Source organism: Enterococcus sp. OL5 (genome assembly GCF_006491895.1).
GTDB lineage: Bacteria > Bacillota > Bacilli > Lactobacillales > Enterococcaceae > Enterococcus_D > Enterococcus_D innesii.
In genome coordinates, this window is sequence record NZ_VHIL01000001.1 from 403,280 (window position 1) to 518,622 (window position 115,343).

Sequence of the window (115,343 nt, forward strand, 5' to 3'; positions counted from 1 at the left end):
GGTGGTGAACTGCAACGGACTGGTTATTTCTACATTCCCGATATTTCCGACAGTTTTTAGTAAAGAAATCTGCTGATTGATCGCTGTCAAATCAATTTGAACAATCCCAAGGTTGAGATTTAGTGAACTGGTCAAGGAATCAAGTGCCGTTAAGATCGCATTCAGCAGTGGGACATTGGCAATATTGACTGTGGTCGATGTCTTGATGGCTGCTGATCCATTGGCACTGATGCTAGTTCTCAATTCTGCTGGGATCGCTAATAAAGCAAATTTATCTTCCCCACTGACATTGACAGAAGCGTTCAACCCGCCGTTGCCTTTGATCGAAAAAGTCACTGGTCGATTTGTCACGCTGCCTGGCCATGGAACGCTTACTGAGGTGCCACTTGTATTGGCACTCGTTAAATTGCTTAAAATCTCCACATCTAAAACATTGACTGCTGCTTCGGCTTTTATTGTCGTTGTTAAAAGATACAAATTGACGAAACTGATGCTGGTCAAAAAGAGAATTAATTGGCTGATCGTCCATTTGTAAAAACGTTTTTCCCTCCTTCTGCTTTCCATACCATTTCTAACCCTTTCTTTACGAAACGATGATCATTGCTTCAAAACTATTATTCACTAGAGATACCAGCGGAGGATGTCCACTCCGCTGGTAAAGTCATGCTATTTTTGTTGGTCTTTTTTCTTTCTTGCTTTGAAGAACAAGCCAATTCCTCCGACTACGAAGACTGCTGCCCCAATCACTGAAGCATACCAAGTTCCTTCGGATCCCGTTTTCGGTAGGTACTTACTTCCCCACCAGCTTTGATTGTTATTGCTGCCGTTGCCGTTGTTGTTTCCCCAACTGCCCCAGTTACCCCAAGCACCGTTGCTTCCGTCCGTGCCATTGGTACCATTAGAACCATTGGTGCCATCCGTTCCATCGCTGCCATCTGTTCCGTCAGTACCATTTGAACCATCCGTACCATTGTCACCTGTTGGTACCACGATTGGTGTTGCTGCACTGCGGTATTCTCTGCCACCTGCTGTAACGATAGCCACAACGTTAAGGGTTTCTTCTGGTGAAACATCCTCTGGGTCTAATGTGATGCTGAAGGCCCCATTTCCATTAGTCGTTCCAGTTCCGACAACGTCACCCGCTTCATTCAAGATTTCGATCGTCCCATTGGCTGGCCCATTCCCGAAGACTGGATAGCCATCGGTAGGATTGCCAGTGATCGTGGCAACCGGTGCGTCAACCGTCAAGGCACCGACTACGGTCGTCGTCGGATCACTTAAGGTTTCGCCTTCGGCTAAGGCAAGAACCGTAACAGTTTCGCCTTCCGTCGCTTCCGCGGATAACTCAACATCCCAGTCACCATTTTGATCGGCGATCGTTGTGATCGGTCCTTCAGCTGCGAAGATAGTCAGTAAGCTACTTGTTAACGGATCACTGATGGTAACGGTGATCGTCGCACCTGGCTCACTCGTTCCGCTGATCGTTGTATCACCAGCCGTGACTGGGTCAATGGTTGGTGTATCAGTTTTGATGCTTTCATCATCGACAGGCACGACGATTGGGGTCGCATTACTGCGGTAGTCATCCCCACCGGCAGTGACGATCGCCACAACCGTTAAGTTTTCTTCTGGTGCGACATCCTCGCTAGTCAACGTGATCGTATAGTCACCATTTCCATCGGTAGTGCCTGTTCCAACGACATCCCCCGCTTCATTAAGAATTTCAATCGCTGCATTGGCAGGTCCGTTCCCACTTACTGGATAGCCATCTTGTGAATTCCCAGTAATGGACGCTGAAGGTGCGTTGACCGTGATACCACTGACAACGGTCGTTGCTGGTTCACTGGCGGTTTCTCCTTCACTTTGCGCCACTGCTGTTACGATTTCATCTCGAGAAACTTCCGCAACGTCTACTGACCAATTTCCTGCTTCATCTGCTTGGCTTTCAACCGCTTCTTCGCCCGTTACCGTCACGGTGACCATCGCTCCCGCTACAGCAGTACCAGTGATGGTCGTATCACCAGCTGTGACTGGTTCGATGATTGGTGTGGCGGTTTGGTCGATCGTATTCTCGACAGGCACGACGATTGGTGTGGCATTACTCCGGTAGTCTTTGCCGCCGGCTGTGATGATCGCAACGACGTTCAATGATTCTTCAGGAGAAACGTCTTCACCAGAGAGCGTGATCGTGTAATTGCCATTCTCATCGGCATTGCCTGATCCAACGACATCCCCCGCTTCATTCAAGATTTCAATCGCCGCATTTGGTGCTGCCATCCCCGTCACTGGGTAACCATCCTCTGGATTGCCGGTGATCGAAGCAGTCGGTGCTGAAACCGTGATGCCATCCACACTCACTGTGATTGGTGCACTAGGATCTTTTTCAGGTGATTGTGCCACAACAGTGACGGTATCACCCTCCGCAACTTCAGGTACCTCGACTGTCCAATTGCCCTCTTCGTCCGTTTCGGTCGTGATCGGTTCATTTTCACCAATCGTTACCGTCACCGTTGAACCTGGTTCGGCAGTCCCGCTGATCGTCGTATCGCCAGCTTTGACTGGATCGATCGTTGGTGTTGCAGTTTGTTGCTCTTCTTGATCCAAAGGTACCACGATCGGTGTCGCATTACTGCGGTATTCCTTGCCGCCAGCTGTCAGAACTGCGACGACGGTTAGGCTTTCCGCTGGTGCAACAGCTGTTGGTTCAAGAGTGATACTGTAGTTCCCTTGCGCGTCTGCGGTTCCTGAACCGACGATTTGTCCATCGCTATTCAAGATTTGTACGGTGGCATTGGCTGGTGCCGTTCCAGTTACTGGATAGCCATCCGTGCTATTGCCTGTGATGGTTGCACTAGGCGCAGTGACCGTCAACGCACCCACACCAACTGTGACTGGAGCGCTTGGCTCTTTGTCAGGTGATTGAGCCACGACAGTGACTGCATCGCCTTCAGAAACTTCTGGTACTTCTGCCGTCCAATTGCCTTCGTCATCCGTTTCAGCCGTGATTGGTTCCGCATCTGGTACGGTGATCGTCACGGTTGAACCTGGTTCAGCAGTTCCGCTGATGCTGGTATCCCCCGCCGTGATTGGATCGATCGTTGGTGCTGCTGTCTGATCCACTACCGTATCTGCTGGTACGATGACCGCTGTTGGATTACTGCGGTACTCTTTCCCACCAGCTGTAACGATGGCAACGACGTTTAAGGCTTCTTCTGGATCGACAGTTTCAGCAGTTAAGTCCACTGTATAGTTGCCGTCTCCATCAGCAGTGCCTGTTCCTACGTCTTCATTGGCTGCGTTCAAGATCTCGATCGCTGCATTGGCTGGTGCTGTACCAGTCACTGGGTAGCCATCCGTGCTGTTGCCGCTGATGGAAGCTGTTGGTGCTGCAACAGTCACTCCTTCAACGATGACAGTGATTGGATCACTTGGGTCTTTGCCGTCACTGTCTGCGACGACCGTGATGGTATCTCCTTCAGACAATTCAGGCACATCGACACTCCAGTTGCCTTCGTCATCTGTTTCGGCGGTTTCTTCTGTGCCATCAGGTAGTGTTACAGTCACAGTTGAGCCAGGTTCGGCCGTTCCGCTAACTGTTTCATCGCCTGCTTTGATTGGATCAACCGTTGGTGCCGTTGTTTGATTTTCACCAGGTTCAGCTGGCACCATGATCGGTGTCGCTGGACTGCGATAATCCTTGCCACCTGCTGTGACCACCGCAACCACCGTCAAGTTTTCTTCAGGAGAGACATCTTCACTAGTCAAAGCGATCGTGTAACCCCCTGCAGCATTGGTCGTACCCGTTCCTACTGTCTCGCCAGCTTCATTCAAGATTTCGATGGTCGCATTCGCTGGTCCTGTTCCAGTCACTGGATAGCCATCGGCTGCATTGCCGCTGATAGACGCACTAGGCGCCGCCACCGTTAATGCCCCGACCGTGATCGTTGCTGGTGTACTTGGTGTTTCATTTTCTATTTCTGCCACTGCCGTAACAGTTGTCCCTTCGGAAAGCTCTGGCACCTCAGCTTGCCAATTGCCCTCGTCGTCAACTTCAGCGGTTATTGGGTCTTGCTCACCAATCGTCACGCTGACTGTTGCTCCTGGTTCGGCTGTCCCGCTGATTTCTGTTGCGCCAGCCACTGCTGGATTGATCGTTGGTGTCGCCGTTTGATCCGTTGGCACCACGACAGCCGTTGGTTGACTACGGAAGTCATCCCCACCTGCTGAAACGATAGCAACGACACGGACCGTTTCGCCCGCTGATACTTCTTCACTGGTCAAGGTAACGGTGTAAACGCCATTCTCATTGGCTGTTCCTGTGCCAATCACTTGATCATCAGCATTTAAGATTTCGATTGCCGCATTGGCTGGTGCTGTACCAGTTACGGGATAACCATCTTCACTATTGCCAGAAATTGTTGCTGTTGGTGCTGCCACGATCAGCCCTTGCACCGTCACTGTTACTGGTAAACTTTCTGTTTTGCCGTCTGCCAAGGCAGTAACTGTCAAGACATCATTTAGAGAAACCGTCGGCACAGTTGCCGTCCACTCACCCTCGTCATTCGCTGCCACTGTAACAGTATCGCCGTTTGGTAGTTCAACCGTTACATCTGCCCCAGGTTCAGCCGTTCCGCTAACGGTTGTAGCCCCAGCAATCACTGGTGCGACAGTCGGTGCCGCTGTTTGGTCTTCTGCGTTATCTTCTGGCACCACGATAGTAGTTGCCGGACTGCGATAGTCTTGACCGCCGGCTGATACGATAGCCACCACTCGCAAGGTTTCTGCTGGTGAAACACCTTCTGTCAAGGTGATCGTATACTCACCGTCTCCATTGGCAGTACCACTGCCTACCACTTCATTGGCAGCATTTAAGATTTCAATGGCTGCGTTGGCTGGTGCTGTCCCTGTGACTGGATAGCCGTCAGTACTGTTGCCCGTGATCGTTGCGGTTGGTGCAGCCACGTTCAAGGCACCGACACCAACACTGATTGGTGCACTTGGGTCTTTGCCTTCAGCTTCCGCAACCACTGTGACTGTGTCGCCTTCTGAAAGTTCTGGTACGGTGACTGTCCAATTGCCTTCCTCATCCGTTTCGGCAGTCACTGGATCTTCTCCAGGAATCGTGACCGTCACCGTTGAACCAGGTTCGGCAGTTCCTCCGATGGATGTATCACCTGCTTGCACTGGATCGATCGTTGGGGTAGTCGTTTGGTCTGCTGGTACCACGATGGAGAGCGGCGCACTGCGGTACTCATCGCCGCCAGCTGTTACCACTGCCACCACCTGTAGTGGTTCTGAAGGATCAACATCGTCGCTGCTCAAGGTGATGCTGTAGGCACCTTCCTCATTTGCTTCGCCACTGCCGACAACCTCACCAGCTGCATTTAAGATCTCAATCGCTGCATTCGGCGTTGCCGTTCCGGTTACTGGATACCCATCGGTACTATTGCCGCTGATCGCTGCTGTCGGTGTCGCCACACTGAGTGGATTTACGACGACCGTTGCTGCGTCACTTGGTGTTTCCCCATCAAGGGTCGCTACCACAGAAACAATTTCTCCTTGAGAAACCTCGGGCACCGTTGCCGTCCAATTGCCTTCGTCATCTGCTTCGGCAGTGACTGGCTCTGCGTCACCAATCGTGACTGAGACTGTCGCGCCGGGTTCAGCCGTTCCGCTGATGGTGGTGTCGCCGGCTGTCACCGCTTCAATCGTTGGGACTGCAGTTTGATCCAATGGTACTGTGATTGGGGCAGCCGCACTGCGGTAATCTTGACCACCGGCTGTGACTACAGCTATCACCCGTAAGGTTTCAGCTGGAGACGCATCATCACTCGTTAACGTAATCGTATATTGACCTTCGTCATTGGCGGTGCCAGTACCTACGACCTCGTCATCGGCATTCAAGATTTCGATGGCTGCATTGGCTGGTGCCGTTCCCGTTACTGGGTAACCATCAGTACTATTGCCGCTGATCGTCGCGGTTGGTGTAGCGATTGTCAACCCATTGACCCCAACACTGATTGGTGCACTTGGGTCTTTGTCTGGTGCTTGTGCGACCACTGTGACGGTTTCTCCTTCAGAAACTTCAGGAACTTCAACCGTCCAGTTGCCCTCGTCATCGGCTTCACCAGTCACCGGTTCTTCACCTGGGATCGTTACCGTCACCGTAGCGCCTGGTTCGGCAGTTCCACTGATCGTCGTATCCCCGGCATTGATTGGGTCGATGGTTGGTGATGCTGTTTGTTCAAGCTCATCTGCTGGGACCGTCACTGGTGTAGCAGGACTGCGGTACTGATCCCCGCCAGCTGTTACGATCGCAACGACAGACAAGGTTTCTGCTGGTGCTGCATCGGCTGGTGCGATGGTTACCGTATAGTTTCCATCCCCATCGGCTGTGCCAGTACCGATCACATCGCCTGCTTCATTCAGCACTTCGATCGCTGCATTCGCTGGTGCAGTCCCCGTGATTGGATAACCATCGGTACTATTGCCGCTGATGATCGCTGTCGGTGCTGCCACCGTCACTCCTGCGACTCCAACGCTGATTGGCGCGCTTGGCTCTTTGCCTTCGACTTCCGCAACGACCGTGACTGTATCGCCACCAGAAACTGCTGGCACTTCTGCAAGCCAGTTTCCTTCGTCATCCGTTTCAGCCGTTACTGGTTCTTGATCGGTGATGGTGACAGTAACCGTCGAACCTGGTTCTGCCGTTCCGCTAATCGTGGTATCACCTGCTGTGACCGGATCGATCGTTGGTGTCCCTGTTTGTTCAATGTCTGCTGGTACCGTGATTGGCGTGGCATTACTACGGTAGTCTTGACCGCCCGCTGTCACAACTGCCACTACCCGCAAGGCTTCTTCTGGCGCCACATCGGCTGGATCTAAGGTCACGGTATAAGCACCCGTGTCATCCGCCGTCGTGCTACCAACAACATCGCCTGCTTCATTCAAAATCTCAATTCCCGCATTCGGTGTCGTTGTTCCGCTGACTGGATAGCCATCCGTACTATTGCCTGTGATGGAAGCGCTCGGTGCACTGACCGTAACGCCATCCACGGTCACGGTAATCGGGGCACTTGGCTCTTTGCCTTCTACTTCGGCAACGACTGTTACCGTATCACCTTCCGTTAATTCTGGTACCGTCGCTTCCCAATTGCCTTCGTCATCGGCTTCTGCCGTGATCGGATCGCCTTCAGGAAGCGTGATCGTCACCGTTGCCCCTGGTTCAGCCGTTCCGCTGACGGTCGTATCCCCAGCTGTTACTGGGTCGATCGTTGGTGTTTCCGTTAAATTTTCTACATCATCTGCAGGAACTACAAGCGGTGTGCCTGTACTGCGATAGTCTTCACCACCAGCCGTCACGATCGCTTCCACTCGTAAGTTGTCGCCAGCTGTCACCGCTTGAGGATCAAGGGTGATCGTGAAGTTGCCATCCTCATCAGCTGTTCCGCTACCAACAACATCGCCGGCTTCATTCAAAATTTCAATCGCTGCATTGGCAGTTGCCGTTCCCGTTACTGGATACCCGTCTGTGCTATTTCCGATGATCGTAGCCGTTGGCGCTGCCACGGTTAAACCGTTTACACTCACGGTGATTGGGGCACTCGGATCTTTGCCTTCAGACTCAGCTACAACCGTCACGGAATCGCCTTCTGATAATTCAGGAACCGTTGCTTCCCAGTTGCCTTCCTCATCGGCTTCAGCCGTGATTGGAGCGCCTTCAGGAAGCGTGATCGTTACCGTTGCCCCTGGTTCGGCTGTCCCACTAACGGTCGTATCTCCAGCACTGACTGGATCGATCGTTGGTGTTTCCGTCTGCAGGATATCGGCGGGAACCACTACAGGTGTTGGGCTGCTACGGTAGGTTTCGCCGCCAGCGGTGACAACCGCCGTCACATTGAGGGTTTCTTCCGCGTCAACATCTGCTGGATCTAACGTCACCGTATAAACGCCATTCTCATTGGCGGTACCTGTTCCGACAATTTCGCCATCCGCATTGGTGATCTCAATGGCCGCATTTGCTGCAGCGGTTCCAGTCACTGGATAGCCCTCTTGGCTATTTCCTGTAATTGAAGCCGTCGGTGCATTGACCGTTAAGGCGGACACGGTGGTACTTGCTGGCTGACTTGGTGTTTGTCCTGCTAATTCGGCGACAGCTGAAACCGTATCGCCCTCTGACACTTCGGCCACATCAACACGCCAATTGCCCTCTTCATCGGCTTCCGTCACGATCGGATCTGCCCCGTTGACGGTCACAGTAATCGAAGCACCTGGCTCAGCCGTTCCGCTGACGCTTGTATCCCCGGCAGTCATCGGTTGAATCGTTGGTGTTCCTGTTTGTTGCTCGGCATCGTCTGCTGGAACGACGATTGGCGTATTGCCACTACGGTAAGTTTGGCCACCGGCAGTGACGATTGCGGCAACATTCAAGTTTTCATTTTCTGCTACATCTGCGGGGTTCAACGTGATACTGTAGTTGCCGTTCTCATTTGCCGTCCCAGAGCCAACGACTTCACCCTCGGCATTGGTGATTTCAATGGCTGCATTTGCTGCGGCTGTCCCCGTCACAGGGTACCCATCGGTACTATTTCCTGTAATCGAAGCCGTTGGTGCATTAACCACTGGTGCTGCTACCATTGCCGTTGCAGGCTCACTCGCCGATTCCCCATCAGCTTCCGCTACGGCTGTGACCGTATCGCCTTCCACCAATTCAGGGACATCCGCCGTCCAATTGCCGTCACCATCTGCGGTTGTCGTAATAGATGCACCGCCGTTGATCGCCAATGTAATGGCTGCGCCTGGCTCAGCTGTTCCGCTGATCGTCGTCTCCCCTGCTGTCAATGGATTGATCGTTGGTGTATCAGTTTGATCTTCTGGTGTATCTGGTGTAAACCAAATCGAGTTATTGCCGTCAGCATCCGTAAACAAATCAATGGTGATCAAATCAAGTTGCGACATCGTTCCTTCGAAGCGGGCTTCGTAAGGATTAGATGGATTCGCCACACCGTTTTCAACCAATTGTGCATAGGTCGGACTGGTGACATTCGTTGGAATGACCACATTGGTTTGACCTAAAACAGATGCAGAAGCGATTTGATCTGCTAAATCTGTCGTTGCATTGAAGACAGTTTGTGCCGTTTCAACCGTTGCGTTCAAAGTAGCTTTCGCTGTATTAACGGTACTTTGTACCAACGTATTGATTTGACCGATCAAGGTACCAATGCCTGGAATCCCACTTGCACCATCCAAAATACTGACTTGAATCTGGGCTGCTTGTAAATTATCGAGAATTTGATTGATGCGTTGATTGATAACGATAAATAAACCATCATCCACATTGGCAATCAGGGCACGTTCGTTATCGGTTAGTCCAGCTGGAACTTCAAAATTCGCTTGGCCGAATTGTCCAAGTTGATTTAATAAGTCTAACTGGGTAGTGATTTCATCTAAGTTGACGGAAATCACTTGGCTGACATCCACGATTGAAGCTGCCGTATACAACGGATTCGGCAAGCCCCCAACGATTGTTGGCGGAATATCCAGTGCATCAGCTAAATTTTGATTGACGATTCCATCCACCGTGCTAATCAAGGTATTGACTGCTGGCGTGACTGTACCGATCAGCGTTTGCAAGGCTGGGAAATTCCCCAGTTGGAGTATCACATTGGTGGAAATCGATGCATTCCCTGCCGGTTGAACCAAACCAGTAAGGCCTTGAGGAAACCCAACAACCGCGACTTTATCCCCATTCAAGACATCAACCGTTACTGCATTTGATCCAGAAATCGAGAAATTGACTTGGTTCGTTGCACCAGGAGTTGCATAAGGTGCAGACGCACTCGTGCCTGAGTTATTAGATGCTGTGATATCTGAGAAAAGTTCAGCTGAAACCAAAGCAGCTTCAACCGTCGTTGGTGCCCATAACAAACTTGCTGGCACGACCACTGTACTCGTCAACAACATCCCACTGACAGTTAAATTCGCAATAATGTTTTTCTTTGTTCGAACGCGTGTGTTTTTCTTTGAATCCATGAGCTTTTTATAATTAACGCCTTTCATTCATTCTCCTCCTGTTCGAAAAAAATTTAACCGACAAAAGATAAAACTGATGATCTCTGGAATCCTTCTTTCCCCCTTTAATACCAGATGAAAATCTATTTCAACCCAACACCCAAAGGCATAGAGAGAAAACAAAAGTAACCGATCGCACCGCGACGTTTTTTCGCATGCTTTCTGAAAAACCCAGTGATTTTTGTTCAAATAGTTTAGCAGCATAGTAGAAATCGCTTGTGAATCATAAAAATAAAATAACTAAACGAACACACTGTGTACCAAAATTCTAGCAAATTTATTTCTTTCCAACAAATTATAAACACGATAAATAATTAAAAAAACACTTAATTTAGCCTCAGAAAACATAAAAGGTTTATTTAATAAACAAGCACAAATTATTTATATTTATCTTATAAAACAGGCTGTTACGATAAAAAAATCTATTTTTTCGTCATTTAACCATTCCTTTTTTTATATTCAATCAATATAATGAATACGATTACATTTGTATACTTATGCATTTGTTTAGATAAAAACGACGATTGTGTTTTTTCTTGATTTCACCTTCGTTTTTACCCCTGCAAATAAAAAAACAAAAAAATATCACCCGATTTTTCACGATATCCTTCAAAATAACTCTTAGTAGCGAAAAAAAGAATCGAAACGTTCACAGAAAGTTCTATGAAAAAAGAATGAAAACTCCCCATTAAAATCGAGTCTACACCATTATGAAATAGAGTTTCTTCAGTCGCCATATCCCACTTTTTTCTTCCCAGAGAATTCCTCAGTATCTTTTTGGTCTTACATTTTGGACTTAACCATTTATTGGGTTCTTTTTGCTTATACTTGTTAGTCAGAAGGAAACGCAGCTGCCCAATCGTCTTCTTCTAATACCATTTAAGGAGCAAAAAAACGATGCATTGGCTAGTAATGATTCTTGTATTGATCTGCCTTAGTTTTGTCTAAAAAAAAGCGTGAGAATCGAATGTTCTCACGCTTTTCTATTATCCTCTCTGAGGATCCTCTATCACTAAGTTTACCAATCAATTTCTTTCATTAAATCAAGAAAGTCTGAAATATAAGACCTTTTTGATTCCTACACTGGGCTTGTTTTACTATAATGAGGAGACACAATTTCTTTAAAGCAATGAGAGCGGAGGGGTTCTTATGTATGGCGAAACGATCAGACAAATCCGATTGAAAAAAGGCTTCACCCAAAAAGAAGTCTATGGCACGATTATTTCAAAATCCTATGCAATTGAATTTGAAAAAGGCAAGCATCAGATTGCTACCAACTTACTCTTGCAAATCTTAGAAAATCTCTCAATGAATATCGATGAATTTCTCTATATCGCGAATGGCTATCGTCTGGATGAGCAAAATAGCTATAATCATCGGTACAATCAGTATTCAAACAAACACGATCTGCCAAATTTACAAAAGCTATTACAGGAACTGCAGCAAACCACTAGCAGACTAAACAATGTCCGTATTGCAGAGGTTCGCTCGCGAATTCGCATGCTGCAAAGCTTGGCAGAGCATGGGGTCTATCGGAAACGTGCTGTTTTAGAATGTGATCGTCAAACGATTATTTCCTATCTCATTGATGTTGAAAGCTGGACGTTGCAAGAAATCCAGTTATTCGCCAACACCATCGATCTTCTGGACAACGACCATAATTTCCTCTTTTTCAAAAAAGTATCCAAGATGCTCGAGTACTACATCGATATGGAAAAAGGTCGGGAAATCTATTGCGCGCTACTGATCAATTTGATTGAATACACATTAAAACACCAGCAATACGATGCAACGGAAGTTCTCGTTATCCAATTGAAACTTTTGGCGACAGACTACAAAGAGTTTTTTCACCAAACCGTCTGCAAATTTTTCCAAGGCGTGTTGCTCTTAAGAACCGGCGATCAAAAAGCGGGGCAAACGATAACTACAAAGATGCTAGCTCTCATGCGAGAACTGGATCAAGAAGCCCTTGCTGATGACTTTGCTTTACCGCTGGATGAAGACTACCTCCAGGTATTTGCCTCAGACGAGTGATAAAGCGGCAACTGCAGTGTTCGTTAATAAAAAAAGGAAGTGATAGCGATCATCACTTCCTTTTTCAGCTATTAGCTAACGCTACGTTCATCTGTTTCACCAAAATATTGATACATTGGTTTTTGTTTACTATTTAACAACTGATCCACCGTCACAAATTCATAGCCTTGCGCTTTCAGCGTTTGGATAATACCTGGTACAGCTTGAACGGATTTCGGATGAATATCATGAAGCAAAATAATCGATCCATCGTAGACATTGTTTTGTACGACCTTTAGAATCTTATTCGGATCTTTTAGCTTCCAATCCTCGGTATCGACACTCCATTGAATGATCGCTTTTCCTGCTGCTTGGGCGCTTTGTTGGTCGATCGCCCCATACGGTGGACGCAAATTCTTAGGTAAGACCCCTGTTGCCTGATAGATCGCTTTGTCGGTCTTCGTTATTTCCGCTTTGACATCCTCCGGCGACAACGTATTTAATTGCGGGTGTGAATACGAGTGACTGGCAATTTCATGCCCTTCTTCATGGATTTTTTTCGATACTTCAGGATACCGATCCACCATTTGTCCTAATTCAAAAAACGTTGCCTTCACATTATTGTCTTTCAAGATTTTTAAGAGATCCAATGTCGAGGTATCGTTTGGTCCATCATCGAAAGTCAATGCAACATATTTTTTGTTTTCGTCCAATGTCGATTGTTGCTCTTTCAATTGGTCCGCATTAACAAGTTCCGGATCAATAAATGGTGCAATCTCTTTGTACGCCAACGTGATTTCAGATACGCCAGTTTGATTTGACGGCAACTGGATCGTTACTTTTTCAGGATCATACGTAAATTTCGACTCATAGGTGATTCGATCCATCGCCAAGACCGCATCAATGACTTTATCTGGTTCCTTGGCTTGGTCTAAAATCTTTTGCTGAATGACTTGCTGGATCCCTAGCAAGCTTCCCTCGTCTGGAACCAAGTCTTTCAAGGATAATTCATTGCCGGTTTTCTCGGAAATAAAAATTGGATCGGCAACCACGCTATCCGCATCTTCAAAGCGACCGGTTTCCCGATTCCAAACATAGCTGTCCGCTTTTAAAGAATAGGTTGACACTTTCGATGCGACTGCTTGTGCTTCAATCCTAGCAATGGTGACTGTCTCTTTGTCGGTGTGTTTTTTGCATAATTTGTTCGCCATGTTCGACAATTTCTTGCTTGCATCCTTGACAGGGATCGCATTCTCCTCTTTTGGTCGGAAAATCAATTCTTTTTTGTCCCCATCAGACAATGTTTCAAGTTTTGCTGGAATTCCCTCTTTGGCCTGCTCTTCTTGAATCGATGCCAATAACTTTTCAGCAGCAGCCTCATATTTTTCCCTTGCCAAGGCTTCTTGCTGCTTCAACGTAAAGGCGATATAACCGCCAGTGGCGATAATGACAACTGTCAGCAGCGTCATCAAAGAAAAGAGATACTTGCGATGGGTTGGCTTCTTTTTAGAAACTTGACGATTGGTGGTTTGCGTGCGTCTTGCCGTTCCCGTTGTTTGCTTTTGATGTGATTCGACCCTTGAAAAAGGTGCTTGTTTTTCAGACGTCGCTTCTTTATGTTGTGAATTATTTGAATAATTGCTTGATTTCTTCATAAACATTCTCCCTAAACATAATAACGTAAACAAAATGTAACATAAGCGTAATAATATTTCAACAGTGTTACAGAGATTCTTATAAACTTCTCTTTTTGTTCACCATTTTTGAGAATTGTTCTTAGAAATCTTTTATTCTGATACTAATAAATCCAAGCCTGTCAGTCATGATATCGTATTCACTCCTTTTTATTTTCGTTTAAAAATAATGAGAGATATCTTTTTGTACTTTGATGTTTTTTCTGTTTATAATTCAGCGTGTGGCAATTACTTTAAAGGATGTGTTCAAAATGAAACACAAGTCAGCAACGTATTTATTTATTCTTACATTAGTCATCGGTTTAACCTATCAAATGCTTCCCTATACACCCCTAAGCGATTCCGTTTTATCCATTGTTGGTACTGTATGGAATGTGATTTTGGCATTTGGTGCAGGGTACTTCCTCTTACGAAGGACCTTTTTGGAACAATTCAAGCATTTTCGTTTCTTTGTTTTATTATGGGGTGTGCCTTTCGTCATTTTGACTGGCGTGTTCTTTTCCTTTATTTATGCCGCTATTTTTGGACAACCGACAACTAATTCGATCAGCGAGACTATCACCGTCCAAATGGTCTTTCTACAAGTTCCCTTCATGCTCATGGGGGAAGAATTGCTTAGCACCAATCTCTTGTTGGCTTTACAGAAAAAAGGACTCTCTTTCTTCTGGTCTTCCGTCATTTGCAGTGTGCTATTCGCTTTGTGGCACATCCCAGCGTACGGTTTTCATCCAGCACAATTATTGATCACCTTGATGCCTGCCAGATTGGCACTCAACTACGTTTGGAAAAAATCCAATAGCGTATGGGTCAGCTGGATCTGCCATTTTCTTTATGATTCCCTTGGGTTCATTTCATTTTTAGGTAAATAAGCAACAAAAAGGACAGCTGAATCGCAGCTGTCCTTTTTTTAGTCAGTAACGCCTTTCCCCGATGATTTAATCAATTGTTACTTTCTCTTTTTAAAATAAAGCCAGCTTGCCGTGGCGATAAAGCACAAACCAACTACAAATGGGAACAACGTCCCCTGCTCATCGGTTTGCGGCAATCTTTGTGCAGAAGCGCTTTTTTTTGAAACAACTGTTTGAGCAGGAGCTTTTTCTTTATTATCAGAACTATCAACTGTTGCAGCTTGTTCTTTTGTATAAACGTACGTCACAGTTGCCCCCTGTTTGCCGAATGTTCCTTTAACATTTTGTGGCAAACGACTTCGATCTAAGACGTAGTCGTTGATTGATATTTGGTATTTTTCTGAGCTAGCATCGTAAGGTTCGCCTACATTTCCTGAAAGGATTTGGGAAGCATGAATTTCGTCACCTTCTGTGTCTACATACTCCACCGTTACATCCGCTGCTGGTACCGAACTTTTTGTGTAGATGTAGGTGACTGTTTGCGCTGTTTCGCTAAATACTCCTTTAAGGTTTTCTGGTAATTGGCTTTCATCTAGTGTATAGCCATCGATCGATAATTGATATTGTTCTGTGCTAGCATCGTATGGGTCGCCTACGTTTCCACTAATCGTTTGTGAAGGATGAATTTCTTTGCCTTCTGTATCCACGTACTCGACTGTGACATCAGCTGCGGGTATCGGATTCTTTGCGTAGATGTAGGTGACTGTTTGTGCTGTTTCGCTAAATACACCTTTAAGGTTTTCTGGTAATTGGGTTTTATCTAGTGAGTAACCATCGATTGTTAATTGATATTGTTCTGTGCTTGCATCGAAAGAGTCGCCTACGTTCCCGCTGATCGTTTGTGAAGGATGAACTTCGTTGCCTTCTGTATCCAAGTACTCCACTGTTACATCAGCTGCTAGTATCGGATTTTTTGTGTAGATGTATGTGATTGTTTGTGCTGTTTCGCTAAATACCCCTTTTAAATTTTCTGGTAATTGGCTTTCATCTAGTGTATAGCCATCGATCGATAGTTTATATTGATCTGTGCTGGCATCGTATAAATCACCTATGTTTCCACTAATGGTTTGGGAGTCATGAATTTCATTGCCCTCTGTATCAACGTATTTTACTATTATATCCGCTGCTGGTACGGGATTTTTTGTATACACATAAGTGACTGTTTGTACAGTTTCACTAAATACTCCTGTGGTATTTTCTGGCAGTTGGCTTTCATCCAGTGTATAGCCGTCGATCGTTAATTGATAGTTCTCTGTACTGGCATCGTATGAATCACCTATGTTTCCATTGATCTTTTGCGAAGGGTGAATTTCATTGCCCTCTGTATCCACATACTCCACTGTTACATCCGCTGCGGGTATCGGATTTTTTGTGTAGATATATGTGACTGTTTGTGCAGTTTCGTTAAATACACCTTTACTATTTTCTGGCAGTTGGCTTTCATCTAAGGTGTAGCCATCAATCACTAATTGATAGTTCTTTGCGTTGGCATCATAAGACTCGCCCACGTTTCCACTGATTGTTTGAGAAGGATGAATATCTTTGCCTTCTGTATCCACGTACTCGACTGTGACATCCGCTGCGGGTACGGGATTTTTTGTATACACATAGGTGACCGTCTGTGCTGTTTCGCCAAAGACACCTTTCCTGTTTTCTGGTAACTTGGTTTCATCTAACGTGTAGCCATCAAATGTTAGCTTATAATCTTCAGTGCTGGCATCATATGGTTCACCAATCGTACCGGTCAAGGTCTGCATCTCATGGATTTCTTGACCTTGACTACCTAGGTATCGCACATTTACCTCTCCAATCTGCTCCGGATCGACAATGACATTGACCACATGTGTGGTATTCACGCTATAGGAGGCTTGTCGAGCCATAAAAATTGCTACATAGGAACCTGGCTTGCTTGGGTCAATATTGGTGTAGTAAGGATAGATTTGCGAGTCAGAAATGCTTTTTTCTATATTGCCGCTAAAATTTAGTTTAAACGCCTCAATCCCTAATGCTTTGGTAGAGAAATCAAATGTGCTGTTTACAGGAATATGAATCGTATCAGGACTATCTCCAAAAGCATACTCACCCGCAATGAAACGCTCGTAAAGTTCAAGTGTTTTCGTTTCCCCTGGCTGCAAGGTGATGGAATTTCCAACCGATGTGAATGCATAGTTTAGTCTTTGATTCGTGGTACCAACTTGCTTAATAAAATAGCCACCTGAAGGAACTTGAATTGTAACCTTTCCTGAACTGTCCGTGACTAACAATGTCACTTCACCAGACGTCGAGGAGGTCAATGTGAAATAAGCTCCTTGGATCGGTTGGTTTGAATTACCATCTAATACTTGAACCGTCAGTTGCCCATTGACAGCTCTTGCAGCTGAAGCATTAACAGATGAGGCGACCTTATCTACAGTACTTGCAGCAGAATCTTCTTTATTTTCTGATCCAGTAATGGCTTCTTCACTGTCACTACTTTCTTGTGTTTGCTCGTTCTTAACATCCACACTCGATGAGGTCGTTGTTGTCAGCGTAGCATTTTCTACTTGAGAGGTAGATTGTCCAGCATCCGCAGAAGCATTCACTTCTTCCTGATCCCCCTGCTGAGACTCTGAAAACATTTGTCTTTCCGCCACTACCTGAAATGCTGGCGTTACCACCGCAGCACTTAATAAGATTACTAAAGATAGAATAGATTTAAACTTCTTTTTCACAAACTTTCACCTTAACCTTCTTTTTCAAAATTAAAACCTTTTTATCCAAACTTTTTTTTACGTCTAAAAATCATTATAATTTATTAATTTTTAATTTACAAATATTTTTTTGTTTCCCGTATCATCCACCCCTATCAAAAGTTTTTTATGCGGACACATGAAATACCATTGAGCGTATGTATACCTGATTCACTTGTCATCGCATTGCACCACCTCTTCAGAATTTTATAATTCAAGCACCCTTCCCCTCAAGCAAATCCAGTGCAAATCAGCGCAAAACTTCTTTGCATCCTTGTTTTATCAATGATTCCTTTTTCAAAAAAGGAAACTATTTTTTACTTAAGCGTAGCTTCTTTTTTTAATGATTCGAGTAAGACTATCTTCTACTCTGAATATGTGCAATCTTTGAACATTTGTCACTTCATATATGACATTTGTTACTTATTACAGGTGAAGGATTCAGTGAAAAAAATCGAGCAATTTCAGGAAATTTTTTAGGAATATCTAAATGAAGCTCATTTTAATTTAATCTTATAAGAACAAAGAAAATGACTTGTGCATTTTTTCGTTAAATCGAGCTTTACAATTGTTTCTTTGAACCTCTATATGATAGGATATGTCAGAAGGAGCATTGAAATGACTATAGCTGAAAAAATAAAAGAGAGTCGCTTGAAATTAGGACTCACTCAACAAGAAGTTTCCGAAAAATTATTTGTTACCAGACAAACGATCTCCAATTGGGAAAACAATCGGAGTACCCCAGACATCGATACATTGATCAAATTAAGTGATCTCTATCAAATCGATTTAGAGTCACTGCTAAAACCAGAACAAGTAGCAGAAGAACCAGAAATAAAGAGTGATGAAAAGAAACCAACCTTTCGCCTTCCTCTATACTTGCTCAATTTGACTGCAGTCGTCGCTTGCGTTTTCACCGACTTCTTAACACCTACAGGAACAATGACCCTATGGACAGCTGCTGCACATTTTTTGTTACTAGTTAACTTTGTCCTTTTATTCGGTTTTTTCCTCACAAAAAAAAGACCCCTCCCTGCAAAAACAATTGTCTTTGCATTAGGAAAAGGTCTGCTGATCTTAGCCATTATATTAGGTTTTACTCTTTGGTCGAATAAAGGAGCTTCCGCTGATGCGTTACATCTGATCGGACATAATTATGGTCATTTTGTCTATTTGATGTTTAAAGCAATTGGGGTGATTTATTTGTTTGATTGGCGGAAGTTTGAGATTTAAGGACTCCAATTTCAAATTTAAAATCAAGAATGCAGTTGAGAACAATAATTGATTTGATTGCTATCAACTGCATTAGATTTAAAAAGTCTCTACAGTATTTAGTGTTGGTAGAAAATCTTTGGATTTTCTACCAACACTTCTTTGTAAAAAAAGATAGAAAAAGAGATAGTATAACTATCTGTTGTTAATGACATTGAAGGGGCTTCATTAACACGAGAACTGATTTTTGAGTTCAATGAAAACTATTACTTCGATCAAATCGTTATTGGGATGGAATCAACGTCCATGTACAGCTTTCATCCTTCGATGTTTTTCCATGAAGATGCAGAGCTAAGAAAAGCAATACACTTGCTCGAGAAATGCGCGACGAATCGACAAGTCTCTTTAGTGCCACTCTCATTACTCTTATGACAGAAGACTTCACACTAGATGAATCGGCTGCGCTTCCTTTGGAAGCCTTCTGTGACTTATTACAAGAAAAAGAAAAAGGAAAAGGAAAAGATCGCTTTAAAGATCCAGAAAAAATTGCCAAAGCGATTCAACGTGCAATTACCATGAGTTATCGTTTAGATAGTCTTGCACAAGAATCCATCAATGTCGTTCTAAGTGTTCTTGTACGTGAAATTCGTGCACTTGAAAAGAGCATCAAAGACTTGGATAAAGCAATCGAGCAATTAGTTGTCGTTATTCCAGAATATCAATGTTTGACCAGTGTTCCAGGTATTGGAAAGGTGTACGCTGCTGGATTAATCGCTGAAATCGGTCAAATTGAACGATTTAAAGACCAAACAAAATTGGCAAAATACGCAGGCATATGTTGGAAAGTCAAACAATCTGGTAACTATCAGTCACAAAATACACCTCTGACAAAACAAGGGAATCGGTATTTTAGATACTACTTAGTTGAAGCTGCCAACTCTGTAAAAAACTATCTTCCTGAATATAAAGCTTTTTATCAAAGCAAATGTAAAGAGGTCCCAAAACATAAACACAAACGAGCACTCGTCTTAACCGCAAGAAAATTTACGCGTCTGGTGGATACGCTACTACGTAACCATCAACTATACACGCCACCAAGGAGCGTGATAGATAAATAACATTCTGTTATTGACGCAAACCTTTGAAATACCCAGAAAAAAATTGATTTTGGCCGGGGCTAGTTAAGTGTGCTTCAAAACAGGTTACACAATAAAAATATTCTTAATCTTCAACTTGACTTATTACCATTAGACTTTATGGCAAAGATGTGAATATTTTTTGCAAGCAACTTATAATTTTCATTAAAACTCAGATGGTCTTGAATTTGATACTCCGAAATGATAAGCGATAGCATCTAGAATTCTTTCACTTGCTTTTCCATCACCATATGGATTTGATGCTTTTGACATTTTAGAATAAAGATTTTCATCTTCAATTAATATTTTTGCTGTTTCAAAAACCTCTTTTTCGTCAGTTCCAACAAGTTTCAGCGTTCCGGCTTCAATGCCCTCCGGCCTCTCAGTAGTATCTCTTAAGACCAGTACAGGTTTTCCAAGAGAAGGCGCTTCTTCTTGAACTCCCCCTGAATCAGACATAATCATGTAACTATTATTAGCAAGGTTCTGAAAATCTACAACATCTAAAGGTTCAATAAGATGTACTCTATCTGTCTCTAAAAAACATTTTTTAGCAATTTCTCTTACTTTGGGATTTTTGTGCATAGGAAAAACTACATGAACATTATCAAACATCTCAACAATTTTATTAAGTGCTTTAAAAACATTAATCATTGGTTGTCCTAAATTTTCTCTACGATGCATAGTTACCAAAACAATTTTATTTTCTCCAATTTCATCTAACAAATCATTTCTAAAATCATCAGAAATTGTATATTTCATAGCATCAATTGCTGTATTTCCAGTTACAAAAATATTTTCTGTATCTCTTTTTTCTGCAATTAAATTTTCTTTACTAGTTTCTGTAGGAGCAAAATATATATCAGAAACTACATCTGTAAGTTGTCTATTTATTTCTTCTGGAAACGGAGAGTACTTGTTCCAAGTTCTAAGTCCCGCCTCAACATGACCGATTTTTATTTGATGATAAAAGCTTGCTATAGAAGCTGAAAAAGTAGTTGTTGTATCCCCATGAACGAGCACTACATCTGGTTTATCATTTTCGAAAACTCTATCTAATTCTTTAATTACACGACTTGTAATCCCAGATAAAGATTGTCCATCTTTCATTATATTTAAGTCATAATCCGCTTTTATTTCAAATATATTCAATACTTGATCCAACATTTGGCGATGTTGGGCAGTAACAGTAACAATTGATTCAAAACGATTGTCTTTCTCTATAGCTTTTACTAGAGGAGCCATTTTGATAGCTTCTGGTCTAGTTCCAAATATAGTCATAACTCTAATCTTTTGCATAATTCACTCTTTATATTCTTAAAGTTTATAAGAAAAATCGAATAGATAATGAGGATCTAAAACAATTTTCCCCTTAAGAATGTCCTTTCTTTCTTTAATCTCAGAATGAGGTACCATCACTACTATAATTTCATGTTCTTCAAAGAATTGATCAAAATCTAATATTTGACTATCTACAACCTTTTTATGGATCATAGGATCATAAACACTAAATGGTTGGGCAAAGTGTTCTTCCATCTTCTCAAACATTTGAAGGGTTGGACTTTCTCTATAGTCATCAACATCTTGCTTATATGATAGTCCGTATATGCCTACTTTGTTTCTATCAGTTATTTTTTTTTCTTTCATAATATCCGTTATTCTTTTTAAAACCATTTCAGGCATTGATTCATTAATTTCTAATGCAGCAGAAATTAATGTAGTCAATCTTGGGTAATCTCCAACTAAAAACCAGGGATCCACAGGAATACAATGTCCACCCACGCCAGGTCCAGGATTTAGTATATTGACTCTAGGATGCATATTAGAAATCCTAATTATCTCGTGGACATCCAAATCATCATAGCGAGCAATTTTTGTTAATTCATTTGCAAATGCAATATTCACTGCTCTATAAGTATTTTCAACTACTTTACTCATTTCAGCTGTACGAATATCTGTACAAACAATTTCACCTTTACAAAATGTTTCATATATTGATTTTACTTTTTCGGCTATTTCTGGTAGATCGGCGCCAATTGTTCTTGAATTATTCTCTAATTCATAAATCATTTGGCCTGGTAATATTCTCTCTGGAGCATGAACTAAGAAAATATCCTCATTTATAGTCAAGGTAGATTCTTCGATTATTGGTCTAACAAATTTGTCGATTGTTCCTGGAGAAACAGTTGACTCTATAACAATTATAGCACCTTTTTTACAAACCTCTAATACTTTTTTTGTAGCAACGATAACATATGAAGCATCAATTTTCTTGTTTATCTTATCATAAGGAGTCGGTACTGTTATTATATATATATCTGAAGAATTGTATTCATTAGTAAAGGTAATATTTTTATTTATTGCTTGATTGAATAAACTTTTTAGCCCCTTTTCTTCAAAAGTCAACTCATTCCTATTAAGCTTTGAGACTAGATCGTTATTATAATCTGTCCCCACTACTTTATTTCCCTTGGATGCCAAAATAAGAGCTGTTGGTAAACCTATATATCCTAAACCTATAACATTAATCATTTAAATACCCCTCCGATTTTTTACTAATTTTATAAAAGTTGTATAGCGAAACTAAGTAAACCGATGAAAATAATACGCTAATTAATAATAGGAAATAGTTGATACCCAAATTAAAAGTTCTAACAATAAAAAAAGAACTTACAGAAAAAGCTAAAAACATTGATTGCATTTTCATTTCATATTTTTGTTTTCCCGCAACTATCAGGCTTGGTGTCAAAGCAGATGTTACCAGTCTTATTCCATACATCGGAGCTAAGATTCTAATGTATTCTCCAGAGATACCCCATTCAGAACCAAAAACAATTGAAAAAAGTTGCGGGCCAAATATCACTAAAATAATAACCATTAGACTGGCCATAATTGAGAGAAACATAAATGATTTTAAAAAAGAGTTTTTAAAATTATTAAATCTATTTAATTCCTCCACTGCGTTTTTATAAAAAACTTTAGACATATTAACACTAATTAATGTCAGTGGTAATCCTAACATTCGATAAGTCAAAGAGTAATAGCCAAAAATATGAATACCAAATAACGCACTTATAAAAAAATTTAAGCTAGAATATGACAAAGAATTTAAAAATTGAGCTGGCATGTTAAAAAAAAGCTGATTTCTATATTTAAACAAACTTCCCCTTATCTCTAACGGATTTAGTTGCATTAACCCCAAACGTCTTAACCTTAAAGACTTACTCTGCTTACCCATTCCAAAAAAATTAGAAATATATTTAGAGTAGATCAGGGCATTTGTCGAAAAATTTAATAAACCGAAAATCAACATTAATAAATTTTGCGAAGCTGATTTTATAACAAAGGATTGCGAGATAATTTTATATTCACTTTCTCTGTTGTTATAAGAAGTTAAAATATTATTTACACTTGTAATGAGTAACATTATTGGTAACAACCAAGCAACGAATCCAATAGATGAATATATAGTAGGATTCAAATATAGGAATATACAATAAAGTAAAGATATAATTATGCTAAAAAATACAGAAAACAAAAATGAACCTTGGATGAGTGGTTTAACTTCCTTTTCTTCCGCTCTAACAATTGCCAAATCATATTTCCCACAGATAACTGGTTCGAATATTGCCGAAAAACTGATTAAAAGAGTGTAGATTCCTAATTCAGTGGAGGAAAATAGCCTTGTAGAAACAGGTGACATCAACATTGTTATTGTCTGAGAAATCATAGAACCAAGAGCTAAGCTTCTAAATGATTTAAAAAATGTATTGTTATTTATAGAATAAAACTTTTCTTTAATTTTCATATATTACCTCGCCTTTAACCTTATTCTTGTTAAACAAGATGAGTAAGGATAAAAATTGAAAGAGTTGTATATTAGAAGCTAAGTCTCCGCTTGTCATAGAATACAAGATCTGAAGGATAAACGCATATATAACCCAAGAATTTTTTTTTTGAATCGATATTATTTATGACCAAAGTAAATCCTAAAAATATTAGCAGCATAAATATTAACAAACCTAAAATCCCTAATTCAAATAAAATTTCAACAAATAAATTATGGGGATAGGTTCTTACAGAAAAACCTGTAAGAGCAATTCCTACTGTACCAAGACCACTACCAAAAAAGAGTCTATTATTCTGATAGTAATAATTTAATACACTTCTCCACATATCTAATCTATCGAGCGTGGTATTCGACTCCAAACTAAATCTACGTAGAAGAGAATCCATATTTACATATCTTAAAACGACAAAAAACAATATTGTAATGAGAGATATAAATGTAATTATACCTATTAAATTTTTTGATTTTCTCACTTGTGTAATTTTATAAAGCAAAGTCAAAGGAAGGATGAAAAACAATATTATTTTAGATCCTGTTAAAAATGCTGCTGTTATAAATAGTACACTCATACCATAAACTTCCAAACTCTTATTTCTGAACTTGTCGCTGTGGATAATTAATAAACCTATCCCTAAGAAACGAGTAATCCATATTTGGTTTGCATCTCCAACGCTCTGCCTCTCAAACCATTGATTGTTCAGACTTTGAAGACCACTATTTAAAATAAAATTGACAATAAGATAGATTGATATTATCATAGAAAAGTTAATCATAATTCTCTCAATTGTAGCCAAAGAATTCTTAAAATCAGACTTACAAAATAAGAACGCCATACTTGGTAATACACCCAGTACTATAAACTGAGTAAACTTCCAACTACCATAACTTTTATCGGTTCCTGATGAAAAAATTAAGGAGAGTAACATATATAATACAAAAGCAAACAGTAATAATACAAATATTTTCGTATATAAATCAATAGTAATCTTATCTTTAGAATATATTGATAAAAATATCGCTAGAGAAACTAGTGTTATACTTGCCAATAACTTCCCTGAAGATAAGTTAATAATTGATAAAATGGTACTTGATACTGTAGATAAAAATACCAACGATACTTTATCATTTTTTAAAAACAAATTAACTATAACAAAGCAAAAATACACTGTTATAACAATATTGAATAACGTTATCATTATTTTGACCTCTCGAAAAAATCTTCTAACGGTTTATAGTTATAATTATAAAAAGAATCTTGATAATTATTATTAATGATCTTAGTTCTATCATTATCTTTTATATAATGTATATTATCCATTATTTTCTGTATCACGTTGTCATAAAGCTCGTTTTTTAGTTCGTAAAAATTTAAATCAAAAACATACGGACTTGGGATTAACAATTCTGTTTGATTTTTTAAAGATTCTGTCGTTAAAACCGATAAACCTGAAGCTGCATAATCAGCAATTTTAAATGGAGAGGAAGTCTGATTTATCACATCATTGTCCCTGAATATAATTCCAATATCGCATTTAGATAAAGATGCAACTAGCTTATCTTGTTCTACATATGAATATTCACAAATATCAGAAATATTATTTTCTTTTAATTTTTGAGCTACTAAATTGAAATTTCTTTCAAAAGTAAAAATTTTTAACCTTACTTCTAATTCACTATTTTTTCGTGAAAATTTTTGAAAAAAGCTCAAAATTTCATCGAAATACTGCCACTCAGATATCCCTCCGGAATAAGCAAATGTAATTTCATTATTATTTACTTTTTTATAATCATAAGAAGCTACTTTATCAAATAATACGTTAGGGAAGATTATGCTATTTTTAAAAAATTTTAAGAATTTCTTTTCATAAAAATCCTTTTGATTCTCATTTAAGAATAAATAAAAATCAGCTTTTTTAAAAGAAATTTTTTCAATATAATTAAGAATGATGTTCTTATAATTTTTCCCTCTTTTATATTCATGTTCTTCAGGTAGTAATCCCCTAATCCTAAAAATAATTTTATATCTAAAAAAGAATCTTAGTAACGAAATTTTTAATAAATCAATTATATTAAATACCAAAACATAATCCGATTTATATATTGCTTTAAAAAATGTTAAATTTTCTACTCCATTTATTTCAGAACATATATTTTGCTGAGAGCAATAATTCTCATTCTTTAAAATTTGTTTTGTAACCAAAATTTGATGAATTAATTGAGGGGTGACTTTGGACGAATAAATAAATATCATAACTTTATCAATTCTTCCAAAATAATTTGTTTCTCATTTTCTATATACCATTTTATTTTTTCTTTATAACTGCCAATGTTACTCTCTGTTAATTTTGTCAATTGCAGAATATTATCAGCAGTAAAAGTCCATTCCATTCCAACATCACCCAAAATTCCTGGATTCTTTTTCCCCCATGATTCAAAGAAATAACCAACCACTGGTGTATTAACGTTCATTGATAATATCGCAGCGTGTAATCGCATTGTTACACAGTAGTTCATCTTTTTATATATTTCTCGAAGAATCAATGTATCGTATTCTTCAATTAAAAATATACTAGAAATATATTTTTCCGTACTACTTTTAAAATATTCGTATATTTCCAAAGATAAAGAATAATCCTTTCTTGTTTGAACTATGATATTTACGTTAAATCCTTCTTTAAGCTTATTATTAATCAATTCAATAAATGTTTTTTTGATTTGATTTCTTTCCTCATCTGAAAAATCCTGTAGATCTCCCAAAGTTGTAGCTCTAAGAATGAAACCAATATTATTGCTAGATTTTTCTAACTCGCTATATTTTAATTTATAATTTATTTCAGCTTTTTCATTATTTGAAATAAAAAAGGCCATGTCTGTACTTTTCAATACTTCCTTCTTTGGTAATATTTCCCTTACGTATTGATAAGATAAAGATTCTCTTATGAAAATTTTATTAAATAAATTTAGATCTCTTTTTAAAATAAATTCGCCTAATTTATTTGATTTAACACTAGATTGTGGAAGAGAGACAAATTTTTTACTTCCTAAGTACTTTTGTGGATAAAAAAGTGCCTTTAGTCTGATATAATCCGCAATTGAGGTACACCTAAATAAATTCCCTCCATTTAAAAATACAACATCTGAATCTTCCATAATACCTTTGACTTTTTTTTTATTTTTTGGGTTAATATAGAAAAATAATGATCTTAAATAATCAATTGATTTATCAAGTTTATTCTTGTTCCTATCCAAAGAAAAGAAACCAGGATGAATTGTGATATCATCGTAATACGCATTAATATATTTCACGTTTTCAAAATAATCTTCTTCCTTGACAGTAAATCTAGATATGAAATTTATATCATAATGTAACTCCTTAAGAAGAGATATAGCACCTAAGGAAATTGCCATATCACCCGCATTTCGTCTTCCCCACAAATATAATACTGTGGCTTTTTTCAAATCTTCCACCCACTTTCTTCTAATTTTTTCTTAAAATTAAGGGATACTTCTTCTGCACTGTACAATAATGCTTCCGCAAGATTATTTTTTTTAATATCTTCAATCTTTTTATAATCGTTACTTAATGTTAAAATAACTTCTTTCATTTGATTTCTATTGCCTTTTTCAAATAAATATCCATTATAATTATGCTTAATTATTTCACTATTCGAAGCTGCATCCGAAGCTATAACAGCTAAACCAGAACAATACGCTTCTAAAATAACAGCTGGAAAACCTTCATTTTCACGTTTAGTAGGGAAAATAAAAACATCATACTTCTCTAAAACATTAACAACATTATCGTTATTTATCGCACCTTTGTAATGTATATTGTTTGATAGGTGATTTAAAAAATCTCTATTTTGAGATTTTGGTATTGGTCCAAAAATATCAAAAACATATGGAAGATTTTTGAATACTTCTATAGCATCTATAATTCCTTTTTCTTCTTTTACAGTGGATAAAAACACAAATTTTGGTACTTTGTTCATGTTCTTAGGAAATTTAGTAGTAGGTAATTTTTTGCTAGCAATAAAATTCGGCATATAATAGCAATCAAGATTTTTAAATATACCCAAATTATTAAGATCATTCTTCAACATTTTTGTTTCAACTGTAACAATATCTGCATTTTGAAGTGCATTCTTATATAGCAGATTTGAATTTTGAATTTCTTCTTTAAGGTTACCCCCAATTAAAATTAACGCATATTTTAAATTCTTATTAACAAATTTTTTTAGAGATATTATGGGAAACAAAATTTTTCGTCCATTAGAACTAGTTGCAAGAACAAGTTGTTTTTCTCTAGTAAAGACTAATTTAAAAATAACGGTTAGTCGATTAAATATACTTTGGTTATACGAGTTGACTAATTTTAAATTTTTTATATTCATTCCTTGAATTAAGTTCTTATTTTTTATTGCTGGTCCACCCATATCATTAATAGGTCCTATAAATAATGTCATATATTTCCTCACCTAAATAAAATTTTAATTTCATTTTTTTTGTTTTTCCATTTAATTTCTATAACATCTTTACATTCGATCATTCCAAAATTCTCACTGTAACTAGTAATTGGATTTGAGCTATTTCTATTTACTTCCTTCATTTCCCCGCAAGACTCTACACTAAATAACAACTTTCCATTTTTCATTATAAACGCATTTCCATCCTTCATTGTTAAGTTCAATTCAGGATGAATATGTAAGTAACTTACAATTTGTAACTGCTCATAATTATTAGCATTAATTTTAATAGTTTCTTTAATACTAATAAAAGTTTTGTTCAAGTTAACCTTACGTTGAATAATATTTCCATTTTTATCCTTAATTTTGCTAAAACAACTATTTTCATCTAAATATTTATCCAATACTTTTACCTTTTTCCCTACTCGAAAAATCCCCCAAATATCTGATTGTTCAAGGCCGTTTATAGAGACTGTATTGTGAGCTTTAGTACTTCTGAAATAAGCCCTCTTATCGGTCTGGTAGAAATATGTTCCAGAATTGACAAATACTGGATTTCCGTCACAGTACAATTCAAAACTTTGTGAATCACAGTGCCCATGTCCAGGATTGTAACTATATCCAATATCACTAGCATCATAAATTAAGGTATATCTCTTCTCTTCATTATTTTCAATTCTGAAATAAGGAAAATCATTTTGTCCAATAATGGTCTCTTCAAAATTCAACTTGGTTTCCAAATACCTATTTATCGAGAAAAATGATTTTGCTATATTGTCTCCTGAATCATTAAAAAGTGGGGTTCTCTTTACGCCTTCTTCCATATATATTAACATTGAATACATCTTTTTTATGTAAATCTCTAATTCTTCTTTTTCTCTAATAAAGCCCAAAGATTCAAATACCTTATTCACTCTCAATATCCCTTCTAAAATGATTTTATGATACATAGGACTTAATTCCAGATGAAATCCATATTCATCAATTTGCGAATTCAATTCTTTTATATAAATTCTTTTAAATTTACTTAAGTTTTCGGTATCGTTAAACATAGCAGACAAAATAACGATTGTTTTCAAATTTTCTAAATAATGATTTCCTTTTAAATGTTTCTCCGTATTACTTAATAAAAATAAATACTTCTCTTTTATTCTTTTAATTAACTTATTATTGAAGTTTAAATCTCGAACTAACTCCTTTTGAAAGTATTCTACTGATATTAAAATATTTATGAGTTGCAACGAAATAACATAAGGATGCCAAGAAAGCTTTTCATTAACTTCAGATGTATTATCTAACCAATCATTAAGAACGGATTTGAATATAACATAATAATTACTATCATTTGTTTTTTCAAACTCAACTCCAAAAACTATCAGATACTCCAAATAATGGATATTAAATTTAATCAAGTCTGTATAATTGCTAATATCACTTTTAAATATATTCAGCAAATTAATATCTTGGTTCAGTAATGTTACATTATAAACTGAGTCTTTATTAGAGTGAGAAAAACGATCGAGATAAGACTTGTCTTCATCTAATATATCTATTTTTATATTTATTTCACGTAGAATATCTAATTTTTTTTCTACAGGAAAATTAACTTTATTTTTTGTTAGCAAATAAAACATCTGATTCACTTTTAAATCTTTAACAGTATAAAAGTATCTTTTTAATTTATTTATCATATAGTTTTTCTTTCCTCCAAAACATAATCTACACATTTATTTAGCTCATTTGAAAGAGCATCAAATGAAAAGTCCTGTGAGGTGGTCAGACTATTTTTACACATCTTTTGATAAATTTCACTGTGTTTGTCAGGTAGGTTTTCAAATAAATGGGCTAAATCCAGATCACTTTGATTGGCCGCCACAAAACCACAATTATTTATCGTAATTAAATTATGGGAAAAATCTATGGTACTTATTACAGGCTTCCCTGAAGCAAAGTACTCAAATAATTTATTAGAACTGTTCCCTCTAGACCAATTATAATTAGTTTCAGAATAATGTAAAAGATTATACGTAGCTTTGGATAAGATTGATGGAATAAATTTTTTTTCAATTCTCCCTTTGAATATAATATTATTACAATTATTAGCTTGTAGTTTTAAGGTTTCTAACTCATTTCCATCCCCAAAATTATTAACTTTACATTTTCAATATTGATGTTCTTTGCTATTCTTACCAATTTGGAAACATCGTTAACATTTCTAACGGCTCCAGTATAAACAATTTTAATTAGATTTTCATCATCTAAGTGTTTGTCAAAATAGTTATTATTTTTAATATTAAAATTAAATTCTTCTAAATTTACACCATTGTTTATATAAAAGCATTTTTTTAACTCGATTTCTTCAAGCCAATTTTGATCCGTTAAATAAGAAGTATCATTCGGTTTCAAAAAAATAATAGCATCACTTTGCATATAAACCCATTTTTCGTATTTAAGCAAAATTTTCCCTAATAAACCATTTTTATTAATTGTTCCATTTAAGAAAAAAACCTCTGGCCAGAAATCTCTAACTTCAGTGATAAGAGGAATATGTAACTTTTCCTTCAAAAAAATTCCTGCCAAAGGCGACAATAAATGTGGTGTTGAAGCTATTACAACACTTGGTTTTCCTAAAACCGTATACATATTCTTTACATTTTTACAAAAATTAATATAAAAGAAAACCATATTCAAGATGCGCTTTAGACCATTCCCGTTACCGTTAGGTGTTTTTAAATATATTGTCGAGATAAAATTATCATTTCTTTCAATAAAATATTTTTTACCAAATGTATCAACTTGTTTATCAGAATAATGTAAATATGATGAAGTAAAAATAGTAACTTCATATCCTTTACCAACTAATTCTTTTGCAAAATCATGAGCTCTTGTTAATCCACTCCTATTAGAGTCTGTCGCATACGGATGAATGATCCATAAATTTCTTTTATTTTTCAATTTATATTACTCCATTATTCTTTTTCGGATTTATATATACTTTTACAAAAATTCACTTCATTTTTTTTGATATATTTATTTTGATTCGTGTTGAGTGAAGATAAGCTTAATTCTTTTGTATAGATTAGTGTGCCAAATACCTTACTAAAAAAAGTACTCCATTTAAGTAAGTTTCCAAGTATTTTGGGATTGACATTGAAAAGAAATGTTTTCTTCTTATTTTGCAATCTTATCGTTTTGAACATCTCTGAGACATTTACATAATTTGAATTTTGAGGATGATGTATACCTCCTATTTGTGAATCTATTAAAACTTTTAAATATAAACTAAGATTATCGATATAAATCATACTTCTATAAGAACTCGTAATTATAAAAAATGGAGTTTTTTTCGCCAATTTAGATAATTTATCATAGTTTCCTCTGCAATTCTTACCATAAACCATAGGTGGACGTACTATGGAAACTAAAAATTTTTCAGACTCTAAATCTAAAATATCATTTTCAGCCATTAGTTTGGATTTCCCATAATGATTTGTCGGTAATTTATCGGTATCAATGTCAATTGTGCCTTTATTAAGACCATAAACAGACATAGTACTCATAAAAATGAAATGTTTTATTCCTGCTTCTTTAGCTTTTTTTGCAACTTGAATTGCAAGCTGATGATTAACTTTATAATACAGTGCTTCATCTTTTTCTTTTATATGAACTATCGCAGATAAATATAGCACAACATCGTATTTAGAAAAATTAACTTCCTTCCATGCGGAAGTTTTCACACTTATTGATTCCACTTCATATTCATCATTAAATTTTAGTATCCAGTTTCTAAAAGAAATTCCAATATAACTATTTTCACCAATAATTAGTATTTTTTTCACTAATTTATCTCCTTATCTTTCGCACTGATTTTCCCTTCTATAACTCCTTCTTTTTTTAATACAGATCTTAGTGTTCCAAAAAAACATTTCATATCCATCATGGGACCTATATTTTCTAAATAATATCCGTCTAACATTGCTTTTTCTTTAACTTTTAGTTCATCTCGTCCGTTAATTTGTGCCCAGCCTGTCAGCCCCGGACGAATATCATTTGCTTTATATGTGTCTCTTTCTTCAATCAAATCATATTGATTCCATAAAGCAGGTCTAGGACCAATGATTGCCATGTCACCTTTCAGAATATTAAAGAGTTGCGGCAACTCATCTAAGCTGCTTTTTCGTAAAAACTTACCTACTTTCGTGATAAAAAAATCAGGGTTTTCCAATAGATGTGTTGGCATTTCTTTCGGTGTGTCAACTTTCATAGTTCGAAATTTGTAAATACAAAAATGTGTTTTATTCTTGCCCACTCGCTTTTGCTGAAAAATAATTGGTCCTTTTGAATCTAGCTTGATCGCTACACATAATATCAAAAACACAGGCGATAGAATGATGATTCCCACTAAAGACATAAAAAAATCTATTCCCCGTTTTAACCCTTCCTTATACATCTAAATTCACTCCTATTTATTGGAAGCATTCGCAAAATGAACAACTGCTTTTGCTAATTGATTGTCATCGTCTGGTAAATTTTCAACTACATCCATGACTTCATTTATCGGATAACCTTTGATGTTTCCTACAAAAATCTTCTCAAATACCGCTTCATCGTTGCGTTCCTTATCCAGAAGCAACTCTTCATATAATTTTTCGCCTGGTCGAATACCGGTTTCAACAATCTCAATCTCATCTTCACTATACCCACTCAAACGAATCATATTTTTGGCAAGATCGACAATCTTCACAGGTTCGCCCATATCTAATATGAAAATTTCCCCACCTTTTGCCAAGGCACCTGATTGAATAACCAAACGACTTGCTTCTGGAATCGTCATAAAATATCTTGTCATGCGAAAATCTGTCACAGTAATTGGACCACCTTTGGCGATCTGTTCCCTGAAAACCGGAATTACACTCCCACGAGATCCCAATACATTCCCAAAACGGACAGCGGAAAACTTAGTACATCCTTCTTCATTTAATCCTGTAACGATCATCTCAGCGATGCGTTTCGTGGCTCCCATCACGTTAGGCGGATTATTCGCTTTATCAGTAGATACCATCACAAAGTTCTTCACTTGCACTGATTTGGCTGCTTCTGCCACATTTTTTGATCCGTAAATATTATTTTTCACTGCTTCTCTTGGATTATATTCCATCAGCGGCACATGTTTGTGTGCAGCAGCATGATACACTATATCCGGACGATAAGCATGCATAGTATCAAAAATTCTGTTACGGTCTTGAACATCAGCGATAATTGGTATAATCTCTGTGATACTATCTTTGTAAGCATTTCTTAATTCACGCTCGATCAAATAAATCGAATTTTCACCATGCCCTAAAAGTAATAGTTTACAAGGATTAAATTGAATCACTTGACGGCAAATCTCTGACCCAATCGATCCACCTGCACCTGTAACAAGAATCGTTTTGCCAGTGATCTGATCTTTAATGGAATCAATATCTAACTGTACTTCATCTCTACCTAATAAATCCACGACATCAATTTTTTTCAGGCGTGACATACTGATTTTGCCCGAAGCCATTTCTTCCATGGATGGCATTGTATTGACTTTAACGTGTAACGGCTCAATTGCTTCAAAAATTTCGCGTAGTTTTTTGCGAGAGATAGAAGGAATGGCGATCGTAATCATTTTTATCTCGTATTTTTCGATCAATTCCGGCAATTGATTAATATTACCGAAAACTTTCTTGCCAGATAGATAGGTGTTCTTTTTATTCGGATCATCATCAACAAAACCTATTACATTTATTTCACTGGCTGTTTTTGATCCTAATAAACTGTTGTAAAGAATACGTCCACCTTCACCTGCACCAACTATCAAAGTATTCTTGGTATGATAGCTGGTAATATAGCGACTATTCTTTTTTTCTACATACAGTCGCCATATCAATCGGCTAGATATGATAAAGGAAAGCGATAGAAAATACGTAAAGGTAATCATCCGTAAACTATAATTTTCATTAACAAAGAAGAAACATGCGATACTCACGAGTGAGCCAAATGATAATGCAAGAAAAATTGCAATCATCTCACTCAGGTTTGTGTAACGATTGATTCTTGAGAAAACACGGAAAACAAACCCAAATATTAAATAAAATACAATAGATAATACTGTAGAGAGACGCACAAAATCCATTGGTATCAAAACAAATGGTTTCATGAAGTAATACGATGCCATGTTTGCTATAACCAGTAGCAAACTATCTACTAAAATCAATGTAATAATTTTTCTTCGTCTTGTTAAATCAAACAATCCAAAAGCCTCCTAAAATAACCCAAACTTTTTCTTTTTCACTTCTATATATCCTGGATAGTCAATTTGATCCCCATTAATCAAATCTTTTGCTACTTGTTTCATCAATATTACTTTCTGCAAACCAAAATCTTCTCCAATTTGCTTATAAGCTTCTTTCAAATTAAAGGTGCGTTTTGTGACGCCATGGGCATCCGAAGCGACCATCTGAACAAGATTATGTTCAACCATTGTTTTTGCTGTTTTTTGGATCTCTTTTCCAAATACGCCGACATAACTTGGCGCAGTTAACTGAGCTAAACAGCCCATATCTAAAAATGGAATTAGATTGTTAGGGTCTTTCCTAAAATGAGCATTCCGCTCGGGATGGACAATGACTGGAATTTTTCCCAGCTGTAGTAAATCGAAGAAAATTTGTTCTGTATACGTAGGTACTTCAATCGTAGGAAATTCTATCAAGATATACCTATCATCAAGATCTGTAAAAAGGATGGTATTTTTCTGTATATCCTCAATTAAATCTCCTGTTATCCTAACCTCTTGCCCTTCAAGAACTGTCAAAGGCAGGTTCCGTGCGTCTAATTCTTCTTGTAAAGAAGTAACGAGAGAAATGACCTCTGACTTCGGATTGCGGTATTTTCCATTGTTATGATGTGGGGTACAAAGAATATGCGTAATCCCTTGGCTAATCGCTTTTTCAGCCATAGCAATGCTCGCATTGATGTCTTCTGCACCATCATCAATTCCTGGTAAAATGTGGCAATGTAAATCAATCATTTCTCTCGTCTCCTTCAAATTAACTAATTTCCATAATAATAGTAGTAACCTGAATCTTTCGAGTGTTCGGCACCGTTATAGACCACACCAATGATTCTTGCTTGAACCATATTCAAAAGATCTCTTGCTTTTGTTAAGGATTCTTTACGTGCAACATTTTCTCGAACCACTAATATCGTTCCGTCTGCTTTTGATGCCATGATTTGCGCATCGGTAACAGCTACAACTGGTGGCATATCAAAGATAACTACATCGTAAAGATTTTTCGCTTCTTCCATCACTTGATTCATTCGTGCTGACCCAAGTAGCTCGGATGGGTTCGGTGGTTTTGGTCCACTTGTTAAGACAGATAAATTATCAATCACCGTTTTTTGGGCTGCTTCAAGGACGCTCGTTGAGGTACTTAACACGGTACTCAATCCACTCGCATTGTTTAAACTGAATGTTTTGTATACAGTAGGCTTTCGCATATCGGCATCAACTAACAGTACCCGTTGTCCTGATTTAGCAAAAACAACCGCTAAATTGGCTGAAGTTGTCGATTTCCCTTCCCCTGGACCAGAAGAAGTTACAACAATGGTCTTGATTTGTTTATCTGCGGAAGATGCAAATTGAATATTTGTACGAATCGTACGATATTGCTCTGAGATTGGTGAAGAAGGATCAATTAGCGTGATCAAACTTACTGCATGTGTCTGCGTCCCAGTACGTTCTTGTTTTTTTGCCATCATTGTTCCCTCCTAGACCCGGCTACGACTGCGGCGTGATTCTGCCGTTTTGTCGCCTTGCGATTTCTTAATAAATGGTGCACTTGGTTTCTTCTGAATGGTTGCAGCCAATTCTTTTGGTGACATTTTGGGTACAGTACCTAATACGGTAAAGCCTAATGTTTCGGTTACAAATTTATCATCTTTGACAGTTCGATCTAGCAGCTCCAATAAGAAGGCTAAGCCAACACCGACCATGATGCCTAGTACTAGACCAATGGCTAAGTTTAGTTTGTTGTTAGGTGAAACTGGTGTGGTACTAGCTACCGCACTTGAAATGATTGAGATTTTATCAACATTCATAACATCTTGGGCATTTTCTTGAAAGACCAATGCGGTCGTGTTGGCAATATTTTGCGCTGACACTGCATTGGTACTAGTTGCCTGAATGGAAAACATTTGTGAGTTTTGCGATTGATTGATCGAAATGGATTCCTTCAATTGTCCTACAGTCAAGTCAAGGTTGTTTTCGGACTCCAGACGATCCTTTACTTGTGTCATAACTAAATCACTGACGATCATATCCTTATACGTATTGATCATTTGCAGGTTTGTATTTACATCGTTTGCATTGGTAGTTTCTGATTGAGGCAATGTCACAATCAACTGGGCTTGTGAACTGTATTTTGGTGTAATGACAAAGAAGGTGAATATCCCTGCTAAAGCTAAACCAGCAAACATTGAAATAAAAATAGCAGCTAAGTGTTTCCGTAGAATTGCAAATATTTCTTTTAAGCTAATTGTTTCTTCCATCTTTTCTCCACTTTCCTATTCATTCTCTAGATTTAGTTGAGATTTCAACTCTTTTTGAACTCTTGCTAGTTCTTCGTCACTCACACGCTGATATGAGATGCCGTCTTGCATGAATCCTTCCCCATGCAACTGATCTTGTTTGATTGTTTGAAAGGCACTGCGATAATTAAATGCTAATGTTCGCATGTCATCGAAACTCATATCTGTTTTCATGTTTTGCTCAACAGCATTTAAGATCGTTTGATATTGGGTGATTCCATCAAGACTCAAGACTTTCTTAACGATCCCTTCAACGATTTTACGTTGGCGTTCTTGACGACCATAATCGCCGTTTGGATCTTCATAACGCATTCTTGAATAGGCAAGGGCTTGTTCGCCATTTAGTGACGTACGTCCGATAGCAAAATCAAAGCCATCTTGCGAAAAGGTAATTTCATTGTCAACTTCAATGCCGCCGACTGCATCGACTAATTCTTTTAAACCAGCCATATTGATTGATACATAATGATCGATCGGAATATCCAAGAATTTTTCTACGGTATTCATTGCCATCGCTGGTCCACCAAAAGCATAGGCATGGTTAATTTTATCTGTCGTCCCGTGTCCAACGATATCGACATAGGAATCTCGTCCAATACTCACCACCGTCGTCTGATTGTCTTGAGGACTGATGGTCGCAACCATCATGGTATCAGAACGGCCTTGTTCGACTCTGCCTAAATCACCGGTATCGATCCCCATCAGTAAAACCGAGAAGGACTCTTGTTGGGATAGGTCGACATCATTTTCACGTAGACGATCTTCTCGATCACGTTCGACTGATTGATAGGTTTCTTGAATTGAGTTTGATACATCAAAATATAATTTTGCAGCGACACCAATCATTCCGATGACTAAAACTGCAACGATTGAAAAGATAATTAAAAAGATTTTTTTTCCTTTTGACATTTGCTTTCCTCCAGTTATCTCTATTTTCTTCGATACATCTTTAAATTAGTAAACAGTGTCTGAACTTTGATCTGTCCAGGTGCTATCACCTGCTGATGTATCCTCTGAATAACTTTCTGTTGAAGCGGGGGGTGTATACGTGCTGTATCCTGTGTACCCCATTTGAGTAGCGACTTTATCTGCTAATTCGGTGTATTTCTCTTTCAATTCTTCATTGCGAACTTTGCTGATACTGTCGACTGCACTCAGATATTTTTCTAAGGTGACTTCACTTGTCACCTCATCCCCATCAAGCATTTCATCAAAAGTTTCTTGTAACTTTGCAATGCGGTCCAATTGGGTATCCGCATACTCTAAATAGGAAACAACTAAGTCTTTCCATTTACTATCCTCAAAAAAGCTCAGATTTTCACGGACATTCCCAACATCCGTTTCTTTTAGATCGGCTCTAATGATGACATCATTTTCAGCACTTTGCCAATTTGAAACGCCTTCAGTAAATAAGGCTTCCGTATCCGCTTGTACTTTTAATTTTGCCTCGATGTCTTTTAACTGATCATCAAGGGCGGTTTTTTCTTGTTGGATCTCGACTGACTCACTTGGTAATGCATCATCATCGATCCCATAATCGTCTGCAGATACTTTCACTGCAGAAAGTTTTGCGACTGTTTTAAGAACGTCTTCTTCTTTAAGATCTTTTCTCAAAAACGTTTGATCTTCGTTGCTGTAAAATTCAGCAATTTCATTTGACAACTCATTGATGCGATCTTTTTCGCTGGCAATCGCTGTCTGTGCATATTCGACTCGCTGCTGATATTGCCTTTGGTTATTTTGTCGGTAACCAATAAAACAAATCGCAACTGCGCCAATACCAACGGCTAAAACAGTCAAAGTCTTTATTAACGGCTTTCCCATGAACACACTCCCTACTTCAATTGTGCTTGTTTAAGCATTCTGCCTTCCTCTCACATAATAAAGGCAATTCTAGTTTATTATAAGAGAAATGTAGCATTAAATAAAGGAAATTCCCGTTTTTTATTTATTACGGTATATTTTTCGTCAATAAAAGACTTGTATAATGCCAAACATCAGTTATTTTAAAAAATCATAAATAACGTCTACTCTACTTGACAGTTTTTTTAAACCCTCATTTTAAATAATGAATAATTCAGTTATAATCGTTGTTCTCATCGCCTTTGAAGGTTGTCACATTACAGAAAAATAACCTTGAGAGATTAAATCCCTTCACTGTCTCAACATCTTTTCATTATAAATAGAAAAGAAAAGAAATTCAGAAAGTATTTTCATACACTTTTCTTGTTATTATAAATTAACTTGTCAAAGCTGAATTCTTTTCTTGGCGCACTTAGGGTTTCCTTTGCGACTGCTCTTTATTTATGTCAATCATTCCTGTTAAAATTATAAGTTGTCTTTCGAAAAGTGACTTTTCTCTTCAATTCCGTTTTCTTTCATCTTCTATCAGTTTCCTCGAAACATAATTAATCGTTCAATTTTTATTCCTACGCTAAAAAGTTATTACCTTGACGTCTCTTTTGCTAATTAATTTCCATTTATCTTCTTTGAGAGGCTGAAAAAAAAGTGTTTCTACCTATATATATGCTGATCGTCAGATGATTTATAGAAAACGCAAAAAATCTTACACAGGCTCAGGTATATATTTCACCAATCGATGAATTATGTGATTTGTTTTTACATCCCTAGTTTCTTTAAGATGTATAAGAAAGAGTTTTGCTTTTTCTTCATGAAAGGAGCTGCATCTTGAGAAATTTTCAAAATAACTTCATTACAAATACGGCTACGATTCGATGGCTGAAAATTTTAATGGCATTCGAAAAAAATCACCATTGCTCAACTGTCGGCTTAGCAAAGACATCAGGAAGTACGACTCGTACGATCATGACAGATATTACGAATTTAAAAGAACACTTTGGTGACTGCCTTATGATCGATTCTTCACACAAAGGGTATTTTTTTCTATAAAAAATTCTTCTGATTACCTTACAAAAAAACGTGCTTTGATTGCCGATGAGATTTTATTCCATATCATTGAAAGTATTTTTCATCACGATTTGCTTACTTCTTCTGAATGGGCAGAAAAATATCATATATCTGAGAGTACTGTTTTGCGGTATTTGCGAAAGGTCCAACCCATTTTTTCCTCTTATCATTTGGAAATTCAAACCAACCCAGTCAGCTTTGTTGGGGAAGAAATCAACATTCGCAAATTTTTTCATGATTTCTACTATGAATCCGAGATTACTGGCCATACGATTTTTCCGCCCATCGCGATTCAAAACATCACTGCCAGTGCATTTTCAAAGTGCTATCAGCTGAATCAACATACTTGCTCTTTCGGTGAGTTTAATTACTATTTGTATATCACCTTCGAACGGCATTGCATTGGTCAGCCTATCTCCTTACCAAAGCCAGTCAAAGCTATATTCGAAAACTACAATGATTTCAAGTTATTTTCCGAAATCAACGAGGCCATCGAGGAGCAATACCAAAGAGAACTTCCTTATGGGGAAATGCTCTATTTATTTTTATTAGTGAAAACACGGCGATCGATCAGCAACCTGACCATTGAACATACGTTTTGCAAAGAATACAACCATTGGCCTGAACTAAAAAAACTTGCGGCATTATTTGTAAACGACTGCTTACCCGATTCACCAGATCCTGCTCGCGATCAACTTTTGATCGAATCATTCTTTACCGTAGCAAAAATCAAACAATTATTATCACCTTTGCTAAACCACATGATTTCTGATGCCATCCAATTTGTAGAAGATAGTTACCCGGATGATTTTCAATTGTTTAAAACTTACTTGTTCACGCAACCTATAGCACTTGATACTTGGGATAGTGAGACATTGAATCACTTGAGTACAAGTTTAACAATGTACATCTCCTCCATCAGATCGTTGTATTGGCAAGAAAAAAAGAATATTGCCTTTTTATTTGAAGGTCCTTATTATCTATGCCAATTACTTAAGTGCAAGTCTGTCCGTTATTTGCGCAGTTTTCGTACCTTTTATTTCCCGGATTCCAACGAATTGTCGCAAGCATACTTAGAAAAGAATCAGATCGATTTGATCGTAACGAACTATACGGAATACATCACTGAGTACGCCCAGAACATTGATTATCTGTTCCTTAAAACCTTTCCGGATGACTATGACTGGGAAGCTTTAGAAGCGAAACTAAACACGAATTTCAATAGTTAATTTTGCTACTGGTGTCTTTCTTCTTTTTTTCTTTGTTATTATTTGGCAGTCTGAGGCGACTCTATAATGATCGTTCTTGCCGGAAACGATCATCTATGGGAATCGAAGGGATTGTGATTTATTTAAAACATAGATATTTTGACTGACTAAAGATAATCAAACAGAGTGCTCGAAATACCCCACAAATCAGGTATTTACGGCACTCTGTTTTATTGAAGAAAAGCCAAAAAAAAGAAGCAGGCCTCTGCTTCTTTTTTATGATTAATCTAAGATCGTGACTTTTACTTGACGACGTCCCCATTGGATACATTGTGCTACATTATCAAAGTGAACATCGATAATGTGCCCTTTGATCGCGCCACCAGTATCAAGTGCTAGTGCTACGCCATAGCCTTCAACATTGACCAAAGTGCCTAGCGGAATCACGCTTGGATCAACGGCAACTGCCATTGGATTTTTACGTAAATCTGTACCACTTGCGGTAAAGAAGCTCGCACCAGCTTCTTTATACGAGTAGGCAGTTGATTCCATCATTAATGTCCGACCACTACTTGTATCGCTATTGCTAGTATTGTTGTTGCTTGTATTGCTTGAACTGCTATTCGAGCTACTATTACTGTTACTGCTTGAAGAGCTATTCGATGATGACGTGCTGCTTTCAGTCGTGTTGCTGCTAGATGATGCAGACGATTGTGATTCAGAAGAACTTGAACGTTCAGCCGCTTGTGCTGCTTCTTTTTCCTCTTTTTCTTTCGCTGCTTGTTCTGCCGCTTCTTTGGCTGCACGTTCTTCTGCTGCTTTTTCAGCGGCTAAACGAGCAGTTTCAGCTTCTTTGCTTGAAGCGATTTGAGCCAAGGTTGATTCATTTTCTTTCAACTGCGCTTGAAGATTGGCGATTTTTGAATCTAGCGCTTTGGCTTCTGATTCTAGTGCTGTTTGATTTTCTTTCAACGATTGCTGGGTAGATTGCGCTTTTTCTTCTAATGTTTCAAGCTTTTCTTTCTCAGCCGTCAATGAATCGATCTTTTCTTTTTCCAAGTTTTGCAGCATCGTCATGGCATAGGCACGATTGATGAAATCTTGGATGTTCGATGATTCTAATAGGACGGTCCAATCTCTGGTTGCCCCACCATTGACTTGGATGTCTTTCATACGTTCCGCAACGACTGCTTCACGCTTTTCAATTGTTTCTTGTGCAGTTTTGATTTCTGCTTTGGTTGTTGCTAATGATTCTTCATTTTCAGCGATTTGAGCTTTTAACTCTTCTACTTCGCTGTATTTCGCATTCACATCAGTCAATGCAATCTGCACTTCCGTACTGATTTCCTGACTTTGCTGCATGACGGCACTTTCTTGCTCTTGCAATGATTCAAGTGACTCAGCCTGCGCAAAGATGGGAGAAACGATTCCTGCCGCAAAGACAGCGACAACGATTGTTCGTAGTTTCTTTGCCTTCAAAAAATTCCCTCACTTCTCACTATGGTTTCCAACATATCCTATTATACAAATTCTTAAGAAGAATTTTATTGCAAGACTTTTACAATTTGTTACAAATTATCGTAAAAGTGGGAGTTTTAACAGTCTTTTCCATTGGATTTCAGACAGAAGTGGGAAGAATCAGCTTTGATAAGGGTTTATTTCCTGTAACACTATCGTAACAATGCTATTTTTTTCTACGAATAGCCTCGATGAAGCGCGACAATTCTTGGCTGCTTTTTATCTGATTGATTTCTAACTTTTGAAAGTTTTTTAAGAGTCTTCTTTGATGGAAATTCAACTTCGGTAGATTCTGTTTTAAGATGCGCCATTCTTCTGGAAATGCTGCAAATCGCCCTTGCCAATCATTTTTATATTGCTCAATGTTTTCAGCCAGCTCTTTTTTGTGTTGTTCAAAGGCTTGATTGACTTGTTGCACAGCTTTCTGAAAGGCAACCAAATTTGCCAAAGTATACCCCATATCAAATGAAAGGATCATCAACAAGATAACTGGCAATAAAAATCCTGTATGTTCTACTAATGTTTGAACAAAAACTAGCATCTGGGGATGAATAAATCGAACGATGATCACGCAGCACGCTCCCCAAAATACGGAGATTGGCAGTGCTACTCTCCCATTGATATTCAAAGGGACATTATTATAGTCCCACCATGAAGCGTGAAACAGTTTTTCCAATAGAAAACTCGTGGCATACTCCAAAATAGTTACTAGTATTGCGGCTGCAAAAAAAAGTAAGACAATATGTTGATGAATTGGTCGTAATAGGTAGACAACGCCTAAAATACCAAAGCCATAAATCGGTGTGATGGGACCGACCAGAAAACCTCGATAAACAAAATGACCTGCTTTTATCGAGCAATAAATCGTTTCCCACAACCAGCCAATAAATGAGTAGCAAAAAAACAATAAAATAATTCGTTCAAATTCGAACATACATATTTACTCCTTTCAAAAAATGATGACGTATTATTGCGGTACTTTTCTTATTCATCATACCACAAAGTAAGCTATCTCATTTTCAGTTCAAAGTGACGTTCTCTCAGTGAACAGCTCATTTTATTGTTTCCTATGCTTTTATTGATTCCCAAAAATAATGGATGGATGGACTTGTTCCTTTAAACTATATCCACATAATTCTTTGTTGAAAGTAAAGTGATCTTGTTCTACGTTGGCAATGATTTCCTCCTCTGAAAATCCATGGAAATCGTAATCATTGATATAGCTACGCAACAAGACCAATTTTGCATCAATCAAAAGTACTCTTTGGATATCTGTCCAAAAAGTTGTTTCTCGATTCTTTAAAATTTTTTTCAGTTCTGCTTCTTGTTCTAACCAATAAGAATAAACAACTGGCATATCCTCTCGAATATCAGCTGGCGATAGACCTTCACGCATTTTTTTTAAGTATTCATTAACTGATGGATATAGCAATTTCATTCCCCCTAAGTATATTATTGAACCAATTTTCCCCAATAGAGATGACTGTCGTTCTGCGATGTTCGTTGATTTCTCGGGGAAATCTTATTTTACTTTCGCTTGGAATTCCCCATATAAAGTAGTTTTTTGATAAGAACATAAAGCATATATTTTGCATCAATAAAGAAAAAGAATACGATCAATTTTTAGATGCATTCCATGCAATTTTCAACTTCACCATTTTTTTTATGCTTCCTTTCTTATACTAAGCATATCAAAACTACTCTCATATTTATAATCAACTTTTGCATCCATCTAGGAAAAAAGTGAAAACAAGCCTTTATAATCTTTTATTTTTTGACTTTGTTTCATTATTTTCATCATCAAGAAAAATAAATTTCACCTTATTCATGCAATAACTGAGAATATTTTATTGCGTTATTTTCTTTCCTATTATACGATTAACTAAATAATGTTGGTTATTTGAAAGCACATACGAAGGGAAAAGTGAGAATAATGAAAAAAAGTGTTGTTTTAAGTTTGTTGGGGTTTACACTTCTTTTTGCTGGATGTACACAAAAAAAGAAGATTCGGCGGGAGAAAGTTCGCAAAGTGCAAGCACTTCAAGTATGGCCATGACATCTTCCACAGAAATGAATCAAGAAGCAACGGCCTCATCTAGCGAATCTGCTTTACCAAGTTCAGAACAAACCATCACAGGGGTCAGTGGTACAAACTACAAGATTGCGTTACCTAGCAATTGGCAAGAAGTACCAGATTTCACTTCATTGAATCCTGACAATGATTTTATGTTGTCAGATGCATTAGAAACGAAGTACTTAGCTGCTGTCGTTGAATCAAAGCAAGATTTCGCCGATTTAGAAACTTATCTCGGGTTGGTTCAAGAAAATTTGGCAACGAGCTTTGATACGACTGCCACCTTTTTACCAATTCCTGACACCAAAGCCTATTTCGTTGATTTCCCAGCAACCGTTGAAGGGCTAAATATCCACTATATTTATTATGTCCTTGAAACAGAAAATAATTATGTGCAGTTATACGGTTGGACATTGGAAAGTTTGTATGACTCCTCAAAAGATGAACTGACAGCGATCATGAATAGTTTCAAAGAAGAATAATTAAAAAAAACATCTGTAAACCACTTTTGCGTCCAATCGCAAAAAATGATTACAGATGTTTTTCTTTTTTATCTACTTACTACTAGTCGTTGCCCTACCACAATCAATGAACCAGAAAGATTGTTCCACTGCATCAACTGATTTACTGTTACACCGTACCGTTGCGAGATTCCCCACAAGGTATCTCCCGAACGCACCGTATGAGTGGTGCTACTTGAAGAGGTGTTATTTTCTCGAACATAGGCGGCACTTACCCACCCACGACCTTCAATTCGATACCAGATATTGTTGCCGTTGACACTCGTCCCGGTCTTTTGGGCAACGGCTCGAAAAGAGGCGTTGTTTGATAACGAGCCGACAATGTTGGCACTAGTAGAAGCATCTGAACGGATGTTTAAGGTCGCCGTTGTTCGAAACTCTTTATTGATGCTTTGCTCGGTATTGTTACTTCCTGAGCTTACTTCGCTGACATAGGCGGCACTTACCCACCCACGGCCTTGGATCCGATACCAGACATTGTTGCCATTCACACTGGTTCCGGTCTTTTGAGCGACAGCTCGAAAGGTCGTATTATTCGCCAACGAGCCGACGACTGAGGCGCTAGTTGATGCATCTGAACGGATATTTAGAGCCGCCGTTGTTCGAAATTCTTTATTGATACTTTGTTCGGTATTGTTGTTATTCCCATTATTGTTATTACCATTCCCACCCGTATTTGATGAGATCTCTGTCACATGAGCGGCACTTACCCATCCACGACCTTGAATCCGATACCAGGTCGTATTACCGTTGACACTGGTTCCGCTTTTTTGGGCAACTGCTTGGAACGTCGCATTGGCAGCCAGTGAACCAACGATCGAGGCACTGGTGGAAGCGTCTGAACGGATATTTAGCGCTGCATTTGTCCTGAATTGCTTATTGATGGCTTGTTCAGAATTGTTATTATTGTTGTTATTATTCGAACCGCCACCGCTTGAGGTATCGTATTGGGTCAAATTGTAGGTTTCGATCAAGTTATTCAGCTTACTTGCATAAGACGTGTCGGTTGCATAACGTCCTTGCAGCCACTGTGTCGCATCACGATAAGAACTGGTATTAGACTTCCATGCCCCATGGTAGAAGAAAACACCTGGCGAAAATGAGGTGGTTTTCAAAACGTGGGCATTGTCTTGAAAGGATTCTTTTAGCGAGGGATATTTTCGAAACTTAGCAATAATCGGATAAAGATTGCCATTCCCGTCATCTTCCATCGTTTGCATCTCTACAAATTGTCCATTGTAAGATCCCTTGATGCCAAACATATTATTCGCAAGAGTGGTCAGTGTGGACTGGCCCCAACCGGACTCTAAGATTGCTTGGGCAATCATGACCGAAGCATACAGATCATTTGCTCCCGCCACTTCTTGGGCCATCGGCCCTACTTGCTGAATAAAGGCTTGTTGATTGGTAGAACGTGCCATTGGATTGTTGTAGTTCGGCATCACCTTCGTTTCAATGGCAATCCGCTCTTCTTCTGAAAGAACCGGGATGTCGCTCTCTATTTCTGTCTCTTCTTGTTCGGAAGCCGTGTCATCTGCCGGTACCCTTTCAGGTATATCTTCGCTTTCTGGCACTCCCACAACGTCAACATTTGAGGAATCGGAATTGTCTTGTGTTCCCGATTCATCATTCGTTGTGTTGTCTTCTACAACGATCACTGAATCTTGTGTTGAGGTATCTTGCGATGAGTCAGCTGTTTCAACGACCCGAACGCCATTTTGCGCTTCTGTTGACTCAAGCGTATCAGCTAAGACACTCACTGGCAAAATATTCACCGTGCTAACAAGTGCAGCCGTTGTGGCTGCACTTTTGCGGTAAAACACTCCTCTTTTTTGTTTCATCGCTCGTCTGCGAATCAATTTTCTTTCTTCCATTTGTCTCTCCTTAAAACCACATCCAGTTAAACCTTACATTCTCACTGCAAAACTAGGTGTAAAGTAAGCAGTGCTACCAACAGAAACGTTTTGTCCTGGTCGTGGTGCGTGAATATATTGACCACCGCCTAATGCAATGGCTACGTGATACGTACTTCCTGATGAACCCCAGAATAAAAGATCTCCTGGTTGCGCTTGGCTGACTGGAATCACTGTACCGGCTGTTTCTTGTGGTACCGTCCAACCGCCAATATCTCTACCTGTTACTTGTAAAAAGACATAGCGAGTAAATCCAGAACAGTCAAAGCTGTCAGGTCCTTTGGCACCCCAAACATATGGTTTTCCGATATGTTTATAGGCTTCGGCAACGATCGCGGCACCATTTGTTGAAGCTGGTGCGGAAGGCGCTGTCGGTGGCGTCACGATTGGTGTCGGCGCTGGTGTCGGAGCAGGCGCTGGTGTCACTGGCGTCGGTGCAGGAGTTACAGGTGAACCATCCGCTGGCGTCTCCGGTGCTGCTGGTGTTGTTGGTGTTTCTGGTTCTTGAATTTCTGGTGTATCTACTGGTGTTTCCTCTGGAGCCTCTGGTGTTTCAGCCGACTCAGATCCTTGCGTTTCCTCTGGTTGTGTTTCTACTGGCGCTTCTGGCTCTTCCACTGATTCCTGGCTTTCTGCTCCTATTTCAGGTTCCGTTGAATCCGCCTGAGCAGCTGCTTCATTCAAGGCTGCTTCTTCCGCAGCCGCTTGTTCTGCTTGCTGTTGCGCCGCTTGTTCCGCTTGGGCTTGTAAAGCAGCAACGCGAGCTGCTTCGTCACGAATTCTTGCTTGCTCCGCTTCATAAGCTTCTTTTTCCGCACGCAGCTGTTCTTTCTCTTCTTCTTTTGTTGCTTCTTCGTAGGCTAGGTTACTGACTAGCACATTCAATTCTGCTTGAGTGGCTTCCAAGACACCTTTTTGCGCTTCTAGATGACTCTGTGCTGCTTGCAATTCTGCGACTTTTTCTTGTGATTCTGCGCGCTTTTCTTCAACGGCTTTTTGGTCAGCTTTTTGCTGTTCAATCACTTCATTGTTTGCTCGGATGATCGTCGTCATGGCATGCACCCGACCGACTAGGTCACTGACAGACTCCGCTTCTAATACCGCTGTTAAAAAATGATCGCCTTTGCCATTGATTTGTGTTTCTCTGGCTTGTTTTTCAATGTTTTCTGAGCGTTTGGCGATTCGCTCTTCTAATTGACTGATTTCTTGGTCTAATCCTTCTATCTCTTGCAGCAAATCACCTTGCTGCGCTAAAATGGTCGCTGTTTCTTGATTCAGTGAATCAATTTCCTCAGACAATCCGTCAATTTCCCCTTGTACGCTCTGGCGCTGCTGTCTCAACTGATCAATCTCGTTATTTTTTTGTTCAATCAATTGGTCATGATTCGTTGCAAAAACGGTCATAGGGCCGCCGAATGATGACAAGACAATGCCACACATACATACTGTTGCAAAGATTTTCTTCTTCATCTGATCCTCCAAATTCAATTTAAAAACTTTTTTTTCATTTATTTGACCATTTTCATTTTAACATAGTTCATCTACAAACCCAATCCGTAAGCGATTTACATTTTAGTTACACAAATATCAAATGTTTTTTTATTGATTGTTCCCCAGTAAAAAAAGTCATTAAAGTTGAATCAATCCCTATCTATCAACTCTTCAAGAAAACTTCATAGAAAATCTTCTTTTTCTTAAGAAAAAATAAATCATGTTTTAGATTTCACTTTTATTACATTAATTTTTTGCAAAATATGCTTGATTTACAAAATCTTATTCATAAGAAAAAGCTCTTTCCTAGTGTTTTCTAGAAAAGAGCGCGTTTTTTGTCTGTGCTAGTTGCGATATGGCAGTAATTGCCGCATCACGGCGATTTGGTCGTCAATAGTCTGTTCAGTGATATGACCAGTCAGAGCCAAAATCCCTAATCCTTCAATCACGAACATATAGTTTTCGGCAATCACTGCCAAGTTTTCATCTTTTAATACACCTTGCTGAACGCCGACTTGAAAGATCTCATGGATCGTCCGTTTCGTCTCAGAAAGTTGTGCTTGCTGCAGTGAACTGGAGGCTTCAGTTTTATGCGTATAGTAATACTCGTAGACGGCTCGCAGCATACCGTCAGAAATGCTGTGGAGTAGACGTTTGCGATGGTCGGAAAAATATTTGTTTAAAATCGTTTCAAAGGGCACTTGCTCCATAATCATCTCTCGTACATCATCAAATTTTCGTTTGGAACGCTGCTCTAACACTGCCAAAAAAATCTCATCCACCGAACGAAAGTACAAATAAATGCCACCGCGACTAATGCCGCACTCTTCGATAATGTCCTTCATGGTCGCATCGATCAAGCCTTTCTTACTAAAGACGACTTTGGCACTTTCAAGAATCAAATCACGCTTTTGTTGTTTTTTCTTTTCAGCTGTAGTCAATTCGCTCTGCTGCTTCTTCGCCATTTTTTTGGCTCCTTTCATCACATTATGAATGACACGAGTGTCATTTTGTTGTATAATCAACCTAACTTAAAAATGACACGAGTGTCATTATAAAAAAAGGAGTTTTTACAATGAATACAAAAAGCAAAACCTATCGCCTTGTCATTCGTGCCATTTTGACAGCTATTATTATTTTACAGACGATGGTACCTTTCCTTGGATTTATTCCGATCGGTATCACTAGTTTAACGATCATCCATATCACGGTGATCGTCGCTGCCATCGTTTTAGGGACAAAAGACGGGATGTTCATTGGCTTAGTCTGGGGTATTTTTACCATGATTCGCGCCTTTACCTCTCCAACAACGCCCTTAGACATTGCCGTTTTCACCAATCCAATCATCTCGGTGATTCCCCGTGTGTTGGTTGGCTTAGTGGCTGGTCTCTTATTTACGATCATTTACAAGAAGACAAAAAAAGTCGTCGCTGCGTCGATTGTTGCAGCAATCTTTGGGACCATCACCAATACGGTTCTGGTCTTAACCTTAATGGGAACCTTGTATACTAGCTTAGTTGCTAATACCTATGGTGTCGATGCTTCGGCTTTGTTCGTGACCCTCGGCGGAATCGCTGTAACAAATGGAATCTCTGAGGTGATCACAGCTGCGGTCTTAACCCCAATTCTAGTAAAAGCCTTATTTGCGGCAACCAGTTTACGTCCAGAAAATCGTTAGTCCCTTCTCTTATCCTATCATTTTTTTCACGTTCTGAGTACTCTTTGCCCAAACATTAAAAGAACCCCGAACATAGAAAGCTTCTATTCTATAGAATAGCTTTCTATATTCGGGGTTTCTTGTATTATTGGTTAAAAAAAGGTGGACAGCAAGGCAAGGATCGCTAGACCGCCTTGGGTCAAAATAATTTTCTTGTCGCTAGTCAGACTGCCATATGCAGCCACTAAGATAATGTAGATCAACAGCAAACGACTGATTTCTAAAGGCGCTGAAGCAAAGGTGATGCTATACAGTAACCCCAAACCGATCAGTCCATTGTAAACTCCTTGATTTTTGAACAAGGTCACCACGATCGGTCGCTCAAGTTCTGTCTTCGTCACGTTGAAGACCCGCGCCGTTGCTTTGGACGTAGTAGCAAATGTTTCTAAATAGAGAATATAGAAAAACTCTAAGGCAACCAGTAGAATCAAAATCGTCGATAAAATCGTCATCTTTATTCTCCTTGATGAGCGACAACGATCTCGCTCGGTTTGGCTGCAAAGTCAGGCATTTGCTGGAATAATTGTTGCAGCAGCGGGTTTTGATTGTGGGCGGTGATCGCTTCTTGGTTCGCCCATTTTTCGACCATGACAAACCGATTGTTCTCTTCCAATGATTCATAGAGATGATAGCCGTGGCAGCCATCCTCAGTTCTCGCCGATGCTAATAATAGGGTAACAGCGGCTAAAAAATCTGCTCGCTTTTCTTCTTTGATGTAAAACGTTGCATTGATGATTTCCATCGTTTTTCCTCCTCTTATAGGAATGTCGTAATTTGTTCTGCGTCCAACCGAACGGATTCATAGCCTAATTCTTTGGCTTTTCCGACTGAAAGGATCATGACAGGAACATAACGCTCTTTGTCTAAGCCAAAAGCTTCTGCTAATTGATCCGCTTCAAAGCCACCGATTGGGTTGGTTTCATAGCCATGTGCCCGCGCAACTAACATAAATTGCATCGCTGCTAAACTAGCGTCGATCTTCACCACATCATTCATTTGTTCTTTTGTAAGATTTTCGTAATGCGGAATGATCGCTGCTAATTGTTGGTCACGAACCTCCGCTGGCATTTTGCCTTCTGCTACTGCTTTGTTATAAATTTCTTCTCCTAGTTCATGACAAAGCATATCGCCAAAAATCAAGACCATTGCAGAAGAGGTATCATTTTGACGGACGTTGAAACGAATCAATGGTTTCAATTTTGCTTTTTGCTCATCGCTTTCCACAACGACAAAACGCCAAGGCTGCATATTGACTGAGGAAGGTGCTGTCGTTGACTCTTGGATCATGGTCAACATTTCTTCATGGGGGATTTTGTAGGTTTCATCATAGACACGGACCGATTTTCGGCCAAAAGTAATCTCTGAAAAATTGTTGTTGCTGTATTCTGTCATGGGTTTGCCTTCTTTCATGGAACTAATTTCATAAGTAATGTTAGAAGCTGGGCTTCTTCTTCTTCGGTCAAATTGATGCCTAACGACTCCTCAGAGCTGGCATGCTTTGAAGCACAACTAGCCAAATCGGCTTGTGCTTTCGGTGTCAAAGAAACAAAAATCTCGCGGTTATTGTCTTTGTTTCGTTCCCGAGTCACCAATTGTTTTTCTTCGAGGATCTTCAAATGCCGCGTGACCGCTGCACTATCGATCTTCAATTCATTCTGCACTTGATTTTGGGTACAGCGTCCTTGCTCATTCAAAAACTGCAGCAACTGATAACGGGTCAGACTAAAGCCGGTCTCTTTTTCAAAGATCGCCGTTAATTCCTGGTTCACGATTTTCATCCGATACAGCAATCCGCTTAGCTCACGTAAATTCATTGCATCAACCGCTCCTTTCATCATTGACTAGTCAACTGTTGACTAGTCAAGTATAAGTCATTTTCTTTTGCTTGTAAAGAGTAAGCAAAAAAAAGACCCGCAGTTAGGCGAACTTCATCAAGGATCGAATCAGAAATCCTTTGATGAAGGTGCACCATTAGGCTGCAGGTCTTCGTTACTCCAGTATTGAGTCAATACTGGAGAATTTATTTTATTTTAATTGGAAGAGTTTCTTCAAGCCCATGACGATCAATGTGGAGATCGCTGCAGCAGCGAAGATGATCCCCCACGTGCCGGCTTGAATTGGCATCGTGTCTAATAGCTCATTCATAAACGGTACATAGACCGCTGAAAGCTGCAAGCCGACGGAAAGGAGCAAGGCCCCCATCAACGGTTTGTTTTTCAAGAGGGTTTTGTCTAAACCAAAGCCGCTGCTCTTACGAACGTTGAAAATATGCATCAATTGCGCCACTGCCATAAAGGTAAAGGTCGCTGTTTGCGCATAAAGCAACTCGTGATCCGTCAACATCAGGAAGTTGAAAAAGCCAAACGCCACCAAACCAATTACAACACCACTTAAAATGATGCGTCCTAAGAAGCGCTTGTTGACGAGGCCATCAGCTTTCGAACGTGGCTGACGTTTCATGATGTCGTCTTCTGCTGGTTCAAAGGCTAACGCCATCGCTGGAGCAATATCGATAACTAGATTCAAGAAAAGGATATGCAGCGGTTGAATTGGCATTGGCATCAAGAAGATGACACTTAAAAAGATCGTCACGATCTCAACCATATTACATGAGAACAGGAAGGAGACGTATTTTTTGATGTTGTCAAAAATGATGCGTCCTTCTTTGATGGCATCGACGATCGTTCCAAAACGGTCATCCGTCAAAATCATATCGGAAGATTCTTTGGCTACTTCTGTGCCGCGGATCCCCATGGCGATCCCGATGTCAGCGCCGTTGAGTGCCGGCGCATCGTTAACGCCATCGCCAGTCATAGAAACGATATCGCCTTCTTCACGCAAGGCTTCCACAAGCTGTAATTTATTTTCGGTGAGACTCGCGCAAAGACGGCCACTTCTTCGATTTTTTCGTTAAAGCCTTCCTGCCCTGCCAATTCATCGATCTCACGCCCCGTCATAGTTTTTTCATGGTCTTTTAAGCCAATTTCTTTGGCGATCATGGAGGCTGTCTTCGGATGGTCTCCAGTGATCATTTTCACTCGGATCCCCGCTTCTTGGGCGACCTTCACTGCTTCTTTGACATCTGTTCGTGGCGGATCGACGATGCCCGCAAAGCCTTGGATCTTGATTTGCCGCAATGCTGCTTTCAGCTCTGCTTCGTCCGTTCCACCTTGATAATCCTTGATGCAACCGACAGCGATCACCCGCTGCCCATGACTGGCTAACGTGTCATTGTATTCATGGAGCTGTTCCTTTTCTTTGGCATCAGCATCAGCTAAATCAATTAAGACATCTGGTGCCCCTTTGATAATCAATGTCCGTTGCTCTTCTTCATACACGGTCACCATGTATTTGTTGTCGGAATCAAAAGGCATTTCTGCAATTTTCTTCAGACCGTTATCCTGCTCTTTTTGGCGATCGATGCCGATTTTTTGACCTAAAACGACGAACGCGCCATCTGTTGGATCACCGAGGATCTCGTATTGCCCTTCGTTCTCACGTAAAGTGGCGGTGGTACATAAAGCACCGTTTTCGATCATCCCTTGCAGCGCATCATGATTGGTTGCATCGATCTCGGTTTCATCCTCCGAGTCTGCCTTGTAGAATTTTCCGTTGGGTTCATACCCATTTCCTGTCACTTTGAACATTTCCCCAGAACCTAAAATGATCTCGGCGACCGTCATTTGGTTTTCTGTCAGCGTCCCCGTTTTGTCACTGGCAATGATACTGGTGGCGCCAAGAGTCTCGACGGCTGATAACGATTTGACAAGGGCTTTGTGCTCAGCCATCGTTCGCATCCCACGAGACAATGTGATCGTCGAAACGGCTGGCATGGCTTCAGGAATGGCTGCGACCGCTAAAATAATCGAAATATGGATCATTTCGACAAATGGCTGATTCGTCAGTACCCCAGCGATCAAAACTGCCACCGCAGCAAAAAGCGCTGCAATAATGATTGCTTTTCCAAGCTTATCCAATTCGATATCTAATGGTGTTTGACGTTTTTTGTCACCGGTCAGCATATCACTGATTTTTCCAACTTCGGTCTTCATACCAGTTTCTGTCACTACGGCATACGCATTTCCCCGAGTTGCCGCAGTTCCTGCGAAAACGACATTGCGACGATCGCCTAATGGAACATCTTCTTCGTAGGTTTCTCGAGCATCTTTTTCCACAGCTTCTGACTCACCGGTCAACGCTGATTCGATGCAGGCAAAGTTGCTCGTTTCAAGTAAGCGGGCATCTGCGGCAATAGCATCCCCTTCTTCCAAAACGAGAATATCGCCTGGTACGATTTTTGCCGACTCAATCTCCATTACTTCTCCATCACGAATCACTTTTGCGGTAGTGTAAATCATGCTTTGAAGTGAATCAATTGATTTTTGTGCTCGTAATTCTGTAATGAAGCCTGTCATTACAGCAATCACCACGGCAATCAATACTGCAATTCCTTCAACCGTTTCCCCCATCGCAAAAGAGAGTAACGCAGCTGCTAGCAAGAGATAAACAATCAAGTTGTTCAAGTTATGCCACAGCAATTCCCATACAGAAAGGGATTCTTGTTGCTGGATCGTGTTTTCTCCGTATTTTTCTAAGCGTTTGTCGGCTTCTTTCCCGCTTAGGCCTTGCTTGCGGTCACTTTCAAAATGTTTCAAGGTCTCTTCAGTCTTTTGCTGGTAAAATTTTTCCATCAAATTCCTCCTTTTAATTGTAAACTTCTTGCCGAGGGTTTTCACGTTTCTGAAGGGATAAATCGGTACAGATACCTTGCACAGTCATTTTTTTTGATTTGAATCGGTCCAGGCAATTGCTGAATGAAGGGAAGATAACCAATAAGAAAAGCAAGCGCAGGTTGACTGGCTGAGGGAAAAGGTATGTGTGATGAGCATCGATCGTTTTGCGAGCAATGAAATCGCATCTTTTAATCGTCGCAAGTGATCTTTCTATGTACGTACTTTGTGAAAAAACCATCCGGCCTACTTCTAACCTATCATGGATGAAGATGTTCGCAAAGGATTTTGCTTCACAAGTGGTGAAAAAAAACAGACGTGACCAAATGGGTAATACAACTATTGCTGTAGAATTTTGGTCATTTCAGCAATGCAAAAAGGCACTTGTTACGGCATTTTCTTGAGAAACTGAGCGTTAGCTATGTTGTGATTTACATTGTTACAACTATGCCAAAAAAATAACTCAAAAAATGAGCGCTCACTATTCTTACTTAATTTTAACAAAAAAAACAAATTTTTAAATAAAATTCTTTCTTTTTGCTATAAAAAACGAAAAAAACAAGACTCCCTTTTGTTTGACGATCTAGATTCTGGTTATCCTCAAAGCTTGAAGCAAAAATAGATCATCGAACTTCGGCAGCCATCCACGAGGTCGGCAATACTAAAAAACATTCATCAAAATGGTGAGATATCAGCAACCGGCGAAATGCTTTTCAGTCTACTAGTTTAAGAAGCAACTTCTTCGCTTTCGATATAACAATAGACCCTTAGTTCAGGCAAAGCCTGTTTGATCTGCTGTTCAATAGTATCGATAAACGAACTCGGTTCTTCATCAGGTGCTAGTTTCAAAGTAAGGTCGGCGACGATCAAAAGTTCTTCTGGACTTAGATGAAGGGTTCGCAAATCTTTGATTTGAATGATTGCAGGATCGGCTAAAATTTGTTTGATCGCCATTAAATCCGAAGTGGATGCCCCTTCGCCAATCAAGAGGCTATAAAATTCTTTGGCTAAAAAGACAGCGGCAGCAATCAACAGCAGTCCACCTAAAATGCCTCCGAGGGAATCAAATATCGGATTGTTCGTCAAAGCGGTCAATAAGATTCCTGCGATGGCGATCGTTACACTCCCTAAGGCAAATAGATTTTCCGTAAAGCCTAAAAGTAAATCAGAATCCCGGCTTTCTTTCAAAAAACGGACGAGGGGTTGTTTTTGTTTGTTTTGTTCTTTGACTTCTTGCCAGCCTTCTTGAACCGCAGTCACTTCAATAAACAAACTGACGAATAAGATTGCTGCTACTAGCTGAATCTGCTCCACCTCATGGGTGGGGTCCAGCAAATCACGGCTAGCTTCGACAACGGCTAAGATGCCTCCGCCTAAAAAAACCGTCATGGCAACCACGGTACTAAAAAAATAGGTCGCTCGTCCTTCACCAAACTGATGCAGCTCACTGCGCCCTCGCTGTGCTCGGTTTTCACCGATGGCAAGAAGCCCTTGATTGATGCAATCGATCATACTGTGGATACTTTCGTTCATCAAGACTGCACTGCCGCTAAGGAAATACCCAATGGCTTTCATGATCAAGCCTAAGACATGGGTCAACAAGACGATTCTTCGGGCTTTTTGTTCTTGTTGTTTTTCCATTATGGTTCCTCCTCCGATGTCGAACTCGCTGCAACAAGCTGTCTCTTTTCTCAAGCATAGCACTGCGCTTCTTAGATGAAAACGAAAGTGACTTGAGAGGCTGCCCCTGTTTCCAATCGATTGTTAGACGGACTGAGGGTATTAAAAAAAGTCAGGATTGCTCCTGACTTTTTGTTCTTGTTTAGTAGCCGGTTCCGTCATCAACGACTTCCGAGCCGTATCCGTCACCAGTTCCTGCACCTGTTTCGGTTCCAGTTTCGTTTCCAACACCGGTTTGTGTTTCTGTATTGGCATCTACTTGTGAATCTGATGGTGCTTGACCTAAGGCTTTCAGCATATCGTTACGAATTTCGTTGTAAGAATAATCTTGAATATATACGATCGATTGTCCATCATAAGATTCCCCATCGTACCATTCAAAGGTATGTTTTTGAATATCGAACCCAGACAACATATTACCAGCTAAAGATACTAAGTCTTCAAACTTGAAGTTTGTATTGACGTCTTCACTGACTGAGTCTAGAATTTCTTGGTACTTGGTAACATTATTGATTTTCAAAGCTTGATGGATCGCTGCTTCAATGACTTCTTGCTGACGGTTCCCTCGGTCCACATCGGTATCCATTTTCCGGATGCGGGCAAAAATCAAGGCTTGCTCACCGTTCAACAATTGACGACCTTCTGGAATCAATGTTTCCCCGGTGTTATCTGAAGTATATTTCTTGTTGATATCGTAAGGCACATCAACAGTGATTCCGCCAATCGCATCAATGATTTTCTCAAAACTCGTAAAGTTGATGTTTACGTAATAATCAATTGGCAATTGCAGGTAGTTTTGGACTGTTTCAATCGTTGCGTCTTCTTCGCCAATTGTGAATGCACTATTGATCTTGGCTGTAGTAGCAATTGTCCCAGTTCCTGTTCCATCATAAATGTTGGTCCAAATGTCTCTTGGGAGACTGACCATATCGATTTTCTTATTTTCGCCATCGTACACCATGTAAATCAAACTGTCGGTACGAGCACTGTCCAAATGTTCTGTCTTTTCACGTTCCGCGTCATTATCAACACCCATTAACAAGATCCCAAACTTTGAATTCACGTCAGAAGCTTTCAATGAGTTGTCCTCTTTGCTCTTATTGGAACTGATTACAGCGGATTCTTTAAACATTTTATCCACTGAATTCTTTGCTGCATAATACGTATAGCCGGCAAATAAAACGATGCCTGCAATGGCGAAAAGAAAGATTCCTCCAATAATCACGCGCTTATTGCGTGCTTTGTGGGCTCTTTGCTGTTTATATCTCGTCTTTCTATCCATAGTGCCTCCTTCATTTCTCCTGAATTGCTCTCCCCGATTGTACCAGAATTTTTACGATCCGCCTATTTTTTTAAGAAGTTTTATTCTTTTTCTGTGAAGTCCTTTAAACATTCCTAAAAAATAATTCTGACAATGAAAGAAAGTTGGATAAATAGTCAACTTCTATGGATATTTTATTAAAAAACGAGTTTTCTCATTCGCCTTTTTTGGACGGATCAACTTCTTTCTCGACAGTAAGCTGAATAATTACACCAAAAGGATCCCGAACACTAGCATAAAAAAACGCAAATGGATTGTCACTAGGTGCTTGGATCATCTGACTGCCATTTTCCATTAGTCGTTGATAAAGCTTCTGAGCTATTTTGGTATCGTCTATCGTCAAACTCAAGGATAAGTGATTCCCTAGCTGAATGGCCTCTCCTTCAACTAATGGATTGTCTGCCAGCTGCAACTGGAAATCTCCGATCTGTAGGATGGAGTGAGAAAGATACTGTTCTTGTCCCGCAAGAATCTCCAGTGTTGGATCAAGTCTCTCACGATACTCCTGGTTGGTGATGGCAAATAAGAGGGTTGCGTCTAGTGTTTCTTGATAAAACTGAATGGCTTCTTGGGCTTTGCCGTCTAACGTTAAAAACAAAGCGATTTTTGGTTCGATCATTTGTTGGTTCCTCCTTTTCTTGTTACCATAAGTGTAACTGTGAATCTTGCCAAAACTTGGCACCATTGGAGAAAGAAATGAAAAAATCAGAACGCTTAACCCAAGAACTATTGTATTTACAAGGAAAAGCCACTTTTCATCTAGCCGATTTAATGGAAACCTTCGCGATCTCAAAACGCACAGCCGTCCGCGATGTCCAGTCGTTGGAAGAGCTGGGTTTGCCTCTCGTAGTAGAAGTCGGTCGATATGGCGGCTATCAGATTTTGAAAAATCAACTGACCCCGTTGTACTTTGACAAAAATGAACGGTATACCCTTTTCTTTGCTTTACAGCTCTTGCAAAAATTATCCGATTCTCCTTTTGATCGAAGTTATCAAGGATTACGGCGAAAACTGTTGCAGTCTTTTTACCAAGGAGACACCGAGTGGCTAGAAAAAATGGAGACGGCGGTTTCGTTTCAAGGAGTTCCTCAATTGACAAGTGCACCGATCCTCTCAGCGCTTTTTTCAGCGATCGTACAAGAACAAGTCATCCACTTTAGCTATCAGCGGTATCAAAAAACGTGCAAGACTGTTCAGCCCTATCAGCTGGATTTTCGTGCTGGTTACTGGTATTGTTTGGCCTATGATTGTCAAAAGAAGGCTTTTCGCCGCTATCGCTGCGATGCAATGCAGAGACTTACTCCGGCTGAAAAAAAAGGCTATACCTTGCAACAGTTAGCGGAAAAACAGCTGCAGCAACAAGTGTTGACACAAACACTGGGCTATCACATCCGCTTTGATCTATCGGCAAAGGAACGCTTGTGGCAAGAAAAATATCCTGATATGGCAGTGGTGGAACGTCCTAGTGAGCTTTGCTTAGAAGGACACATTGCCGACAATGAGCTTGATTTTTTAGCTGACTTTCTCTTGCAATTTGGGCCAACCATCAAAGAAATCGAACCGTTAGTCCTCAAACAGGCGTATACTGAAAAAGCTCGGCGGATGCTGCAGCCATTTACAACTGACTAAGCGTCTTCACGCTGTTCGCTGATGGTTGACACTCTGCCTGAACCGATTCTTACTTATAAGGAGTTTTCTACCATGTTTCTTTTAAATAAAAAAACCTTCCAAGCGTTGGCAGCCCCCTATTTGACGGAAGGAGCTGTGATCGGCTATGCAAAATGGCAGTCCTTCAATGCCATCACCAGCCGTAGCCTGCTCGTCTTAGATGATCAGCAATTGACGATTTTGGCATTGAATCTTTTCTCGACAAAAGTCCTGCAGCACAAAATCGTGCCGCTTGCTGAGTTAACAAAAGAGCACAAAGATCCGGTGGTGGGCATGCTGGTTCCTATTCGTTTCATTTATAGAGGGGAAACCTACCGTTTTCAAATGCAGCGAGTGATCTTGCCCTTGGGCGATTGGCAAAAAACCTTTCTTGCCCGCTGGCAGTCGTGGTAAATAGGCAGCAACTGGCAAGTTCTATTTTTAAAAGAAATAATTTTCATGAAATTTACATGCTTTTACAAGAATATTGTTGTATTTTTCTGATAATGTTTTCGGCTATTTCGTTCTATGGTAAGATGTCCCTAAAGAAATGGAGGCTGTCTATGGTATGTATGGAAAGTGAACGGTTAACGATCCGCCCGTTCCAAGAAAGTGATTTTGCCGATACCTTTGCTATTTATCAGCAAGCGGAAGTTTGCCGTTTCTTACTTCATGAGCCTTGGCAGACAGAAACGGCAGCGGCGGTTTTTGCCAAAAAATGCCAACAGCACGCTTTGACGGACCAAGCAGGTCTTTCTTTGGCGGTACTACACGATCAAACGGTCATCGGCGATTTGTCGGTATGGTTTACTGGTCAGCCGTCTTCCGTTGAAATTGGCTATGCCTTCCATCCGTCATTTGGCGGACAAGGGTTTGCTCAAGAAGCCTTGAAAAAATTGTTGGACTGGTTGTTTGCCAGTCAAAAGATCCATCGGGTCCAAGCGACGCTAGACGCCCGCAATCAGGCCTCAGCTAAGCTTTGCCAACGCATTGGATTGCGCCAAGAAGCACATTTTATCCAAGACTGGTGGAACAAGGGGGAATGGACCGATAGTTTGGTTTTTGCCTGTTTAGCCAGTGAATATCCTGCTCATCCGAAATAATTTAGGAGGTTTTTTATGATAAGCTTGTTACGCTATGCCAAGGATTATCGCAAACAGATTATTCTTGGTCCGTTTTTCAAATTTTTAGAAGCGGTGTTTGAATTGGTCCTGCCTTTGCAGATGGCCGCTTTAGTCGATGAGGGGCTACGGCAAAACAATTGGTCGAAGGTCGTTGAAATGACGATCTGGATGATCGTGATGTCCGTGGTAGGCATGATCTGTGCCGTCATCTGTCAGTATTATGCTTCCGTCGCTTCTCAAGGATTCGGGACAGAATTACGCAATCGCTTGATGAAAAAAATCAACACCCTTTCCCATAGCGAACTGAACTTATTCGGTACTGATACGTTGATTACTCGAATGACCAACGACATCAATCAGATGCAGATTGCTTTGGCGATGCTGATTCGGCTGGTGGTCCGGGCGCCCTTCTTAAGTATCGGTTCCGTGATTATGGCCTTTGTCATTGATTGGCAAGCTGGCTTGATTTTCCTACTCGTCTTACCGCTCTTTTGTATCGTCTTATTCTGGATCATCGCCAAAACCGTGCCATTATATAAGAAAGTTCAAGTCCATTTAGATGAGTTGAATGAGTTAGTGAGTCAAAATTTAAGCGGGATTCGGGTGATTCGAGCCTTTGCCCGCACAAAAACGGAAACAAAACGCTTTGATAAAGCAACTGATGATTTAAGTGATGTCTATTTACGGGTCACAAATCTGTCCGCTTTATTGACGCCTGCCACCACCTTGATCATGAATGTCGGCATTATCGCGTTGTTTTATATCGGTGGATTCAAAGTCAATATTGGCAATTTGCAGCAAGGACAAGTGCTGGCACTGGTCAATTACATGAATCAAATGCTCTTAGCGTTGATCGTAGTTTCCAACTTAGTGATCATCTTTACCCGTGCAGCAGCATCAGGTTCACGGATCAACGAAGTGTTAGCCACTGAGCCGTCGATCGGCGATGAACTTTCAGAAGTCTTTATGGATCAGCCAAAAAACAACGTCGGAGCGATTCGCTTTGAACATGTGGATTTCCGCTTTTCAAAAGAATACGGGTTAGCTTTGAAAAACATTGATTTCCAAGTCGCACCGGGGTCTATTTTAGGTATCACTGGACCAACCGGTAGTGGGAAATCTGCCTTGACCCAATTGATCCCCCGCTTCTACGATGTGGCAGATGGCAAAGTGATCGTTGACGGGCACGATGTGCGAAAATGGCCTTTACAGCAATTACGCCAAAAAATCGCCATGGTGCCTCAAACCGCCGTGCTGTTTACGGGAACGATTCGAGAAAACTTGCAATGGGGCAAAAAAGATGCTACCGATGAAGAATGCTGGCGCGCACTCGAAATCGCTCAAAGCCGTGACTTCGTTGAAGCCTTGCCGCAGCAACTGGATACCCCGATTTTTGAAGGTGGCAAGAACTTTTCTGGGGGACAAAAACAACGGTTAACAATTGCCCGAGCATTGATCGCTAAACCAGATATCTTGATTTTGGATGATTCTCTAAGCGCCCTTGACTATCAAACCGATCTTGATTTGCGGATGGCTTTAAAAGAAAGCATTCGTGGTACGGTCATCATTATCTCTCAACGGGTACGCTCTATCCAAGATGCGCAGCAGATCTTAGTCTTAGACCAAGGGAATTTGGTAGGCAAAGGGACCCATGAAGAGCTGTTGGCATCTTCAAAAGAATACCAAGAAATCGTGGCATCACAGGCAGAGGAGGAAGAAGCATGAAAAAGAAATCATTCGATTGGTCGGCCTTTCGTCGCTACCTCCCTTATTTGACTGCCTACGCGAAGGAAACTTGGGCGGCAGTTGTCCTCGGGATCGCTGCTGGTGTCTCCTCGGTTTATATGACGTATCAGATCGGTCAAGCCGTCGATCAGCTGATAGGTGCCGATCAAGTGCAGTTCAGCGCCCTCTATCGTATTTTGCTTTTGTTTGCCGGAGTGGTCTTAGTGACTGTGGTCAGTCAATGGTTGATCCAGCGACTAGGCAACCGCGTGGCGTATTTATCCGTCGCCGATTTGCGTAAAAAAGGCTTTGCTCATCTCAATACATTGCCGTTGCGCTATTATGACCAAAACTCCCACGGCAACATCGTCAGTCGTTTTACCAACGACATGGACAATATTTCCATTGCCGTCGCTGCAGTCTTTAACCAGTTGTTCTCTGGTATTTCGGTCGTCTTGATTGCCTTAGTCGTCATGCTGCAAATGAGTGTGCCATTAACGTTGGTCGTATTGGTTTCGACCCCGATCATCTTTTTGGTCAACTGGATCGTGGCACGAACGTCTCAATCGCATTTTGCTCGCCAACAAGAAATCGTCGGCGAAATTTCAGGCTTTGTTACGGAAATGATCGGCAATCAAAAAATCGTCAAAGCCTTTGATCGAGAAACCATCAACCAAAACCGTTTTGAAACGATCAACCAAGAATTGAATGTCCGAGGGCAAAAGGCACAGTTTTCTTCTTCTTTGACCAATCCCCTTTCACGATTCGTCGATCACTTGGCGTATCTGTCAGTCGGCTTTGTCGGCGGTCTGCTTTACTTTTCTGGTTCAGGTGCCGTCACGGTTGGGGTGATCTCCAGCTTTACGATCTATTCCAGTCAGTTTTCGAAACCATTCATTGAATTGTCGGGAATTACCACCCAGATCCAAACGGCGTTGGCTGGACTTTCAAGAACCTTTGAGCTGTTGGATCAAGAGCCCGAAACAGCCGATGACCAAGAATCTCAATCACTGGGTGAGATCAAAGGCGAGATTGCCTTTGAGGAGGTTTCTTTTGCTTACGATCCTGGTCAAAAATTGATTGAAGATTTCACTTTTACCGCAAAACCTGGAGAAACCGTCGCGATCGTCGGAAAAACTGGTGCTGGTAAATCGACGTTAGTCAATTTATTGATGCGTTTCTATGATGTCGATAAAGGGGCAATCAAGATCGATGGCACTGATATTCGTCAGTTGAAACGAGAAGAATTACGGCAAAGCTTCGGAATGGTCTTGCAGGATACGTGGCTCTTTGATGCCTCTTTACGAGAAAACCTGCAATACGGCAATGACACTGCCACAGATGAAGAAATCTACGATGCCTTAAAGCATGCCTATATGTATGAGTATGTGATGCGCTTACCAGAAACACTAGATACACCGATCGGTCATCAAGGGATCAAGATCTCTGACGGGCAACGGCAGCTCTTGACGATCGCCCGCACGATGATCAGCAACCCACCCATGCTGATTTTGGATGAAGCAACCAGTTCGGTTGATACTCTGACTGAGAAAAAAATTCAAGATGCTTTCTTGAAAATGATGGAAGGCAAAACCAGCTTTGTGATCGCCCATCGGTTATCAACGATTCGAGCAGCAGACAAGATCCTTGTAATGGATGCCGGTCAAATCGTGGAGCAAGGAACCCATGAAGAATTACTGGCAGAACAAGGCTATTACTATCGCCTGTACCATGCTCAATTCCAACATTGATCATCCATACAACAACCCCCACCAGCTCAAAGAAAGACTCTTGAGTTGGCGGGGGTTGTTTTGGTTGATTTATTGGTTCCAAACATCGGCATATTCTGGTTTGCGTTCAAATTCTTTTTTGGCAAAGGGACACAAAGGAATGATTTTCTTTTGTTCTTTGCGGGCTTTTTCCACCCCTTTTGCCACTAATTTTTCTGCCAATCCTTGCCCCCGATAGGCAGGATCGACAAAGGTATGATCAATGATCATACGCGTTTCGCCCGCTTCCGACCAGGTCATTTCACCGATTTCTTTGTCACCGTCTTTTAACACAAATCGAGCATTTTCTTCTAAGATTTCCATGATTGTTCCTCCTTTAACACATACTTTAATGCACCGCTGGGGCAAGTGTGGATCACTTGTGCCGCTTGGGCTGCTTCCCCATTATCAGGAATCACCCAGGGACGTCGTCCAACTTCAAAAATGGCGGGATTGCCCCGCACACAATTACCGCTGTGGGTGCAGATCTCTTTGTTGTAATAAATATCGATCGCTTCGCCACGATACTTCCGATATCCTGCAGCGATCAACCCTTCTTCTGTTTCATTTGCTAGTGGCTGTTCGTCCATGTTGAACACCCTCCTCTTACTGATTGTCAGAAGCAAACTGCCTGCCTCCTCCTTCATCATACGACTTCTCGAGAAAAAAATAAATCATTTGTTCTAAAATAACCTCTCAGTTGCCGATCATTAATTAAAAGCTTGCGTTAACACAATAAAGCGCCCCGTCAAAACTTGCTACTTTGACAGGACGCTTTTTTTATTCGTGAGGCGCTTTTGCAACAAAATGAAACCGCTGCGTGGCATAATCCCCGGCTAAATGAGGATCGATATACAGCCCGAGCTGCATCAATTCATCGCCACCGAAGCTCTCTCCCCCACTTTGATAGATGAGGTCAGGATCAAGACCAGTCAGCTTTAAAGTAACCAGTGGTGCAGAGGCTTCAGCTAAGACTCGGAAGTAAAAGACGATCGCCTCTTTTTTATATGGAGAAACATACAGCCAGGCGGCGTCATTGCCTTCATAAGGGCTGAGTAGACGAACAAAGCGGCCCAACTGCAGCAGGCGCCGATGTTTTTTATAAAAAGTGATTTGTTCTTTGATCTGCGCTTTTTCTTCTGCTGTCAGCTGTGTCAAATCAAGCTCATAGCCAAGCAAGCCGGACATCGCAGCATTGCCGCGAATCGCTAGATCCGTTGGCCGTTGGGTCTGATGGTTCGGGATCGCCGAGACATGCGCACCCATGGTGGATGGCGGATAGACCAGACTGGTTCCGTATTGGATCTTCAGGCGGGCGATGGCGTCGGTGTTGTCGCTGGTCCAAATCTGCGGCATATAATACAAGAAGCCAGCATCAAAGCGCCCGCCGCCACCAGAACAGCCTTCAAACAGGATCGTTGGATAGGCAGTGGTCAGTTTCTCGAGGAACTCGTACAAGCCCAGCAGATAGCGATGCGCGACCTCCCCTTGCTGGGCAGGATCGAGGAGCAAGGAATAGACATCCGACAGACTGCGGTTCATGTCCCATTTGATATAGTCGATGGCAACCGTATCAAACAGTTGGGATAATTGCTGATAGAGATGGTCTCTGACATCTTGTCGAGAAAAGTCCAACACATACTGACTGCGGCTTAGCGCCGGCTTGCGATTTGGTACTTGTAACAGCCAATCAGGGTGTTGTCGGTTCAGTTCACTGTCGCCCGAAACCATTTCTGGTTCCAGCCAAAGCCCGAATTGCAGCCCTTTGTCATGGACTTTTTGGGCAAATCCTGCCAAGCCAGAAGCCAGCTTGCCTTCGTTTTCAAACCAATCGCCTAATGAGGTTTGGTCATCTTCTCGCTGACCAAACCAGCCGTCATCCAAAACAAACAGTTCGATTCCCAGCTCCTTGGCTTCATCAACGAGGGCATCTAGCTTTTCTTCATTGAAATCAAAGTACGTTGCTTCCCAGTTATTGATCAGGATCGGCCGTTCTTGCTTTTTGTATTTGCCCCGAATCAAATGCTCATCATAAAAATCATGATAGGTGGCTGACAGCTGGTTCAAGCCAGCCTCACTATAAGCAATCACGGCTTCTGGGGCTTGAAAACTTTCAGTTGGCGGCAATTGCCAGGCAAATTGATGGCTGTTGATCCCCATGATTACACGAGTCTGGTGGTAGGGATCTTTTTCGATGATGGTTTCATGGTTGCCACTATACAGCAAGCTAAAACCAAAACACTCCCCAGCAAACTCCGTAGCATTAGGTTCCAGCAAGACGGCAAAAGGATTTTGCTGATGGCTGCTGGACCCCCGCTTGCTGTCCAAACGCTTGATGCCGCGATTGATTGGTTCTCGGGTGACTTGGCGTTCCTTCGCCCACGCCCCCGGCAAGTGGATCAAATCAAAGGGACGGTTAGGAAAATCCAGCGCTTGACTCGCTAGCTGTTCGATGGTAACAGGCTGGTTTCCGTGGTTGATCACTTTACTAGAGCGGACAATCACTGCCGCATCCTCAAAAATCGTGTAAAACAGCTGCAGCTCAAGTCCCGCCACATCATCTTTTAAGGACAGAATCAGTGTTTCGATCCCGTCGTTGGCCCCATGGGTCTGAGGCAATCCTGCTAGGGCGGGTTTGCCTTGTTGAATCTGGTAATTACTAAAGACAAAATGGCTGACTCGGCTACCGTTAGACTGGCGAATCCTATAAGCTGCTTCTCGAAAATCTCCGAAGCCGTTGCCAGGAAATTCCATCATCAAGGTGTCTAATGAGAAAAGTCGATCGCTGCTGTCTGGGGGATTGGGCGAAAAGGACCGATCAAGGCGTGGATAACGATAGCCGCCAGAATAATGAGCGATTTTTTTTCCAAAATAAAGGTGTGCCACATTGCCCCCTTCTTCTATTTGTATGAGATAGCTGATTTGATCGTTGCTTAAATGAAAGATGTTTAATTGTTTGTCAAAAAGAATCATATCGTACCCTCTACTTTATAATTGTTCGCTGATACTCCGCTTATTTCACGGATCCCAGCATCCCTTGGACGAATTGTTTTTGTAAAACGAAGAAAATGATGGCCGTTGGCAGGGTGGCGATCACAATGCCGCACATCATCATGCCATAATCAGGTGTATAAGAAGCACCCATAGCCGAAAGAACCAGTGGAACGGTCCGTTTGTCTGGTGATTGCAGGGCAACTAATGGCCATAAATAATTGTTCCAGCTGCCCATAAACGTAATGATCGCAGCAGCTGCATAAGTATTTTTAGCCGTCGGCATGTAGACTCTAAAGAAAATGCTCAGTTCATTCAAGCCATCGATCCGAGCAGCTTCGACTAATTCTCTAGGAAATGCCTTGATGTTTTGGCGGAAAAAGAAAATCAAAAAGGCGGTACAGACCGAGGGCAAAATCACTACAGCGAAGGTATTGATCCCGATCGGTGTGCCGCTAAGCTTGCTGAACATCCGATAGAGCGGGATCATTAGCGCGGCAAAAGGCACCATCATCGACAGCAGTAGAATATTAAAGATGCGGTCTTTGGTTTTCGTTCGATAAATCTCAAAGCCATACCCTGCCATGGAGGAGAACAACAGCGCAAAGACGGTCGTAATCACGGCAATCACTGCGGAATTGCCTAATGCCCGAGTAAAATTCAAATCGGAAGAAAAGAGATTTTGGAAGTTGATGACCAACTGATCGCCAATCATGTTTTTTCCAGCAACGATATCAAAGGTTTGATTGGTCATCCCTAGGATCATCCAAACAAATGGAAAAATGGAGATGAAAGCCAAAATCGCAAGAAAGACGTATTTTAAAGTGAGTGAGATTGTTTTCAATTTTCTTTTCCTCCTATTTTCGTTTGGATGATCGATAGGATCACGATCGCGATCACAATGACAAAGGAAACCGCGGCAGCATACCCAAAGTTTGGCGTGAATTTGTAACTTAAATTGTAGATGTATTGTGACAAGGTCGTCGTAGCATTGGCTGGTCCACCGCCAGTGATATTTTGAACTTCATCGAATAATTGCAGCGTACCGATCGTTGAGGTGATCGTGGTAAATAGGATGATTGGACGCAAGTTGGGAATCGTGATTTTGAAGAATTGATCCCATTTTGAAGCGCCATCGATCTCTGCCGCTTCATAAATACTTGGATCGATATTTTGCATGCCTGAGATGAAAAAGATCATATTGTAGCCGGTCCAACGCCAGGTGATGGCAAAAATGATCAGTACTTTTGCCCAAAAAGGATCCGTCAACCACTGGATCGGTGCATCGATCAGGTGTAGCTGCGTCAAAAAGTTATTGACTAACCCGTTTGCCGAAAAGAGACTTTTCATGATCAAGGAATAAGAAACCAAGGATGTGATACATGGTAAGAACAAGGCGGTGCGGAACAGCCCTTTAAACTTCAATTTTTTGTCATTCAATATGTTCGATACGATCAGCGCCAAAAAGAGCATGATCGGAACTTGGACTAATAAGTATAAAAACGTATTGCCAAAGGCTTTTTTAAAGGTTGAGTCGCTCAACATCCGCTGATAGTTGCCAAGACCGTTCAAGGTCATCGCTGTCGGTGGTCCTGATTGGAATGACGTGAACAATGCCGAGACCATCGGAATAAAGACCAGCATCGTGATCAAAATGACGGGTAAGGTAATAAAGGCATTGCCGTTTGCAAACCAATTTTTTGTTTTGTTTTTCATTGTAATTCCCCCTTAACACAGAAACTCGCGATCGCTCACGAGTTTCTGCAAAGTTGTTCGATTAGTTTGCAATTTGTGCTTCCACTTGTGATTGTGCTTCTTCTAATACTTTATCGATGTCTTCGCCGTTGATCACTCGTTGCAAGCTTTCAGTCAAGACGGATTCAATGGCATAGGTGTGATTGCCATAGTTCACGGCTGGAATTTCTTGTGACCATTGAGAGAAATCTTGGAAGACTTTTTGACCGCCATAGAAATCAAGACCCGACGTATATTCTTCCGTTTCTTCTGCAGCATTCATGGTTGAAACCAAACCAATCTCGGTAGCTAATGTACCCATCAATTCTTTATTCGAAGCAAAGGTATTGGCTAAAAAGTCTTTGTCATTTTCTTCGCCGTCAACCCCTTTGATCACGTACCAGCCTGCTCCGCCGATGCTGGAAGCATTGACTGAATTGCTATCGCCAGCGATGGATGGGATCGGAGCGATCGCCCATTTGCCGCTTTGATCTTCAGCGCCTTGAATTGTGCTAGAATACCACGCACCGGTTGGCGCAGACGCAACATTCCCTGATTGAACGGCATTGACCCCGCCATCCCAATCGGAAACTTGTTCAACTAAGCCTTCATTCAACAATGTTGCCAAGACAGTTAGACCGGCTTTGAAGGATTCATTGTCTTTGATGGTCACGGTGGAGCCATCTTCACCGGTATACCATTCGCCTGCCGATTGCATAATGATTCGTGCCAAGCCAAGATCGCTTGGGTCTAACGACATCATAGCGTGACCCGTTTTTTCTTTGACATCTTTGGCAATGCTGATAAAATCATCCCAGGTAATATCTTGGAGATCCGCTTGCTCATAGCCTGCATCGGTCAAATAATCTGTGCGGTAAAATAGTCCTGCGACGCCACTGTCAAATGGCACCCCATAAATGACATCGTCGACTTTATTGACCGCAAATTTATAGCTGGAGAAATCCTCCTCATTCACGATATCCGTTAGATCACTAAACGCATCTGGATAAGAAGAAAGGTATCCTTGAATGCGGTAGTCTTCGATCAAAACGATATTTGGTAGTCCGTCCGTATTTCCAGATGCCAGACTCGTATTTAATTTTTGGACGATATCATCTTGCGACATCGTCACGACTTCCACATCGACATCTTGATTTTCATACACTTTTTTGGCTTCATTGACTGCCTTGATGTTGAAGGTCTCATCCCATGCCCAGACCGTGACTTTGTTTGAGGACTCGCCGGAATCACCAGAGCTTGTGTTGCTGTTTCCGCAAGCCGCCAAAGTCAGCACTGCAGCCGCCGTTACCATCGATGCAAGTAGTTTTTTCATTTTTATCCCTCTTTCCTTTTATTTACATGGCTAACTATACACTGATTTTGTAACCGTATTCAATGAATATGAAAGAGCTTACTAAATTTGTCCAAAAATAGAAAAAAGTTACAATACCTTTCTTTTTTGAAAGCGTTTATAATAAAGAAGAGATATAGGGGGGATACCATGACGATTTTACGCACGGTCTTAGTCGTTGATGATGAGGCAACGATCCGAGATGGATTGAAACATATGATACGTTGGGAGCAAGAAGGGTTCCGTCTCTTAGGCGATGCAGCGAACGGGCAAGAAGCATTGGCGCTGATCCATGAGCTGAATCCCGACATCGTAATCACGGATTTGAAAATGCCACAAATGGACGGCCTTCAACTCACAACGATCATTCAACAACAATATCCAGAAGTCCATTTTTTGGTCTTGAGCAGCTACGATGATTTCCAATACGTCAGTCAGTCTTTTAGAAATGGTGCCGTAGATTATCTTTTAAAACCGACACTGACACCGACACTCTTGTTGAAAACGCTACACAACATCTCACAAAAGCTGTCACATACAAAAGGCTCCGTGACTGAGGAGACGCAACTGCAAGAATCGTTGAATCGCTATTTAGCAGGGTATGAAGAACCGTTGGCTCCTTTGGCGGACTACCTTGCATTGGATCAGCCGCAACAGCAAGCCCAAATTTTGACCACCAATTTTAGCGGCTTTCGTGCCAATGATCAGCTGCTGCATGCGTTGACAGAATTTACTCAATCACAACCGCAGGTAAAGACGCTCTTTTTTCAAACCAGTAACAAAGATGCCGGCTTAGTGATCAGTTATCCAGAAGGAACGGATGTTTATTCCTCCTTGAAAGAAACATTGGAGCAATTGCGTTTTACCGAGCCAGATGCCTTCTTTACTCTCAGTGTGCCCTTTCGAAAGATTGAACAGTTACGGGATCATTTTGTGACGCTTAAAGCCAAAAGCCAAGGACAATCGTTTTTTTATAAACGACAACGGCTGGTGCTAGAACAAGAACTCTTTTTGTACATTGAAAGTGATCGTTTTGATACCAAGAAGTTCTTACGGGCTTTGTTAGACAACAACTTTTTGCTAGGAATCACCAGAATCGAGGAATATTTAAATGACATGATCTTATCCAATGTCGATCCGACATTCTTAAAACAGCAGGCCAGCAGTATTTTTTACACGTTACTTTCCCGCTTGGAAGAAGAATTCCCCACTGCTCCACGCTTTAGCCGCTTAAAAGCTGAATTTTTGCATGCCATCGGTCACGTGCAGTATTTGGAAGATTTTTCTGATTTGTTGTTGGCGACCATTGATGATATTCGTCAACAGCTGACGACCTTATCACCATTGGATGAAGATGATCTACTCGTTGCGATTCAGCGCTTTATTCAAGACAACTACACCAAAAGCCTGTCTTTGTCTGAACTAGCTGAAACCTTTCACTTTAGTTACACCTATCTTTCGGCTTTTCTTTCTGCGAAACTGAAAATGAGCTTTTCTGAGTACGTAAAGAAAACCCGCTTGGATAAAGCCAAAGAACTACTGACACAATCTGATCTGAACCTATCTGAAATCAGTGAAGCGGTCGGGTATTCAGATATCAGCTATTTTTCTCGCATCTTTAAGAAAGAATGTCAGGTCACCCCATCGAAGTATCGGCGGTTGAATCAATTATGAAAATCAACCAATGGATTCAGAAAAATGAATTATTCAGTCGGATCTTCCTCTTTGTTGTCGTCGGGGTCATCAGTGTTTGTCTGCTAACCGTCATCGTGATCTATGGCCGTTCGAAAGATGCCTATGTTGCCTCGTACCAAAGCTCCAATCAGCTACTGCTGGAAAAAATCCAAGAAGATTATGAGCGTCTGAACGAGAATATCCATCGGATTTTTGATATCGTCGATGAAAGCAAAGCCGTTGAAACTTACTTAGAAGGCGACATGAATCAAGGCCGTACGATTTTAGAATTAAACGAGCAATTAAAAGACACTCGCTCTTTGTTTCAAGACATCCCCTCGAATTTAGTGTTGATTGGGGTCAACGGGGGCACTTTCTTTCAAAACGATGCGGTTCGCAATCAATCGGTGGATGAGTTTCTCGCCAGCGCCTTTGTTCAGCAGATCAATGACAATGACGCCATCAGTCAGTATTATTTCTTGGACCAAGGCTTAAGTACCTCCACCAGCGACTCCCCGGGCTTGATGTACGTGCGCAAATTAATGAAAGAAGAAACGATTTTCGGCTATGCCCTGATTTTCTTAAAGGAATCTGATTTTTCTTCGATCTATCGTCAACTGTTAGATACCAGTCTTCACTCGATCTATATCGTCAATGAGCAAAATCAAATTCTTTCCACTTCTGATCCGAGCCTTTTAGGCAAGCCGTTTGAAGATCGTCTCGTCACGGTCAAAAGAGATACTAGCATCAATCAGCTGCCCCTTTATTCGTATCATTTTACTTTTTACGATGTTTTGGATGAATCGCATCTGGTACGCAATATGAATCTGATCAAGCCAGCTCTGTTGATTTCTGTCGTCAGTATTTTACTCTTTAGTCTGCTGGCATTTTGGATCATCCGCAACATCACCCAACCGATTTACCAGCTGATCGCCAAACTGCCGGCGGTCACACAAGGTGATTTCAGCGATAAAGTCACCATCAACGGTACGTATGAAACGCGAGAATTGGGGCGTGCCTATAACTTGATGCTGGAGGACTTGGAATCTTATGTCGATCATTTAATGGTCACAGAAGCTGAAAAACGCAAGTTCGAGATTCGTTCACTGCAAATGCAGATCCAACCGCATTTTGTCTACAACACATTGACCGCTATCAAGTTTTTGATCTGGCAAAACGAACAAGAAGCCGCCACCCAAGCGATTGAAAGCTTTGTGCAATTGTTACGGCACACCTTTAACCGCAAAGAGATCGTCCCTTTAAAGGATGAGCTAGCGATCGTGGAAGAATACCTCGTTTTAATGAACGTGCGTTATGGCAATCGCATCCAATCGACGATTTTTTCAGAAGATGGCTGTGAAGATATTCTCGTACCGAAAATGATTTTGCAACCGATTATCGAAAATGCCTACTTGCATGCCTTTCCCGAAGAGGATTCAGGATTGATCCAGATTTTTTCTCGCGTCAGTAAGGAAGGCCTGAAAATTGAGATCATCGATACGGGCATCGGGTTCAATGAAGAGCACCCAACTAGCACCGCCAACCACTTTGAACACTATTCGGGTATTGGCTTAGACAATATTGATCAGCGTATCAAGCTACTCTATGGGGAAAAATATGGATTGACTGTAGAATCACGCATCAACGAAGGAACCACCGTTCGCTTGCTGCTGCCGATCCAACGGGAGGAATCAGAGTAATTTCTTTCATTAAATAACAAAAGCGCCAACAGAACCAGACTGCTTCCATGAGCAGTTCTGTTCCGCTGGCGTTTCTTTACTTAATGATAATCGTTAGTTAACTGGCTTAAGCCAAATCTTCTCCATTTGAGGCAATCACTTTTTTGTACCAATAAAAAGATTGCTTCTTGCTGCGGGCTAATGTGCCATTGCCTTCATTGTCGCGATCGACATAGATATAGCCATAGCGTTTCTTCATTTCTCCGGTTCCTGCTGAAACCAAATCGATACAGCTCCATGAAGTATAGCCCAGCAGTTCCACACCGTCTTGGTCAATCGCTTCTTTCATCGCTGCAATATGCGCACGTAGATAGTCGATGCGATACACATCATTGATTTTTCCATCTTCGTTTGGTGTATCCACCGCTCCTAGACCGTTTTCGACGATGAAAAGCGGTTTTTGGTAACGATCATAAAGATCATTCATCGTGATCCGCAAACCAAGCGGATCAATCTGCCAGCCCCATTCCGACGCTTCTAAATACGGATTTTTAATGGTCGGGAACAAGTTGCCTTCCGTTTTCTCAACACCGGAATCTTCTGAAGCAGCGACCCGAGAGGCATAGTAAGAAAAGGAAATAAAATCGACGGTATGGGCTTTTAATAAAGCCGCATCTTCGGCGGTTCGTTCCAAAGTGATTCCTTTTTCCGCTAGCATCTTCAAACCATAATTCGGATATTCTCCTCGTGATTGCACATCGATAAAGAAATAGTTGCCGCGATCGCTTTTTTTGCTTTCCCAGACATCTTTCGGATTGCAGCTGTAAGGATAATAACTAGCCGCTGCCAGCATACAGCCTACTTTGTTTTCTGGATCGATCTCGTGGGCGATTTTCGTTGCCAACGCACTAGCGACTAATTCATGATGAGCAGCTTGATATTTAATTTGTTCTTCATTTTCGCCTTCAGCAAAGGTCAGCCCGGCACCAAGAAATGGGGCATGCAAAATCATATTGATTTCGTTAAAGGTCAGCCAGTACTTCACCAATCCTTTGTATCGAGTGAAGATCGCTCGACAAAGGTTTTCATAAAAGGTGATCATCTTACGGTTGCGCCAACCGCCATATTCTTTGATCAAATGGATCGGACAGTCAAAATGCGTGATCGTCACCAAGGGTTCGATTTGGTATTTGCGGCACTCTAAAAATAGTTCTTCATAAAAGCGCAAGCCTTCTTCATTAGGGGTTTCTTCGTCCCCCTTCGGAAAAATTCTTGACCAAGCAATCGATAATCGATAGGTTTTAAAGCCCATCTCCGCAAACAAGGCGATATCTTCTTTGAAATGATGGTACATATCGATCGCTTCTTTGGCTGGATAGAAATACCCTTCTTCAAAGGCAAGCATCTCACGCTTGCCGGTAATGACTGCTCGGCGGTCCTTGCCAGTCGGAATCACATCGACATTGGCAAGGCCACGCCCGCCTTGATCAAACCCGCCTTCACATTGATTAGCTGCTGTTGCACCGCCCCATAAAAAGTTTTCTGGAAATCCCATGTCTTATTCTCCTTTTTTTAGCCGATCACTTTGATGATTTGATCGCCAAACGTAATCGGACCACTGTTTGCCGTCAAAATGTCCCCCACTTCTGCACTGTTGGTGATAACGATCGGCGTGATCACTGGATAACCTTTTTCTTTGATAAACTCAATATCAAACGTAATCAAAGGATCGCCAACTGTCACTTTTTGTCCTTTTTCTACTTGATAGGCATAGCCTTCGCCATTCAATTGCACTGTATCGATCCCCACGTGAATCAGCAGCTCAATGCCTTCCTCACTGGTCAATCCAATGGCATGTTTGGAATCAAAGACTGCTGTGACAGTCCCGTTGACTGGTGCTAGCACTTCTCCGACGGTTGGCTCGATCGCTACCCCTTGTCCAAGAATTTCTTCTGAAAACATGCCGTCATTGACTGCTTGTAGGCTTTTCAGTTCCCCTTTTAAAGGTGCTTTGATCTCCGCGCCGCTAATTTGATGGGTTGGTTCTTGTTCTTTGTCTGCTGGTGTTGCTTCAGGTGCTTCTTCTGTAACAGGGTCTTTGTATAAGAATAATGTCGCAATAAATGTGACCACGATACTGATTGCCGCACCAATGCAGGCATTGGTCAAATGACGTAAGGTGTCATCGCCGATATAGCTTGGCAAAGTCAATAGGCCCGGTGAACCGCCTGAGAAATTGCGGACACGCATGATTCCCATAAACAGACCCCCAAATCCGCCACCGATCATTGCTGCATACAAAGGTGTTTTAAACCGTAAGTTGACCCCATACAACGCTGGTTCAGTGATGCCGAATAGACCTGTCAGACCTGCAGAAAATGCCAATTGTTTGATCGTAGAATCTTTTGATTTGAAACCAACGCCGATTGCTGCAGCCCCTTGACTGACGTTTGAAGCCAGCATGCCAGGATAGATCACTGTGTCATAACCTGTGGTCATTCGATTGTTGATACCGATAGGAACCAATCCATAGTGGGTACCTGTCGCCACGAACAATGGGGTGAAGGCACCGATCAATAATGGAACGATCCATGGGCTAACCGTTTCTAAGGCTTGGATCCCTGTAGAGATCGCTTCACTGATCATGTAGCCTAGAGGGCCTAAAGCAACTAATGCGACTGTCCCTACAACGAAGATCGTTAGCAACGGTTTGCTAAAGAATTTGATTGCTTTTGGTGAGACTTTATCGGCAATCGGTTCAACGTAAGACATAAACCAAACACTTAAGATGATTGGAATCACCGATGATGAATAACTCACTGGTGAAATCGGTAAGCCGAACAAATGGATGCCGCCGCCTGCCTCATTGACTGCTGTCACCATCGCAATAAAGTTCGGATGGAGTAAAATTCCCCCCACCATCATAGCTAAATACATATTGGCTTTGAATTTTTGTGCAGAAGAAGCAGCCAGCAAAATAGGCAAGAAGTAGAACGCAGCATCTGCCATAAAGTTTAGGATTTGGTAACTTTGACTTTCTGCCGTCAAAACATTAAAGACCACCAGCAATGAAAGAACTGCTTTTAGCATCCCAGCTGCTGTGATGGCTGGCAAGATTGGGGTGAAGATCCCGGTGATCGTATCGATGACTTTTGCCACACGTCCGCGATCGTCTTCTGCTGTTTCTTGGTCACTGTTTAAATTGGTTTGGGCAGTGATTTCGTTGTAGACATTGCCAACATCACTGCCGATGATTACTTGGTATTGCCCACCTTTATTGACCACACCCATGATGCCTGGTGTATGTTTTAAGGTACTTTCTTGTGGTTTGCTGTCATCTTTCAAGTTGAAGCGCAAGCGGGTCGCACAATGGGTCAAGCTTTGGATATTTTCTTCCCCACCAACATTGGTGATGATCGTTTTTGCTAACTCTTTGTAATTCATGTCGTTCCTCCTATTTTGGTCCTTCGTTTGCTTTTCGTGTGTCAAAACATAAAAAAATACCTAAACGAACCCCTTGGGAGTTCATTTAGGTATAGCCTGCCAATCCAGTAACAATCCTAAGCACTTGTTATTCGTTTGATGTGTATAGTTAAATAGATCAATTCGTCTTCTTCTAACGGTCTACCGAACTCTTTGTTGATGTAGTCGCTGATTTTCAGCGCACACGCATATTCCTTCATATAGCGGTCTTTCAACATAAAAATAAAACTGCCGGTTCCTGCATCATCGAGCTTTGTTCCGCTGAATAAGCGCTGGACAAAAAATTTCAAATGGGTCACAAAGCGTTCGTAGTTCAATGAATACTCATCAAGCTCCATTGAAAAATGATATTTGACGATGTTTAGGATATGCTGAATGATCTTCGCCATTTCCGATACTTGACTGACCTGCGCCATATCCAACTCCGCATTGACGATGTGTAGCGCAATGAAGCCGGCTTCATCTTCCGGCAGCTCGATCGCCAAGCGATTTTTGATAATCGATAACGCTTCTTTGCCAATGAGGTATTCATGGTTATAAAAACGCTTAATTTCCCATAGCAAGGCATTTTTGATTTCCATGCCGTTTTGATAGCGCTCGATAGCATAATTGATATGATCGGTCAGCGTCAGAAACAATTTTTCGCTCAATTTTTTCCCAAGGGAAACTTTTGCAAAACTGATGATCTCATTCGCTGCTTGAATATGTTCGATAGGGATAGAAGAAAGTAATTGGGTTAGTTTTGTGACATTCCACTCTTGCGTACTGAGATAGACTTTTTCAATCTTGGTATCGTCGATCGCATCGCCCGGCTTTTTCTTAAAGCCTAAGCCTTTACCCATGACGACCAATTCTTGTTTTTCCTCATTCTCAGAAATCACAATGTTGTTATTGATCACTTTTGTTACGTTCATTTTAACGACCCTATTCTTCTTTAGATTTCTTCACACAAAAAAATAGGTATAGCCCGCCTAAAGCGGTAACAATCCTCAGAGCCAGTGTAGCATGAGAAAAATCACTCGTCAATGGGGATTTTTAACCGCTTGTTTTAAAAGCAGAAAACAGCGCTGCTGCCATTTGAGTCTTTGGCAGAACGCTGTTCACTGGTTTATGGATCACTAACTCTCTTTGTGAGAGATGAATTAGATACGATTTTCGTGGTCAGCAGTTTTGACTAAGTTTGCTCCCACCATACCACCGATTGACGTAAGAACGAGTCCTAAGACCATTGCCACAAAGCCCCAAATGGATGCTTTAGCTGTTGCATCACTTGCTTCTTCCGCTTTTTGACGAGCGTCTTCCACTGCTTGGTCAATGTCTTGTTTGGCTTGTTCAAGATTTTGTTGTGCGTTTTCGATTTGTTTTTGTGCTTCATCAGAAGCATCTTGTAAGCCGTTCACGATATTGTTCGTTGCTTCTTCCGCTTCTTGTTGGCTTAGATCTGTGTTTTGAGCCACTGCATTTGAGATTGCTTCTTTATCGACTGAATCACCGATCGTTGTAGCACGATCTTGCAATTTACTTGCTAAATCATCAATGATTTTATCAGCATCATTTGGATTCGTTGCAATGTCTTTGCCGGCATCTTTGATGTCGTTCGTCGCATCAGACAATTGATTTTGCAAGTAGTCAGGTTGCAATTCCGGAACATCGGTATCTTGTAAAACATCATTGACATTCGCTTGTAATTCATCTGTGTTGACGTCTTCCATGTTTCCTGTTATTTCATCGAAGGCTTTTGAAGCGACATCGCCAGCACCTGAGGCAACTGTTTCAACGCCACTGCCAACAGCAGAAGCAACGTTTCCTAAAAGTGAACCGACTACAGAAAATGCACCGATCGTTAAGTAAGAGAGCATAACCATCATCACGATCATACTGGTTGCCCATGTTAAGAAACCATGAACCAATCCAACACGTCGAGCCGCCACACCTGAAACAAAACCTGCACCGAATAATGCCAAGACAAAGGTAATGACTGTCCAAATCAATAATCCTGTACCCACACCATCTAATGGATTATTTGATGTTGGTTCCACCAAACCAAAACCGATTGCTGAGCCGATCATTGACAGTGTCATGAACAATGCGATAAATGTTACGACCCCTGCAAAGATAGACCCCCAAGACAAATTGTAGCCTGCCTCCCGCTCATCTGAACCTAAATAATTTCTGAATCCTCTTTTCATCATTACATCCCCTTTTTGTTTTTTTAACCTGTATTCAGTCTAACAACTGATTGTTTTTTTATCAATCAACTCGACTTGCGCTATCTTTTTGTAAGAAAAATGAATGATTCTGAATTATTTGACTATTTATTAAAATAAAGCAAAAATTCATTCGTGTATTTTAACTAAAAAAATCTTTTCACGCTCTTTCTTTCGATCACAAGCTTGTTTCTCACAGTCTTCTGCTGATTCGTCATTTTGAAGCTAGCAGGGTTTCACTAGAGAAAAAACAGCTCTTCTCAATGTGTCACAAATGAGTAGCGATCACAAAAAAACACCTTCGCCCGAGGCAAAGGTGGTTGTCTACTTATTTTTCTTCATATAGTCGATCTGGCATCATGTTTTCCATAAAACCCCAAACGCCGTTTTGTAATACGAGTTCCTCACGTTCGTAAGTTGAAACCGTGGTGCGGATCAACTCATCTTGACCGTCTAAGACTTTTTGTCCCCAATGAGGATCGATCAACAATGCCCGACCCACTGCAACAAAATCTGCATGTTCTAGCAAGCCCGCGGCATCTTTCGATGTACGAACATCCCCTACACCAATCAAAGGAACTCGCTGAGCGATTTTTTCATAGACATACGCCAACATCGATTTTTCTTGGTACGCTTTTGAAATCGATTTGCGGGTATAATCCGCAAGAGAAATGTGCAGATAGTCTAATCCTTTTTCTGCCAGTTGGTCCACTAAGAACAACGTATCTTCAAAGCGAATCCCTGGTTCTTCGAATTCTTCCGGTGAAAACCGATAACCGACAATAAACTCCTTCACACCTGATTGCTCCACTGTTTCCAACACTTCATCGACAAGCTTCTCAATAAAACGATAACGGTTCTCTAGTGAGCCACCCCATTCATCGGACCGACGATTTGAGTGAGGAGAAAAGAATTGTTGGATCAAATACGTATTGGCTCCGTGGAGTTCTACGCCATCAAACCCCGCCTTGATCGCCCGTTCGGTAGCTTTTTTAAAGTTTTCAATAATCGCTAATATCTCATCCACCGTAACTTCCCGGGGAACTTGGGCATTTGGTCGTTCGGCAGCAACCGCGCTGGCAGAAATCGGTTGTGTCCCTCGTAGGACCGAGTCATCCGTCATCCGACCGGCATGAAAAATCTGTAAAATGGCTTTGGTCCCATTGGTTTTGATGGTGCTAGCCAATTTGCTTAATCCAGGTAAAAAGGCATCGTCGTAAGCGCCTAATTCCCCTTCCCAGCCTTTGCCATCTTCTTGGACATTGGCTGCCGCTGTGATGACTGCTCCGACTTCCCCGGAGCGTAAGCCATAGTATGCCAACTCATCTTTCGTAATCACCCCATCAAAGAAGGACATCTTGGTCGTCATTGGTGCCATGATGATTCGATTTTTCAACTGCAATCCGCGCTTAAATGTTGCTTTATCTGTTACATTTCGCATGGGTTTCCCACCTTTTCCATTGGATTCATATCGCTTTGTAGATCTGATTGGCTTGGTTTTCTAAGGAGATCCTTAAAGCAAATTGGTGCATTTTCTTCTCTTTTGCCAAAATATACATGCGCATGCATCTATATTACAAAAGAATCAAGGAGAAAACAAGTGAAACCTTCGTTAGTCCATCATTTCCTCCAAGACTTTTTCAAAAACGACTTTTGATCGCTGCAGTTTCTTTTCCCCTAATTGGGTCAAATCAATATAGATCCCTCGCTTATCATTTTGACAAGAATGCCGTTCAATCACACCGCACAGCTTGTCTTCCATGCGCATGATCATGCGTGACATCGCACTTTGACTCAAATCAAAATGAGCGATCAAATCATTGAGGCGCATGCTATGATTGGGGGTCTTTTCTAAGTAATAAAGTACGTAATACTCATTCAAAGACAGATTGCTTTCTGCTTTGAGAGCTTGCTCCAAGCGAGCTTCAATCGCTTGATGCTGATTCGTAAAGGCTAGCCATTGCCCCATCCGTTCTTTTTCCATCCTCTTCACCACCCATTCTTCTATACCAAGGTATTTTAATCTAGATCCCTGCGTTACGCAAGCCGCCAGAAAGCTTCGCCAGTATGGCTGACACTTTATTATACAAAACTAGCCAGCTGCGGCGGACGTTAATGAGTTTTTTATGATAGCAAGGATGAAATATTAAGCAAAAACTTCCTGTTCTTTCTCAATATTCTATACTACAATAACTTTAACACCGAAGAATATTTCAACACTATATCAGCAAAATTGTGCATTCCGGCACAATGATTTGCTTGTTTTAGATGTTCTAGTATTCTAAGGAAAGGATGAAGCAAACGATGAAAAAAACAATTTCTTTGATTGGGACACTAACACTCGTCAGCTTGGGGCTTTTGACAGGCTGTAACAACGAAAAAGATACTGCTCAGTCAACAAGCGAGCTAAGCCAGAGTCAGATATCTTCTGAAAGCAAGCAAAGCACGACGACGCAAACGACTGAAAGTAGCTCTTTAGCGTCAACAACTACTTCAAAACCTTCGACCACAAGCCAGCAATCGACGAACCACTCTGATTCGAGTCAAACGACGGCAAGCTCACCATCCATCAACGAGTTTCCATATGCCGTTGATCTTTCCCAATATGGCCCTTCACTGACTTTTTATTTCCATGGCGTCAATGTACCAGATGCTGTCACGATCAAAAATACGAGCCCATTGATCATTTCGATCGGCGACAGCACAAGCTATGAAGCACAAGTTGATACGATCGCAACAAAAGAGATTCGCGTATTTTCTGCGAAAAACAATGAGATTCGCACCGTAAAAGTGAACACTCAGTTGACCTTTTCGAAAGGGATCACTTCCAATGGAAATCCTGATTTTAGCCACAACTTGTACCTATTTACAAATAAGGAGGGTGGTCTGTCTTTGATCACGCCGAATTACGCGGGGAATGTCAGCGATGACCAACGCGATGTGATGTTAGAAGTACTTCAATAAACGAAAAACAGGGAAACGAAGCGTGCTTCGTTTCCCTGTTTCGTTACCCAATCATTACAGTTTCATCAGGATATTTGTAGCCAGCTTCTTGTTTGTTGGCTTTTTTCATCAATGAAAAAGCAACGGTCATGATGCCGACTCGACCAATGAACATCAAAAAAATAATCAGTAGTTTGCCAAAAACCGACAAGTAAGGCGTCAACCCCATGGTCAATCCCACGGTTCCAAAAGCGGAAAAAACTTCAAAGGCAATGGTTGGTAATCCAAAGTTTGGGGTTTGCGGCATGCGTTCAGTAATCGACAATAAGAAAATCGCTACGAAGCATAACGTCAAAGTAAGGAAAAACAACGTAAAGGCACGCGATACGGCAGATTCTTTGATCGTGCGACCGAACACCTCCGCTCGACTGCGCCCTTTCAATAAGCTGCGGATCTTGATGATCAAGACCGCAAACGTCGTTGTCTTCAATCCCCCAGCAGTGGATCCAGAGGTCCCACCGATATACATGAAAATCATCGTCAACATCAAGCCTGCTTGACTCATTTGTCCGTAATCAATACTGAAAAATCCAGCAGTTCTTGGGGTGACCGCTAGGAAGAGGTATTGGAAAAAACGTTCAATGACCGAATCACCCGTGATCAACTGTGAATTGGCTTCGGTCAAAAAGAACCCTGCCGTTCCAAAAACTACCAAAACGATCATAGCGATCCATGCCAAGCGGCTATGCAGGGACCGTTTTTTGGACGCCGTATGCAGGAGATCGAACCAAACGAGAAACCCAAGACCACCGGCAATGATCAAGAAACTGATGACCCCCAATACAAACGGGTCGTTTTGAAACCCTACCATGCTGTTGCCGAACAAATCAAACCCAGCATTACAAAAGGCCGAGATCGCATGAAAAACACTGTACCAAAGGCCTTGCTCCCAACCAAAACGGGGCACGAATGCAAAAGCCAGCAAAATGATCCCGCTGACTTGGATCAAAAAGGCGATCCGAATCAGGTACCATGCCAAATGGATCTCTCCAGACATCCGATCCAGATTCAATGATTCCCGCAAAATCATCCGGGTACTAAGATGGACTCTTTTTCTCGCCAAGATGTAAAAGAATACGGGAATCGACATGAAGCCGATCCCACCGATCTCAATCAGCATCAGCAAGATCCCTTGGCCCCAGAGGTTGTAATGGTCGGCTACTGTCAAGGTCGAAAGACCCGTCACGCAAACAGCCGATGTGGCAGTAAACAGCGCATCTAAAAAGTTGGTGCCTTCACCACTTTGGGTGACAGCCGGCAGCATCAGCAAGCCGGTTCCTGCCAATATCAGCAAAACGAAGACCAGTGTGACGATCTGCGGAATCAAAAAGCGTTGCGATGCCAGCTTTTTTTTCAAACGATTTCTTTTTTTCATTTTCATTTCCTTTGACCTTTTGCAAAAACGAATGGCTTGATAATCCTAGTTTATTGCAGTTGTTTTTCATTTATCATACCATTTTATTTTGATTTATTCTTCACTTTGATCATTCTGGTTACGTTTGCTCGTTCATTTTCTTCCAGCCGCATTTTGATTCCATAAATGGCTTCTTCCAGCTCGGGAATCGTCAAATATTCTAGGGCATTGAAGCGTCGGCGCGTACGTTCGATTTCCCCTGCCATCAGTTGACAGGTCTTTTCGATTTCCGTTAGCTCCAACAGCTTCGGCATGACGTCGGTAAAACGGGCGACCGCATGATCTAACGGAACATTCGAATTCAAAAAGCCATACTCGATCGGCGCTTGCATCACCGTATCGTCATAATCAAAATGCATCACTGGCACTTCCACACTCATGATATTTTTCGTGGATAACTCAAGGGAGACCTCAGTTGCTGGTAAAATAAACATTTCTTCAATGTATTTTTCATTGATCGTGGCATTGGCTAAGCGAAATGCCTTCATGGCACGCTGCAATTGTTCTTCTACTTCTTTACGCAAGTGGTCATTCTTTTTGATCAATTCAATAAATTGACGCATGAGTTCGTCTTGTTTGTCTTTTAATAATTTGTGTCCGCGTTTGGCTGTCGCCAATTGTTTGCTGAGGCGCGACAGCTCCATGCGGGTTGGATTAACGGTTTTTTGCGCCATTGTTCTCCTCTCCCGGTAAGTATTCCGCCAGTAAAGCATCGCTGATCCGCTTCAGCTCGACTTTTGGCAGCATCGCCAACAATTCCCACCCTAATTCCAAGGTTTCGATAATCGAGCGGTTGGTGCGATACCCTTGGTTCAAGTATTCATTTTCGAAGCGTTCCGCAAATTTGGCATAGGTTTTATCTACTTCCGACAATGCCGATTCTCCTAAAACGACTGCCAATTCCTTGGCTTGCTTTCCTTGAGCATACGCAGAAAACAACTGGTTCATCGTTGCGGCATGGTCTTTACGTGTTTTGCCTTCGCCGGTCCCTTTATCTTTTAACCGTGACAATGACGGCAAGACATCGATGGGCGGCTGGATGCCGTTTTTATACAAATCACGAGACAAGATGATTTGTCCTTCGGTGATATAGCCGGTCAAATCGGGAATCGGATGGGTTTTGTCATCTTCTGGCATGGTCAAAATCGGCAGCTGGGTCACTGAACCTTTCAAGCCGCGAATCCGTCCCGCACGTTCATATAACGTGGATAGATTGGTATAAAGATACCCAGGATAGCCACGACGCCCTGGCACTTCACGACGAGCAGAGGAGATCTCCCGCAAAGCTTCACAGTAGTTGGTCATATCCGTCATGATCACCAAGACATGCATGCCCTTTTCATAAGCCAAGTATTCGGCCGCCGTCAGTGCCATTCGGGGAGTAGCGATCCGCTCGATCGCTGGGTCATTGGCTAGATTCATAAAGACGACAGAATGGTCGATGGCGCCCGTTTGACGAAAATCTTCCATGAAATATTCAGCTTCTTCAAAGGTGATCCCGATGCCAGCAAACACAACAGCGAAATCATCTTCTGAATTCAACACTTGTGCTTGACGCGCAATTTGCGAAGCCAATTCTTTATGAGGCAGACCAGAACCAGAAAAAATCGGTAGCTTTTGTCCCCGAACGAGCGTATTCAAGTGGTCGATCGATGAGATCCCCGTTTGAATAAACTCATCAGGATAATCCCGCGCTGCTGGATTGATCACTTCGCCGTTGATGTCCATAAATTTTTCTGGGACGATCTCTACTCCGCCATCTTTGACCCGACCTAAGCCGTCAAAGACTCGTCCGATCATTTGCTCGGAAACGCCTAATTCCAAAGGATGTCCTAAAAAGCGGACCGCAGATTCTCGCAAATTGATCCCGCCGGTTCCTTCAAAAATTTGGACCAACGCTTTGTCTTCTTGAATCTCCAGTACTTGTCCTTGCCGCGTTTCGCCGTTTTGCATGCGGACTTCGATCAACTCTTCATATTTGACACCGGAGACGCGGTCGACGGCCATCAATGGTCCGACGACTTCTCCAATCGTTTTATATTCCTTGATCATCGGTGCGGTCTCCTTTCTGTAAAATTTCTTTCATCGTTGCTTTGATCTCTTGATGCAAAGCAGGAATTTTTGCTAATTCCGTTTCAGGCAAGTACTTCATGCGTGCCACTTTGTCTCGCAATTCTTCGGTTCCTGCATAGATTTCTGAAAGATACGCACCTAGTGTCAACGCATCTTCTGCTTCTTTGTAGAGCAGCAAGATCGTCTCCAGCATTTTGAACTGCTTTTCACGAGAGGTAAACGTATCAACGTCGTCAAAAGCGTTTTGCTGCAAGAAATCTTCTCGCAATGATTTGGTGGTTTCCAGCAATAACTGATCTTTTTCGGACAAAGCGTCGATGCCGACAAGTCGAACGATCTCTGACAACTCAGATTCTTTTTGCAGCATCCGCATGGCTTCTGTTACTTGTTTGGACCAATCTACTTGCATTTGTTGGTCCAAAAAGGCACCCAATTCGTTTTCGTATAAAGAATAGCTCTTCAACCAATCGATCGATGGAAAATGACGCTTTTGCGCTAAGGTGGCATCTAAGCCCCAAAAGACTTTTACGACCCGCAACGTATTTTGGGTAACTGGTTCTGAAATATCGCCGCCTGATGGTGAAACGGCGCTGATGGCAGTGATGCTGCCTTCTTGATCAGAACCTAAGCAAATCGCTTTTCCAGAACGCTCATAATACTCTGCCAAGCGGCTGCCTAAGTAAGCTGGATACCCTTCATCCCCAGGCATTTCTTCCAGACGCCCAGACATTTCTCGAAGTGCTTCTGCCCAACGTGAGGTAGAATCCGCCATGATCGCCACGGAATAGCCCATGTCTCGGAAGTATTCCGCAATCGTGATCCCAGTATAAATCGACGCTTCCCGAGCGGCTACTGGCATATTGGAGGTGTTAGCGATCAACACGGTTCTCGCCATTAAAGATTCACCACTACGAGGGTCGATCAACTCTGGAAACTCGTTCATTACATCGGTCATTTCATTGCCGCGTTCGCCGCAGCCGACATAGACGACCAGGTCGACATCCGCCCATTTGGCGATTTGGTGCTGAACGACAGTCTTCCCTGCACCAAAAGGTCCTGGAACGGCTGACGCCCCGCCTTTAGCAATTGGAAAGAAGGTGTCGATCACTCGCTGGCCAGTGATCATCGGTTCAACTGGATTCAGTTTTTGCTTTACTGGACGGCTATGACGAACGGGCCATTTTTGCAGCATCGTGAAAGACCGTTCTCCTTTGGGTGTATCTAAAATATAAATCGTTTCATCAATCGTAAATTCCCCAGCATAAACAGCCTTGACTGTTCCTGAAACGCCATGAGGAACCATGATCTTGTGATTGATCAACGGTGTTTCTTGCACGGTGCCGATGACCATCCCGGTACTGACTACTGCGCCGACTCCGACTGTCGGTACAAAGGGCCACTTTTTCTCATGATCCAACGCAGGCAATTGCACCCCACGCGTCAAGAAGTTACTTTGGGTGACAGACATGAAGGTTTCTAAGGGACGTTGGATGCCATCAAACATTTGTGACATGATCCCAGGCGCCAATTCGACGGATAGCGGTTCACCGGTGGTTTCGACTGGTTCACCAGGTCCGATCCCAGACGTTTCTTCATAGACTTGGATCGAAGCGACGTCGCCGCGCATTTCGATGATCTCACCGACCACGCCTAAATCTCCTACATAACAGATATCTTCTAAACTTGCATGGCCCATATTTTTGGCTAACACCAATGGACCAGATACTTTAATAATTGTTCCTTTTTCCACAACATCGGCTCCTCTCTATAGTATGTTTTGTCCAACTGCCTTTTCGACATTTTCTTGAATCATTCGCTTACCGATTCCTCGGGAACCATCATAATCAGGAATCAAGATGACTGCAGGTGTCATTTTTTGTTGGACTTTTGCTAATTCATCGGGAATCAGCTCGGCACATTTTTCAGTCAGGTAGATGATCGTACTGTTCTTCATTAATTTTGCCAGCGCCTGCTTCACTTCTTTTTCTTCCGAGGCATAGCAGACCTGAAAGCCAAATAGTTGAAAAGGAATGACGGATTCTTTCTCGCCGATCACGCCGATTTTATGAGTCATAGTGCCGCATCCTTTCTCTGAGTTGTTCTTCCGTAAAGCCACTGCGTTTGCCTACTAGCAAGATACGCAGATTTTGCAGTTCCAAAACCTTAGCATTCAAAAATGCCAGTAAAGGCAGTGGTCCTAAAGCATCTGTTTGAGCTTGAGCATAGCTTTCTGTGATCAAATTGTCTTGTAAAAGTGCCAAGCCAGCAAAGTCGATCACCTGTTCATGAATCAAAGGCCGCAATACTTCCTGATAATCACTTTCTAATAAGAAGGCTAAAAAGTCGCTATAGGACGCATCCGCAAACGCTAAAAATTCTTCTTTCGGGATACTGCCAACACTCACTAAGACTGCCTCCATAAAACTGCGCGATCGTTTTTGAAGTACACAACGAGCGGCAATCGTTATATTGGTCAGATCGATCATCTTGATGACAGCTTCTTGCAGTTCTGGGATCTTGATTTCATCTGCCAGTCGCCGTTGTTCATGTAAATACCGGCGATCGTAAATGATATCGATGCCTTGCAGCACGGCGCCACCTTCTAAGTACTCCCGCACCTCTTGGATCGTAGTCACGATTTTCTCAGGCAATACCTCTGAGGTTCCCGTTTTGATGGCGGTCCGACACTCATCGATCGTGTAAAAACCATCTTCGATCAGTAGATGATCATAATCTTTGCCAGTCACTGACTCTTTGGTCAAGACTTTTAGATTATGGAAAGTAAAAGGCATCATATACAGTCGGAGGATCTCTTGATCAGGAACCAGCTCGGCCAATTCTTTGATCGTCTTTAACAATTCTTCATCGAGATAGGTTTCGAATCGTTCATGAAAATCTGGCTTCAAATAGCGTTGATAATGGGGCTGCTGCAAGACAGCTTCGACTTCAGCAAACCCTTTTGCCGCAATCATTTGCTCGACTTCTTGCGGCTTTAACAACGTCATCTCTTTCAGCCGAATGATTGGATTCAATTGATGATAGTTCCTCATGGATCAACCTCCTTGTTGTATGATCTGCAACCACCGTTCCCGGGTTTCTTTCTTGTATTCATCAAGCAGTACCTGATAGGTAAAATTGTATTGAATGCCGTTGTCATCCACTAAAAAGCCCGCTTCTGTCAATGGTACGCCTGCTTTGATTTGATACGGTAGTTTTGATTGACAAGACGTAAGCCAAGCGGCATCTAGATGGGCTGTTTGCTCAGGACCAGCGTGGAAGGTCACCGTCCCACTGATCGGCAACTGCTGCAGCACATTTTCAGCAAATGATTGCAGCTCTTCTGGCGTCCAGGCAACCATTTGTTGATACGCTTGCTCAAAAAGTTGTGTCAGGTATTCGTTTTGTTTCACCATTTGCTGCTGCTTAGCGGCACTTGCTTGGCGATTCAGCGCTTGCTGATAATGTTTTTCGGCTTGCTTTTTTGCTTGCTGGGCACGAAGCTGCAAGTCCGACTCTTTTTTCGCCCAGTCACGTGCCATCGTTTCACTGATCCTAGCACGTTCAGCGGCAGCCAAACGTTCCCGTTTTGTCTGCGCTTCTTGGTCTAGTTCAGCAATCATTTTGTCGATTGCATCCATACCTTCGCCCCCTTTAAATCGTTCCTAAAAGTAAGAAAGAAATAACAAAGCCTAAGATGGCATACATCTCAACCATTACTGAGAACATGACCCCTTTAAAGAAATGCTCTGGTTTCTTCGCTAAAATTTGAATCCCAGCTGCAGCGACTTTCCCTTGGGCCATTCCTGAGAATAAGCCAGTAAAGGCAACTGGCAGTGAGGCCATCAAGTACGCCATACCAGTCACTGTCGACATTTCACCACTTAAGCTACCATAGATCATAAACGCAATAACGAATCCGTATAGTCCTTGCGTTCCGGGAAGCAATTGTAAAATCAAGGCTTGTCCAAACTTCTCCGGCTGATTCGTCGTTAAGGCTGCTGCTGCTTCACCAGTTTGGCCCACCCCTTTGGCTGAACCGATCCCAGAAAAGATCGTAGCGATCCCCATTCCGATAATTGCAAACACCATACCACCATTATTATTAATTAAGTAATCAATCATTTATTGTCTCCTCCATTTTCTTTATCAAAATCAACGTATTTCTCACTTGGCTTGAAGGTTTCAAATTGGCGCCCCCCACCAGTGAAAAATTTTCCGAAAAACTCTACATATTGTAAACGAGCGGCATGCACATACGCACTCAGTAACGATAAAAAGATGTTTAAAGCTTGCAGGACAACCAATAAGAGAATGCCTACGGAAAAACGAGCGGCTGGCGGCAAGTAGCCCACCAATAAGTTGAAGGCTGCTGCGATACTCCCACCGGAGATCCCTAATGCCATCAAGCGGCTGTAGCTGACAAAGTCGCCGATGTAACTGGTCACACCGTACAAGTCATACAAGCCTAAAAAGAAGCCGCCCACTTTGGTTTTCCCTTTCAGAATCGGTACCACGATGATCAATAAGGCACTAAAGCCTGCTAAAATCAAGCCGACGGTTGTTAGTGCTGGGACATCGATCAAAAGATTGCCTGCGGCTGCCACTAAAAGACCACTTAAAAGTCCTAGCCACGCAAAGCCTTCGTTGACTGCACCTAAAAGATCCTTTTTGCGGATATTTTCTTTGGCTGCTAAATAAAGGCCTGTAAACAGTTGGATCCCACCAAAAATCATGGATAGACCAAAGATCGCCATAAAATCTTCGGAGGGCGATAAAAGTTGGAAGGGCAATGTAGCGCCAAAGAAGGAGCCGTAGATTGCGCCCCAAATCATAGTTGGCACAGACAAAATCTGGAACAATTTCAGAAACCGTTTGGTCCCTTTGGGCAAACGCAAGGCGTATAGCCCAATCGTGGTCGCGACAGCCATTAATGCACCATAACCTAAGTCAGCCACCATCATACCAAAGAAAACATAGTAAAAAGGTGTCATCCATGGGGTTGGATCGATCTCATCGTATTTTGGCAAGCTGTACATTTCCGTCAACATTTCAAAGGGTTGAATAAACGAGGCGTTTTTTAGCTTCGTTGGCACTTGATTGGCAGCGATCTCCTCTGCAGTGGGTTCTTCAAATGAATAGTAAATCTCGTTGGCAAAGGATTCTTGGACCATTTCCGCCACTAACGGCTGATCCTTTTCTGCGATCCAGCCGCGCAAGAGGGCAAAGGTCTGACCAGCTGCTAAGCGCTGTTGCATCATTGCCCGATTCTCACGAGTCAAAAAAAGTTCTTCCGCTTGCTGCAACAGGATCAGCCGTTGTTTGTGCTGACTGATTTCTGTAATCAGTTCTTTGCGCTGCTGGGTCAAGGAAGTCAAGGCTTGTTTCGCGTTTTGCAAACCAACTTTTGGGTGACTCGGATGTTAGACCGGTTTCTTTCTTCACCCCATATCGGTGAAACAATTGGAACACTTGCTCTTCGATCGCTGCTAAAAACAGGCAGCTGAAATTGACTTTTTTTGGCTCAGAATAGAACACTTCGATATGAACCTCTTCCAATTGACGCAAGGCTTCAGCTAGATCTTCCCAGCGTGGGCCTTCGACACTCCCAGCAAAAAAACTTGTATGAGCAGGTGCTTCGATCACCAGCGGCACGTCAAGATTTTGCCACTGTGTCGCCCATTCTTCCGACTGCGTCGCTGCTTCGATCGCTTCGATCGTCTCTACCCAACGCTCCTGCAAATTCTCGACTTCAACCAGCTCCGTCAATGCTGCGGCTTCATCGAAGCTTGTTTCAAAGTCCGACAGCCGCAAGGCATCTCGTTGCCATTCTGTCCCTTTTTTCGCATCACCATTTTGGCGAATAAAGCGGATCGCTTCTTGCAGTCGACGAATCATTGGTTGGTGAGAAGCACCTTCTGGGGTGGCTCCTGCAAAAAATTCCCGCAGCCAAGTTTCGTTAGTTTCCTGCTCAAATACGTTCTCGATTTCAACAAACTGCATCGTTTGCAGCTTCGTCAATAACCTTTCTTGGTAGTGCTTCGGGGTGATCAACGTTAGTTTATTTAGTTTGGTTACTGCCATAAGTCCCGATCACTCCTTCAACGATCTGTTGAACCGCTTGCTCTTGGAAGCTTTGCATATTTTTTTGGTAACGATCTAACACCTGCTGGTTCTCTTTTGCCAGCTGCTGCTTTTGTGCTGCTAGTGACTGTTGCAACTGCTCTTCGATTGTTGCTTGTTCTTGAGCAAGCGCCTCTTCCAAAGCGGCTGATCGCTCTTGCAATGCTTGTTGCTGCTGGGCTTCTTCCAACTGTAGCTCTTTTTTTAAAGCGAGCAATTGCTGTTCATTGGCTTCTTCTGCTGTTCGTAAACGAGTCAACGCTTCTCTCATCGATTCCCCTCCTATACTATTTGGATACTCAACTGAAAAATAAACAAAAAAAACATACCTCACAAAGAAGTATGCTGATAACAAAAAAAGGCCAGCATTCCTCCAAGAATGTTTGCCTCACCCCTTGGCAAACCTGATCCTTGAAGCATAAAAATGCTCAACCTTTGGCTATTTTATTTTTCAATTCCTGAACTATTATAGCAAAAAAAACGTGTTCTATTCAAGTAGAATCGTCTTTTATGAGAAAAACCTGGTTTCTACTATTGTATGTTCCCTCGAATATCCACTGCTATTGGTTATAGGAATGACTATTATTACTCGCTCAGTCTCTTAAAAACTTTTCACCTAACATTTGCCAGGGATCGCGTTGTTCTTACCAAATTGAAATCGGTAAACATCAATAGAAGACTTAGAATGGATTGAATGAAGAACTTTGAGATTTTTTGAAAATGCTAAACATCATTTGATTGGTACCAAAAAGGAGATAACAATTCCAACAACCTATTCGATCCCTGACAAATCTTAAGTGAGAATTTTGCTTACTTCGCTTCTTTTTTTATTGCTGGCAGCGGTTGGCCCTTTTCTTCACAAATGAAATAAGCGCCTCGATAAAGGCATGTATAACTCTTACCGGGTTCCATGGTTAGAGGAAGCCCATTTTTTACATACATCGGTTTTCTTTCCATTGTCACCCCTTGCCTTTCTGGGAAAAATAAGTCAAAATATACAATAACGTCTTTTATATCTTGCTTTCTATCAAATATTACCAAAATATTCAGATAATTTCTAGTAATTTTTCGCAAAATATCGTAGGATTTCCACTTTTTCTTTTATAAAATGATCGATAAAAACCAAATTGGGAGGAAACTACTGATGTCAGATGAGCGTTGGTTTCAAAGGAGAAGAAAGCGAAACATCGAATTGGGCCTCTGTTTGCTTGTCGTCCTGCCGATGGTCTATGGCTTATGGTTTCAACTGGCTTTTTTGATTCACTACATGTCTTTTTTGTTTGTTGTGGCTGTTCTCACTGCAATTTACGAAGGAATTCCCATCATTTGGGAAGTTATGAGAAACAAGCAACACTGACAAAGTGACCATCTGCTAAATTAACCAAAACAACGAGAGAGGAGTCCTCTAATGAAACGAATTATTATGTCATGTGACTTACAGCATGCTCCAGTCGTCAGGCTGAAGCCAGCTTTTCTTTTGACGCCTTTCCCACAGATTCACCAAGAGTTGCAGAACTTTTCTATTCCGCTTACCATGAAACCATCGATGATGAAGGAGAATCGATCGCTGATTGGCAAAAGGAACTTAGAGAAACTGCTGAAGGCAAATACGGCCCCTTGATTCCAGAACTCTCTTTTCAATTACAAAAGGATAATCATCCTATCGGTGCCATAATAACCAGCACGTTTCAAGAGCTTCCCCTGCTATTATTTGTCGTTATGGACGCAGCATGTAAAGGAAACGGCTTATCCAAACTGTTAATGAGTGAAGTGATCCGACGAGCTAAAGCCATGGGTCTCACACATCTTTACCTGGTAGTGACGGTTGAAAATCAACCAGCCTTCAAACTATATGAAGCATGCGGCTTTTCTATTGCGGGTGAAAGCTGGACTGATCTTTCCTCTTAGCTCTACTTACTATCTAACTGAAAATTTTACCCATTGAAAGCGAGGGATGAACCGATGAATGAACGTCTAGCTACGGCGATTCAACTGCGAGCTGAAAAAAAGCTGCAACAATCAAATGAACAATTGATTCAATTAGCTACCGAAAATCCCCAAGATGGCTTTGTCCAATACCAAACGGCTTGGAGTTATGATCTTTTAGGGGAAGAACAACAGGCAATTCCTTATTATGAACAAGCAATCGCGTTAGGTTTATCAGAAAACGACTTGCCAGATGCCTACCTAGGTCTAGGCAGCACCTATCGTGCCCTCGGCAATTATCAAAAAGCCGAAGAAGTGTTTTTACACGCGATGAAGCAGTTTCCAAAAAATCATGCTTTGCAAACCTTCTATGCCATGACACTGTTTAATCTAGCCGAGTATGAGCAAGCCACTAAACGGCTATTGACCCTGCTTGCCGAAACTTCTAGCGATCCAGATATCCAATCTTACCATCAGGCGCTTTTGTTTTATGCCGATAAGCTCAACGAAACATGGAACTAGAGGTTTCCGTTGGATCAATCCTTCTGCTCCCTTCTCGATTAAAGAAAGGGAGTATTTCTTTTTTCCTGTCCCCTAAATATTCCTTCCCTATCAGCGCTTTGTTGAATCAATAGCCATCGACTTTCCTATAATCCTTTTTCCTTCAATCAATACCAACCATCCATTATCGAAAATTCCGATAACAAAACCAATTGACGAGTACGGTCAAATTTGCTAATTTATCTATGCTTTTTCTATCAATATTTTGGAGGAATGACTATGCCCTTTATTGTCTATTTTTTTCTATCCTTATTGATCATTTATATTCCGACGCCCACACTTTTGCTATTTTTTCAAAAACTTGCCTCCCAGCATGACAATCTGACGGCTTTTAGCAAACTTTTTCTATTATTGATGGTCTTGCTGGATTATTACTTAAGCTATTATTGGTTGAAAAACTGCAAAGTAAAAAAAGCTCACTACCTTTATTTAGTCTTTGTCAATGTCTTCGAATGGCTGATCCACTTCTATCTTTATTCACGATTTGAAACGATCAATCTACTAGTGATTTTGTTGTTCCAGACCGTGCTACTATGTTGCATGATCTTTTTCCCTCTATCGGAGAAATTTCGCTCATTCCTTTTTACCTAAAAAAATCATCTCTGGTTTCCACATAAAAAAACCAGCTTCTCAATCGCTTCTTTCTAAGATGCGATTTAAACGTTCGCTCTCCTTTGTTACGATTGTTAAAAAGGATGTGTTGTGATGTCATTGATCGTCTTGATTGGCGCGCAAGCAGTAGGGAAAATGACGGTGGGCAAAGAACTGGAAAAACGATTGGATGCAAAGCTTTTATTCAATCACCAGACGATTGATCTATTTGCGAATTTTCTTGGCTATAGCCCTGCGGCATTCGCTTTGTCTAATCAAACGCGGATCGAACTTTTCAAAGCCTTTGTTCATAATGAAGCTAATAATACGACAAAATCAATCATCTTTACGGTCTTGATTGATTTCGATCAATCGTCAGATTTAGCTTTTTTACAAGAGATCGCCCAACTATTTACCGATGCCCGACAAGAGGTCTATTTTATTGAATTAGTGGCTGATATTGAGGAACGCTTACAGCGTAATTGCCATGAGGACCGTTTAGTCGCAAAGCCGTCAAAAAGAGCGCTGGCTTTTTCTAGAAACGAGCTTTTGTCTTCATTTGAAAACTATCGCTTAGAAAGCCTGCCCCAGGAATTAACTACCCTTTTTCCAACGATTCCTTCGCTGAAAATCAACAATACCCACTTGTCACCTGATGAAGTTAGTCAAACAATTATTGCCCATTTTTCCTTGACTTAAATCAAAAAGAAACGCCATTTTCAAGCTTTGCTTCAATACGAAATTGTCTATTGACTTTGACGCTGCGTCAAGCGGTATCCTCTAATCAAGAGGAGGTGTCAAAATGAAGGTTTACGTTATGCCAATTTTTTACCAATTGAAGACCAAAGATATTGCACAATCATCGAAATGGTTTGCAGAAATCTTGGGGTTCCAGTCATTGTATCAGTTTCGCAATCAAGAAAATCAAGTGACGATGGACCATCTGCGTCTTGCTGACTACCAGGATTTGATGCTGATTGCCGCAGACTCGTTCACTGTAGGCGATGGGGCAATTTTGAATGTAGCGATGATTGATCTTCAGAATATCGCTCAGAAAATTCCCGAAAAGTGGATCGTGGAACCTTTGATGGAAAAGCCTTGGAATGCCCTTGAAATGACCATCAAAGACCCTAACGGTTATTTGTTTACACTAACAGAGGCGATAAGAAAAAACGAATCAGACTTTCAAACCTTGATGGACCAAACCAAGGATTATTTTCAATAAAAGGAACCGAGTAAGAAGGATGGCTTTCTTACTCGGTTCCTTTTTTATAAAACTTGATTCTGGCAACAATGACAAAAACGAACGCTCCCTAGATTTACCTAGCGAAACTTTTTATCCCATCAGATATACCGTTTTAGTATATTTTTAAATATTAAAGATAATTATTAACACACTCAACTCAGAACATGCTACACTATTTAAAAAGGAGGAGTTCCTATGGAAAAGAAATCGCAGCTTCCGTGGTACAAGCGCAAAAAGTTCTACCTTCCAGTTGCCGTCGTCCTCGGCGTGATTGGGGTTCTTCCCAGTCTCGTCTCTCTTTTCGGGGTCTCGATCGATGATGAATTCAATCCTGATTACTATTCTGATCCGAATGAACCAATGTTCAAGAAAAAACAAAACTGACTGTTGGGATGCCGTATGCAGGTTTTTTGACCAACAAAAAAAGAGCAATCACTCGCTGTTGTGTTTGCTCCTTTTTTAAAAGGGATTCGGCAGACCTACGCACCTTGACAGGGTAAGCTGTTTGGGGAGAGGGCGTTTGAATGCGCGAATGAACAGTAACTTATTACGTGAAACCACTTATACTTTTTTCCTGTTAAAAAATCAATTGCTAACCAATCACAAAGGATCGATTATTTGAAGAAAGAAAAAACGTTAGCCATTAGTTCTACAACTTCCCAGGGAAAACTAAAAAAATCAAACATCCATTTCTCCTCCTTTAATTGACTTTCTTCAAGTTTACCCGCAAAATAAAGCTGTAACATATTTGGACTATTTTTCCGTCCACTTTTTTTAGGAGGGATTTTTTGAAGGCCAATGACTTGTTAAAAGAGTTACGAACGGAACGAAATATTTCACAGCGAAAATTGGTTGAGAACATTTCAGAACGCAGTACACTGGCAACCTTTGAACAAAAAGGGCACCGCATCGCCTTTGATATTTTGCACCAATATTTGGACCGCTTAAATGTCACTTTGGAGGAATTTGAGTATCGCTTGGATGACAATCAAGTCAGCGAGAAAAAGCAGCTATCCAAACAGCTGACCACCGCTTACTATGAAAGCAAGTATTCTGAAGTCCTCTCTTTGATTAACAAAGCCCAAGCGCTGTATAAAACCACGAAGGATTTCTTCTATTATGTCCTGTATAGTCAATTCTTTTTGATTTTAGAAAAAAAAGGCGTGGTTACCAACGAGGAAGAACGGCGCATCATCGAAGCGACCATCAAGAAATACTTGGAACGCATCGACACGTGGGGAAAATTTGAAATCTCCTTATTTACCAATCTGCTCTTCCTCTTTTCTGACGAGTACATCTTGTATCAAATGAAACACCTGAATAAAAAAATTTTTACAGCAATGCGTTAAGTATCAATTATCAAATCTACACAAAATTGCTAACGAATGCGGCTTTCTTGTTTATCGATCGCAAAAACCTGCCGAGTTGGCGCATGTGCTGACGTATCTAGCCGATCACCTGCCGCCGGACAATGATCGTATCCGCTTGATGATTCGTTATTTCGAAGGCATCTACGCCTTGTTTCAAGGCGATCGTACGCTGGGAATGGCCACGATTGAAAAAGCACTGGATTATCTGCGTTTTATTGGGCAAGAAGCATTTGCCAAAGAATTAGAGGCACTGGCTCAGAGTATCTAAAAAAAACCCTGCTGCTTCCTCTCAGTAAGAGAACGACTCTCTTACACGGAGGAAACAGCAGGTTTATTTTTTCTTAAAGTAAATGCAATGCTTCTTTCCAGAGCAAAACTCGTTTGACGGAAGCATTCAAATCAGCTTCCAAATAACGGCCATCTTCAACCGCTTGTACCACAAAAGGGATCTGTTCTTGGTAGGTAGAGGAGATCACTAGATCATTTCCCGCCTGCAACGCCTGTAATGCGGCTTCATTTTGCGGAATGAACTCAGAAAGTCCTGCCATATCCAAGTCATCCGTCATGATGACCCCTTCAAAATGCAATTCATTTCGCAGCAGCTCATGCACGGGTTTTGAAATAGAGGCGGGTACGGTCTTATCGATACTATTGACGATCGTATGGGCGACCAAAATACTATCGGCACCAGCCTTGATCCCTGCGGCAAAAGGTAGAAAATCCGTTTCCCGCAGTGTAGATAGCGGACGGTCATCGGTGACGATTTCGACATGCGAGTCACGATTGTTGCCATAACCAGGAAAATGCTTCAAGGTAGACCCCACGTGGTGTTTCTGTAAAACATGAACCACACGTTTTACAAACGCACTCGTGCCCTGCGCATCCATGCCAATGGTTCGGTCGTAGATAAAGGACTGCGGATCAGTGGAAACATCGGCAACGGGAAACAGCCCAGCATTGATGCCGTACGCTTTTAAAATTCCCGCTTTCTTTGCTGTATCTTCTTCGATCGCCGACCATCCACCTTGGGCATACAGCTGTTGTGGTGAGAGAAAACGCTGATCCGTAAGGTTCGGATTGCGGCTGATGCGAGTCACTGTGCCCCCTTCTTCATCCATACCGATCAACAGCGGAATGGCGCTGGCTGCTTGGTAATCTGAAATTTTCTGTTTCAAGCTCTCCGCCGTCTCATTTTCGGTATCACGGCCGAATAACAGATAGCCGCCAAAGTGATAGTTTTGAAGCTCTTCGATTTGATTGCTTTCAGGTACACGGACAAAAAACAATTGCCCGACCTTTTCCTCCAAACTCATCGTGGCGATTTTTTCTGCTATTGCCTCTTCTGACTGTTCTTGCGTGGAAGTTGACGTGGTTTCTTGGCTTGCACGGATTTCTTCCTTTGTTTCGTCCCTTGAGCTGCTTTGCTGGATCACGGCTGACCCCTCCGTTTGCTGTTTTTGCTGTTCTATCACCCACTTCATCCCTCCCATTGCTACTAAGACCAAGAAAAGAAACAGTCCCATAGCGAGTCCTTTTTTATTCATAGATTCACCTTCCCCTCTAAACAAGTTATTGAGAATGATTAAGCCAATCCTTAGAAAGAAAAAAGTGAACCACTGACGAAATATTCGCAGATGATTCACTTCAATGGATGTTATCGTTCTTTTTTACTCGTTAAACGAACCGTCGGATCAGCCGTTTGTATGGTACCGCACGCCCTACGATATAAATCAACGCAGTTTGTATCGGGAACATGATGACTGCTTTTAGCAAGCGAACCGACCAGATGGCCCAGCTTGTCAAAGGAATATTCAGCATCATAGCTAACCAGATCGGAGTTAAGATCAAGGTTATTAAAAGTGTATTTAACAAGACGACCATCGCCGCTCGTTTTAGTGTGACTTCTTTCCGATAAAAGAAGTAGCCATAAATCAGTCCACCAACGAAGGCATTGATGGTAAAGCCGAAAAAGTAGGCTGATTTTGGAAAAATCACCATTCCTGCGATATCAGCTAATGAGGAGCCAACTGCGGTCCAAAACGGACCAAACAGCATACCCATGATCAGCTGGGGTACAAAAGAAAATGTGATTTTGATATAGGAGGTTTCAAACCCCAAGATTTGCGACAAGACCACCATTAAGGCAATCAAAAGTCCCATGACCGCAATCATGTGTGCATCGACTTTTCTTCTCATAGCGAGCATCTCCTTTTAGAGTTGCTACAAATTCATGCAGCGAATGCGAAAATAAAACCGCGAACGAATGATCGTTCTTCGTCCGAAAGGCAACATCCCATCCTTTCAGCACTTAACGCTTTATTTCCTACTCTGATTTTTATTAGGTATTGCTACCCAGACACACTATAGCATACAAGCGGGGACTGCTACAATTTTTCTTGCTTATTTTTTTGTACAAACTCTGCCAATGTTCGCTTTTCGTTTTTGCATATCAAAAAAAACGCTTTTCTCATGTGAATCTTTCTGCCACTAGTAAGTGAGCAGCAAACATTCTCAAAAAAAGCGTTCATTCCTGTTTCTTGTTTCATTTCGTGCCTTACTACCCAATCAAATTGTCATTGATCAATACCGATTTGATGTCGCGTAATTGATGATCGATAGCAAGTTGTTCATGGGTCATCGTTGCGGTGACCTCTTTCATGGCATGCATTTCTTCATTCAATTCGTTGATATTCGTTACTAATTTGTTCAATGCTTCGATAATCAATTGATTGTTATCCATGGTGAAACACTCCTTTTTGTGATGGTTGAGGTTAGTCTTCTTCGTTGATTGGCTGCTTCATCGTACCAACGGCGGCAACTGCGCGTTTCGTTTTATAAAACAATTTGTATAAAACAAGAACGACGACTGGGATCAGTCCGCATAAAATGTAGATTTGCGAATAATCAAACAGACCGTGCAAGCTTCCTAATGCATAGGGACCTACGCCTAAGCCGAGATCCAGCCCGATGAAATAAGTGGAGAGCGCTACGCCGACACGGTGAGGATCGACCTCTTTCAGACAGACAGCTTGGCCATTTGACATGAAGGTGCCATAGCCTAAGCCGACAAAGCAACCCGCAAGCAACAACATCCAGCTGTTGCCGGTAATACTTAATAAGAAAAGACCAAGGGTCAAGAAAAGAAAGCTAGGATACATGACTGCATCGGCGCCATGACGGTCAAATAGTTTCCCAGTCATTGGTCGAGTGAAGGTCACGGAAAGTGCATAGACGATGAAGAAAAAGGCACCGGCCGTTTCTAACCCAAGGTCACTGGCGTAGATCGACAAGAAGCCGAGAACACTGGAATAAGCCAATCCGATCAAAAAGGCAATCCCGGAAATGAAAAAGACTTTTGGTTCGACAAAACTTTTGATGGACCATTTTTTTAGTTGTGCTCTGTGTTCTTCTGTTAATGGGATGTTTTTGACTGGGAACCAGAAACAAGCGATGGCTGTTGCGATTGATAAGATGGTTGCTAACCAAATAATGAAATCAAAGCCGACGGTCGGCAGTAAAAGCATGCCAATAAAAGGTCCGACTGCCGCTGCTAAACTGGTACTTAATCCATAGTAATTGATCCCTTCCCCATGTTTGGAAGCTGGGATATATGCGGTGACGATCGCATTAGCCGCAGTTGAGACAGCACCATAAGCAAACCCATTGAAAAAGCGCACGGTATCTAAAATGTAGATGTTGACCGAGATTAAATAGGCGGCGGTGGTAAGGACATAAAACAAAATCCCCCAGCGCAAAACGGCTTTGCGACCGACTAATTCTAAAATTTTTCCGACATACAAGCGAGCGATCAAGGTCCCTATGATGTAGATCCCCGCTGCCAAGCCAGCTTGTGCGGTGGATGCCCCTAACTCCTGCGTGGCAAATTTCGCGGTGATGACGACAAAACAATAATACACGAGAAAGACGATAAAATTGATCAAGGTAATCGTGATAAACCCTTTGTTCCATAGTTTTTCATTTTTGGTTGATGGCAACGAGCTGACGACTCCTTCTTGATTGGTTTCCCTATCTGACATGTTTCTTCCATTCCTCCTGTTTGTGCTGTGATGCGTTCTACTATACCGAAACTTCCTCTGCTTGAAATGCGCTTTTGCTGTTAAAAAAGAGCATTAACAAGAAACATTAACATTTGTTATTGCTTTTTCACCAGAAATGTCTTTTAATGAAGCATGAATAGAGGAAATTTCAGATTTTTTTCAGAAAATGTTGGGTTGGCATCAAGTGAAGGAGTAACGTGGGTGGAGAAACAGATATTACGTGATTATTTAGAAAAACAAGCAATACCGGTCGTTATCCGTAAGAAAAAGAGTTACTTGACGTATGAAGGGATCCCGGATCGGTACGTCTACATTTCAAAAAAAGGCATCATCAAAACTAGCGTAGTGACCCATGAAGGGCGCGAATTCAACTTGCGCTATTTGACGGATTTCGAAATCGTCTCTTTGTTTAAAGACGAATCCTCTCAAGAAGTCGAAGCCCCTTTTAATGTGCGGGTTGAATCAGAAGAAGCCGAATTATACAAAATCGTGCGGGATCAATTTTGGGCAGATGTCAATCGTGACCGTCTGCTGCAGGACTATGTCAAAGAGTATTATCGACGAAATTTGATGGATACGATGAAAAAGATGCAGCAAATGCTGATGAACGGCAAATTCGGTGCTGTCTGTACCCAAATCAATGAGTTGTATGAAACTTTTGGGGTTCAAACAACTGAGGGTGTCTTGATCGATTTTGAAGTCACCAATGAAGAGATTGCTCGCTTTTGCGGCATTACCTCTGCCAGCAGTGTCAATCGAATGATGCAAAAATTACGAGAATCTGGCGCCTTAAAAAGTGTCGATCGCAAACTATTAGTGACAGATATCGACTTTATTCGGGAGAATATTATTTATTGATCAAAAAAAAGACTTTATATGCCTATTGGTTTCAGGCACACAAAGTCTTTTTTCGATTAAATAAACGTCACCGTTTCCGTCACTTCGATCGTTGGATCTAATGATTGGATCACGGGGCAATTTGGTGAAACGAGTTTTAGGCAACGGGTCGCTTTGTCATGATCAGCTTCGGCGATTTTCGCATAAAACTGAATTTGGATAGCACTGACTGGTTGGGCTTTTTTATTGTCGTCTCGGTCATAGCTGACTTCGATCTTTTCGATTTCTGCTGTGATTTTTGAATTCTCTAAGACGGATGCGTATACATAGCCGCCGCAAGCAGCGACCGCACTCACCAGCATTTGGACTGGCGAATAGCCTTTTTCCCGTGCTAACACCCAATTGCCCGTTGGGGTCGTCATTTCAAATTTGTCGCTTCCTTGATGGATCGTTAATGTTTCTACTGTCATCGTTTTTCTCTCCTCACAAAATGATCTGGTTCAACTTCGACCCATTCATACAATGGGGTCAAAGTAATCGTGCTTTGAATTTCCGTTTGTTCCATCGCACCTCTTGCTAACACAGGATCAGCGATCGGCGCTGCTGCTAATAATTTCTTCGTGTAAGGATGCAGCGGATTTTCAAACAAACGGTCGGTAGGTGCCAATTCAACTAATTTCCCTTGATACATGACGGCTGTTCGATCACTGATATGACGAATCACGGACAAGTCATGAGAAATGAATAAATAAGACAATGAAAACTCTTTTTGTAGACGCAGCAGCAATTGGATGATCTGAGCCTGAATGGAGACATCTAATGCCGAAGTCGGTTCATCACACAAGACGAACGCCGGGCGATTGACCACTGCACGAGCGATGCCAATCCGTTGCCGTTGTCCGCCGCTGAAACTGCGGGGCAATTTATGGACATCATCACCGGTGATCCCGACGATCGCTAAGATTTCTTTGGCTTTCGCTCGAGCAGCATCTTTCGTTTCATGATACAACGGCTCCATCACCAGTTCAAGTGCCGTCATCCGGGGATTCAATGATGAATACGGATCTTGGAAAATGATCTGCATTTGCTGATACGCTGCTTTGCGATCTTCTGCCGTCAATGCTGTTAGCTCTTTGCCTTCAAAGAAAATCTCCCCGCTTGTTAAGGTCTCTAAATTTAAAATACTGCGTCCTAAAGTGGTTTTCCCACTTCCAGATTCCCCCACTAGCCCCAATGTCTCGCCTCGATGAATCGTTAGGCTGACATCTTCGACCGCTCGGACTTCGCTGACAGTGCCGCGCCAGTTTTTACTGCGAAAGGTTTTCGTCGCATGTTCTACGCGAATCAGTTCTTCCATTATTCTGTCACCTCCTGATTACGCCAGACGCGATGGGTCTTAGATAGCTGCGTTTCTTGCAACTCATCTGCCAATGTCTCGTGATAATCAAAGACTTTTAATTCAGCATGCTTGTCGCCTAAATTGGCCGCTTGCAATAACTGTTTCGTATAAGGATGTGCCGGTTGATAAAAGATTTCTTCCGTGGTGCCTTCTTCCACGACTTGTCCTTGATACATCACTTTAATAAAGTCGCACATTCCTGCAACGACCCCAAAGTCATGGGTCACAAGGACGACGGAAAGCTGGTTCTCTCTTTGCAGGTTTTTGATCAATGCCAAAATCTGTGCTTGGATCGTCACATCTAAAGCCGTCGTCGGTTCATCGGCGATCAGCAATTTCGGTTGCGCCAACAAAGCCATGGCGATCATCACCCGTTGACGCATCCCCCCAGATAGCTCATGAGGATATTGTTTCATACGTTGTGCTGGAAAAGGTATGCCGACTTTTTCTAACTCTTTGACGGCGATTTCTTGTGCTGCTTTTTTCGATACTTTTTGTGAGCGGCGAATCACTTCGATCAAATGATAGCCGATCGTGCGCAAAGGATTTAACGAAGTCATCGGGTCTTGAAAAATCATAGCAATTGGTAATGTTCGACGATCGCTAACTGCTGCTCCTTCAAATGTATAACTGGCATAGTGATCGGTCACTTTATCGGGCAAAAGATCCATGACACTTTTCATGGTCATACTTTTGCCGCTGCCTGATTCGCCGACGATCCCAACCACTTTGCCCTTAGGAATCACCAGATCAAGATTTTTGACTAACGGTTTCGGCCCGGTTTTGCTTTGAAACGTCACATTCAACGCTTCGATCGCTAATAATTCTGTCTCCATCGGTCACACCTCTCTTTGCAAGACATGTTTGATCATGTCGCCGATATTGTTAAAGGAATAGATGGTGAAAATAACAAAAAGCCCGGGAAGGATCGCCATGTATGGTGCCCGCTGCAAGCTGTTTTGCGCGTTTTGCAACAGACTGCCCCACGATGCCATCGGTTGCTGAATCCCTAATCCAAGGAAGCTCAATGCTGATTCGGTCATGATCGCCCCAGAAATACTTGCGGATGCCGCAACGATCAAGGTTGGTAGTACTGCGGGGAAAACATGCTTCACGATAATACTGAATGAAGAACGGCCGATAAATTTCCCATAAGCGACATATTCCCGTTCTTTCGCCGCTAACGTTTCACCACGAATCAAACGAGCGATGTTCATCCAGGAGAAGCCGCCGATCACAATAATAATCGTGGTTAGTCCGGGACGTAAAAAGACGCTCAAAACGATCACTAACACCAACCAAGGAATCGATGACAATACATCGACGAGCCGCATCAGCAAGTTGTCGATCCAACCGCCAAAGTAGCCAGAAACAAGACCGACAAGAGTCCCAATAAACGTCGCAGTTATCATTGCCAAAACACCTACAAACAAGGACACCCGACCGCCGTAGACGACCCGAATAAAGTAATCCCGCCCCACTTCATCGGTTCCAAATAAATGAGCCCAACTCGGCGGCTGTGACATGTTGCTGACATCCGTTGCATTGGGATCGATGGGGATCAAAGGTGCAACAAGCGACAAAATAATCAATAACGTCAGGAAAACGACAGAAAAGGTATAGATGGGCGAAGCAAGCATGACTTCACTGATTTTTTTGAAACGTTTCATTACTTGCTCCCTCCTTTACGGATACGTGGATCAACCACGGAGTATAATACATCCGCTAACAAATTCCCTAAGATGACCAGTGTTGCTGACAGCAGCATGATGGCCATGATCACAGGATAATCGAGGCTTTTCGTCGCACTCATCAAGTAAGGTCCGACGCCCGGCCAGCCGTAGATCGTTTCTGTAATGATCGCACCGGTAACTAACATCGGCAACGCCAAGCCGATTTGGGTGACAACGGGAATCAAAATATTGCGACTGATGTGCCGGCTGAAAATCTGCCATTTGCTGGCATGAAATGCCCGTTGCACCATCACGTAGTCTTCTGAAACTTGTTGTGTCGCTGATGCCCGGATATACCGCGTCAAATCTGGAAAGAAGGCGACTGTCAATGTGGTATAAGGCAAAATAAAATGCTGCAGAAAATCGCCAAAATCCCCTTCTTTACCGACCGTATACATGCCAATGATTGGAAACATATTTAATAAGTAACCAAACACATAAATCAAGATCATCGCAAACCAGAAGGTCGGCACAGCGATCCCTAAAGATGCCACAGCGTCAATGATCCGATCCCAAATCTTTCCTTTGTTGGCAGCAGCCAACAGGCCCAAAATGATCGCCAACAACAAGGCAGTCAAATAAGCGGGGATCACTAGGCGCATAGTATTGGGAATCCGAGTCGCAAGTTCTTGTGAAATACTACTTTGAGACACCAAAGAAAAGCCAAGATTACCGGTAAGAATATTTCTGATCCAAAGAAAATATTGAACCAAAAAGGGTTGATCCAAGCCATAGCGCTGCCGCAAAAGATCGATTTGCTCTTGCGACATATTGGGTGTCGTGATGGAGTCGATCACATCATACGGTGCGATATGTATAAGCGAAAAAACGATAAAAGAGATCACAAACAGCAAAGGGATTGCTTGCAATACTCGTTTTGCAATGTATCGAAACATAACTGACCTACTTTCTTTTTCATAGAAAAAAGCTGTGATAAAAAAGATTCCTCTTTATCACAGCCAATGGATTTACTTGATTGTCAATTTAGACATATCTTCGAATGTATAGATTGGGATCAAACCTGCATCTTCTACATTACCAATTCGGTTATTGACCGCTAGGATTTTCTTGTTGTCAACGATTGGGTAAATGATCGCTTCGTCAGCAATGGCTTTTTGCAAATCATCATACAATGCTTCACGTTTGTCCGTGTCTAATTCAACTGCTGCTTGGGCGAACAAATTGTCAATGGTTTCGCTATTGCTTTGGAAATAGTTGGCACTACCGCCAGTTTCAAATAGACTGCCGTATAAGTCAGGGTCATTCCCCATGATATATCCGCCAAGGAATAAGTTGTACTTCGTTGAATCTGGTTTCTTCAACTCGGTAAAGATCGCTGTACCATCGCCACCTTCAAGGGTAACCGTTATGCCTGCTTGTTGCAATTGTTGTTGGATCAACGTAGCTTGGATCGTTTGGGCTGGATCGGTTGAGTTGAAAGCCAAATTCAATGACAAATCAGTCACACCAGCTTCTTGTAAAAGTTCTTGAGCCTTTTCGACATTTGTCTCGTATTTTTCAACATCATCAGTGACGTATGGGTTGTTCGGTGGCAAGAATGAATATGGTGTTGCATAATACTCTTCATCTAAATACGCCGCTTGATTTAATTCGTCTTTGTTCAACGCATAAAGAACTGCTTGTCGAACTTTCACATCTTGCAAAGCATCTGAGTGAGTGTTCAAGCCTAGATAACCGACACGGTTTTCAGTATAAGGATAAACAGAGATCTGCTCATCATCTAAGTCTTCAATATCTGAAGGCAAGACAACGGCTGCATCCACTTCCCCTTTTTGCAAAGCGACTTTCGCCGTATCGGTACTTTCGATGATACGCAACGTCACATTTTGAATCGAAGGCTTGCCGCCATAATAGTTTTCATTGGCTTCAAAAGTAAAGTACTCACCACGTTTGTATTCTTTCAGTTGATACGGACCAGTGCCGACTGGTTTTTCAGGCAGTTCACTGACAGAGAAGTCGGTAACATCTTTAAAGATATGCTCGGGAATGATGTATGTTTCGGTTGCGATGTTGCTGATCGCTGCGGCACTTGGTGTCGGCAACACGAATTTGACGGTGTATTCATCCACTTTTTCGATCGCGATCGGTTGGTCGTCGACCCAAAGGGAATCGGCATTGCCATTTTCTTTTTTGACTTTTTGTTCATATGTGAAAACAACGTCATCGGCGGTAAAGTCTTCGCCATCTGACCATTTCACATCTTGTTTCAAATGTACTGTCAAGGAAAGGCCGTCTTCCGCCGGTTCCACTGATTCTGCCAACGCATTTTGTGTCGTTCCATCTGCTTCCACTGTAACTAGTGGAGAATAGATCATGTTTGTCACTGTCAATCCCCAACGATCACTGGTGTTGATCGGGTTAGTGGACGATGGGTCCCCGCTGATCGCATAAGTGAATGTTGAATCATCCCCAGCTCCAGCTGCACTACTGGTTGACGTTTCTTCTGTATTTGATCCACCGCAGGCTGCTAGAACAAATCCTAGTCCAACGACGGCAACACTTGCTAAACCTTTTTTCCAATTTATCATTTTTCCATCCTACTTCCTGTTCCTATATAGTAATAGTCGTTTTTACCTTTCTATTCCCATACAGGTATACTAGATTTCTTTGTTACTTCCTCGATAATTGCTTTTACTTCATCGGTCTGATAATATCGAACGACCGTTTGGTAAACGTCATTGTCTGCTTCGTCTGCTCGCGCAGCGATCACATTATAATAAGGCTTAGAGGAATCAGCCACAGGTTCTAAGAAAATCGCATCTTCTGTAGGTACCAAACCAGCATCGACGGCCATGCCATTATTGATCAAAGAAATGTCGACGTCAGTCATAGCTCGAGCAGTCTGATTGGAATCAAGTAGCTCAAATCTCAAAGCTTTGGGATTGTCAGTCACATCACTAGTTGTCGGCAGTAGCCCCTTGGATTCATCCAAAGTGATCAAACCCGCCGTTTGTAAAAGCAGCAGTGCGCGACTCTCATTTGAGACATCATTCGGTAAAGCCACTGTAGCTCCATCAGCCAATTCACTGACATCTGTGATTTTATCGGAATAAATACCAAGTGGGTTTAATGTCGTATACGCAATCGTTGTGTTGGAATAACCACTTTCTTCGTTGACGTTGTCCATAAAAATCTCCGTCAATGCTGCGTGTAGATCGATCGACCCATCCTCTAGTGCGACGATTGGTTGGCGATAATCGGTAAACTTCACCAATTGCAGGTCGATGTTTTCATTTTCCTTCAATTCTTCCTGCACATGTTCCCAGGCTTCGTTTTGTTCACCAACAACACCCAATTTGACAACGATGGCTTCCTCATCTGCTTGACTGCTGCCGCAAGCGGCGAAGCTGAACAATGCCAGCAATCCAAGAGCCCCTGTTGACAATCCCTTTACTACGTTTCTTTTCATCCTTTTTTCCCCTTTTGTTCCCTCCTCAGATCAATCGTCCCGTTTTCTTGTGGCGATGCTCAACTAGACCAATTTCACCTTTTCTTTTAGAAAGAACTGCTTTCTCGTGAGAAAAAAGGGAGAATGCCTGTTGCCGTCAACCGAAAACATCGGACTCACTATTCATATGTAGTGTAACTTTATCCTATACAACTAAAACTGTCAATAAAATTACTCTACAAAAGTAAGTTTTTAACTAGCTGATCTGCGGTCGGGTTATTTGAATATCTTCAGTGCATTTTCTAAGTCATCGATCAAATCTTTACTACTTTCGATCCCAATGGAGATCCGTAAAAGATCCGGCGTCAATCCATAAGATTCTCGCACCTCTTGAGGAATATCCGCGTGGGTCTGTGTCGTTGGATACGTGATGAGACTTTCCACACCCCCTAGGCTTTCCGCAAAGGTAAAGACCTTTAATGCCGCTAAAAAGCCGCTGATTTTGGTTTCATCAAGCACCCGAATGCTGATCATCGCGCCGGCATTCGGATACAGCACCTCTTTGATCGCCGGATGGGCTCGTAAAAAGCGGCCGACTTCCTTGGCGTTGGCTTCTTGCCGTTCAAAGCGCAACGGCAGCGTCTTTAAACTTCGAATAAATAACCACGTATCAAAGCTGCTCAAGGTAGGGCCAGAAGTATTGGCTAAATAGTTCAAGCGCTCCCCCAGCTGCGCATCTTTGGCGATCACGACGCCTGCCAAAATATCATTGTGGCCAGATAAGAATTTGGTACCTGAGTGGATCACCAGATCGGCACCTTCCTCTAAGGGCAACTGTCGCAAGGGCGTCAAAAAGGTGTTGTCTACAATCAATAGCGCCCCATGTTCGTGAGCAAGCTTGGCGGTTTCAGCAATATCCGTCACGGTCATCAAAGGATTCGTTGGGGTCTCTAAAAAGACAGCCGTTACCTCGTCAGTTAATTTTTCACTTAATTCTGTTACAGTACTGAAGGTATCGAAAAAGGCCCGCTGGCTTTTTTCCAATTCCGCAAAATAGCGAAAGCTGCCGCCGTACAAGTCACGAGAAACCAAAAAGCGGCTGCCGCTGGCAAACAAATCAAAAATCAAAGCGATCGCACTCATGCCAGAGCTGGTCACTACTGCCCGAGCCCCTTTTTCTAATTCAGCAAGACCCGCTTCTAAAATATCACGGGTTGGGTTTTTGGTACGGGTATAATCATAGCCGGTACTTTGCCCCAATTCAGGATGCGCAAACGTCGTGGAAAGATAGATCGGTGGGCTGATCGCCCCAGTTTGCTGATCCGAATGATTGCCTAATTGTGCCAGAAAAGTTGCTGTATCAATCGTCATGTCGTTCCTCCTTTTTGATTGCCTCGATCATGCGATCAAGGGCTTGTTGAATGATAGTCGGTGTTGTCGCAAGATTCAGACGAATCAAGCCTTGACCGTCTTTGGCGAACCATTCCCCATAATCGACTGCCAAACCGGCAGTATCTTGGATCACGTGCTTGGTTCGTTCTTTGGCAATGACTTGCCGCAGATCCACCCAGAGAAGGTAGGTTCCTTCTAAGGGCAGGAGCTCAATCTTGGGAAATGCTTCTTGCAGTTGCTGGCGGACCATTTGTTCATTGGTAGCAACCACTGAGAGCAGATCAGCTAGCCATTGATCCCCCGATTCATAAGCAGCTTTGGCAGCAGTTAGACCAAAACAATTAACTTCCGTCTGCTTGTATTGCCGACACCACGCGTGATAGGTTGTGCGCATCTCTAAATCTGGAATCCAAACGTGAGACAGCAATAACCCTGCTAAGTTAAAGGTTTTTGAGGGCGAATCCAGGACGATCAGTTTTTCAATGCCTAAACGCTGCGCCACTGTTATTGCCGAAACAAATTGCTGGTCACCGAGTATCAGCTCACGATGGATCTCATCGGCGATCACGACAACCTTATGTTTTTGGCAGATTGCCAATAACTGATGTAGCTCTTCCTCTTGCCAGACCCGCCCTACTGGATTGTGGGGGGAGCAGAGAATAAATAGTTTTACTTTTTTTTCAATGATTTTGGCTTCAAAAGCAGCAAAATCGATTCGATAGGAATTCCCCACTTTTTGTAAAGGTGCTTCTATCAAGCGTCTTTTCGTCTCCTTGATGCTGTCAAAAAAGGGATAGTAGACGGGCGGCTGGATCAAGATGCCATCGTCAGGTTCTGTGAAACAATGAAGCAAATCAACCAAAGATTGGACGACCCCTGTGGAAAACGAGAGCCATTTTTCTTCAAATTTCGTCCCCCAGTGGCGATCTTGCCAGCCCTGATAGGCTGAAAAATAGCCTGAGGGGGGAATGCCATAGCCGAAGGTTCCTTGAGCAACCAGTTGCTGCAAAGCTTTTTCTACTGCTTTTGGCGCCGCAAAATCCATATCGGCTACCCATAAAGGCAAAAGCTTTTCTCCTTGGAACCGTTGATCGACAAGATCCCATTTTAAAGAATCAGTGCCTTTTCGCTGTCTGGCATAATGGGAGAGAAAGGACTCAATCGTCATTGATACTCACCCGACCTTCTGGCTCGCTACCGATCCGATAACCTTCTTTCGTGGGCTTGACGGACAGGTCATACGGCGTTCGCAAATAGGTTTCATTGATCCAATTGCTGAAAAACAAGGAGGCATGTCCCCGCCAACGGTTGGTGATTTTCCCACCTAAACGGTCATAGGCAAAGTAATTTTGCGGCAATGCGGTAGCTAAGCCCCGTTCCATGTCTCGCAAGTACTCTTCATTCAAGGTCGTTGTATGGTATTCAAAATGTCCTAGTAAAAAGACATTTTTATGATCCTCTGATACGAAGATGGAGGGTCCCGTTTCAACACCCGCTGCCAATATTTCTAAGGGGGCTTGGGCGAGCTGGACTTCATCGATGCCAGTATAGCGCGAATGCGGTGTATAAAAGACGTCGTCAAAGCCCCTAACCAGTGGATGGAAATGCGTGACTGTTTGTTCGAAGACACCGAACAACTTGCTTGGGTACAACACTTTTTCGATACCGTAATGGTAATAAAGACCTGCTTGCGCTCCCCAACAAATATGCAAGACTGAAGTGCAATTCGTCTGGCTCCAATTCATGATCTCTTGCAGTTCTTGCCAATAATCAATGGCTTCAAATGTCATTTTTTCAACAGGGGCACCAGTAATGATCAAGCCGTCGAAGCGTTGGGACTGGATCACTGAAAATTCTTGATAGAACTTTTCCATGTGATCGACAGACGTGTTTTTGCTTTCGTGGTACTTCATTTTCAGTAAAGTCACCTCAATTTGCAGAGGGCTTTGAGAAAGCAGACGCAACAACTGATTTTCTGTAGCGATCTTTTTCGGCATCAAATTGACGATGGCGATTTTCAAGGGACGGATCTCTTGCTTCGCCGCTTTATGCTGCAGTAAGGCAAAGACATTTTCTTTTTGCAGGACCGCTGCAGCGGGTAATTCTTTGGGAATAATGATTGGCATTGCTTCAACCCCTTACAGATAAATTTCTTGTTGAAGAGAAAGCGAACAGTTTCGGCTGTGAAAAACAAAAAAAGCCGCCCTTTTATCCTTGCGGATAAAAGGGACGACTTGATGCGCGTTACCACCCTAATTCGTGCTATTCTCACAAATAACACCTCAACAGTACACTATGATACTTGGCGCTGTAACGGGCGCATGCCGTTTTGCTGGCGTGAACCAACAAAAAAACTCAGAGCTCATCTTCACTGATCACCGCATGTCTCCTTTTTCACCAACCGGAGTCTCTGTACCTTTGTTGATCTGCTACTCTTCTCTTCAACGTTATCGAAATCTTTGTTTAATTTTAAAAAATTATAATTGTTTTTTCATTTACTGTCAACGTCAAGTTTATTTTTTTCTTATAGTTCTTCTAAATATAAATATTGTTGCCCCATTTTTTCATAAATCGTTGCTAAGTCTTCTTTGCTGACTTCGCGATCTTTATGCCCATAAGGGTCATTGACATACATCGTCTCTCCGTCGATTCCCGTGATCACTACCGAGTGGATCAATGCAGTCACAAGGATTTCACCATTTTTCGTATTCCATTGAAAGAAATCAGCATCGGTAGGTACTTGTAATTCTAAGGTCGCGATCATCCAAACGGGTTTTCCAGATTGCAGTACTTTGACGATCTCATCAAAGCTTTTGTCTCGTCCACTAACGACTTCATATTGCTCTTTCACAATCCTTTCGGCAACATCGGTGATCGGCTCAACGTCAACCCCCATTGCGCTATCGCCGCCATAGATGTTTCCAACAAAGCCTTCTCGTGGGTCTCCATGGTGATCGTAATCCTCATAAAGCGGGACATACGCTAATTCTTCTGCCAATTGATTTTTATTCGTTTCAAATCCGTAAAAATTCAAGAGCATCGATAAAGCTGTTACTTCACAGCCGTTTCCTAGGGCAACTTCATCGAATTGATTTTCTAACGGAACATCTAATTGAATAACCTCACTGTATTCCGGCTCTGGTGTTTGTTCCTCATCCGAAAGTGCTAATGTCAATTCATCCTCTATCACTTCAAAGGGGGATTGCCCGTTCTTACTGTCATAAAAAATCAGCAGAAAGAAGAGCATCAAGACGAACATACTTAAAAGTAACCGTTTTAACTTTATCTTCTTCATCTACTTCCTCCTCTTGTATATTATAACTTATTTCTGTTTATTTTTTCACTATAATAAACTTTTTAAGAAAGGGTATTTTATTAATCTGGCCACAAAAAAATAGACCCGTCTAGGTAGCGGGTCTACTCAAACTGGCGCTTATGCCGCTTTCTTTTGTTTCTGAATAAAGCGTCCTTTTGCTTTCGAAAACGAACGAATATCAAATTGTTTGCTTAAGGCACCTGCAACAAAATAAGCCAAATTGAAATCGATCAAGCTATGGATCAAGCCACCGATCCCCATCAAAACGAACAAGAAATAGTAGAAATTGCCATCGAATGCGGTTCCCGGGACATTTCCTGTGAAGTAAAAGGCGGCAACGACTGCCATTTCAACGGTAGAATGAATCAGTCCAATAATCAAGTTAAAGCTCTGAAATTTGATATTCAATAAAGAGGGTTTGCCATTTTTCAGTAAAATATCTGGGTGCTTCTGTAAATAAAAGGCACCGATGACGGCAAAAACAACATGGGACAATGCCCGTAAAGCAATGATTGGTGGCAGTGTTAAGAAAAAGCCAAAGGTTGTTCCTAAAGCTACCGCGATCGCCATCGCTGGTGAAAAGAACATCGCCACAAATACGGGAACGTGGCTAGCTAAAGTAAAGGATGCTGGTCCAATGACGATTTTGGGCATTACCATGGGAATGACGATCCCCATGCCGATCAACAATGCAGCGATCGTTAAATGGCGGATGGAATGATTTTTCATTTATACTCTCTCCTTCAATGTGTCATGACAGTTCTGTCTTGCTTATTCTACTGGTATTTCCACGAGGTGTCAAGACACAAAAAACGAATGTTTATTCAACATCCGTTTTTATAGAGGTTATCCTTTACGTGCTTGCATTTCATTACTTAATTTGGCAAATTCCACTAACGACAGCGTTTCTCCACGTCGTTTCGGATCGATCCCACTTGCTTCTAAGCTGTCTGCCAACCACTGTTTGGTTGTTTCATCTTTTCCATAGCTATTTTGCAAATTGTTCCAAAGGGTTTTACGACGCAGTTGAAAGGCTGCTTTCGTTAATTTGAAGAACTCTTTTTCATCGGTGACTGCGACTGCTGGTTGTGAACGACGCGTCAATTTCAGAATAGCCGAATCAACATTTGGTTGAGGCACAAAAACAGTTTTCGGGACGATGAATGCCAGTTTTGCTTCCATGTAGTATTGCACAGCGATCGACAACGAGCCATAGGCTTTAGTCCCAGGAACTGCTGAGATTCGATCAGCCACTTCTTTTTGCATCATCACCACCATTTCATCTACTGGTACCTGAGACTCTAAAAAGTGCATCATAATTGGCGTAGTGATGTAGTAGGGCAAGTTTGCGACAACTTTTAATGAAGCAGCCGTATCGCTGAATGCTGATTGAATGGTCGTTGCCAGATCTGCTTGCAAGACATCTTGATGAATGATTTGCACATTTTGATATGGCTGCATTGTGTCGGCTAACACTGGAATCAACCGATCATCGATTTCAAACGCCAACACTTGCTTGGCATGTTTTGCCAACTGTTCGGTCAACGCACCGATCCCGGGACCAACTTCGATGACGTTTGTCGTCTCGTTGATGCCTGCTGTTTCTACGATTTTCCGTAAAATATTCGGTTCTGTTAAGAAGTTTTGACCTAAACTTTTTTTAAAGGTAAAGCCATGTTTCGCTAAAATCTCTTTGGTTCTTGAGGGGGTTGCTA

General features: G+C 41.7%; 97 protein-coding genes, 5 pseudogenes, 1 riboswitch and 1 other annotated feature (2 of these 104 running past the window's edge). Of the genes and pseudogenes, 26 read left to right on the forward strand and 76 right to left on the reverse strand.

From position 1 onward, the window contains the following. Together FJU10_RS01890 and FJU10_RS01895 are read right to left on the reverse strand one after the other, a co-directional pair. Positions 1–564, reverse strand: partial view of an adhesive domain-containing protein gene (locus FJU10_RS01890; RefSeq protein ID WP_140965008.1) — the 5' portion only. It extends 906 nt beyond the left edge of the window; 564 of the gene's 1,470 nt are visible here — the first part of the coding sequence; the start codon lies at positions 562–564; its stop codon lies beyond the left edge, outside the window. Positions 565–666: 102 nt separating this feature from the next. Beyond that, entirely contained in the window at positions 667–10,059 is a 9,393-nt protein-coding gene (locus FJU10_RS01895; RefSeq protein WP_140965009.1) for an Ig-like domain-containing protein, read from the reverse strand. A gap of 1,161 nt (positions 10,060–11,220) precedes the next feature. On the opposite strand from FJU10_RS01895, the gene FJU10_RS01905 reads away from it, so the two are divergent. Then, positions 11,221–12,105, forward strand: a complete 885-nt coding sequence (locus tag FJU10_RS01905; RefSeq protein WP_140965010.1) for a helix-turn-helix domain-containing protein — start codon at positions 11,221–11,223, stop codon at positions 12,103–12,105. A 71-nt stretch (positions 12,106–12,176) separates the two neighbouring features. Here FJU10_RS01905 and FJU10_RS01910 read toward each other — a convergent pair whose 3' ends face one another. Next, complete coding sequence (locus FJU10_RS01910) at positions 12,177–13,739, reverse strand: polysaccharide deacetylase family protein (RefSeq protein WP_189372201.1); 1,563 nt, start codon at positions 13,737–13,739, stop codon at positions 12,177–12,179. A gap of 233 nt (positions 13,740–13,972) precedes the next feature. On the opposite strand from FJU10_RS01910, the gene FJU10_RS01915 reads away from it, so the two are divergent. After that, positions 13,973–14,647 carry a CPBP family intramembrane glutamic endopeptidase gene (locus FJU10_RS01915; protein WP_140965086.1) on the forward strand — a complete coding sequence of 225 codons (675 nt, stop codon included), beginning with the start codon at positions 13,973–13,975 and terminating at the stop codon, positions 14,645–14,647. A gap of 77 nt (positions 14,648–14,724) precedes the next feature. Here the strand turns inward: FJU10_RS01915 and FJU10_RS01920 are convergent, their stop codons facing one another. Further along, positions 14,725–17,397, reverse strand: coding sequence for a MucBP domain-containing protein (locus FJU10_RS01920; protein WP_140965012.1), 2,673 nt, complete (start codon positions 17,395–17,397; stop codon positions 14,725–14,727). Between the two features lie 636 nt (positions 17,398–18,033). Here FJU10_RS01920 and FJU10_RS01925 point away from each other — a divergent pair. Both FJU10_RS01925 and FJU10_RS01930 read left to right on the forward strand, forming a co-directional pair. Next, on the forward strand, positions 18,034–18,648 hold the full coding sequence (locus FJU10_RS01925) for a helix-turn-helix domain-containing protein (RefSeq protein WP_140965013.1): 615 nt from the start codon (positions 18,034–18,036) through the stop codon (positions 18,646–18,648). Between the two features lie 177 nt (positions 18,649–18,825). After that, positions 18,826–19,745, forward strand: a pseudogene (locus tag FJU10_RS01930) (IS110 family transposase); the annotation flags it as partial. Positions 19,746–19,928: 183 nt separating this feature from the next. Here the strand turns inward: FJU10_RS01930 and wecB are convergent. The 18 genes from wecB to FJU10_RS02020 all read right to left on the reverse strand — a co-directional run bounded on the left by wecB (position 19,929) and on the right by FJU10_RS02020 (position 38,519). Beyond that, the gene (gene wecB, locus FJU10_RS01935) at positions 19,929–21,062 is read right to left on the reverse strand and encodes a non-hydrolyzing UDP-N-acetylglucosamine 2-epimerase (RefSeq protein WP_140965014.1); all 1,134 of its coding nucleotides are present in this window, start codon (positions 21,060–21,062) and stop codon (positions 19,929–19,931) included. Between the two features lie 18 nt (positions 21,063–21,080). Continuing rightward, on the reverse strand, positions 21,081–22,295 hold the full coding sequence (locus FJU10_RS01940; RefSeq protein ID WP_140965015.1) for a nucleotide sugar dehydrogenase: 1,215 nt from the start codon (positions 22,293–22,295) through the stop codon (positions 21,081–21,083). Further along, a complete protein-coding gene (locus tag FJU10_RS01945; protein WP_140965016.1) occupies positions 22,288–23,571 on the reverse strand; it encodes a lipopolysaccharide biosynthesis protein in 1,284 nt (427 codons plus the stop codon). Before FJU10_RS01945 ends, FJU10_RS01940 begins: the two co-directional genes overlap by 8 nt. A 71-nt stretch (positions 23,572–23,642) precedes the next feature. Next, the gene (locus tag FJU10_RS01950) at positions 23,643–24,809 is read right to left on the reverse strand and encodes an O-antigen ligase family protein (protein WP_140965017.1); all 1,167 of its coding nucleotides are present in this window, start codon (positions 24,807–24,809) and stop codon (positions 23,643–23,645) included. Further along, complete coding sequence (locus FJU10_RS01955; RefSeq protein ID WP_140965018.1) at positions 24,809–25,864, reverse strand: glycosyltransferase family 4 protein; 1,056 nt, start codon at positions 25,862–25,864, stop codon at positions 24,809–24,811. The genes FJU10_RS01950 and FJU10_RS01955 overlap by 1 nt, the downstream gene beginning before the upstream one ends. After that, on the reverse strand, positions 25,861–27,081 hold the full coding sequence (locus tag FJU10_RS01960) for a polysaccharide pyruvyl transferase family protein (RefSeq protein WP_140965019.1): 1,221 nt from the start codon (positions 27,079–27,081) through the stop codon (positions 25,861–25,863). Before FJU10_RS01960 ends, FJU10_RS01955 begins: the two co-directional genes overlap by 4 nt. Then, the gene (locus FJU10_RS01965) at positions 27,069–28,079 is read right to left on the reverse strand and encodes a glycosyltransferase (protein ID WP_140965020.1); all 1,011 of its coding nucleotides are present in this window, start codon (positions 28,077–28,079) and stop codon (positions 27,069–27,071) included. Before FJU10_RS01965 ends, FJU10_RS01960 begins: the two co-directional genes overlap by 13 nt. An 8-nt stretch (positions 28,080–28,087) precedes the next feature. Next, positions 28,088–29,770: a heparinase II/III-family protein gene (locus tag FJU10_RS01970; protein WP_189372206.1), complete on the reverse strand. Its 1,683-nt coding sequence runs from the start codon at positions 29,768–29,770 to the stop codon at positions 28,088–28,090. After that, the gene (locus tag FJU10_RS19800) at positions 29,767–30,165 is read right to left on the reverse strand and encodes a hypothetical protein (RefSeq protein WP_411268832.1); all 399 of its coding nucleotides are present in this window, start codon (positions 30,163–30,165) and stop codon (positions 29,767–29,769) included. Before FJU10_RS19800 ends, FJU10_RS01970 begins: the two co-directional genes overlap by 4 nt. Before the next feature lie 35 nt (positions 30,166–30,200). Beyond that, positions 30,201–31,034: a glycosyltransferase gene (locus FJU10_RS01980; protein ID WP_140965022.1), complete on the reverse strand. Its 834-nt coding sequence runs from the start codon at positions 31,032–31,034 to the stop codon at positions 30,201–30,203. A gap of 14 nt (positions 31,035–31,048) precedes the next feature. Beyond that, a complete protein-coding gene (locus FJU10_RS01985; RefSeq protein WP_140965023.1) occupies positions 31,049–31,918 on the reverse strand; it encodes an NAD-dependent epimerase/dehydratase family protein in 870 nt (289 codons plus the stop codon). Beyond that, a complete protein-coding gene (locus FJU10_RS01990) occupies positions 31,918–32,529 on the reverse strand; it encodes a sugar transferase (protein ID WP_140965024.1) in 612 nt (203 codons plus the stop codon). Before FJU10_RS01990 ends, FJU10_RS01985 begins: the two co-directional genes overlap by 1 nt. Before the next feature lie 12 nt (positions 32,530–32,541). Further along, positions 32,542–34,359, reverse strand: a complete 1,818-nt coding sequence (locus tag FJU10_RS01995; RefSeq protein ID WP_140965025.1) for a polysaccharide biosynthesis protein — start codon at positions 34,357–34,359, stop codon at positions 32,542–32,544. A gap of 12 nt (positions 34,360–34,371) precedes the next feature. Next, positions 34,372–35,136, reverse strand: coding sequence for a tyrosine-protein phosphatase (locus tag FJU10_RS02000; RefSeq protein WP_140965026.1), 765 nt, complete (start codon positions 35,134–35,136; stop codon positions 34,372–34,374). A gap of 23 nt (positions 35,137–35,159) precedes the next feature. After that, complete coding sequence (locus FJU10_RS02005) at positions 35,160–35,867, reverse strand: CpsD/CapB family tyrosine-protein kinase (protein WP_005234973.1); 708 nt, start codon at positions 35,865–35,867, stop codon at positions 35,160–35,162. A gap of 9 nt (positions 35,868–35,876) precedes the next feature. Further along, a complete protein-coding gene (locus FJU10_RS02010) occupies positions 35,877–36,656 on the reverse strand; it encodes a YveK family protein (protein WP_140965027.1) in 780 nt (259 codons plus the stop codon). 15 nt (positions 36,657–36,671) lie between these two features. Next, positions 36,672–37,604: an LCP family protein gene (locus FJU10_RS02015; RefSeq protein ID WP_140965028.1), complete on the reverse strand. Its 933-nt coding sequence runs from the start codon at positions 37,602–37,604 to the stop codon at positions 36,672–36,674. A gap of 45 nt (positions 37,605–37,649) precedes the next feature. Beyond that, entirely contained in the window at positions 37,650–38,519 is an 870-nt protein-coding gene (locus FJU10_RS02020; RefSeq protein WP_140965029.1) for a hypothetical protein, read from the reverse strand. Positions 38,520–39,383: 864 nt separating this feature from the next. On the opposite strand from FJU10_RS02020, the gene FJU10_RS19190 reads away from it, so the two are divergent. Together FJU10_RS19190 and FJU10_RS02025 are read left to right on the forward strand one after the other, a co-directional pair. Further along, complete coding sequence (locus FJU10_RS19190) at positions 39,384–39,605, forward strand: hypothetical protein (protein ID WP_223272945.1); 222 nt, start codon at positions 39,384–39,386, stop codon at positions 39,603–39,605. Positions 39,606–39,694: 89 nt separating this feature from the next. Further along, a complete protein-coding gene (locus tag FJU10_RS02025) occupies positions 39,695–40,852 on the forward strand; it encodes a helix-turn-helix domain-containing protein (RefSeq protein WP_262984543.1) in 1,158 nt (385 codons plus the stop codon). Positions 40,853–41,113: 261 nt separating this feature from the next. On the opposite strand, the gene FJU10_RS02030 is transcribed toward FJU10_RS02025, so the two are convergent. The 3 genes from FJU10_RS02030 to FJU10_RS02040 form a co-directional block, all read right to left on the reverse strand. Further along, positions 41,114–42,310: a 3D domain-containing protein gene (locus FJU10_RS02030; protein ID WP_081119560.1), complete on the reverse strand. Its 1,197-nt coding sequence runs from the start codon at positions 42,308–42,310 to the stop codon at positions 41,114–41,116. Positions 42,311–42,515: 205 nt separating this feature from the next. Continuing rightward, a complete protein-coding gene (locus FJU10_RS02035; RefSeq protein WP_140965030.1) occupies positions 42,516–43,283 on the reverse strand; it encodes a putative ABC transporter permease in 768 nt (255 codons plus the stop codon). A gap of 141 nt (positions 43,284–43,424) precedes the next feature. Beyond that, positions 43,425–43,787: a DUF7006 family protein gene (locus FJU10_RS02040; RefSeq protein WP_223272947.1), complete on the reverse strand. Its 363-nt coding sequence runs from the start codon at positions 43,785–43,787 to the stop codon at positions 43,425–43,427. 614 nt (positions 43,788–44,401) lie between these two features. Between FJU10_RS02040 and FJU10_RS02045 the strand changes: the two genes are divergently transcribed. Next, entirely contained in the window at positions 44,402–44,905 is a 504-nt protein-coding gene (locus tag FJU10_RS02045) for a hypothetical protein (protein WP_223272948.1), read from the forward strand. Between the two features lie 68 nt (positions 44,906–44,973). Here the strand turns inward: FJU10_RS02045 and FJU10_RS02050 are convergent, their stop codons facing one another. The 3 genes from FJU10_RS02050 to FJU10_RS02060 form a co-directional block, all read right to left on the reverse strand. After that, positions 44,974–46,818, reverse strand: a complete 1,845-nt coding sequence (locus tag FJU10_RS02050) for a glucosaminidase domain-containing protein (RefSeq protein WP_140965031.1) — start codon at positions 46,816–46,818, stop codon at positions 44,974–44,976. Between the two features lie 33 nt (positions 46,819–46,851). Continuing rightward, the gene (locus tag FJU10_RS02055) at positions 46,852–48,327 is read right to left on the reverse strand and encodes an NlpC/P60 family protein (protein ID WP_140965032.1); all 1,476 of its coding nucleotides are present in this window, start codon (positions 48,325–48,327) and stop codon (positions 46,852–46,854) included. A 365-nt stretch (positions 48,328–48,692) separates the two neighbouring features. Beyond that, positions 48,693–49,313, reverse strand: coding sequence for a TetR/AcrR family transcriptional regulator (locus FJU10_RS02060; protein WP_081118135.1), 621 nt, complete (start codon positions 49,311–49,313; stop codon positions 48,693–48,695). A gap of 110 nt (positions 49,314–49,423) precedes the next feature. On the opposite strand from FJU10_RS02060, the gene FJU10_RS02065 reads away from it, so the two are divergent. Beyond that, positions 49,424–50,026 (forward strand): ECF transporter S component, encoded by a 603-nt coding sequence (locus tag FJU10_RS02065; RefSeq protein ID WP_081117009.1) that lies wholly within the window; start codon positions 49,424–49,426, stop codon positions 50,024–50,026. Positions 50,027–50,157: 131 nt separating this feature from the next. Here the strand turns inward: FJU10_RS02065 and FJU10_RS02070 are convergent, their stop codons facing one another. The 8 genes and pseudogenes from FJU10_RS02070 to FJU10_RS02105 form a co-directional block, all read right to left on the reverse strand. Further along, positions 50,158–50,517, reverse strand: a complete 360-nt coding sequence (locus FJU10_RS02070; RefSeq protein ID WP_077452684.1) for a DUF1304 domain-containing protein — start codon at positions 50,515–50,517, stop codon at positions 50,158–50,160. A gap of 2 nt (positions 50,518–50,519) precedes the next feature. Then, complete coding sequence (locus FJU10_RS02075) at positions 50,520–50,807, reverse strand: putative quinol monooxygenase (protein ID WP_081118137.1); 288 nt, start codon at positions 50,805–50,807, stop codon at positions 50,520–50,522. A 14-nt stretch (positions 50,808–50,821) separates the two neighbouring features. Beyond that, positions 50,822–51,457: a nitroreductase family protein gene (locus FJU10_RS02080; RefSeq protein WP_008378805.1), complete on the reverse strand. Its 636-nt coding sequence runs from the start codon at positions 51,455–51,457 to the stop codon at positions 50,822–50,824. Between the two features lie 14 nt (positions 51,458–51,471). After that, complete coding sequence (locus FJU10_RS02085; RefSeq protein WP_140965033.1) at positions 51,472–51,879, reverse strand: MarR family winged helix-turn-helix transcriptional regulator; 408 nt, start codon at positions 51,877–51,879, stop codon at positions 51,472–51,474. Positions 51,880–52,090: 211 nt separating this feature from the next. Then, positions 52,091–54,756: pseudogene (locus FJU10_RS02090) on the reverse strand (cation-translocating P-type ATPase). A 765-nt stretch (positions 54,757–55,521) separates the two neighbouring features. After that, entirely contained in the window at positions 55,522–56,436 is a 915-nt protein-coding gene (locus FJU10_RS02095; protein WP_189372208.1) for a cation diffusion facilitator family transporter, read from the reverse strand. 181 nt (positions 56,437–56,617) lie between these two features. Beyond that, on the reverse strand, positions 56,618–57,757 hold the full coding sequence (locus tag FJU10_RS02100; RefSeq protein ID WP_140965034.1) for an LCP family protein: 1,140 nt from the start codon (positions 57,755–57,757) through the stop codon (positions 56,618–56,620). A 193-nt stretch (positions 57,758–57,950) separates the two neighbouring features. Continuing rightward, positions 57,951–58,415, reverse strand: a complete 465-nt coding sequence (locus tag FJU10_RS02105; RefSeq protein ID WP_077452691.1) for a VOC family protein — start codon at positions 58,413–58,415, stop codon at positions 57,951–57,953. A gap of 77 nt (positions 58,416–58,492) precedes the next feature. Here FJU10_RS02105 and FJU10_RS02110 point away from each other — a divergent pair, with 77 nt between their 5' ends. From FJU10_RS02110 to FJU10_RS02130, 5 genes are all read left to right on the forward strand, one after another. After that, entirely contained in the window at positions 58,493–59,425 is a 933-nt protein-coding gene (locus tag FJU10_RS02110; RefSeq protein WP_140965035.1) for a helix-turn-helix transcriptional regulator, read from the forward strand. A 72-nt stretch (positions 59,426–59,497) separates the two neighbouring features. Next, positions 59,498–59,857 (forward strand): hypothetical protein, encoded by a 360-nt coding sequence (locus tag FJU10_RS02115; RefSeq protein WP_140965036.1) that lies wholly within the window; start codon positions 59,498–59,500, stop codon positions 59,855–59,857. 149 nt (positions 59,858–60,006) lie between these two features. Then, positions 60,007–60,546 (forward strand): GNAT family N-acetyltransferase, encoded by a 540-nt coding sequence (locus FJU10_RS02120; protein WP_140965037.1) that lies wholly within the window; start codon positions 60,007–60,009, stop codon positions 60,544–60,546. A 15-nt stretch (positions 60,547–60,561) separates the two neighbouring features. Next, positions 60,562–62,292: an ABC transporter ATP-binding protein gene (locus FJU10_RS02125; RefSeq protein ID WP_077452695.1), complete on the forward strand. Its 1,731-nt coding sequence runs from the start codon at positions 60,562–60,564 to the stop codon at positions 62,290–62,292. Then, positions 62,289–64,043, forward strand: coding sequence for an ABC transporter ATP-binding protein (locus tag FJU10_RS02130; RefSeq protein ID WP_010747846.1), 1,755 nt, complete (start codon positions 62,289–62,291; stop codon positions 64,041–64,043). Before FJU10_RS02125 ends, FJU10_RS02130 begins: the two co-directional genes overlap by 4 nt. Before the next feature lie 69 nt (positions 64,044–64,112). Here FJU10_RS02130 and FJU10_RS02135 read toward each other — a convergent pair whose 3' ends face one another. The 6 genes and pseudogenes from FJU10_RS02135 to FJU10_RS02160 form a co-directional block, all read right to left on the reverse strand. Further along, the gene (locus FJU10_RS02135) at positions 64,113–64,385 is read right to left on the reverse strand and encodes a GNAT family N-acetyltransferase (RefSeq protein ID WP_140965038.1); all 273 of its coding nucleotides are present in this window, start codon (positions 64,383–64,385) and stop codon (positions 64,113–64,115) included. Beyond that, entirely contained in the window at positions 64,373–64,651 is a 279-nt protein-coding gene (locus tag FJU10_RS02140; protein ID WP_008378829.1) for a (4Fe-4S)-binding protein, read from the reverse strand. Before FJU10_RS02140 ends, FJU10_RS02135 begins: the two co-directional genes overlap by 13 nt. A gap of 190 nt (positions 64,652–64,841) precedes the next feature. Further along, positions 64,842–67,034 (reverse strand): alpha-galactosidase, encoded by a 2,193-nt coding sequence (locus FJU10_RS02145; protein WP_140965039.1) that lies wholly within the window; start codon positions 67,032–67,034, stop codon positions 64,842–64,844. A 40-nt stretch (positions 67,035–67,074) separates the two neighbouring features. Then, a pseudogene (locus tag FJU10_RS02150) lies at positions 67,075–67,890 on the reverse strand (carbohydrate ABC transporter permease); the annotation flags it as partial. Positions 67,891–67,892: 2 nt separating this feature from the next. Continuing rightward, complete coding sequence (locus tag FJU10_RS02155; protein WP_140965041.1) at positions 67,893–68,768, reverse strand: carbohydrate ABC transporter permease; 876 nt, start codon at positions 68,766–68,768, stop codon at positions 67,893–67,895. A gap of 61 nt (positions 68,769–68,829) precedes the next feature. Next, on the reverse strand, positions 68,830–70,119 hold the full coding sequence (locus FJU10_RS02160) for an ABC transporter substrate-binding protein (protein ID WP_140965042.1): 1,290 nt from the start codon (positions 70,117–70,119) through the stop codon (positions 68,830–68,832). Between the two features lie 168 nt (positions 70,120–70,287). Here FJU10_RS02160 and FJU10_RS02165 point away from each other — a divergent pair, with 168 nt between their 5' ends. Continuing rightward, on the forward strand, positions 70,288–71,811 hold the full coding sequence (locus FJU10_RS02165; RefSeq protein ID WP_140965043.1) for a response regulator: 1,524 nt from the start codon (positions 70,288–70,290) through the stop codon (positions 71,809–71,811). Next, positions 71,808–73,511 (forward strand): sensor histidine kinase, encoded by a 1,704-nt coding sequence (locus FJU10_RS02170; protein ID WP_140965044.1) that lies wholly within the window; start codon positions 71,808–71,810, stop codon positions 73,509–73,511. The genes FJU10_RS02165 and FJU10_RS02170 overlap by 4 nt, the downstream gene beginning before the upstream one ends. A 106-nt stretch (positions 73,512–73,617) precedes the next feature. Here the strand turns inward: FJU10_RS02170 and FJU10_RS02175 are convergent, their stop codons facing one another. The 6 genes from FJU10_RS02175 to FJU10_RS02200 all read right to left on the reverse strand — a co-directional run bounded on the left by FJU10_RS02175 (position 73,618) and on the right by FJU10_RS02200 (position 81,164). Beyond that, positions 73,618–75,045: a 6-phospho-beta-glucosidase gene (locus FJU10_RS02175; protein WP_140965045.1), complete on the reverse strand. Its 1,428-nt coding sequence runs from the start codon at positions 75,043–75,045 to the stop codon at positions 73,618–73,620. A gap of 17 nt (positions 75,046–75,062) precedes the next feature. Then, complete coding sequence (locus tag FJU10_RS02180; RefSeq protein ID WP_140965046.1) at positions 75,063–76,934, reverse strand: beta-glucoside-specific PTS transporter subunit IIABC; 1,872 nt, start codon at positions 76,932–76,934, stop codon at positions 75,063–75,065. Positions 76,935–77,050: 116 nt separating this feature from the next. Beyond that, the gene (licT, locus tag FJU10_RS02185; RefSeq protein ID WP_005234912.1) at positions 77,051–77,887 is read right to left on the reverse strand and encodes a BglG family transcription antiterminator LicT; all 837 of its coding nucleotides are present in this window, start codon (positions 77,885–77,887) and stop codon (positions 77,051–77,053) included. A 228-nt stretch (positions 77,888–78,115) separates the two neighbouring features. After that, the gene (locus tag FJU10_RS02190; protein ID WP_179190655.1) at positions 78,116–79,162 is read right to left on the reverse strand and encodes a hypothetical protein; all 1,047 of its coding nucleotides are present in this window, start codon (positions 79,160–79,162) and stop codon (positions 78,116–78,118) included. Positions 79,163–79,508: 346 nt separating this feature from the next. After that, entirely contained in the window at positions 79,509–80,621 is a 1,113-nt protein-coding gene (locus FJU10_RS02195) for an NADH-dependent flavin oxidoreductase (protein ID WP_077452704.1), read from the reverse strand. Positions 80,622–80,792: 171 nt separating this feature from the next. Then, positions 80,793–81,164 carry a MarR family winged helix-turn-helix transcriptional regulator gene (locus FJU10_RS02200; RefSeq protein WP_140965047.1) on the reverse strand — a complete coding sequence of 124 codons (372 nt, stop codon included), beginning with the start codon at positions 81,162–81,164 and terminating at the stop codon, positions 80,793–80,795. 320 nt (positions 81,165–81,484) lie between these two features. Between FJU10_RS02200 and FJU10_RS02205 the strand changes: the two genes are divergently transcribed. Beyond that, entirely contained in the window at positions 81,485–82,144 is a 660-nt protein-coding gene (locus FJU10_RS02205) for a hypothetical protein (RefSeq protein WP_140965048.1), read from the forward strand. 43 nt (positions 82,145–82,187) lie between these two features. Here FJU10_RS02205 and FJU10_RS02210 read toward each other — a convergent pair whose 3' ends face one another. The 11 genes and pseudogenes from FJU10_RS02210 to FJU10_RS02260 form a co-directional block, all read right to left on the reverse strand. Further along, positions 82,188–83,564 (reverse strand): TrkH family potassium uptake protein, encoded by a 1,377-nt coding sequence (locus FJU10_RS02210; protein WP_140965049.1) that lies wholly within the window; start codon positions 83,562–83,564, stop codon positions 82,188–82,190. A gap of 77 nt (positions 83,565–83,641) precedes the next feature. Next, positions 83,642–84,271, reverse strand: coding sequence for a V-type ATP synthase subunit D (locus FJU10_RS02215; RefSeq protein ID WP_140965050.1), 630 nt, complete (start codon positions 84,269–84,271; stop codon positions 83,642–83,644). Next, a complete protein-coding gene (locus FJU10_RS02220; RefSeq protein WP_010747828.1) occupies positions 84,252–85,649 on the reverse strand; it encodes a V-type ATP synthase subunit B in 1,398 nt (465 codons plus the stop codon). The genes FJU10_RS02215 and FJU10_RS02220 overlap by 20 nt, the downstream gene beginning before the upstream one ends. Continuing rightward, positions 85,633–87,420 carry a V-type ATP synthase subunit A gene (locus FJU10_RS02225; protein ID WP_140965051.1) on the reverse strand — a complete coding sequence of 596 codons (1,788 nt, stop codon included), beginning with the start codon at positions 87,418–87,420 and terminating at the stop codon, positions 85,633–85,635. Before FJU10_RS02225 ends, FJU10_RS02220 begins: the two co-directional genes overlap by 17 nt. Before the next feature lie 15 nt (positions 87,421–87,435). Beyond that, positions 87,436–87,744 carry a V-type ATP synthase subunit F gene (locus tag FJU10_RS02230; protein WP_005225570.1) on the reverse strand — a complete coding sequence of 103 codons (309 nt, stop codon included), beginning with the start codon at positions 87,742–87,744 and terminating at the stop codon, positions 87,436–87,438. Next, positions 87,734–88,720 (reverse strand): V-type ATPase subunit, encoded by a 987-nt coding sequence (locus tag FJU10_RS02235; protein WP_140965052.1) that lies wholly within the window; start codon positions 88,718–88,720, stop codon positions 87,734–87,736. Before FJU10_RS02235 ends, FJU10_RS02230 begins: the two co-directional genes overlap by 11 nt. Before the next feature lie 3 nt (positions 88,721–88,723). Continuing rightward, on the reverse strand, positions 88,724–89,308 hold the full coding sequence (locus tag FJU10_RS02240) for a hypothetical protein (protein WP_140965053.1): 585 nt from the start codon (positions 89,306–89,308) through the stop codon (positions 88,724–88,726). Between the two features lie 13 nt (positions 89,309–89,321). Continuing rightward, positions 89,322–89,792, reverse strand: coding sequence for a V-type ATP synthase subunit K (locus FJU10_RS02245; RefSeq protein WP_005225567.1), 471 nt, complete (start codon positions 89,790–89,792; stop codon positions 89,322–89,324). Beyond that, positions 89,789–91,751 (reverse strand): annotated as a pseudogene (locus FJU10_RS19745) (V-type ATP synthase subunit I). The gene FJU10_RS02245 and the pseudogene FJU10_RS19745 overlap by 4 nt, the downstream one beginning before the upstream one ends. After that, the gene (locus FJU10_RS02255; protein ID WP_140965054.1) at positions 91,729–92,061 is read right to left on the reverse strand and encodes a V-type ATPase, subunit F family protein; all 333 of its coding nucleotides are present in this window, start codon (positions 92,059–92,061) and stop codon (positions 91,729–91,731) included. Before FJU10_RS02255 ends, FJU10_RS19745 begins: the two are co-directional and overlap by 23 nt. Before the next feature lie 110 nt (positions 92,062–92,171). Next, positions 92,172–92,224 (reverse strand) — a sequence feature (sodium ion sensor (DUF1646 type); this cis-regulatory element may regulate processes involved in with the transportation of sodium ions). A gap of 376 nt (positions 92,225–92,600) precedes the next feature. Then, the gene (locus tag FJU10_RS02260; RefSeq protein ID WP_140965055.1) at positions 92,601–92,864 is read right to left on the reverse strand and encodes a hypothetical protein; all 264 of its coding nucleotides are present in this window, start codon (positions 92,862–92,864) and stop codon (positions 92,601–92,603) included. Between the two features lie 70 nt (positions 92,865–92,934). On the opposite strand from FJU10_RS02260, the gene FJU10_RS02265 reads away from it, so the two are divergent. The 9 genes and pseudogenes from FJU10_RS02265 to FJU10_RS02300 all read left to right on the forward strand — a co-directional run bounded on the left by FJU10_RS02265 (position 92,935) and on the right by FJU10_RS02300 (position 97,752). Then, positions 92,935–93,147, forward strand: a complete 213-nt coding sequence (locus FJU10_RS02265; protein WP_140965056.1) for a hypothetical protein — start codon at positions 92,935–92,937, stop codon at positions 93,145–93,147. A gap of 51 nt (positions 93,148–93,198) precedes the next feature. Beyond that, entirely contained in the window at positions 93,199–93,411 is a 213-nt protein-coding gene (locus tag FJU10_RS19205) for a hypothetical protein (RefSeq protein WP_223272950.1), read from the forward strand. Beyond that, on the forward strand, positions 93,408–93,698 hold the full coding sequence (locus FJU10_RS02270; protein WP_262984541.1) for a GNAT family N-acetyltransferase: 291 nt from the start codon (positions 93,408–93,410) through the stop codon (positions 93,696–93,698). The genes FJU10_RS19205 and FJU10_RS02270 overlap by 4 nt, the downstream gene beginning before the upstream one ends. A 54-nt stretch (positions 93,699–93,752) precedes the next feature. Continuing rightward, the gene (locus FJU10_RS02275; protein ID WP_140965057.1) at positions 93,753–94,238 is read left to right on the forward strand and encodes a tetratricopeptide repeat protein; all 486 of its coding nucleotides are present in this window, start codon (positions 93,753–93,755) and stop codon (positions 94,236–94,238) included. Between the two features lie 258 nt (positions 94,239–94,496). After that, positions 94,497–94,868: a hypothetical protein gene (locus tag FJU10_RS02280; protein WP_140965058.1), complete on the forward strand. Its 372-nt coding sequence runs from the start codon at positions 94,497–94,499 to the stop codon at positions 94,866–94,868. Between the two features lie 114 nt (positions 94,869–94,982). After that, entirely contained in the window at positions 94,983–95,567 is a 585-nt protein-coding gene (locus FJU10_RS02285; RefSeq protein ID WP_140965059.1) for a hypothetical protein, read from the forward strand. 103 nt (positions 95,568–95,670) lie between these two features. Continuing rightward, complete coding sequence (locus FJU10_RS02290) at positions 95,671–96,093, forward strand: VOC family protein (protein ID WP_140965060.1); 423 nt, start codon at positions 95,671–95,673, stop codon at positions 96,091–96,093. A gap of 216 nt (positions 96,094–96,309) precedes the next feature. Continuing rightward, complete coding sequence (locus FJU10_RS02295; protein ID WP_005225554.1) at positions 96,310–96,498, forward strand: hypothetical protein; 189 nt, start codon at positions 96,310–96,312, stop codon at positions 96,496–96,498. A 404-nt stretch (positions 96,499–96,902) separates the two neighbouring features. After that, positions 96,903–97,752 (forward strand): annotated as a pseudogene (locus tag FJU10_RS02300) (Rgg/GadR/MutR family transcriptional regulator). A 73-nt stretch (positions 97,753–97,825) separates the two neighbouring features. Here FJU10_RS02300 and FJU10_RS02305 read toward each other — a convergent pair. From FJU10_RS02305 to FJU10_RS02320, 4 genes are all read right to left on the reverse strand, one after another. Further along, a complete protein-coding gene (locus FJU10_RS02305; RefSeq protein ID WP_140965061.1) occupies positions 97,826–99,028 on the reverse strand; it encodes a glycoside hydrolase family 3 protein in 1,203 nt (400 codons plus the stop codon). 130 nt (positions 99,029–99,158) lie between these two features. Further along, positions 99,159–99,689: a folate family ECF transporter S component gene (locus FJU10_RS02310; protein WP_140965062.1), complete on the reverse strand. Its 531-nt coding sequence runs from the start codon at positions 99,687–99,689 to the stop codon at positions 99,159–99,161. Positions 99,690–99,715: 26 nt separating this feature from the next. Beyond that, a riboswitch (THF riboswitch) is annotated at positions 99,716–99,817 on the reverse strand. A 224-nt stretch (positions 99,818–100,041) separates the two neighbouring features. Further along, complete coding sequence (locus FJU10_RS02315) at positions 100,042–100,224, reverse strand: hypothetical protein (RefSeq protein WP_005225550.1); 183 nt, start codon at positions 100,222–100,224, stop codon at positions 100,042–100,044. Positions 100,225–100,255: 31 nt separating this feature from the next. Beyond that, positions 100,256–101,521: an MFS transporter gene (locus FJU10_RS02320; protein WP_140965063.1), complete on the reverse strand. Its 1,266-nt coding sequence runs from the start codon at positions 101,519–101,521 to the stop codon at positions 100,256–100,258. Positions 101,522–101,743: 222 nt separating this feature from the next. On the opposite strand from FJU10_RS02320, the gene FJU10_RS02325 reads away from it, so the two are divergent. Further along, on the forward strand, positions 101,744–102,400 hold the full coding sequence (locus FJU10_RS02325) for a Crp/Fnr family transcriptional regulator (protein WP_140965064.1): 657 nt from the start codon (positions 101,744–101,746) through the stop codon (positions 102,398–102,400). Between the two features lie 56 nt (positions 102,401–102,456). On the opposite strand, the gene FJU10_RS02330 is transcribed toward FJU10_RS02325, so the two are convergent. The 13 genes from FJU10_RS02330 to rsmA form a co-directional block, all read right to left on the reverse strand. Continuing rightward, positions 102,457–102,849 carry an OsmC family protein gene (locus FJU10_RS02330; protein ID WP_140965065.1) on the reverse strand — a complete coding sequence of 131 codons (393 nt, stop codon included), beginning with the start codon at positions 102,847–102,849 and terminating at the stop codon, positions 102,457–102,459. Further along, positions 102,846–103,736: an ATP-binding cassette domain-containing protein gene (locus tag FJU10_RS02335; protein ID WP_016608213.1), complete on the reverse strand. Its 891-nt coding sequence runs from the start codon at positions 103,734–103,736 to the stop codon at positions 102,846–102,848. Before FJU10_RS02335 ends, FJU10_RS02330 begins: the two co-directional genes overlap by 4 nt. Next, on the reverse strand, positions 103,736–104,614 hold the full coding sequence (locus FJU10_RS02340) for an ABC transporter ATP-binding protein (protein ID WP_140965066.1): 879 nt from the start codon (positions 104,612–104,614) through the stop codon (positions 103,736–103,738). The genes FJU10_RS02335 and FJU10_RS02340 overlap by 1 nt, the downstream gene beginning before the upstream one ends. 3 nt (positions 104,615–104,617) lie before the next feature. Continuing rightward, the gene (locus FJU10_RS02345) at positions 104,618–105,448 is read right to left on the reverse strand and encodes an ABC transporter permease (protein WP_005225544.1); all 831 of its coding nucleotides are present in this window, start codon (positions 105,446–105,448) and stop codon (positions 104,618–104,620) included. After that, a complete protein-coding gene (locus tag FJU10_RS02350; RefSeq protein ID WP_005234830.1) occupies positions 105,448–106,407 on the reverse strand; it encodes an ABC transporter permease in 960 nt (319 codons plus the stop codon). Before FJU10_RS02350 ends, FJU10_RS02345 begins: the two co-directional genes overlap by 1 nt. A gap of 72 nt (positions 106,408–106,479) precedes the next feature. After that, the gene (locus FJU10_RS02355; protein ID WP_074535034.1) at positions 106,480–108,060 is read right to left on the reverse strand and encodes an ABC transporter substrate-binding protein; all 1,581 of its coding nucleotides are present in this window, start codon (positions 108,058–108,060) and stop codon (positions 106,480–106,482) included. Between the two features lie 50 nt (positions 108,061–108,110). Next, on the reverse strand, positions 108,111–108,941 hold the full coding sequence (locus tag FJU10_RS02360; RefSeq protein ID WP_140965067.1) for a MetQ/NlpA family ABC transporter substrate-binding protein: 831 nt from the start codon (positions 108,939–108,941) through the stop codon (positions 108,111–108,113). A gap of 255 nt (positions 108,942–109,196) precedes the next feature. Then, entirely contained in the window at positions 109,197–110,291 is a 1,095-nt protein-coding gene (locus FJU10_RS02365; protein ID WP_140965068.1) for an aminotransferase class I/II-fold pyridoxal phosphate-dependent enzyme, read from the reverse strand. Next, a complete protein-coding gene (locus FJU10_RS02370) occupies positions 110,281–111,480 on the reverse strand; it encodes a MalY/PatB family protein (RefSeq protein WP_140965069.1) in 1,200 nt (399 codons plus the stop codon). The genes FJU10_RS02365 and FJU10_RS02370 overlap by 11 nt, the downstream gene beginning before the upstream one ends. Continuing rightward, positions 111,470–112,438 (reverse strand): homoserine O-succinyltransferase, encoded by a 969-nt coding sequence (gene metA, locus FJU10_RS02375; RefSeq protein WP_140965070.1) that lies wholly within the window; start codon positions 112,436–112,438, stop codon positions 111,470–111,472. The genes FJU10_RS02370 and metA overlap by 11 nt, the downstream gene beginning before the upstream one ends. A 398-nt stretch (positions 112,439–112,836) precedes the next feature. Continuing rightward, positions 112,837–113,607 (reverse strand): C39 family peptidase, encoded by a 771-nt coding sequence (locus FJU10_RS02380; RefSeq protein ID WP_140965071.1) that lies wholly within the window; start codon positions 113,605–113,607, stop codon positions 112,837–112,839. A 138-nt stretch (positions 113,608–113,745) separates the two neighbouring features. After that, complete coding sequence (locus FJU10_RS02385) at positions 113,746–114,357, reverse strand: hypothetical protein (protein WP_140965072.1); 612 nt, start codon at positions 114,355–114,357, stop codon at positions 113,746–113,748. A 117-nt stretch (positions 114,358–114,474) separates the two neighbouring features. Beyond that, positions 114,475–115,343, reverse strand: the 3' portion of a protein-coding gene (gene rsmA, locus FJU10_RS02390) for a 16S rRNA (adenine(1518)-N(6)/adenine(1519)-N(6))-dimethyltransferase RsmA (RefSeq protein ID WP_140965073.1). Its footprint extends 19 nt past the window's final position; 869 of the gene's 888 nt are visible here — the last part of the coding sequence; its start codon lies off the right edge, out of view; it ends in the stop codon at positions 114,475–114,477.

What these genes read in the sequence shown, in the direction of transcription:
- FJU10_RS01895 (WP_140965009.1), bottom strand. Translation starts at nt 10,059, where the DNA reads ATGAAAGGCGTTAATTATAAAAAGCTCATGGATTCAAAGAAAAACACA.
- FJU10_RS01905 (WP_140965010.1), top strand. Translation starts at nt 11,221, where the DNA reads ATGTATGGCGAAACGATCAGACAAATCCGATTGAAAAAAGGCTTCACC.
- FJU10_RS01910 (WP_189372201.1), bottom strand. Translation starts at nt 13,739, where the DNA reads ATGAAGAAATCAAGCAATTATTCAAATAATTCACAACATAAAGAAGCG.
- FJU10_RS01915 (WP_140965086.1), top strand. Translation starts at nt 13,973, where the DNA reads ATGTTTTTTCTGTTTATAATTCAGCGTGTGGCAATTACTTTAAAGGAT.
- FJU10_RS01925 (WP_140965013.1), top strand. Translation starts at nt 18,034, where the DNA reads ATGACTATAGCTGAAAAAATAAAAGAGAGTCGCTTGAAATTAGGACTC.
- wecB (WP_140965014.1), bottom strand. Translation starts at nt 21,062, where the DNA reads ATGCAAAAGATTAGAGTTATGACTATATTTGGAACTAGACCAGAAGCT.
- FJU10_RS01940 (WP_140965015.1), bottom strand. Translation starts at nt 22,295, where the DNA reads ATGATTAATGTTATAGGTTTAGGATATATAGGTTTACCAACAGCTCTT.
- FJU10_RS01945 (WP_140965016.1), bottom strand. Translation starts at nt 23,571, where the DNA reads ATGAAAATTAAAGAAAAGTTTTATTCTATAAATAACAATACATTTTTT.
- FJU10_RS01950 (WP_140965017.1), bottom strand. Translation starts at nt 24,809, where the DNA reads ATGATAACGTTATTCAATATTGTTATAACAGTGTATTTTTGCTTTGTT.
- FJU10_RS01955 (WP_140965018.1), bottom strand. Translation starts at nt 25,864, where the DNA reads ATGATATTTATTTATTCGTCCAAAGTCACCCCTCAATTAATTCATCAA.
- FJU10_RS01965 (WP_140965020.1), bottom strand. Translation starts at nt 28,079, where the DNA reads ATGACATTATTTATAGGACCTATTAATGATATGGGTGGACCAGCAATA.
- FJU10_RS01970 (WP_189372206.1), bottom strand. Translation starts at nt 29,770, where the DNA reads ATGATAAATAAATTAAAAAGATACTTTTATACTGTTAAAGATTTAAAA.
- FJU10_RS01990 (WP_140965024.1), bottom strand. Translation starts at nt 32,529, where the DNA reads ATGTATAAGGAAGGGTTAAAACGGGGAATAGATTTTTTTATGTCTTTA.
- FJU10_RS02000 (WP_140965026.1), bottom strand. Translation starts at nt 35,136, where the DNA reads ATGATTGATTTACATTGCCACATTTTACCAGGAATTGATGATGGTGCA.
- FJU10_RS02005 (WP_005234973.1), bottom strand. Translation starts at nt 35,867, where the DNA reads ATGATGGCAAAAAAACAAGAACGTACTGGGACGCAGACACATGCAGTA.
- FJU10_RS02010 (WP_140965027.1), bottom strand. Translation starts at nt 36,656, where the DNA reads ATGGAAGAAACAATTAGCTTAAAAGAAATATTTGCAATTCTACGGAAA.
- FJU10_RS02015 (WP_140965028.1), bottom strand. Translation starts at nt 37,604, where the DNA reads ATGTCAAAAGGAAAAAAAATCTTTTTAATTATCTTTTCAATCGTTGCA.
- FJU10_RS02020 (WP_140965029.1), bottom strand. Translation starts at nt 38,519, where the DNA reads ATGGGAAAGCCGTTAATAAAGACTTTGACTGTTTTAGCCGTTGGTATT.
- FJU10_RS02035 (WP_140965030.1), bottom strand. Translation starts at nt 43,283, where the DNA reads ATGTTCGAATTTGAACGAATTATTTTATTGTTTTTTTGCTACTCATTT.
- FJU10_RS02040 (WP_223272947.1), bottom strand. Translation starts at nt 43,787, where the DNA reads ATGAAATTGCTATATCCATCAGTTAATGAATACTTAAAAAAAATGCGT.
- FJU10_RS02045 (WP_223272948.1), top strand. Translation starts at nt 44,402, where the DNA reads ATGACATCTTCCACAGAAATGAATCAAGAAGCAACGGCCTCATCTAGC.
- FJU10_RS02050 (WP_140965031.1), bottom strand. Translation starts at nt 46,818, where the DNA reads ATGGAAGAAAGAAAATTGATTCGCAGACGAGCGATGAAACAAAAAAGA.
- FJU10_RS02055 (WP_140965032.1), bottom strand. Translation starts at nt 48,327, where the DNA reads ATGAAGAAGAAAATCTTTGCAACAGTATGTATGTGTGGCATTGTCTTG.
- FJU10_RS02060 (WP_081118135.1), bottom strand. Translation starts at nt 49,313, where the DNA reads ATGGCGAAGAAGCAGCAGAGCGAATTGACTACAGCTGAAAAGAAAAAA.
- FJU10_RS02065 (WP_081117009.1), top strand. Translation starts at nt 49,424, where the DNA reads ATGAATACAAAAAGCAAAACCTATCGCCTTGTCATTCGTGCCATTTTG.
- FJU10_RS02070 (WP_077452684.1), bottom strand. Translation starts at nt 50,517, where the DNA reads ATGACGATTTTATCGACGATTTTGATTCTACTGGTTGCCTTAGAGTTT.
- FJU10_RS02075 (WP_081118137.1), bottom strand. Translation starts at nt 50,807, where the DNA reads ATGGAAATCATCAATGCAACGTTTTACATCAAAGAAGAAAAGCGAGCA.
- FJU10_RS02080 (WP_008378805.1), bottom strand. Translation starts at nt 51,457, where the DNA reads ATGACAGAATACAGCAACAACAATTTTTCAGAGATTACTTTTGGCCGA.
- FJU10_RS02085 (WP_140965033.1), bottom strand. Translation starts at nt 51,879, where the DNA reads ATGAATTTACGTGAGCTAAGCGGATTGCTGTATCGGATGAAAATCGTG.
- FJU10_RS02095 (WP_189372208.1), bottom strand. Translation starts at nt 56,436, where the DNA reads ATGGAAAAACAACAAGAACAAAAAGCCCGAAGAATCGTCTTGTTGACC.
- FJU10_RS02100 (WP_140965034.1), bottom strand. Translation starts at nt 57,757, where the DNA reads ATGGATAGAAAGACGAGATATAAACAGCAAAGAGCCCACAAAGCACGC.
- FJU10_RS02105 (WP_077452691.1), bottom strand. Translation starts at nt 58,415, where the DNA reads ATGATCGAACCAAAAATCGCTTTGTTTTTAACGTTAGACGGCAAAGCC.
- FJU10_RS02110 (WP_140965035.1), top strand. Translation starts at nt 58,493, where the DNA reads ATGAAAAAATCAGAACGCTTAACCCAAGAACTATTGTATTTACAAGGA.
- FJU10_RS02115 (WP_140965036.1), top strand. Translation starts at nt 59,498, where the DNA reads ATGTTTCTTTTAAATAAAAAAACCTTCCAAGCGTTGGCAGCCCCCTAT.
- FJU10_RS02120 (WP_140965037.1), top strand. Translation starts at nt 60,007, where the DNA reads ATGGTATGTATGGAAAGTGAACGGTTAACGATCCGCCCGTTCCAAGAA.
- FJU10_RS02125 (WP_077452695.1), top strand. Translation starts at nt 60,562, where the DNA reads ATGATAAGCTTGTTACGCTATGCCAAGGATTATCGCAAACAGATTATT.
- FJU10_RS02130 (WP_010747846.1), top strand. Translation starts at nt 62,289, where the DNA reads ATGAAAAAGAAATCATTCGATTGGTCGGCCTTTCGTCGCTACCTCCCT.
- FJU10_RS02135 (WP_140965038.1), bottom strand. Translation starts at nt 64,385, where the DNA reads ATGGAAATCTTAGAAGAAAATGCTCGATTTGTGTTAAAAGACGGTGAC.
- FJU10_RS02140 (WP_008378829.1), bottom strand. Translation starts at nt 64,651, where the DNA reads ATGGACGAACAGCCACTAGCAAATGAAACAGAAGAAGGGTTGATCGCT.
- FJU10_RS02145 (WP_140965039.1), bottom strand. Translation starts at nt 67,034, where the DNA reads ATGATTCTTTTTGACAAACAATTAAACATCTTTCATTTAAGCAACGAT.
- FJU10_RS02155 (WP_140965041.1), bottom strand. Translation starts at nt 68,768, where the DNA reads ATGAAAAACAAAACAAAAAATTGGTTTGCAAACGGCAATGCCTTTATT.
- FJU10_RS02160 (WP_140965042.1), bottom strand. Translation starts at nt 70,119, where the DNA reads ATGAAAAAACTACTTGCATCGATGGTAACGGCGGCTGCAGTGCTGACT.
- FJU10_RS02165 (WP_140965043.1), top strand. Translation starts at nt 70,288, where the DNA reads ATGACGATTTTACGCACGGTCTTAGTCGTTGATGATGAGGCAACGATC.
- FJU10_RS02170 (WP_140965044.1), top strand. Translation starts at nt 71,808, where the DNA reads ATGAAAATCAACCAATGGATTCAGAAAAATGAATTATTCAGTCGGATC.
- FJU10_RS02175 (WP_140965045.1), bottom strand. Translation starts at nt 75,045, where the DNA reads ATGGGATTTCCAGAAAACTTTTTATGGGGCGGTGCAACAGCAGCTAAT.
- FJU10_RS02180 (WP_140965046.1), bottom strand. Translation starts at nt 76,934, where the DNA reads ATGAATTACAAAGAGTTAGCAAAAACGATCATCACCAATGTTGGTGGG.
- licT (WP_005234912.1), bottom strand. Translation starts at nt 77,887, where the DNA reads ATGAACGTAACAAAAGTGATCAATAACAACATTGTGATTTCTGAGAAT.
- FJU10_RS02190 (WP_179190655.1), bottom strand. Translation starts at nt 79,162, where the DNA reads ATGAAAAGAGGATTCAGAAATTATTTAGGTTCAGATGAGCGGGAGGCA.
- FJU10_RS02195 (WP_077452704.1), bottom strand. Translation starts at nt 80,621, where the DNA reads ATGCGAAATGTAACAGATAAAGCAACATTTAAGCGCGGATTGCAGTTG.
- FJU10_RS02200 (WP_140965047.1), bottom strand. Translation starts at nt 81,164, where the DNA reads ATGGAAAAAGAACGGATGGGGCAATGGCTAGCCTTTACGAATCAGCAT.
- FJU10_RS02205 (WP_140965048.1), top strand. Translation starts at nt 81,485, where the DNA reads ATGAAAAAAACAATTTCTTTGATTGGGACACTAACACTCGTCAGCTTG.
- FJU10_RS02210 (WP_140965049.1), bottom strand. Translation starts at nt 83,564, where the DNA reads ATGAAAATGAAAAAAAGAAATCGTTTGAAAAAAAAGCTGGCATCGCAA.
- FJU10_RS02215 (WP_140965050.1), bottom strand. Translation starts at nt 84,271, where the DNA reads ATGGCGCAAAAAACCGTTAATCCAACCCGCATGGAGCTGTCGCGCCTC.
- FJU10_RS02220 (WP_010747828.1), bottom strand. Translation starts at nt 85,649, where the DNA reads ATGATCAAGGAATATAAAACGATTGGAGAAGTCGTCGGACCATTGATG.
- FJU10_RS02230 (WP_005225570.1), bottom strand. Translation starts at nt 87,744, where the DNA reads ATGACTCATAAAATCGGCGTGATCGGCGAGAAAGAATCCGTCATTCCT.
- FJU10_RS02235 (WP_140965052.1), bottom strand. Translation starts at nt 88,720, where the DNA reads ATGAGGAACTATCATCAATTGAATCCAATCATTCGGCTGAAAGAGATG.
- FJU10_RS02240 (WP_140965053.1), bottom strand. Translation starts at nt 89,308, where the DNA reads ATGGATGCAATCGACAAAATGATTGCTGAACTAGACCAAGAAGCGCAG.
- FJU10_RS02245 (WP_005225567.1), bottom strand. Translation starts at nt 89,792, where the DNA reads ATGATTGATTACTTAATTAATAATAATGGTGGTATGGTGTTTGCAATT.
- FJU10_RS02255 (WP_140965054.1), bottom strand. Translation starts at nt 92,061, where the DNA reads ATGAGAGAAGCGTTGACTCGTTTACGAACAGCAGAAGAAGCCAATGAA.
- FJU10_RS02265 (WP_140965056.1), top strand. Translation starts at nt 92,935, where the DNA reads ATGTCAGATGAGCGTTGGTTTCAAAGGAGAAGAAAGCGAAACATCGAA.
- FJU10_RS19205 (WP_223272950.1), top strand. Translation starts at nt 93,199, where the DNA reads ATGAAACGAATTATTATGTCATGTGACTTACAGCATGCTCCAGTCGTC.
- FJU10_RS02275 (WP_140965057.1), top strand. Translation starts at nt 93,753, where the DNA reads ATGAATGAACGTCTAGCTACGGCGATTCAACTGCGAGCTGAAAAAAAG.
- FJU10_RS02280 (WP_140965058.1), top strand. Translation starts at nt 94,497, where the DNA reads ATGCCCTTTATTGTCTATTTTTTTCTATCCTTATTGATCATTTATATT.
- FJU10_RS02285 (WP_140965059.1), top strand. Translation starts at nt 94,983, where the DNA reads ATGTCATTGATCGTCTTGATTGGCGCGCAAGCAGTAGGGAAAATGACG.
- FJU10_RS02290 (WP_140965060.1), top strand. Translation starts at nt 95,671, where the DNA reads ATGAAGGTTTACGTTATGCCAATTTTTTACCAATTGAAGACCAAAGAT.
- FJU10_RS02295 (WP_005225554.1), top strand. Translation starts at nt 96,310, where the DNA reads ATGGAAAAGAAATCGCAGCTTCCGTGGTACAAGCGCAAAAAGTTCTAC.
- FJU10_RS02305 (WP_140965061.1), bottom strand. Translation starts at nt 99,028, where the DNA reads ATGAATAAAAAAGGACTCGCTATGGGACTGTTTCTTTTCTTGGTCTTA.
- FJU10_RS02310 (WP_140965062.1), bottom strand. Translation starts at nt 99,689, where the DNA reads ATGCTCGCTATGAGAAGAAAAGTCGATGCACACATGATTGCGGTCATG.
- FJU10_RS02315 (WP_005225550.1), bottom strand. Translation starts at nt 100,224, where the DNA reads ATGGATAACAATCAATTGATTATCGAAGCATTGAACAAATTAGTAACG.
- FJU10_RS02320 (WP_140965063.1), bottom strand. Translation starts at nt 101,521, where the DNA reads ATGTCAGATAGGGAAACCAATCAAGAAGGAGTCGTCAGCTCGTTGCCA.
- FJU10_RS02330 (WP_140965065.1), bottom strand. Translation starts at nt 102,849, where the DNA reads ATGACAGTAGAAACATTAACGATCCATCAAGGAAGCGACAAATTTGAA.
- FJU10_RS02335 (WP_016608213.1), bottom strand. Translation starts at nt 103,736, where the DNA reads ATGGAAGAACTGATTCGCGTAGAACATGCGACGAAAACCTTTCGCAGT.
- FJU10_RS02340 (WP_140965066.1), bottom strand. Translation starts at nt 104,614, where the DNA reads ATGGAGACAGAATTATTAGCGATCGAAGCGTTGAATGTGACGTTTCAA.
- FJU10_RS02345 (WP_005225544.1), bottom strand. Translation starts at nt 105,448, where the DNA reads ATGAAACGTTTCAAAAAAATCAGTGAAGTCATGCTTGCTTCGCCCATC.
- FJU10_RS02350 (WP_005234830.1), bottom strand. Translation starts at nt 106,407, where the DNA reads ATGTTTCGATACATTGCAAAACGAGTATTGCAAGCAATCCCTTTGCTG.
- FJU10_RS02355 (WP_074535034.1), bottom strand. Translation starts at nt 108,060, where the DNA reads ATGATAAATTGGAAAAAAGGTTTAGCAAGTGTTGCCGTCGTTGGACTA.
- FJU10_RS02360 (WP_140965067.1), bottom strand. Translation starts at nt 108,941, where the DNA reads ATGAAAAGAAACGTAGTAAAGGGATTGTCAACAGGGGCTCTTGGATTG.
- FJU10_RS02365 (WP_140965068.1), bottom strand. Translation starts at nt 110,291, where the DNA reads ATGACGATTGATACAGCAACTTTTCTGGCACAATTAGGCAATCATTCG.
- FJU10_RS02370 (WP_140965069.1), bottom strand. Translation starts at nt 111,480, where the DNA reads ATGACGATTGAGTCCTTTCTCTCCCATTATGCCAGACAGCGAAAAGGC.
- metA (WP_140965070.1), bottom strand. Translation starts at nt 112,438, where the DNA reads ATGCCAATCATTATTCCCAAAGAATTACCCGCTGCAGCGGTCCTGCAA.
- FJU10_RS02380 (WP_140965071.1), bottom strand. Translation starts at nt 113,607, where the DNA reads ATGAAGAAGATAAAGTTAAAACGGTTACTTTTAAGTATGTTCGTCTTG.
- FJU10_RS02385 (WP_140965072.1), bottom strand. Translation starts at nt 114,357, where the DNA reads ATGAAAAATCATTCCATCCGCCATTTAACGATCGCTGCATTGTTGATC.